Origin of the sequence: Balneola sp., from assembly GCA_003712055.1 — a bacterium.
GTDB lineage: Bacteria > Bacteroidota > Rhodothermia > Balneolales > Balneolaceae > RHLJ01.
This window is the reverse complement of record RHLJ01000007.1, coordinates 1-115,343: the sequence shown is the minus strand read 5'-3', so window position 1 is coordinate 115,343 and position 115,343 is coordinate 1. Positions and strand designations below refer to the sequence as shown.

The window sequence follows — 115,343 nt, the reverse complement described above, 5'->3', positions numbered from 1 at the left end:
CAGGAAACAGGGTTTACCGTGAAGACGATGTAAATCTGATTTTTAGAATTAAAGAACTTTTGGAAGACAAAAAATATACAAGTGAAGGCGTAAAAAAGGTATTAGACGGAACAGATGAAGCAGTTGACGAGCCATCCTCTCTCTCTCCAAATTTGAAAAAAGACCTTATGGAAATGAAGGTTTTCCTTAACCAGTTACTTGAGAAACTTTAATCCGTAACTCGCAAGCGAAGCATTAGCAACATCAAGAATTGAGCACAAACCATAAGTGCTATACCTACAAGGTGAACTACTTGAAATGCAGGGGGCATATCAAAATACTCTAGTATTACTCCCGCAGCTATTTGTGAAAGAATAAAGACAAAATTCAGGTTGGCTAACTTAAAAATAGGTCCTGAAAGTTTAGGTCTATAAACAAAATACATAAGTACTGCTCCCGAAATAAGAACCAGCCAGGAAAAACTGCGATGGATCGAAAAGATATCTCCTACCTTACCTATCCAGGTTGATCTTGGAGGGATTATTCCATCCGCTTCTTTAATTACATCAATTGCTTCTCTAACCTGGGTTCCCAAAACTAATTGAATAAAGGTGATACCCAATAGTACAGAACCCGTAATAAATAATTTTTTTCGTACCGCTTCCGAAAGCTCGATCTTTATAAACTCCGTAGCAGATTTAAAACTGGCATAGACTAATACATTTACAATGATAAGTGCCAAGATCATATGAATAGTAATCATCCATTCGCTTAGTCCCGTTTTAACTACCTGCCCTCCTAGCCAACCTTGTACCAGCACCAGTACAAATGCTGCCCCTGAGCTATAGAAAACACTGGGCACCGACTTTCTATATCTAAATGATCGAACGAAAGTAGCTATTATGAGTAAGCCGATCACAACCCCAACCAACCGGTTTACATACTCTATCCAGGTCTTCCAAACATTGAACTGTGATGCCTCAAATTCGGGAGGTAAATCAACCACATTAGTCGGGGGAATCCATGTACCGAAACATTTCGGCCAATCTGGGCACCCCAAACCAGCCCCTGCGGCTCTTACCAACCCCCCGACCAGAATTAAAAATAAAGTGGCAAAAACAGTTGCAAATGCTGTCTTCTGGTAGGGATTTAATTTCATGAACGAATGGGTACCAAATTTGGATTGAAATAAGTATCTTTTGTGCCTTTGAAATTACGCTTCTAGACAACTAAATACATGCATTCAAACGAAGAAAAAGTCGCCGTACAGCGTTCCTTTTCTGAGATCATTTCTGATTATTACCAGCTTACCAAGCCCGGAATTACTTTCGCTGTTCTTATTAGTATGCTTGTTGGCTTTGTTGTAGGTAGTGCAGGTTCTATAGATTTCATTACAATGCTTCATGCCCTGATTGGAACATACCTGATTGCAGCAGGTACCGGAGCACATAATCAGTTTATGGAGCGTAATCTTGATGGCTTAATGAAACGTACTGAGTCAAGGCCTTTACCTGCGCAGCGGGTTCCTGCTCAAAAAGGAGCCGTCTTTTCATTGACTCTACTGTTTAGTGGACTTACCTATCTTGTGTTAATGGTAAATATGGTTGCCGGATTGGTTTCATTTGCAACGGCGCTAATTTATCTGGCTGCTTATACACCATTGAAGCGTGTTTCTGCTTTTAACATTATGGTTGGTGCAATTCCTGGTGCTTTACCTCCAGTTGGCGGGTGGGCAGCTGCTTCTGGGACAATTACAGAACCCGGAATGTGGCTCTTCTTCGGAATTCTGTTTCTATGGCAAATACCTCATGTAATGGCTATAGCCTGGATGTATAAAGATGATTACTCGGGAGCCGGTTTTAAAATGCTTCCAAAAAATGACACTGCGGGCAAAAAAACTGCCTTTTATGCCATTCTCTGTACGCTTCTTTTATTTCCTTTGAGCTATTTCATTTATGAATTCGGAGTATCAGGAATTACTTTCCTCGTACTTAGTACGCTCCTAGCTATTATGTTTCTGGTTTATAGCATTCGATTCGCAAGAGATAGAACTAGGCTGAACGCCCGAAAGCTTATGTTTGCTTCAATTATCTACTTGCCCATGGTTTGGGTAGCTGTTTTTATCGATACTTTATTTTAGATAGATCCGTGAAGGGCGTTATAGTCTTTTATGATTGTAACTAAATAATCTATCGTGTCCAGCTCTTCCGCTACTGCACCTGTTTTTTTCTCAATGAGCCTTCTTGTTTTCTCAAGCATTTTTATCCAGGTACTTTGTTCGTAATTTTTCCTGGCTGAGAGTACATCCCTGATAATGGTCACATCCTCATCAGTAAGCTCGATTACCTGTTGAAAAATTGGTTCGTAGTGTAAGTCCAATTCGGCCAGGATTGTTTGATTCAAAGAAATCTTACTTCCCACTTTTACAACAGATGTCCCAGCAGCCATATCTCCTAAACGCTGCCCCTTCCCATTTACTAATGTTGAAACGACAGCAACGATGCCTCCGGTAAATGTTATCTCAAAAAATCGGAATAGCCAACGGATTACATAATCTCCCAGCTCAGGTCGGCTACCATCCTTTCTGGTAACTCTAATTCCTACCATCTTTTTGCCAACGCTAAACCCTTTCCAGATTATTTCTATCACCAAATGATAGAGCATAATCGGAATAACCACGATTACAAATTGAATCCAAGAAAACTCTGATTGAAAACTAACTTCACTGGGTGTAATAAAGTCCCATATTTTATCAACAAGCCATGCATAAATGATGATCAAAATACCGTCGATAACGAAAGCAAGGCAACGTTCGAACGTACCAGCGGCCTGATATGTTAGCTGCACATGTTGATTGGTTTCAACTCCTAAAGTATTGAGCATTTAAGTTTTTATTTAGATCCGAATACACTACTATTGATTGGTCAAATTCGGGAGTTATTCATTCTTCCACAAATAAAACATGACTAATGCGTGAGGTCGCCTTTTTAAGAAAAAATGCAGAAAAGTGGCGCAGTTTTGAGGCTTTACTAGCAGGAAGAAAAACTCATGATCCGGATGAGCTAGCCGAGCTATATACAGAGCTTACCAATGACCTTGCTTACGCTCAAAGTCATTATCCAAAATCGAAAACGGTTCTTTATCTAAACCAGCTCACCGTTAAAGTCCACGACTCTATTCACAAAACGAAAAAGGAAGAATATGGACGCCTTATAACCTTCTGGACAACCGAACTTCCTCAACTCTACGCTTCCAAACAAAAAGAGCTTTTATACTCATTCCTGGTATTTGCAATTGCGATTTGTATTGGAGCTTTATCCCAGGCAAATGATGCTACTTTTGTTAGGGTAATAATAGGCGATGCCTATGTAAATATGACAATGAGCAATATAGAGAATGGAGACCCCCTGGCTGTTTATAAAGATTCCCGCCAAATGGATATGTTCTTCATGATCACAATTAACAATATCAGAGTTTCTTTTTTTGCCTTTGTGGCTGGCTTAATGACATCTATCGGATCGGCATATATCCTTTTTCAAAATGGTATAATGGTTGGTGCTTTTTTTCAGTTCTTTAGTGGCTATAATCTTTTGAACAAAGCGCTATTGGTTGTCTTTATTCATGGCACCTTAGAACTATCCGCTATAGTAATTGCTGGTGCAGCAGGTTTTGTACTCGGTAATAGCTTTCTATTTCCAGGAACATTAAGCCGATTCAGGTCTTTTTCAAAAGGTGCAAAAGATGGTGTTAAAATGATTATCGGCCTGGTCCCAGTTTTTATAATGGCAGGGCTTCTTGAATCTTTTGTAACCCGGTACACTGAAATGCCCGTCTGGCTAAGTCTCGCTATTATTGTACTATCAGCAAGTTTCATTATCTACTTCTATATCCTCCTCCCCTGGAAATATAAACTCACTTCTCATGGAAACTAACACTCTATTTAATCTCAAGAAAATCCGCTCTTTTGGAGACATCCTCTCTGATACTTTTACCTACTACCGGGTATATTGGCGCTCTATGGCAAAAGCTTTTTCCGTATTCGTTTTTGCTCCGCTTATTGTCGGTGTGATCCTATTTGGTGGATCTTTCGCACTTTTATTTCAAAACGTTGATGTAATGGTAGATTCGGGAGGTTTTGGTGCGTTTGGATTAAGCTTCTTTTTGGGAATCTCGCTTGTCGTAATCGCAATAATTATGTTAGTAGCAGTTACTTATCAGCATATACGACACGCCAGCCTTGGAGAGATACCTGAAACACTTTCTGAGTTCAGCCGGGGAATGTTTGGCAAGTTATTTCACATCATTATTGCCAGCATTTTAATGACTTTTGTATTCGTAGTACTCATATTAGTATTCATGGGTATCGTTTCAAGTCTCGGAGAACCTGTTGTAGTAGCTATTTTAATTACTGCGTTTTATATCTTCCTCTTCTTCGTTTTCACAAGGTTAGCTCTTTATCCTGTGGTTCTTTTTATTGAAGACGGAAATATTTCTAACGCAATTATGCGATCATGGACACTTACTAGTAATTATTTCTGGTTTACCTTTGGAGTGTATTTCGTTATCGGGATTGTGTTTGCCGTACTTTCGATGTTGGCCTCCATACCCCTGGGTATTTTAAGTGGACTCTTAACATTCATATTTGGAGCTGATTTTCAGGAAAACATTGGCCTAATTATAGGAGCAGCTTACGCTTCCTTCTATTTTGTACAAGCTCTTGCCTCTTCGGCACAATTTATCGCCCTGGGTATTCATTACTTTAACCTTGTTGAACGGAAGGAAGGTGGAGGATTAGCAACCGAAATAGACAGACTGGGCATATCATGAACAATCATATCTCACCCTTTGAATTCCAAAAAAGACGAAATCTTTCTGAACTGTTTTCAGATAGCCTAGCATATTTCAGACTTCATTCTAAATCTTTTTTATTGGGTTTTTCTGTTTTTATTCTCCCAATCATTCTTATCGACTCTACGATTACGGCGGTTTACGAGATTAACAACCCAAACGCAGAGGTAACTTTTCTTGATATAATCCGACCAAGTACACCTCTTGGGTTTATTTCAAATATTCTTGGGCTCATTTCTTCCGTATTTTCCATAATTATAGTTACCGGCCAGGTCAAACAAATCAGAGATGGAGCTGATTCTGTACCACTTTCTTATTACTTCGATGTTATTCATGAATACTTCTGGAGAATTATTGGAATCTCTATCCTGGTAAATATTGCAACCACCGTTAGTGTTATTGCTTTTGTAGTCGGGGCTTTATTTGTTGGTGTGAAGCTTTCACTTTCGTCTATATCCGGCATACTCGAAGATAACCGATCGACTCAGGCATTAGAATGGTCTTGGAATATTACCAAAGACCAATGGTGGAATACATGCGCTGTTCTGATCATTTTTGGAACGGTAATGTTCCTTTCTTCTTTCCTCATACTTGTTCCCCTCTACATCGTTTTGGAAATAGGTTCTGCGCTTGGAATAATTACGGGGTTCGCTTACGTAGTTGTGGAAACCATTATTCTTCAGTTTCCTTTTTTAATGATCTCCTTCCTGCAAATGTTCTATATGCTTGGACTAACTTTTTACTATTTCAATCTAAAAGAGCTTAAAGAAGGAACTGGTATGATTTCTAAAATTGATGAACTAAGTGCTAGGGATGAATAAAGGGCGGAGTATTCAGCGTTTTATTGCCCTGTTTATTTTTTCACTTTGCTATGTTCATGGCTTTGCTCAAGAGGTATATGTTTCAGAACTCAGTCCTGATGACTCTTATGTAGAGGTTAGAGATCCAAACCTCACAGATATTGAGGATTATGCTAATGACCCTGAATTCAATTATGATGTTGCAGTAGCAAATTCGAGTTCATTTTGGCAAAATATTCTACTTTGGATTCTTAATAAGCTCGACTTCTTTTTTTCTAAAACGGTTGGCGGTACACTAGTCAAGCTAATCTTTGTCCTCATTTTTATTGGCGTCATAGTATTACTTGTTAATCAATTCATACAGGGTAACCTGGGAAGTGCATTCTCAGGTAAATCTCCATCAAAAAAAATCCGATTATCTCTCGGTACAGAGCATATTGAAAATGAGGACCTGGATCAATTACTAAAAAATGCACTCGCCAAAAAAAACTTTCACGACGCCCTTCGTTTTACTTATTTAAAAGCATTACAAGCGTTAAATGCACATGAGGTCATAAATTGGGCTCAGGATAAGACCAATCACGATTATTTATTGGAGATTGGGGATCACCCTTCAAAAAGCAGCTTCAAGACATTAACTACATTCTATAACTATGTAGAATATGGTGACTTTGAAATTGATGAGCCGGGATATAAGAAAGTATCTGAGACTTATTCGCATTTCGAGCAAAGTTTAAAAAAGGCATGAAAAAGCAGTATATCTATATCGCTTTCATTGCCAGCATCGTGTTAGCCTATATAGGATTTCAGATTTATGGCCCAAAACCTATCGACTGGAGCCAGTCTTATATTAGTACTCATAAAAAGCCTTTTGGCACCTATATCCTTTTTAATGAATTGGATCACTTATTCCCCGGAGAACAATTAGGGATTAACATGGATCCGATCTTTATTTCGTTGGGAGATTCATACCAACCTCCTGTTCGTAATTGGGTATTTATCGACCGATCTCTGTCAATTGATCCATGGGAAACCGAGTTATTACTAGATGAGGTTTCTGAGGGAAATTATGTGTTCATGGCTGCTTTATCCTTCTCCGGGAAACTTGCTGATACCCTAAATATTTCTACTGATTACTATTACACACCCTTTGATAGTACGCGATTTGATCAGACCATTATCAGCAATTTTTCCAACCCTGCTTTAAAAGATCCGGATGGATGGAAATTCAACGGAGAGCTAAGAAATTATTTCCTAAAAGTAGATTCTTCCTCAACTACCTCGCTTGGAACCAATCAATATGGTGAAGTTAACTTTATAAGGGTTGAACATGGCGAAGGAGCCTTCTTCCTGCATTCTAATCCATTAGCTTTTACCAACTTCTATATGAAGGAAACGGAACTGGCTTCTTATGCTTTTACCGCGTTATCGTATCTACCGGTAAGACCAACTATCTGGGATGAGTATTATAAGCGATACAGGGAAATCGAGCTTTCTCCGATGCGCTATATATTGGCCAACACCCCTTTAAGAAATGGGTGGTTTATTTCAGTAGCTGCTATCCTTTTATTTATGATTTTTAGAAGCAAAAGAGAGCAGCGAATCATACCTGTTTTAGCTAAACCAAAAAACACTACCATTGCTTTTGCCAATACTATTGGTAGCCTCTATTTGGAACAGGGTTCTCACAAAACCATGTTCCAAAAAAAATACCTCTTCTTTCTTGAGTATATCCGTTCGAACCTAAATCTTAATACTCAAATTATAGATGATACTTTCATCAAAGCTGTATCGGATCGATCTGGTATTTTTTTAGAAGAAATAGAAAAGCTTTTCGACCTGATTCTTCTGCTTAATTCAAAAGAAGAAATCACAGAACAAGAACTTACAATCATAACACAAAGAATCGATCGATTCTATAAACAAAGTTTACGATGAGTATTGACGATCAAACTCCGGATGAACAGCAATCAGAAACGCTTCAAACTAGTGAGGATACTAATGAAAGTTCGTTTCAATCACGTATTGATCTAAGTGGAATTAATTCCCTGGTGCAGAAGATCAGAGAAGAAGTGGGCAAGGTAATTGTCGGACAACATCAAATGATTGATTTGCTGATCACCGCTTTGCTTGCAGAAGGACATGTGTTAATTGAGGGAGTGCCCGGAGTAGCAAAAACACTTACAACCAAACTTCTTGCTCAGGTAATAGATTCTGACTTCTCGCGAATACAGTTTACCCCTGATTTAATGCCTGCCGATGTAATAGGTACTTCTGTATTCAACCCTAAAACCACTGAGTTTGATTTCAAAAAAGGCCCCGTTTTTTCGAATCTGGTTTTAATCGATGAAATCAATCGGTCTCCTGCTAAAACTCAGGCTGCCCTTTTTGAAGTAATGGAAGAGAAGCAAATTACCGTTGATGGAACTACTTATCTAATGGACTCTCCGTTTATGGTAATTGCTACCCAGAACCCAATTGAACATGAAGGAACATATCGATTGCCAGAAGCTCAGCTCGATCGTTTCTTGTTCAAAATTGAAGTGCCTTACCCAAGCCTTGAAGAAGAAGTAAATATTATAGCTGGTAGCTATGGGCGTAAAAATAAGCTTGATATAGCTTCACTAAATAAGGTGATTAACTCTAAGGAAATTGAAGAGCAACGAGCCTTAGTTAGCCAGGTACATGTTGAAGAGGCACTCATGAATTACATTGCTCAGATAATTCAGAATACTCGAAATAGTAGTTCTCTTTCTATTGGTGCTTCGCCAAGAGCTTCAGTATATGTAATGAGAGCGTGCCAGGCATGGGCTGCAATTCAAGGCCGGGATTTCATCGCTCCCGAAGACGTAAAGTATGTAATTAGACATGTACTAAGACATCGGGTAACCCTTACTCCCGAAAAAGAAATGGAAGGAATAAGGACCGACCAGGTAATTCAGGTAATTCTCGAAAAAGTGGAGGTACCTCGATAAAGGCTTTTCTACGCTCTTTATATCTAAGCAATCGCTTCTTTCAGCTTGCTGCCTTAAATGCTGTGCTATTTGTAGTAGGGTATTTTTATACCACTTTTGCAGCTATTGCAGAAGTACTGCTCCTGGTGTTTGGAGTCTTATTGTTGATCGACTTTCTGCTTTTGTACCGAATAAATGGAATCCAAGCCAGAAGAACACTTCCCCAACGTTTTTCGAACGGCGATGAGAACCCCGTTTCTATTTCCATCACTAACAACTATGCATTTTCAGCTTTGGTCAAGTTGATAGATGAAATTCCTTCCCAATTCCAGCAAAGGGATTTCAACTTTTCTTTTTTGATGAAATCCGGAGAAGAACTCGTCAAAAAGTATGAGCTTCGACCAACTGAAAGAGGTGAATACCACTTTGGAAGTATTTTAGTTTTTGCGGCTTCGCAAATTGGTTTACTTCGAAGAAAATATGCTTTTGAAGAGCCTGCTATGATTCCGGTGTATCCTTCCTTTATCCAGATGCGCAAATTTGAAATGTATGCCATCTCTAACCGGCTCACAGATATTGGAATCAAAAAAATACGACGTATCGGACATACCATGGAATTCGACCAGATCAAAGAGTATGTGCAAGGCGATGATGTTCGGTCCATAAACTGGAAGGCAACTGCGCGTTCTCAATCCTTGATGGTAAATCAATTTCAGGATGAGCGCTCCCAGCAAGTGATCAATGTAATTGATATGGGCAGGGTAATGAAAATGCCTTTCGACGGGTTACATCTACTGGATTATGCGATTAATACGAGCTTAGTATTGGCCAACATCTCCTTGATTAAAGACGACAAAGCTGGACTTGTCACTTTTTCACATAACAGCTCTACCGTTGTGAAGCCGGAACGGAGAAGGGTACATATACAACGTATCCAGGATGCGTTATACAACCTGGAGACAAATTTCCTGGAATCTGATTTTGAACGCTTAATCATTTCCCTGAGAAGACATATTAACCAGCGAAGCCTGGTGATGCTTTATACTAATTTTGAGACCGTCTCTTCTATGAAGCGACAACTCCCCTATTTGCAGCGTATTGCTAAAGATCATCTGCTCGTTGTGGTTTTCTTTCAAAACACTGAACTGGAAGCATTCATAAAGGATGATCCGGAAAATGTAGGCGAAGTATATACTAAAATCGTAGCAGAAAAATTTAATTACGAAAAAAAGGAAATCGTCAAGGCATTAAACCGAAGTGGGATCCAAACCATCCTTACTCCTCCTAAAGAACTCTCAGTAAATGCTATCAACAAATATCTTGAGTTGAAAGCAAGAGGGCTAATTTAATGTCCACCATCTTCATCATTCTAGCCTTAGGTATGTTAGGCTCTATTGTTAAAATAATTGCTGACCACAAGAAAAAGAGCGAAGAACTAAACGAAATGATCGATGATCTTGGTGAAGATTACGAGACCTATATGGAGTTAAAGAAAAAGAGAAAAGAAAAAAGAGAGCGTTGACCCAGAATCCTGAATCTGTCCAACATCCATTTATTACCCAGTCATCCTGAGGCTACCGCCGAAGTATCTAACCGGATATCTATTCAGATCCTTCGAAAGTATGCTCAGGATGACTTATAAAAAGATTTGAAAAGGAAAGCTTAATAGATTGCTGGAAATTTCTCCGGCTCACATTCCCTCATCATATCATAAACCTCGTCAAAGATATCTTCTGCATTAGGTTTGCTGAAGTAATCCCCATCCGATGCATACGCAGGACGATGTTCTTTAGCTGTTAAACATCGAGGTTCTGAATCTAAATGGAAGTACCCTTTTTGCTCCTGGAGAATATGATGCAGGATAAACGCTGAGGCTCCGCCTGGAACATCTTCATCCACAACCAAAAGACGATTGGTTTTCTTCACTGACTCTACAATAGAATGATTGATATCGAATGGCATAAGCGTTCTTACATCAATAAGCTCTACAGAGATGCCCACTTCTTCAAGTTGTGGTACAACTGATGAAATGATATTAAGTGTTGAACCATAAGAAACAACAGTGATATCAGAACCTTCATTTAACACCTCCGGAATACCAAGCGGAGTAGTAAACTCCCCAATATTGTTTGGTTGAGGTTCTTTCAGTCGATACCCATTTAGTGGTTCAATTACAATGGCAGGGTCGTCTCCTTTTAGCAGAGTATTATAGAATCCTGCAGCTTCGGTAAGATTTCTAGGAACACATAAATGAACTCCGCGAGCTCCACTTAATATGACACCCATTGGAGACCCTGAATGCCAAATCCCTTCCAGTCGATGTCCACGAGTTCTGATAATAACCGGAGCAGTTTGCCCCCCTTTGGTTCGATATCTTAGTGAAGCAAGATCATCACTAAGCACATAAAAACAGTATAGTAGGTAATCGAGGTACTGGATTTCAGCAATCGGACGAAGGCCACGAAGAGCCATTCCAATCCCTTGCCCTAGAATGGTCGCTTCCCGAATACCTGTATCAGAAACGCGGAGCTGTCCATATTTTTCCTGGAGTCCCTCAAGGCCTTTGTTTACATCACCGAGTGCACCAACGTCTTCGCCAAAAGTGAGAAGCTGAGGATATTCTTCAAAAAGCTTGTCAAAATTATCGCGAACGATAATCCTGCCATCAACCATATCTGGCTTGTCATCGAAAGCAGGAGCTACATGGTCTATGTTTAAGGGTGAATGCGGAGTCTCACTTAGTAAATGAGAATTATATCGTTCTTCATTAACCGATTTACTCTCATTCAACCAATCCAGCAGCTCTTTTCTGGAAGAGCTCTCTGATCCTACGGTATATCTTATCGCCTTTTTCGCTACCGGTAAAATATCCTTTCGGATAGCATTTGGGATGATTTTAATTTTCTTAATAAGCGCTTCAAGCCTGGAATCCCCCGTTTCCTCAAAAAGAGTGTTCACTCTTTCCATTACAAAATTCTTCTCTTCCTTCATCGGAGAGATGTAAGCGTCCCATGCTTCTAGTTTTGCCTTGGTTACTTCTTGAAGTGCTTCTGTTTCAATTTGGTCGAGATCTGCTTCAGTGGCAATTTTCTTCGCGAGAATCCACTTTCTAAGTTGTTGTAAACAGCAGTACTCTACTTCCCACTCCAGTCTATCTTTAGACTTATATCGCTCATGAGAACCTGAAGTAGAATGCCCCTGAGGCTGAGTCACCTCCTCAACATGTACGAGTACGGGTACATGCTCTGTACGAGCTATCTCAGCCGCTCTTTCATAAGTTTTGATCAGATCCTGATAATCCCAGGCTTTGACTGTAAGAATCTCGTATCCCGATTCATCTTCCGTTCTTTGGAAACCGGAAAGAACTTTGGAAATACTCCCCTTTGTTGTCTGAAACTCTTTGGGTACGGAAATACCATAACCATCATCCCAAACAGACATTACAAATGGTAGCTGCAAAACACCAACTGCATTAATAGATTCCCAAAAAACCCCTTCTGAAGTACTTGCATCCCCTATTGTTCCAAATGCTACTTCATTTCCTCCATTAGAAAATTTCTTCCAACCACCCTTTTGTAGCTCCGAGCTTTGACGATATACTTTTGAAGCTTGAGCTAAACCAACCAATCTAGCCATTTGCCCGGCAGTTGGAGAAATATCTGAAGAAGTATTCTTCGATTTGGTTTGATCAATCCAGTTACCCTCTTCATCCAGCAAACGCGTTGCAAAGTGAGAGTTCATTTGTCTTCCGGCAGAAAATGGATCTGCCTTCTCATCAGGATGAGCATATAATTGAGCGAAAAATTGATGGGTAGTCAACTCCCCAATAGCCATCATAAACGTTTGATCCCGGTAATAACCTGATCTAAAGTCTCCTTCTCTAAATACCTTCGCCATTGCGATCTGAGGTATCTCTTTTCCATCACCAAAAATCCCAAACTTAGCTTTACCAGAAAGCACTTCTTTACGGCCAACTAAGGACATATACCGACTCACCCAACCTATTCGGAAATCGCTAAGCACTTCCTTTTTTTGTGCTTGTGTAAAGGTTTTTCGAGTCTTGGTTGCCTTAACCTCAGCCATAGTTTGGAGTTTAGATTTTGGATTTATTGCCTCTCAAGAAAGGGCTTCCAATATAAGAGAAACAAGGGTTTTTATAAAGTGATCAAACCGTTAAATCTGGTAATTTTGTCACTTAAAACCTGTTATAAATATTGAGTTTACCGATTACTCTTTATTCGGCAAATCCTCCCTTCGTCATCTTCATAGGATCTAATGCCTGATCCAACTCTTCGTCGGATAACTCTGTCATTTCTTTAGCAACTTCCTTCAATGGCCGACCTTCAGCAAATGCTTTTTTTGCTATTTTTGCCGCAAGATCATACCCAATAATGGGGTTCAATGCTGTTACTAAAATTGGATTTCTCCCTACCATATCAGCAATTACATCTTCCTTAACTGTTAGTTGAGCAACTGATCGGTCTGCTAAATTTCTTGCTGTATTTGCTAATACTCGAATGGATTCCAATAAATTGTGCGCCACAACCGGAAGCATCACATTCAACTCAAAATTACCTGATTGTCCTGCAATAGTAATCGTTGCATCATTGCCTATTACCTGAGCACAAACCATCGTTGTAGCTTCTTCAATTACCGGATTCACTTTGCCAGGCATGATAGATGATCCTGGCTGAAGTGCAGCCAATTGTATCTCCCCAATCCCGCTATTTGGTCCCGAATTCATCCATCTTAAATCGTTAGCAATCTTTAGTAGGCTAACAGCAATTGTTTTCAGCTGAGCGCTTAATTCTACAGGGGCATCTACCGTTGACTGAGCTTCAAAATGATTTATAGCTTCAATGAAATCATACCCTGTTAACTCAGATACTTTGGCGGCAAACTTATTTCCAAATTCAGGATGAGTATTGATTCCAGTACCTACTGCCGTACCACCCTGAGGAAGTTCTTTAAGTCTTTCCAAAGCTGCTTCTACTCTTTCAATACCTAACTCTACTTGCCGGGCATACCCACTAAACTCCTGCTCAATAGTGACTGGCATTGCATCCATGAGGTGAGTCCTGCCTGTTTTCACAACATGCGCAAACTCTTTTCCTTTGTTTAGAAAAGTATCTTTGAGATGGGTAAGCGCCGGAATTAATTGCTTCTTTACTGATAATAACGATGATATTCTAATTGCAGTAGGAATCACATCGTTAGAACTCTGCCCAAAATTAACATGGTCATTTGGGTGGATTTGTACAGGGGTATTTTGCTTTTTCTCATTGGCGAGATGACTAATCACCTCATTAGCATTCATATTACTGGAAGTTCCGGATCCGGTTTGAAAGATATCGATCACAAATTCTTTATCGTGTTTTCCATCGATCACTTCTTGAGCAGCCATATCAATAGCTGCCACTACATGTTCATCAACCAATCCAAGCTCTCCGTTAACAAGAGCTGCTGACTTTTTGATATAGCCAAGAGCCTGGATAAACTCTTTGCTAAACCTTATCCCACTAATTGGAAAATTGTCATGAGCTCGTTGGGTCTGAGCTCCATATAAAGCGTTTGCCGGGACTTTAATTTCTCCCATAGAATCTTTTTCGATTCGAAAATCACTCATAGTAATATCTCTTTTTCTCAGTTCGACTAAAGGTAAGGAAGTGCGCCTTTAATTAGGCTAATTTCTTTGAATACATCCGATAGGTTTTATCTAACCTGGCACCAATTTTTTCTGCCGTTCGAATCATCTCATGGTTATTCCCAAGAACCCAACTTAACTCTGATTCTGTGTACCCCTTACCTAAGCCTTTTTCGATTGCTGCCTGGTGGAGCAATGCATCGATACCACGACCTTGAACTTCCGGTAACACACCCATAAGCGCAGTTCTATACCTTTTAATTTTACGCCTACCTAACAGTAATCTGAATATTCCGAATGGAAAAAGATTTCCATTCATTTTCTTAAATAAAATATTCAAATCAGGGATACCTACTGAAAAGGCAACAGGCTCACCATCTATTTCAGCTATATGAGCAAAGTCAGGGTCCAAGATCATTTTAAAATCCTGAGCAGTAGCAGCCAGTTCTTCCTGGGTAAGTGGAAGAAATCCCCAGTTGTGCTTCCAGGTATCGTTATAAATAGCCCGGATAATTTCTACCTCCTTATCCATTTCCTTTAAAACTACAGGACGGATGACAAGGCCTGGATTTCTCCTGAAAACAATCTGTTTTGCACGTTCAACCCTATCGAGAGCTACATTATCCTTGTCCACAAGAAATGCCAGTAAATCCATTTCTTGTTCATAACCTGCAGCCGTTACCAATTTTTCATAGTAAGGTTTTGAATACGGCATTAGTATATAAGGATCTTTTTCAAATCCGTCTACAAGAAATCCGATCATATCCATCATACCAGGACTGGCCGGGCCTAATACATCCTCCATCCCTTTTTCTTTCAGCCAATCTTCTGCTACCCTGAATAATAAATTAGCTGTTGGCTGATGGTCGATGCATTCAAAAAAACCGAAATGACCTGTTTTTCTACCATGGTATTCGTTAAAGCGATGATCTACTACCGCTGAAATCCTCCCGGCTATTTGTCCGTTGTGTTCAGCAATGAACAGGGCCATTTCTGCATTATTGAAGAAGGGATTCTTCTCTGTACTGAGCAGCTTTTTTTGATCCATCCGAAGAGGGGGTACAAAGTATGTATCCGCTTTGTAATGATCGTACTGAAATTCCAGGAATTTCTTTTTTTCCTCTTCCGTATTAACGAAAGTAACTCCGCTGGTACTCATGCCAGGGCTTAGTTTTTTGAATGGCCGTTATTGTCGATGATGCCATGCATCAAGCCAACTTTCCGGAAGGCCTCTAAAATCTGATCCAGATGATCATTGGTATGGCTAGCCATGTAGCTAGTTCGAAGTAGTGATTGACCAGGAGGAACCGCAGGAGGAATTACCGCATTAGCATATACTCCTTCTTCGAAAAGATCTTTCCAGAATTTGAAACAGTCCCACATATCACCTATAACAACCGGGATAATTGGTGACTGGCTTGTCCACACGTTGAACCCAAGATTCTCGAGCTCAGTTCTCATATAGATGGATATTTCCTCTAATCGCTTTATTCTCCATGGCTCTTCCTGCAAAATTTCAAGAGCTGTGAGCACTGTAGCAACATTAGCTGGAGGCATGGACGCACTAAAGATATGGGCTGGTGAGTGATGTCTGATATACTCAATGATTGGACGATCACCAACTAAAAAACCACCTAATGAAGCAAATGATTTAGAAAAAGTACCACTGATCAAATCAACTTCATCAGTAAGACCAAACACAGATGCTGATCCTCTCCCACCTTCTCCAACAACTCCCACTGCATGGGCATCGTCAAGATATAATCTTGCACCAAATTCTTTAGCTAAGGAAACCAACTCAGGTATTTTGGCAAGTGTACCTGACATTGAGAAAACTCCGTCAGAAATAATAATCTTTCCGGCATCGGGATCAGCTTTCTCTAAAAACTTTCTAAGTTGATCAGTATCGTTATGCTGATAACGAACTGTCTTTGCGTTTGAACAAAGGGTACCAACAACAATACAGGCATGATTATCACGGTCAGAAAATATAATATCGTTTCTTCCTGCTATGGTTTGAATCGAACCTTCATTAGTCTGGTATCCAGTACTGAAGAGTACACATGATTCTTTGCCCATAAACTCGGCAAGCTTTTCTTCGAGCTCCAAGTGAATATCAAGAGTACCATTCAAATATCTAGAGCCGGTACAACCTGTACCGTACTTTGTAAGTGCTGCCTGGGCTGCCTGGATTGTGCGCTGATCATTTGTAAGGCCGAGATAGTTATTGGAACCTGCCATGATAACTTCATGGCCTTCAATTTCTACAATAGTTCCGTCTGTAGCCTCTAAAGGTTTAAAATATGGATACAGTCCTGCATCCTTTACTTCATCCGCTTTTGTGAACCCAAATGCTTTCGCAAAAATGTCTTGTGTAGCTGTTTTATTACTATCACCCATAAGGTTGGTTTACCAAATTATCCTAAATAAACGACGCAATATAGCTAGTAATGAACTCCTTTCAAATTGATAAGAGTAGAAGAAGAACTAGTAACGGCGTGCGTAGTTTTTGATCACGGTTCGAAGATAAGAAATATATCGATCAGCAACGTGATCCCAGGAGAAGTTTTCCTCAACGAAGCTCCGGCTTTTTTGGCCCAGAGTTTCACTTCCTTCGGTAATGATTTCATCTATTCTTGCGGCAAATTGCCCCGCATCCCTTACAGGGACTTTATAGCCATTCTCACCGTTTTCAATTACATCTTTTATACCCTCTAAATCGGCTGCAACGGCTGGGGTTGCTGCAAGATTGGCTTCCAATAATACTATCCCAAAACCTTCCATATCTCCAGATACAGGGATATTTGGCATTACAAAAATATCTGCGGCTGAGTAGGCGTACCTCAAAATTTCATCAGGCTGTTTTCCTACAAGAAGAACATCCTTCTTATAAGGAAGATCGGACCAGATCTTTTTCAAATTCTCATGTTCGGGACCTTCTCCAATAGCAAGGTACAGTACTTCAGAATTGATTTTTGGAAATACCTCTTTGATAAACCATTCATGTCCTTTTCTTTTTACCTGTCTTCCGACTGTAATAAGCAGATGCTTTCCGCTCAAATCTATTGAAAAAGCTTTGCTGATTTCCTGAATTGACCTCTGCCTATCAGGAACTTCTTTAAAATCTGAAAGGTCAAACCCATTTGGTAATGCTATTCCCTTTTCGGGAGCCATTCCCCTTTTTATACATTCTTCACGAGTCGCTCTGGATACAGATATCACACCATCAAGGGCGTCAAATACTTTAGGGACAAACTTCTGGTAAATCCCAATTGGCATTTTAACATCCTGCCCATGATTGATGGTTACCATAGGCACATCTACCCTGGTTCTGGTAATCTTTGCTAGACTTGCTGTAACCATTGAAGAAAATAAAATGACATCTGGTTTAAACTCGTCAACTATACCTGGTAATTTCCTTGCCAGGTTTGCAAGAAAAAAAGATGTTCTTACCTCAATCCCTTTCCATGGGGCATGCTGAATGATAGTTTTTATAGTTATGTCTTCTCTTTTGCTTAGCTCATCAACCAACTGCATGCTAACGCGTTGCATACCTCCAATGCTCTTCAGAGGTGCATCTTTAGGTGGATGAAGATGAGAAATGTAAAGGATTCGCAACGTATTACTCCTGGTTCCAGTTCTCAAGCACTTCACGGTAGTTTTCTACTAACCCAGCATTTATCGATTCCCACTGGTAACCCATTGCCATTTCTCTGGAAGTTTTACCCATTTCAATCCTTTTTTCCGGATCACTTACAATTTTTTCTAGTTGTCGAGTAAAATCTTCTACACTTTCCTTTTTGGCCAGGTAACCGTTTACTCCATGATTAACCAGTGATTTACTCCCAATCGCGTCTGCGACAACGCAGGGTAATCCACTAGCCATTGCTTCTAAAGTAACGTTTCCAAATGTTTCGGTATGGGAAGGAAACATAAAGACATCTCCACTTGCATAGGCTCTCGCCAAATCTTCTCCTTTTGCAAAACCTGTAAAATGCGCATTTGGTAATAGTTGTTCCGCTTCTTCCTGTGCCGGACCATTTCCAACTACCAGAGCTCTAACCTTTGGATATTTCTTCTGAATTTCATTCACACTATCAATGTAAGTACGAAGTTCTTTCTCCCATACTAATCGAGATACGAAGGACACCACAATTTCGTCGTCCTTAAAACCTACACCTCTTCTCCATTCCATGTCCCTTTTGGAAGGATTGAACCGATCCAGGTCAATTCCTCTGGCCCAGATTTTCATTGTGCCAGGGATACCTTCATTATGCAGTTCTTCAATCATAGACTGACTGGGTACATAGGTATGCTCAAACTGACGATAGAACCACTTCATCAGATTTTTGAATGGCTTTTTTACCGGGTTTAAATGAGCAGGATAATAATCAGTATAGCTAAGGAAATGTGTATGGTAAGAGGTTACTCTCGGGAGTTTTTTCCTCCTAGCCCATTTTAATGCTCCAACACCTAAGCCATCAGGTGTGGCGATATGTATGAGAGTTGGATTGAATTCTTCTACTTTTTTCTTAGCCCATCGCGGAAAGTGTGTGGCGATCCGATATTCCTTTCTTCCAGGAACCAACATAGGTATCGATGGTGTTACAATTAGGTCGCCACAATGATCAATTGCGGGCTCTTTATTACTCGGCGCTATTACCAGTACCGGAATATTATTACTCTCAAGGTAACTTACTAACCTGTTCAAAGTTAGGGAGACTCCATCCCTAATATGGTTATAATTACCTGTGAAAAGAGCTACTCTCAGTTCTTTCATAAAAGTTTAAAAGCAAAAACCAGATTAGTATCTTCCAACACCTTATTTTAGTTATGCTGGTTAAGTTCAAAAAATAATCGCCGAATATACACATTTATGATAGCCTTTGTTACTGGTGGTACCGGATTTGTGGGAAGCCATTTAGTAGAACATTTAATTGCCTCCCCAAACATTTCTGAAGTCCGTTGCCTGGTTCGAAGTTCTGACAGATGGTTGACGGGTTTAGATTTTGTGAGAGTGAAAGGGGACCTGTTTGACTTACAGGCCATCACAAAAGCGTTAGACGGTGTAGATATCATTTATCATAATGCTGCGGTTCTTAGAGCACCAAATAAAAAGGAATTTACCAGAGCTAATGTAGAAGCCACCGAAAACCTAATCCGGATTGCTCAAAAAAAGGGAATCCGAAATATCGTCATCACTTCTTCTCTTACAGCTGTAGGACCTAGTTCTGGCACTCCGGTCCCGGAAGATGTTCCGCTTCGACCGTTGACTATGTATGGGACTTCGAAAAAAGAAATGGAACATGTAGTAGAAAGAATAGCCGGTGAAAATGACTCTATCAAAATGATCCGGCCTTCTGCAGTATATGGACCTCGTGAAGCAGATATTTATACCTTTTTTAAGACTTTTAAAATGGGCATATGCCCTATTGTTGGTGATGGGAACAATCCCAAGATTTCTATGGTATATGTCACAGATTTAGTAAAAGGAATGATACAATCTGCCAGCATAGAAACCCCGGGAGTACACATTTATAATATGGGCGGTGAAAAGGACGCCTACTCGTGGAATCAAATTCGATCCATAACTTCAACTGTGATGGGAATGAGACCTATCCCCATCAAGATCAACCCAAACTGGGCAAAAAAAATTGCTGGTGCAATTGAAAGCGGAGCATCATTATTTGGCAAGTACCCCGTTGTAAACCGTGAAAAAGTAAATGAGCTTATTGAAGAATGGGTATGTTCCTCAGATAAAGCTCGTAACGATTTTGGATACAATCCCGAAGTTAGCCTCGAAGAAGGCATCTCCCGGACAATCCGATGGTATAAAAAGCATAACTGGTTATAGTTTATGTCAAAAAAGACAGGTTTTATTTCTCTACTAAACGCTTTCCTTTTCCTCATAAATGGAAACTTATTTTCACAAACCCAGCTTGTTCAAGATTACACTAAAATTCTATCTATCCCCAATGTTAAGGCAGTCGGTGCTTCGAATGCTCATTTCTATGTGTTGTCTGAAACAGAAGGAATGGCTGTTTTTCGTGCCTATCAGGATTCTTTACAATGGTTGTATACTTCTGCAGGTATGCAGCGTCGCGGAGAAATCATTGAGGCTGATATTCGCTTTGCCTACCTATATGGTGATTCAAAAAGGTTAACGGTTCTTGAACCAACTTCTGTACTCGGGGTATATTCATCAACTTTATTGCCGGCACAACCGCTTGGTGTAGCACGACTAGAGAATAACCTTTATGTTGCTTTAGGCAGCAGCGGCCTGGGAAGCTTATCCCTAGAAACACCCGAAACGGTTGATAGCGAAGCTGAAATAGTAGCGAATGATGTAATAGGAAGAGCAAATGTCCTTGATGTAGCTTCTTCCATAATAAGCAATCAACTTTTTGTGCTTACCAACGACTCAAAAGTGCACGTTTTCTCTATCGAAGAAGAAGTACTGACCCATCAATCAAGTGTAGACCTTCGGGTTCAGCTTCATCATCTCTTTCTTGATAACGGTTTAATCTGGGGAGCCACTAGAAGTGGTGATATTTTTGAGGTAAACACTAACGGACTTGGAAACAACTGTGGTAATATTCAAGGAAGAGTTGCAACACTAGTCGCCGTTGATGAGTTTTTAATTGCCAAAAATGAATTCGGCGAGCTATGGAGTTCAAACTGTAGTGAAAAGCTACAACCTTGGAAGACTCAGCGAGATGCAAATCACCATATTTCCAAAAGCGCACAAACAATATGGATAAGTGCTTTTGACAAAATCAGCCCATTAAAGCAAAACGAACAAACTGCGACACCTAATCAGTCGCAGCAAGTGAGTAGCGGTGAATTTAGCTTAAAGACCATCGATAATATAATACTTACCTATCCCAAACCTCTATTGGTAGCTATCGAACTAGAGAGCGGAGTAAGTAACGAAGAAGTTGAATTTACATATCGATCTAATGTGGCGAATGCCGCAATAAGAAATCAGGGATTTTACTGGCAGCCTAATCCTAATCAGATAGGTATGAACTGGTTTACCATTGTTGCCACAAATCCTAATGGAGAAGTTGATAGCACCAGATTTTCGGTTGATGTAAGAACATTTAATTCACCTCCTAGATTCAGCCCTGTACGAAGTACGTCAATTGCTGTTAATGATGAATATATAACTACCTACCGAGCTATAGATCCGGAAAATCCTTCAAGTTCACTTATCCGATATCTGGGAGTTGATTTACCTGAAGGAGCCAACTTAAATGAGCAAACAGGTGAATTCACGTGGATCCCATCCGATCGACAGATTGGCAAACATGAGTTCCGTATTATTGCTACAGATGAGCAAGGAGCTGCTGCATCACAGGATATTTCCTTAACGGTTCTGAACATTTCAAGGCAGGGAAGATAAGCTCAGTGTCTAATCTCGATTTTGCCCAGAATATCCTGGATTGGTATTCCCGGAATAAACGAGAGATGCCATGGAGAGAAACCAAAGACCCGTATAAAATCTGGATCTCAGAAATCATGCTCCAACAAACGCGGGTTGATCAAGCGTGGCCTTATTTCGAGCGTTTTATGGGTGAATTTCCAACCGTTTTTGACTTGGCGAAAGCAGATCAACAACAAGTATTAAAAGCCTGGGAAGGCTTGGGATACTATTCACGTGCCAGAAACTTACATGCCGCTTCAAAGGAAATAGTAGAAAAATATAATGGCAAGCTTCCGTCTGAATATGATGAGATTATCAAACTCAAAGGAATAGGACCTTACTCAGCAGCAGCTATCACCAGTATCGCTTTTGGAGAACCCAATGCAGTAGTGGATGGAAATGTGATTCGCGTGATCACCCGCTACTTTGGAATTGAAGAAGATACCAGGAGTTCAAGAACTACCAAACAGATTCAGGCTCATGTTGATGAGTTAATCAGTAGAGAACATCCTGCAGCCTTCAACCAAGGGTTGATGGAAATTGGCTCAATTGTTTGTAAGCCAACCAATCCCAATTGTCTGGATTGCCCAATCCAGGCTGGATGTGTGGCAACCAAAATGGCAAAAACGGATACGATTCCCTATAAATCTCCGGCAAAGAAAAAGCCTCATAAGTATATCGGTGTTGGCATAATTCAAAGAGAAGATGGCAAAGTACTTATTGCCCTTCGCCCAGAAAATGTAATGCTGGGAGGACTTTGGGAATTCCCAGGAGGCAAACAGGAAGAAGGTGAAAGCATCCAACAAACAGTTGAACGGGAATTAAAAGAAGAGTTAGGAGTCGAGGTACACGCTTACAAAGAATTCATGCAACTAAAGCATATCTACTCTCATTTCTCTATAACGCTCTATGCTTATTTATGCCATTTAATATCAGGTGACCCCAAACCAAAATCCAGCCAGAAAGTGCATTGGGTTGATATTTCGGAACTGGAGGAATATCCTTTCCCGAAAGCGAATAAAAGATTGACCGAGAAACTACTGGAATCCCAATAAGTCATTCTGAGCGAAAGAGAAGAATCAACAAGAGTAGAGTATACTGCCATTAAACCCACCCCTAAATCCCCTCCTAAGAGGGGACTTTTTTATCCTGTAATTCTACTGAAAAAAGAGTTTAAGGATTGAGAAACTACTGAAGAAATTCCTTTGCGGATTAATACTAAATCGAAAAGTGCTTAGGGGACTACATATCCAATTTTTTTAAAACCTTATTTTTCTTTCTATTTGATTTCCCATATACCTGTATCAGAGCTTCATACAAATCATCCGCTCTATGAACCGTACAGGATATATGATTAAGAATAATATGCACTTCTTTTGCACCAGCGTGTTCAGCTGCGTCTCTTAAAGCCCGGGCCTCGATTTCGTTTATTCCACCTTTTAGCTCGTATCCAATACAAATGATAAACATAGCTCTGGTCGTCCACCACTTATCATTCAGTACTTTGGCAATATTTCTAATGACTTCCTCAAAAACGAAAAAATCTGAAAGAACGGTTCTGGAGTGATCTAGAGGATTTATTCGCTTAATTGTTTGTTTATCAAACCAATTATTTAGCATCAAGTTGGTATCTTTTACATTAATGCTAACGACTGCGAAATTTTCGTCTAACCCAACATTGGGATCTAGTTTTATCCAGTTCCCATTCTCAAAACACTTCGCATAGATTTCTTCCTTTTCAAGTCTGATAAAATATGATCGGTATAGGGACTTGAAGTACATATCAAACCCCAAGCTTTTTTAGCAACGCATCAAAATCATCAAACCAAAAAGTAGGAATAGCCACCTCTTCCTCTGTTGGGTTTTCTTTAAACCATGCAATCTTCCAACCCGCCTTTAACGCTCCCTGTACATCTGAGGTAAATGAGTCTCCTACATAAAGGATGTTTTCCCTGGTTACTCCTGCTAATTCAGTCGCATGATCAAATATCCTGGGATGTGGTTTCATCACCCCTACTTCCTCCGAAATGACAATCTGACGGGTTGTCTCTTCAAAACCAAACTGTTTGATCTTCATCCATTGAGTTTCCGCAAAGCCATTCGTAATTATTCCGGTTGGGTATTTTGCAGCAACTTTTTCATACGCTTCTTTTGCTCCCTCTATCCACTCCCAATGATTGCGATAGTAATTCATATATACTTTCCCAGCCTCCTCATACAAAGAGGGTGTAATCCCTAATGCTGTAAAGGTTTCTTCAAATCTTCTACGGTGCAGAATGTGTCTGTCAATTTCTCCTCTCCCGTACTCCTCCCACAATCCTTTATTTATGTGATGATAGGTATCAATAAGTTTGGATAATGGTATTCTGTTGATCTCTTCAAAATGTTTATGAACATCGGCTAAACCGTTTTGTTCTGCCTTTTTGTGATCGAGAAGGGTATCATCTAAGTCAAAATAAATGAATTCGGGGCTAAGCTCTGACAATGGAACAGTTTTTGATTATTGTTTAATGAAGTTGAACTAAAACGAATTTAGTCCGTATTAAGCGGGCGGAAATTAAATAACTAAATACACAATCATGAAGGGAAAATTATTAATCGGAATCGTAGTTGTTGCTATTACCGCAATTTATGGAATTGGCGTTAACAACGGACTCGTAGACCGAGAAGAAGGCGTAGAAGGCGCATGGGCACAGGTAGAGAATCAATACCAACGCAGGGCAGATCTTATTCCTAATCTGGTGAATACGGTAAGAGGAGCAGCTGACTTCGAACAAGAGACTTTAACTGCCGTTACCAATGCACGAAGTAACGCTTCATCTATCAATATTTCAGCAGATGACTTAAACGATCCTGCTAAGCTTCAACAATTCCAACAAGCACAAGCTCAATTAAGCGGAGCATTGTCCAGATTACTTGTTACGGTTGAGCGTTATCCTGAACTAAGGGCCAACTCGAATTTTAGAGATCTTCAAAGGCAATTAGAAGGAACAGAGAACAGAATTTCAACGGAGAGAAAGAGATTTAATGATGCTGCTCAATCCTATAATTCGGCTATTCGAAAATTCCCAACAAGCATTTTTGCTTCAATTGGTGGATTTGAAAGAAAAGCTTATTTCGAAGCCGAGCAGGGAGCTGAACAAGCACCTACCGTAGATTTCTCCAATTAATTTTAACGACGAAGGACGGATGACCAACGACTAACATTGGTCATCCGTCAACTGTCAATTGTCTTTCTTACCCATGGCTAGATTTTTAACTAAAGAAGAAGAGAAAACCATTGTAGCTGCCATTAAGGAAGCTGAAAACAATACCTCAGGTGAAGTTCGGGTTCATATTGAGGATCGTTGCAAAGCAAATGATGCTATTACCAGGGCTAAAGAAGTTTTCGCTGACTTAAACATGCACGAAACTGAACTCAAGAATGGAGTAATTATCTATATCGCCACAAAAGATCATAAAATGGCCATTTGGGGAGATGAAGGTATTCATGAAAAAGTCGGCCAGGATTTCTGGAACAGTGAAATCGAACTTATGAAGAAATACTTTCAGGCCGATGATTACGAAAGTGGATTGAGAGATGCCATCCTTTTGGTAGGACAAAAACTGAAAGAGTTTTTCCCTTATCAGTCGGATGATGTAAATGAACTGGACGATGAAATTAGTTATGGGGAGAATGGGGATGCTTAATCAGGTAAAAAAATCAAACGACATTGCGAAGGGTTCTGTGAAACAAACCCTGAAGCAATCTCAGAATATCAACCTGGATCATGGAGATTGCTTCGTCGAACGAAAAGTTATCCCAAATTCTATGATTAAACTCCTCGCAAAGACAAACCAATCTGTGCTCGCGAAGACAGCCTTTGTTTTATTCATTGCTCTTACTTCCATCTCAACAGCCTTTGCTCAAAATTTTGACTTCCTCCCCGATCGCCCAACAGGTATGGTCAACGACTATGCCAATATGCTTACCAGTTCAGAAGAGCGTGTTCTTGAACAAAAGCTAATAAACTATCGAGATACTACTACGAACGTAATCTCTATCGCTATTATCGAATCCCTTCAAGGAAATTCAATTGAAGAAGTAGCTGGAGAACTAGCTAATAGCTGGAGAATGTGGGAGGGCGAGCGATATAATGGTGTACTTATTTTAGTTTCTGAAGGAGATCGCCAAATACGTATCGAAGTCGGCTATGGATTGGAAGGAGCTATTACAGACCTAATGTCCGGAAGGATTATTGATGAAATTATCACTCCAAGTTTTCGAAACCAGGACGTATATGGAGGACTTGACCGTGCTACTAATGCACTTATCCAGTTAGCATCTGGAGAGTTTGAAGGAACTCCTGAAGGTCTAAGAAATTCTGGAGGAAATGGAGGCATTCCAATTGATGTAATCATCATCATTATTGTAATTATCATCTTTTTGATCTCAAAAGGAGGTCGTGGAGGAAGAGGTCGAAGACGTACATTTGGTCCGGATGATGTGGTAGAAGCTTTATTCTGGAGCACTTTCTTTAACGGCGGTGGGAGAAACCGCGGAGGCGGATCATTTGGTGGAGGAGGCAGCTTCGGAGGCGGTGGCGGTGGCTTCGGCGGATTTAGTGGCGGAGGTGGCTTCGGTTTTGGAGGAGGTGGAGCCAGCGGAGGCTGGTAGATAGTTAAGAGCAAAAAAACCCGGGGAGTATCATCTCACCCGGGTATCGGTTAAGAATTTTATGTTTAAACTACTAATAAATAAGCAATTTACATAGCAGAAATTACTTCTGATGAAGTCAGCCCTTTTCCACTTGTGGCATTAGGAGTTTCGTTCATGTATTCTTCAAGCGTGAACTCATCAACCTGGATAGCATCATTTCTGGCTTCTTCTGCATCAGTTGCCAGTTTAGCCTCCTCCTGAGTAATCACTTCTTTCTTGAGAGCTATACCGATTAATTCGGTAACCGGCGCTTTGGGAAGCTCTTTTTTCTTCATAGCCACATATAACTTCTTATATACCGGCTCTGCCTGAGTAATCAAGTTAAGAGCGTTCTCATATCTTCCCATTGCCTGCTCAGGATCTTTGGGTACATAAATTCCATCAGTAATACGATCTCTTTGATCACCTACTACCTGTATTGCAGATGCGACTTTATGACCCAAATCATCTGATGGGTATGTTCCTATAGGGTTCAACCTCGACCATACACCAGCTAACCTAAACACCCAGCTTAATCCCGGAACTTTGATTTCTTTCAAAATTCCTTCAAAAGCTACCTGGATTCTATAAAAAATATATTCCATCGCCCATTTGAAGAATGCTTCGTCTTCTTTTCTTCTTCCTTCAGCTTCAAATCGCTTTAAGGTTGCAGCAGCTAAATACATATGACTTAGTATATCCGCATATCTACCGGCTATTTTCTCTTTCATTTTAAGTGCTCCACCATACGATCCTAGTGCGATATCAGCAAAGAAAGCAAACGATGCCGAAGCCCATGCCAACCTTCTGAAATACTTAGAAGCTGGTCCACTTACCGGTGAACTTGCCAAAGCTCCTCTAGTGATACTCAATACAAAAGCACGTGCTTTGTTTCGTCCAACATGACCAATGTGTCTCCAGAAATTATCGTCAAAGCCTTTCACATCACCTTCAGTAAGAGCTTTGATTTCGCTGAGTGCATAAGGATGGCATCGTATCGCTCCCTGGCCAAATATCATTAACGTTCGAGTTAGGATGTTTGCCCCCTCTACCGTAATCGCTATTGGCAAGGAGATATATCCATTAGCGAATATATTCCTGGGACCTCTCGAAATCCCAGCTCCACCTACGATATCCATTCCATCGTTTACAATTTCGCGCATTAGCTCTGTAAAATTGTATTTCATAATGGCAGTAACAACAGCAGGTTTTGCTCCCTGATCGAGACCACCTGTAGTGTATCTTCTTGCTGCTTCCATGAAATAAGTATATCCACCAATTCTGGCCATAGGCTCTTCTATACCTTCAAACTTTCCGATGTTAAGACCGAATTGTTTTCTAATCATCGCATAAGCGCCAACAACCCTAGTCGCCATTTTTGCTCCACCAAGGCTTTGCGCCGGAAGTGAAATTCCACGACCAACGGCTAATGATTCCATTAGCATTCGCCATCCATTCCCTGCACCTTCCTTTCCACCAATAATTGCATCAATTGGGACGATTACATCATGTCCATGAGTAGGACAATTATGGAAAGGAACTCCAAGTGGGTCGTGCCGCTTTCCAAGCACTACTCCTTTGGTATCAGATGGAATTAAGGCGCAAGTGATACCTAAATCTTCACCTTTACCAAGTAGGTTTTCAGGGTCCTTAAGTTTGAACGCAAGACCAAGTACCGTCGAGATAGATGCAAGGGTTATATACCGTTTATTCCAGTTGAGCTTTAGGTAAAGCTCTCCATCCTCTCCTTTAAATACTTCTCCTTCTGAAGTCATCCCCCCAGCATCCGAACCAGCATTTGGCTCAGTAAGTGCGAAACAAGGCATTTCAACACCTGCTGCAAGACGAGGTAGATAGTACTCTTTCTGCTCTTCGGTTCCATAGTGCATCAATAGCTCAGCAGGGCCGAGTGAATTCGGTACCATCACCGTTGTTGCTAACGGACCACACCGGGAACCTACTTTGGCTACGATAGCACTATGAGCAGTGGCAGAAAATTCATGCCCTCCAAACTTCTTCGGAACAATGAGACCAAAGAAGCCTTCCTTTCTCAGGAACTCCCAAGCTTCTTCTTCAAAATCCTTTTTAACGAATACATCCCAGTCGTTCACCATCTCGCAAAGCGCTTCCACCTGGTTGTCTAAAAAATCTTGTTCGTCTTTTGTTAACTCAGGATACGCTTCATCCAATATTCTTTTGAAATTTGGCTTGCCAGAAAATAACTCTCCATCTACCCAAACGGTACCAGCATCGATAGCAGTTTGCTCGGTTTCAGAGATAGTAGGGAGAAAATTGAGAGCATCCATTAATTTCATTATTGGGCCACTCAGTAATGTCCTTCTTACGGGCTTTACGTTAAATAATACTACCAAAACAGAATAGGTAATATAAAGCCAGTTTGGAGCGTCCAATCCGGCTATTCCTATATAACCAGCTATAGCCCATAACCAAAGTGGAGCTCCTGAATAAGCAAAAATAACAGCTATCAAGATGGCTGACGTAACAGAAGCCCAAATGGGCACTTCATATAAAAATCCTAGAAAATCAGTTAATGCTTCCATGAAACTTAATTAAATAGTTGTGATTCGAATTAGGAATCCCTGTACTATATGCTCGATGGATTCCTCTAAGAATTTTTTGCGATCAATACGACTGTCCAAACGTTGATTCAGAATAACTGCAATTACACCATGCATTTGCGCCCATATAGAATATGCAGCAATAAGAGGCTCATCCAATTCCATGATATCCTCATCAATTCCCTTAAGAATTACTGACTCAAGAAGTGCATATACCTTTCTTATTTTTCTAAACTTCTCTTTGGGGTACCTAGCAATACTATTTGCTTGCACTGTAAAAATAATCTGATACTTCTCAGGATTAGATAATGCAAAATCGGCATAGCTTCTGATGATGGCTTCAAACTTATCGATGGTTGAGGTGTGTTGATCAGCACTTTCAATGATTGCCATGCTCAATTCATCTGCAGATTCTTCGATAAGTGTATGAATTAGATCGTCTTTATTCTCGAAATGGAGATATATACTGGTAGCAGTTACTCCCACTTCTTTAGCAATTTTGCGCATAGATAAAGAAGCATGCCCTTCTGTATAAACATAGTGCCTGCTTATTTCAAGTATTCGATCTCGTAAGGAAAGTTCTTTGTCGCTCATATCTTAGGTTAACAGTGTTAACTTGATCAAGTTAATCAGTTTCAGGAGAAAATCAATATTCAGTAATAAAGAATTAAAAGAAGAGAAAAGGAAATAAAACACATTGTTTTTTCTTCTTTTCCTTCAATTTCTCTTTTGTCGTTTTTACTTCTTTTTGAAGTATTAGATGTGTGAGCTTTTTTCGACTGTCATCCCTGACTTTGACCCGTATCTGTGGTGGCTAGTCTTTTGCTCACTTTCATTAAATCCCTCAAGGTCATGCTGAACTTGTTTCAGCATCTTAAGCCTTGCCACAAGATCCCGAATCAAGTCCGGGATGACTATTAAATCCTCAGTCCAGACTAAAAGAAAGAAAGCGGATCGTTCTTCCTCTTTTTATGTGCAAGCCTTCATAATAGGTCCTGATACTCAGCTCAGGATCATCAGGACACTCTTTGTAAACATCAGCCACATCCCGATGAAGAATCAGGTTCTGCTCCTCAATCACCTCTTTGGTGAATTCATAAAGCTCAGGACTGTCTGTTTTCAAATTAATAGTCGATCCTTTTTTGAGCAGAGGACGATAGAGTTCCAGAAACTTTGGCGAGGTTAGTTTCTTCCTGTCTTTTTTGAGTTGAGGATCCGGGAAAATAATCCAGATTTCAGAGACTTCTTTTTCAGCAAAGAACTGATCTAAGTGATCAATGAAAGCTCTAAAAAACCGGACATTCTCTAATCCCAAATCAAGAGCTTCTTGAGCACCTACCCACATCCGGTTTCCTTTTATATCAAAACCTACATAGTTCTTTTGGGGATGGAGCTGCCCCAGCCCAATCGAATATTCTCCCTTTCCACAGGCTAATTCTAACACGATGGGGTTGTCGTTCTTAAAGATATCCGAGTTCCAGCTTCCTTTAGGAAAAAGGTTTTTGCTGTTATAGTCATGCCAATCGAACGTATTATCGAACGTCCGGATTTCTTCCATCCTTTGTTCCTTAATCTTTGGCATAACAAAAAGAGTTAAGGCGATAACCGTTTGATTATCCAGTCACCTTTTTCTTTGGTATAGCTAATTCGGTCATGCAACCGACTCTGCCTCCCCTGCCAAAACTCAAAGTAACATGGAGAGATTAGATATCCTCCCCAATAATCAGGCATTGAGATCTCCTTACCCTCGTACGCCTTTTGGAGCTCTTCGAACTTTTGTTCCAGGGCATTTCGATCTGGTAATTCCATACTTTGACGCGAAGCCAGGGCTCCCAACTGGCTCATTCTTGGCCTGGATCTGAAATAAGCCTCGCTCTCTTCTTTAGAGATTTTGGAAACCTCCCCTTCAATACGCACCTGACGTTCCAGCTCTTTCCAAAAGAAACAGCAGGAAGTGTATGGATTGCTCGCCAACTCTCCTCCTTTGCTACTTTCATAGTTGGTGAAAAAGGTAAAACCGTTCTCATCAAATCCTTTTAGAAGCACAATCCGGTTATGCGGTCTGGTTAGGAAATCCAGCGTTGCTAAGGACATTGCATTGGGTTCCAGGATATCAGCCTTCACAGCCTGTTCAAACCATAGCTGAAATTGCTTAACGGGGCTGGAGTCTACTTCCTTCTCATCTAATTCAGATTGAGAATACTCTCTTCGTAAATCCTGGATATTTGCCATTTTTATATTCCGAAATAATCAGGTGCGTTGCCTGCTTTCCATTTAATATTACATCCAATGCTTGGAATTTGAGAAGAAACTGGTTCCTCACCTTCCATTAACGCCACAATTGCTCTTTCCAAATCTTCACCGGTTACTTCCTGTCCGTTTCCGGGTCGACTTGAATCAAATTGCCCGCGATATACCAGCTTTTGATCTCCATCAAACAAATAGAAATCAGGAGTACAAGCAGCTTCATATAGTTTAGCTACTTCCTGGTTTTCATCATAGAGATACGGAAATGGGTATCCTTCCTCCCGAACCACTTCCACCATCTTATCGGGAGCATCTGCCGGGTAGTTTTCTACATCGTTGGAGCTAATGGCCACAAAGCTAATTCCCTGCTGGATATATTTGTTCGCTATTGTCACCAATTGCTTGTTTATATGCTTTACAAAAGGACAGTGATTGCAAATAAAGCAAATTACTGTTCCTTTCGCCTTTTGAGCATAGTTGTTAAAGTTTAACGTCCCACCTGTCACAATGGGAAGAGTGAAATCCGGAGCCACCGTATTAAGCTCCAGCATTGTTGATTCAACTGCTGCCATGCCTTCTTATTTTTTATTCGATGATATCCTCTGATCACACAGGATACATGTCCTTGATGAATTTTTTGTGAAATGAAAATACGGCGAATGTGGAAGAGGGGAAAGGAGGATTATTAAGAACCTTGATGAATTCTTAAGCCTCTTTTTTTACTGAACGATAGGTGAGTTTACGCCATATGAATTCAAGCGGCCCCTGCTTGAATCGACTGAGCCATACACGTCCAAACACCCATTGCAGTCCCAAAATGCTGAATGCAAATAAAGGGATGGATATATATGGGGGACCTGGCGCATCAGTGCAAAGCCATAACCGAAGAATAGCAGAATCGCTATTATATTTTGAAATATGTAATTCGTTAATGCCATACGCCCAAGCAGTGCAAGATTCCTGAATGCGCCGCTTGCTTTACCCCTTGCCCATAAATAAAGGAAGAGCATGGCAATCCCCACAGCCATACTTGTAGAACCTATATTGTACACAAGCACCTGGATAAAGCCTATTCCGTTTAACGCAAAACTCCCTCCCAATCTGAGTTTCACTACCGCATATGCGAAGGAAAAAACCAGCCCAACTATACCTAACCAAATTGCACCTTTAGGAACTGATATGTCCTTATTACGAATTTTTGGCAACCAGTGGCGAGCAAGCAAAATGCCAATCAGGAATAATCCCAATACATGAAAATAACGACCTGTCATCAAATAGCTCATCGCCCGGGGGATAGCATAGAGAACATTCACAACGAACACTTCTAACGCTGAATCAGATGTTCGCATCTCATAAAGAGACAAATGTGAAAATCCCCATTCTCCTTTCAAACCCATGGAATAACCCCTCATGGATCCCCAGAACGAAGAATCCTGAGTAACATACAGCAAACCATAAATGAGTATCGGAATTACCAGCAGTACCCCGACCCATCGAATTAGAGCCCTGTTCGATAGATTCATAAATAATGGCAATAACATACCTAGTAGGCTATAGAGGGTAAGAATGTCTCCGTTCCAAACCAGATACATATGTAATAACCCGAAACAGCACAGCACAATCATACGCCTAAACCAAAAGGCAATAAAGTTATCGCCCGTATTACGGAAACGCTCTAACTGAAGGGCAAAGCCGACCCCAAAAAGAATAGAAAAGATTCCGTAGAATTTACCTTCGACAAACCAGTCGATAAAAAACAGCATGCCCAGATCTAGGTTCGGCAACGCTTTAATTTCTTCCGGAGCCATTGTGTTGTATCCGACGAAGCTGTAGAGGTTTGCGAATAATATCCCAAACAGAGCAAATCCTCGTAATGCGTCAATTACCTCTAGTCGTTCCGACCCAATAGTTGGTTTCATATTATCGGACAATTATTCCTCGTCCTCCTCTGGAAAGAAATGCTCCTCATACCAATCGAGCACCGTTTCCCAGTGGTGATAATAATCTTCAACACGCCCGGCACGACCAGCCCCATGACCACCATAACGATAATGTACCCATTTCACTTTCTTATCCAGGCGACGAAGTGCATAGTACATTTCACGCTGATTGGTTTCAGGCACGTTCCAGTCGCCTTCACCGGTTAGCATTAGTAATGGAGTTTTGATTCGGTCGGCATACATCACTGCTGAATGTGCAATGTATTTGTCTTCCGCTTCCCATAGAGATTGCCCTATGCGATCCTGTCCAACTTCTGCGGCGTTGTAATTTCGTGTCGTGATTTTAGGAGAATCACCAAGGAATGATATAATGTTAACCTTACCAGAAGTATTTATGGCAGCAGCAAATCGATCTGTTTGGGTAATTAAGAGATTGGCTGCATACCCACCATAAGAAATCCCCTGAACGCCTAGCTTATTTGGGTCCACTAATCCCCGGTCTACCAGTTTATTGATGGCTGGCATTACCCCTTTCATCCAGGCTTCGCCCGGATACCCACGCTCTAAATCCACGGATGGACGAAGTACAAAGTAATTTTGGGCCGTAAGGATATTGATAAAGGTATTAAATCCATTATTGAAAAAGGTCTCATACACATAAGCTACCAGTGGATATCGTTTACCTTCCTCATAATCTACTGGATAATAAAGCACCCCATACAGTGTATCTCCATCAATATCGGTGTATTGGATGAGCTCGGAAGTTGCCAGTTGCTTATTGGCCGCCCAATCATGTATCTGAGTAAGCTGACGTACATTTTGCATTTGAGCATCTGCAACAAATAATTCATTAGGATGAGCTCCATCACTCTGCTCGAAAAAAATTACATCTGACTCTTCAGGAAAAACCCAGCCTGAATATACATCTCCGTCGATGCGAAGATCTTCCATGCTTTGAGTTTCGAGGTTGTACCGTGTAATTCCACGCTCCCATTTATCACGAGCTGAATAACCCAAGTACAGGTACGCCCCATCCTGCGACCAATGAGCTATCCATCTTCTTGGTGCTTTATTGGGATTTTTAGGGAAGGTATAAACCATTTCAACCGAGCCGCTATCCAATCCACTTAAGTGATACCCTTTTTCCGACTGCAATAGAATCTTCTGATCCTGTGGATGCCATCTAAGCACAGAAAACTCGAGTTCAGTTGTATCTTCATCTGCAATGAATTCATACGCTCCAGCAGTGATTTCTCTGGGAGAAGAGGTTTCTGCTTGTTGAATAAAAATTTTGCCGTCTTCCTCATAAGCGTAGGCACTTCCGGCATTATTCCAATCCCAGTTAGGATAATCAGTCGTGCGTTCTAGCAAGGTATCAACCGACATATCCTCCAGGTTCAGTTTATAGAATTCATACTCCGAATCATCACCACGGCCGTACACTGTTTTCAATACAAAGGTTCTGCTATAGACCAGGTGCTTTGCGTTTTCTTCCAATACCAAATCATCGATCAGGCCTTCATCGGTAAGAATGGTCACATTTCGATTTGAAAGGTTAATAGATGCCACATGATTTTTTCTTTCCTGACTCCACACTCGTGCCCAGGCAAGAGTTGTGCTGTCTGATGTTTGAACTGTGATGGGGCCTTCTGCTAATTCCTTATACATAGAATCCGCTTTGGCTCTCCAGTTCTCAGCACGCAAGCCAACAATAATGGCTGAATCATCCGGATGCCAATACAGGAAATAGTCGGAGAGTTCGAGATCCGTTTTTGGTTTTATCTGGCGATGTCGGTTACGATTTACCTCATATACGAACAACTGGTAGCGCTGATCAACCAATTTGAGATAAGCCAATTTGGAATCGTCATTGGAAAAGAAAAAACCACTTACCTGAGAACCCGGAGGAAGCAATTCCTCTTGCTCTCCACTTTCGGTATCGATGAGTAAATATTCAGCCGTGTTCTTTTGAACATAGGTTGGATCTGCGAAACGGTCGTGATTAACCCCCAACCGATCGCCTCGGCCAGCTACACGAACAACCACAAATTTCCCGTCTTTAGTAACAGCTGAAACAGAAATATTCTGTGCTTTCAACCCATCGGCTATTTCAAATTTCGTTTTTTCCTGAGCCTGAACAGCAGATAAAGAAATGAATAGAATAGCTGCTGTGATCAGGGTTAGTGTCTTCCCCATTTCATGAATCCCGTTAGTTAGAATGAGTCACTAAAGAACAGGGATTTCCTGTTTGATGCAAGGGTTGTTTTTGTAACCCTAAAGCCGATCGTATTACTCTTTATTCCCAAAAGACCGTTGTACTTCTAGCTTCATTTTTACACCTTAACTTATTATTTGTATTAATATAACGTACCCTTATTAGGAATCAATGAATCCATTAACCGAAAAAGAAATTGATCAACTCGGGAAACGAGCTAAAATATTGAGTACGATCTCTTTTTTAGCCCTTGTCTACTATTTCGCTGGGGGTTCGTTTGAATCGGAATTCAAGTTTTTAGGTGGAGGAATTACCTTTTCTAATCCAGACCGGTTGGAGTTTTTTGCGCTGGCCTTCTATCTCATCATTTACTACAGATACTACATCCTCCTATCAGGAAGGCTAAAAGAGATTTATATACACCAAAGACAAGCGGTTTATGCACATATTTCAATTAAAAAGTATGTGCAGAAAATTGTTTATAATTATTTAGTTACACTCGAAAGTGTCCCTGAACACAGGATAAAGAACTATAGAATAGAGAAAACAACTATTCCTGAACATTGGACAGAAGTGCTCTTTTCTGAAGAAGGTTTTCGTGTCGGGGTAGATGGATATAATGACAACTACATAGGTTTACCAGGTTATGGGTTTCGATCATATGAATTATTTAAGATTCGATTGAAAATGCTATATAGATATCTTGTAGGCATGAATGAATCTCACATTTATTTCTATCCTACATTGATCTTTGCCGTTACGTTTTTCATACTCATTAAAGATTGGATATTTAACCTATTTGCCTGACTATGTGCGGACGTTACACCCTGACTTTTGAAGAAGTAAAAGAGCCTATTAAGGCTGAATAAATTTATGTCATTAAGAATAGATTTTACAGAATATGATTCCGAATATGGAGCTCTTTTTTATGGTTCAGAGCCATTAGCTGAGGTTCATTTTGATAAGAAAACTGAGCTACTACATATTGAGCTTCTTAAAGAATATCCATTAAACCACCCATTTGACCTAATTAAAATTTCCGATATATCAGAAATTTCTCCTGAATTTAACTTTTACACTTTTTTTGCTGACCCTGAATTGGGGTTTTATAATGAAGGTATTGACTTAGAATTTACTAAACATTTAGGTATAGACTTAGAATTTACTGAACGTGTAGGCTTTAATGAGATTTATTCGGTAACAACAGATTGTGTTATTCCAAGTTCTGACCTTGAAAACCCTTCAAATGCAATCTATTTATATTTTTTTCTTCATTTTTTAGATACTGTTAGAAGAATTTCACCGCACGTAGAATTTGAATACCGAACTATATCTTCTATTCAAAAATTATTTAAGTCACTAAGGAAGACACTCCATTATGAAGCTGCCTACCGAATTCCGCTTAAAACGACTTTTCCATCTTATAAAACAATAGAATCGGTTTTTGATATTATACATTCTTCAATTCGCTTGGCACATGCTTTTGCAATTGAACAAGTACAGTCGATGATCAATGATTACTCTTCACCAGAAACCTTTTCAAGAAGTATAGAATTTGAGCCAGAACACTTCGATTTCGGAGCCGAAGTACTTCGCTATTTTGGTACATACTTACGAGAAAAATACCCTGATGAAAAACCTCGGGTCCGTATTGAACAACAAGAACGTATCGTAAAATTATTCGTTAATACAGAAAGCGGGGAAGAAGAAGTCGTTGAAAAAGCTTTCAATGAGTATGGCTTGATGATGTCCGGTGCTGTTAAACCAGACCAATACTTTAATGATCCTATCTTAATTGCCAAATATGAAAATAAAATTGACCTTTTGAATCATGAGCTAGTTTCCATGCAACGAATCATAAAACTTCAGGAAAACAATCTTGAAAAATTTATGAAGCTTTTAGAAAAAAGTGTTTCCTCATCTACAAATGTTAATTTTTCATTAAGTAATTCGGCTTATATCAACCAGATGATTTCAATGGAGCAGGATATTACTGCGATCACCGACTTACTTGAGCAAATAGCCACTTCATTAAAAGAAGAAACTCTTGTTCATACGGAGCTTCAATCACTAATTCGAGACCTTGAGCAATTAAAAAATGAAACGGATCCCGAAGCCATTAAAAAATCATCAGGCATGAAAAAGCTCTGGGGTTTTGTCGATAAGTTTAATGATGGTCACACTTTTGCAGAGAATGTGTTCAAAACAGGGAAGAAAGGCCAGGAATTAGTGGTCAAACTAGCTCCTCAAATACTCGAACTTTTAGAGAAACTGCCCGGTTGATAGGTTTTCATAGAGCCTACTAACCTTTATCTCATCTGTGCTGATAAATAAGCACGTAGTTTCAAATTACTCTTTTATAGAATTTAAGCTTAAAGAGTGAATAATTCATTTTAGTGATTTATACTCCTAAATAATCTATAACAGAGAAGTATGAATATTAAATAAAGGGGACCTCATGAAAAAATTCACGCTTAAGAAGAAGGATAAAAAAGAGTATAGAGGGCCAATTCCTCCAGTAGCAGAAATGAATGAGGAAACCTGGGAGCTTTTGAAACGAAGATTATGGGAAGATTTTGCGAATAAGCTTTTTAGAATTGTCGGTGTAGCGCTTACACTATTTACAGTCATTAGTATCCTTGGATTCAATTTCTATATAGAGAATCTAGTTGAGAATAAAGTTGAACCACAAGTTCAAACAGCAATTGATACTTTTGATACTTTGAATACTTCTTTGAGTCAAAAGTCTTTAGAAACCTATCTTATTTCTAACTTATTGCTTTCTACACAGGAAGATTTTGATGACATAAGTGATCTTCATGTAAAAGCCATTGATGCATACATGTTATCTGAGTTCAATTATTTAGATATAAGGTCACTTAAAGAGGATGCATATATTAATAATGGTATATTTTCTAGTGAAGAAGAACGACAAAAATATATTTCCCTCCTCTATTTAAGTAGTCCTCAAAATTGTCGTTTACCAATTTCGAATAGGACAATACGCATGATTATTAGTATTACTTTTCCTGATAGTGTGAATTATAAATACTCAACTGGAACTCTATCGGAAAATGAATGGCGTTTATTTAATTCAAACAATAGTGATGCAACCCATTTGAGATATAGTTTTTACCGATGTGCCTATTTGTCGTCTCTTGACTATGTACAGAGCAGCCTTTATTTAAACTTATTCCGAGAACTAGACGATCCTTCACTGGAAAAACAGATTCATAGTTTCTATGAAAAGAATGTGGCAAATATTTTTGAGGAACAAATTCGGGAAACTTTGTATGACTCAACAGCTCTCCAAAAATATCAATACCAAATCGTTCCTTTTGGAAGACGACGTAACTTAGAAGGTTTAGAATACCTTGAAGCATTTCGAAAAAAAGACTAACTACTTCTTGCAAGCAACAGCTCTTCATCCACTTCATTTAAAAACCTCCAGCCTGAAGAGTCCAGGATATAGACCAGGTTGAAAAATCGACGTTCTTAAGTACCATACTTTTTTGATATTCATTTAAACCTTTCCTTCGAGCACAAAAAAAGGGTCTTCAACAACTGTCAAAGACCCTTCATTCTGAGCGAGAAACGAGACTCGAACTCGCGACCCCAACCTTGGCAAGGTTGTGCTCTACCAACTGAGCTATTCTCGCATTTCAATAAAAATGCCCTGTTTCCAGAGCGGCATCAAATATAAGACCTTATGGCGATTTATATCAATAGTTATTTTTGGAATTAAGAATATTTGAATTACGAAATAAGGAGTAATTTTTTGGTCAAAATTATTCCTTATTCATGTATTCTCCGGGGGTTTCTGAAAAGGAGATCAACCTTAACTTAATAAAACTACTTTATATGAAAGCGATAAAGTTTATGAATGGCTTAGGGCATGAACAGATATTAAATCTTAGTATTATTACCTCTATCGAAAAGCCTTCTGCTCAATCTAACTTAGTTCTCCATATTGGCAAAGAACATCTCCATGTTATACTGAAGGACAATACAGCCAGAAACGAACTTTTTGATAGAATTTGTAAGCTTCTCGAAGTTGATTAGTCAAAAATATCCAGATGACCAGCTAGTTCTTCATAACACTTTTCTGCATGACTAAAAGGAAAAGCGTGACCAACAATATCAAAAGAGTGGTAATAATTTAGCCTCCCAAAAAGACTCTTCATTTGCTCTACCTGGCTAAAAATGCTTATGTCGTCATATTGAGTTTCGTATAAAATCACTTTCGCATTCGCCTTAATGGGCACATTGCTTACCAGGTTATGATAATAGGCTTCAAGGTCGTTTTTAAGTAGTTCCTTGTCGCGTATGTCATAATCATCCATAGTTATCATTTTCTCGCCAGACTTAAACATCGCCTTCCAGAACAAATCAAGTGTATGATAAGGTTTATGATCAATGTCTTCCTGTAACTGCTGAACCACGTGATCTACCGTTCTACTCTTGCTCATTATTTCTTTCAGGTTATTGAAGGTGGAAAACAAAACAATGAGATGCGCATTCTTCCAATCAGCTTTCGAAACCCAATGCATTCCAAAACCCTGAACAAACAAGACGCGAACTGCCTCTTTATGTTTAAAATGTTGCTTGACGGGCTCGTTGAAATATCCCCGGTCATTTTTTTTGAATTCCACATGATCTTTAAAGAGTCCATCCCATTTATCCCAAAACTGAGCATTCATCCCCCACCCGTGATAGGTAATTACTTCAATAGTTCGTTTCATATTTTTTAACTATGTTCATTCGATTATTAACATAATAGAATCATTAGGGTTATGGGACAACAACAAATTATTATTTTGCTTTTGGTATTCATCATCGCTGTACTTGGCGTATTTCTTGGGATTCAATTAGTTGGAGAAACTAATCTTGAATTTACAGAGGGTGAATACACACAAATAATGTTGGAAAGCGGCGAGCTTTTTCAGGCCACTTACGAAAAACCGGAGTTATTTGGAGGGGCAAGCCATAATTGGAAAAAAGCAAACTTCAGTAATGTTCCCTGTACATATGGAGATATATCAGATCCACAAAACCGAAGTTGTCGCCAAGAAGACGGTAATTTTGTGATCTTCTTAACCTATCATGGAGATCATATGGCATTGAATGGTGTCGCTCATATTGGAGGGAAAGACAAAAATCACCTTTATACCCGACAATTATTGGTATATGCCGACAGTATCGTCTTTTCTACTGATTGGATTGGCCCTAGCTAGAGGATTAGCTACAGCGAAATCTCTTTGACAGAGTTAAGTAGCTTACCCAAAAACTTCTTGCCATAAACCCTGTCCACATGGTTCATATCGGCAATAACTACTAATAGTTCTTTGCTTCTGGAAAACGCTACATTAAGCAAACGAGGCACACTTAAGCCATTTTTAGTTTCATCAAAAGGGCGAACTGAATAGTGTCTTAGCTGACCATATTGAGCTTCTCCGCTCATTACGGTATCAAAGAGAATGACTTTCTTTTCCCTTCCCTGGAAGGTGTGAATAGTTCCCACTTCAATTCCCCGGAATCCTTTTTCCCTGAGATAACTTCGCACCTGGTAGGTGCTGCTTCGGAAAGGAACAATGATTCCTATTTCTTCCGGCTTATACTTTGAATTCAGTTTTTTGAGACTCTCTTCAATCAGGCGTTCATGCACCTGGTTTATAGGTTTAAATCCTCGTTCGGATTTCTCCTGTTCGATAGAAGGGCCATATTTGGAAGAGTCAACAAGAGCCACAGATGATGTTCCATTTAACACTTTTTGCTGTTCCGTCCCTGTTTCGAGCCTACCCTCATAAAAGACGGTACTGATCACCTGGGCTAAATCGGACTTTAATCGATACTGAGTATCAAAAAAGCAGGTGAAGTCCGGATATTCATCATGCCATTGGAATAACTGTTCGGTGGTTTCTGCTCCGGAAACGAAGGAGAATACATCCTGCTCCAAAAACTCCCTGGCCTCTGCATCCGAAGTAATCGCTATAGGAGGAAGCTGCATGGGGTCTCCGGCAACTACTAAATGGTGTTTGCTCTTTGCTGCCATAAGCAAGAGATATGGTATCCCTGCCATCGACGCTTCATCTACCACCACCGCATCATAACTGATGTTATAAAACAGTTCTGAAGTACACACTTTGGCCATCGTGGTGGCAACAAGTTTTCTTTTCTTGAGTTCATAACGCTCATTTAAGTTTATGAGCCGATCGATTTCATCTTCCACATGATCTATTCCTCCCAAGCGATCGATCTTTTCTCCCTGCAGCTGGCATTGCATATCCAGGGCCTGAGGAACATCCTCTCCATTAACCATCAACTCGTCCACTTGTTCTTGAAGCGCTTTGTATTGATCTAATAGCTGGGATAATTGAACAGCTTCTTCCTTTCTGGAATCTAGTTTTGCTTTCACCTGGTTTTCGAACAGCACTTCCTCCAGCCGTTCGTCATCGAGCCAGGCTTCTCCAAATCGGCACGACTCACTTTCATTAAACTCCGGGTAAATCTCATTCAGAGCATCCAGAATGCTTAACAGCCCTACGTCTACCGCTCGATTGGTATTAGATACAAATAATACCCGCTTTCCCTGTTTCAACAAGTTGGCAACCGAGAATCCAAGCGTAGCAGTTTTGCCTGTTCCGGGAGGACCCCAAACAAAAACGATATTGTTCTTAAGTGACTTTGCAATGGCATCACGCTGGGAGGCATTCCTGAGATCATCATAGTTGATCTCTCCTTCAAAAGTTGCTGATTCGTAATGCTCGTTGGGTTCCAGCAGTGCTTTTAACTGCGGAATTTGATCTACTTTTTCATCGAGAGTATGTAAATGTCCCTCCATCTTCCTGAGCACAAAATCGTTTTCCCACTCCAGGTACACTTCATCGATGAAGGCTCCTTCATCCTTTTCGAATTCCAGCCATACTTTGCCATCCTTGAAATCGATGACTTCTACATTCTTCCTGGGATCTAAACCAATTTGTGCGGTTACTTCTTCGGCAAATTTTAATCCCTGAGTGTTTGTTTCGAAGACGTATACATGATGCCCAGACTTTTTCTCTTTTTCACCTTTCGTCAGTACTTCGGATGAGGGGGTTTCCCGCACTGCTTCAATCTCTTTTCCTATCGCATATAAAGCCTTTTGGATGATTTTGTTTATAGACAAATGAACCGTAGTATTTTTTTGAATTATTTCGAGAAAGGTACTTAGATTTTCTATTCGTTATTTTGGCTGATTGTAAACTTTGAACATTTGGCAGTTATTTAATTCTTATATCTAATGTCTCTCTTACTCATTTCAAAAGGTCGTGATATGAATCCGTGGAAAGAAGCCCTCCTGGAAGTGGATTCTAACCTGGATATTGATGTGTGGCCTAGGGTTGAAAACAAACAACGAGTCACTTTTGCTTTAAGTTGGAGACATCCTGAAAAAGTATTAGATGGATATCCAAATCTTACGGTGGTTTCTTCATTAGGCGCGGGAGTAGATCATATTCTCAAGGATGAGAGTATCCCCAAGGCTGTTAAAATAGCCCGGGTTGTTATCCCTTCTTTAAAAGAACAAATGGCTGAATATGTATTGAATGCCGTTCAAAATTACAGGCTTCATACCTCAAGATATGTAGATCAAAAAAGAGAAGGCTTTTGGAGTACTCATGAACCCGTTCCCAAAGATCAATGTACAGTAGGCATCCTGGGATTAGGAGAAATGGGCATTGAAGTTGCGAAATCGTTAATGGCTAATGGTTTTTCAGTTAATGGATGGTCATCAACAAAAAAAGAGGTTGATGGAGTACACTGCTTTTCTGGTGATGAGTTGAATGAGTTTTTAGCTGCCACTAATGTTTTGGTTTGCCTACTTCCTCTTACTGAGCAAACAAAAGGCATTCTGGATTTGGATGTGTTCAAAAAACTCAAGTCTCCGTCTTTCATCATTAATGTTGCGAGGGGTGCGCATCTTATTGAGGAGGATTTAATCTATGCGCTGGATATAGGCGTACTTGAAGCCGCTTGTTTGGATGTGTTTGAAGAAGAACCACTTCCTGAAAACCATATTTTCTGGAATCGACCAAAGATTATGATCACCCCCCATGTGGCATCATTGACTAATCCTAAAGAAGCCGCTGAACTTATAGTAGAAAATTATAAGCGATCACTTTCGGGAATGCCTCTTTTGTATGAGGTGGATAGAACAAAGGGGTATTAAAACTAATTTCAGATAAGACACACTCTATATTTCTATGAAGCGTCATTCCGCAGCGAAAGCCGGAATCTAGATTCCCGCCTACGCGGGAATGACTTTAAAACCATGAGATTTCTTCTAAAGTCTCAGACTTATACGGTTTTAGCTATCTAGGAAAAAAGCTTCACCAGTAAGTAACCCAGCCAAACAAAAAGTAACCCTATCAAAACCTGCCCGGCTACATTAAGAAGCGCGAATGAAAAAGCCCCTTCTTTACCAAGTAGAAAGGAATCATTTATAAAGGTTGAAAAGGTGGTAAAGCCGCCCAGTAATCCAGTGAATACAAATAATCTAAGCTCTGTGTTTATCCATGCCTTTGCTTCAAAAATTCCAGCTAACAAGCCAATGAGCAAACACCCTAGAATATTGGTGAGGAAGATTCCGAACGGAAAGGAAGAATTCTCAAAGTACTCATCCACAGAAATAGAAAGCAGAAATCGGGAAACAGCCCCGATAAAACCTCCTGCCCCTATCGCCAAAAAAGTCCAGAGAGAAAACTGCAAAGAACTATACTTTTACTGAATGAACCCAACCGTATCGGTCTGCAATATCTCCATATTGGATTCCAGTGATTTCATCAAAGAGTCGTTTTGCAACATCCCCAATCTGTCCATTTCCAATATTGATGGTTGTTCCATCATGGTGAATCAAGCCTACAGGTGAGATAACGGCAGCTGTTCCCGAACCAAATACTTCTTTCAAGCTTCCATTTTGAGATGCTTCGAATACTTCATCGATAGAAATCCTTCGTTCTTCAACTCTGTAACCCCACTCTTTGGCAAGCTCAGTAACAGAATGACGAGTTACACCTGCTAATACAGAACCAGTAAGTTCAGGAGTAACCAGGGTATCGTTGATTAGGAAATGAATGTTCATCGTACCTACTTCTTCGATGTACTTATTTTCGATAGCATCTAACCAAAGTACCTGGGTATATCCTTCTTCCTGTGCTTTTTTAGCAGGAAGAAAGCTCGCTGCATAATTACCTGCCGTTTTTGCCTCTCCTGTGCCTCCCTTAACCGCTCTTACATAGCCATCAGGAGTAGTTAATGATACAGGGTTAAATCCTTCTGGGTAGTACGCTCCCACTGGAGAAGTAACGATGTAGTAATTATAAATATCAGAAACTCTTGCAGCCAGGTAATTGTCACTAGCGAAAATAACCGGGCGGAGATATAGAGCCGTACCGTGATCCTTAGGAACCCATGCTTTGTCCAGTCTCAGCAATTCTTCAAGAGCAGCAATAAAGGTCTCATAGTCCGTCTCAGGAATGCACATTCTTCGGCAGGAATTATTGAAGCGGGCAAAATGAACATCTGGTCGGAAAATATTGATAGTCTCTTCATCTACATAAAAAGCCTTCATTCCTTCAAATACAGCCTGACCATAATGCAGTGCATTTAATGCAGGGGTAGTCTCGATAGTCTGAAAGGGTTTAATAGAAGCCTCTCCCCATGTTCCGTTTTCAAAGACCATTTCAAACATATGGTCGCTGAATAGTCTTCCAAACTGAAGGTTATTAAAATCTACTTCTCCTATTCTGCTAGAGATAGCTCGTTCTACTTTCAATGCCGTTGATGTCATTAAATCTTCCATGGTTCTCTTTCTGTAATGTTTACTAGATGGGCGACGAAAGGTACTAAATTTTATGCTGCCTTTCACTACCCGGTACTCTGCATAGCAGCCGCTATGCCGTTTATGTTGAGGAATATCAACTCTGTTAATTCCTCTTTTTCCTCTTCTGTTGAAACCTTATCCCATCTCTTCAGCAGTTCACTCTGAATGATGTTTAATGGGTATGTAAAGGGGTTTCTGAATAAAATGGACCGTTGTATTACCGGATTATGCTCTAATACCTCTTTTGTTCCGGCAATAGTGGTTATTCCTTTTATCGTCTTATCTAAATCAGTAGTGATTTTCTCGTGAAAATTCAAATTTCCCGGTTCATTATAGATCGTAGATGTGGCTATATGCGTCCGTGCTATTTCACGTTGAGAGTTGTTCAATATTGTGAAAAAGAATCGCCATTCTTTCTGCCAGCGTGAAATAATCTCCTGTGCATCATCATACTTCTCGAAAATGGTAGTAAGTGCTTTTCCAATTCCATACCAGCCAGGGACATTATATCGAACCTGTGTCCATGCGAATACCCAGGGAATGGCTCTTAATCCATCAAAAGTAAGTTTACCTCCTTTTCCTCTCGAAACGGGGCGCGAAGCAATCGGAAGCTTACCAATATGTTCGATAGGAGTTATTCCATAATACCAATCCCAAAAATCCTCATCATCAATCAACCCTCGATAGGCCTCCATCGAAGTTTGAGCCAGTTCCTGCATCATATCCCACTCATAATCGGAATCACTAAGATACCCCGGTTTGTCTTTTTGAGTCATAGTCACTCTTACCATCGCATTCACAAGCTGCTCCAGGTGACGGTGAGCTATAGTGTGAAGTGAGTATCTAAACGAGATTACTTCTCCTTGTTCTGTAAATCGAATGCGTCCATTATTGCTAACCGGAGGCATGGCTACAATCGCTTTATTGGATTGCCCTCCACCCCTTCCAACAGTACCACCTGTTCCATGGAATAACCTAAAATCAATACCATATTTACGGCAGGTCATCCCCAAATCATATTGAGCTTTGTTCAGTGCCCAGTTAGCAGTTAAATATCCACCATCTTTGTTACTATCGGAGTATCCAAGCATAATTTCCTGGAAATTGCCACGAGCTTCAATTTGCTTGCTGAATAATGGATGCTCAAACATTTGTGCCATTTGCCCGGAACACGCTCCTAAATCCTCAACTGTCTCAAAAAGAGGTACTACATCCAAATGAGTTTCTACCTGCCCGTCGATATAACTCCATAATCCAAGCTCTTTGGCAATCAACAATACTTCAAGCATATCGCTGACTCCATGAGTCATACTGATGATATAACTACCAAAACTATTCTTATCCAGAGCAAGCATATCCCGGATTTCTTCAAATACCGTCATTACCCTGTTCGCCACTTCTGAGCGCTGTGTTTTGAATGGACTAAGTGGTCGGGGGTTTTGCAGCTCTTTTTCTAATACTTCAATTTTCTGTTCTTCACTAAGTGATGAATATGCATCTACAACCTGCCCCTTTTTCAGTAACTCCTCTACTGTTTCTTCATGCAGTCGGCTATGCTGACGGATATCCAGCGAGGTTAGATGAAAACCAAAGGTTTTGGCGCAGATCACCAGGTCCTGAAGCCTACCCTGCTCACTGAGGGCAGCCAAATCGTTTTCGATCAAACTGTCTCGGATCAAATCCAGGTCATTGATGAAATCTTCCGAAGTATACTTTGCAGCTACTTTTAGTACTTCTTCCTTTTCGAGGTTGATAGCATCCAGTTGTTCCTGGATATATTGCATCATATGAGTGATCTTCCGACGATATGGCTCCCTTTGATACCTTCGCTCATACAATTCACTCAACGGATTTGCGGTTTCTTCATCCCTAAGTGAAGCTCTCAAAGCATCCGAAATATCTGTCTCTTTATAGGAAATACTTAAATACCTACGTAGGTGATCCAGTTTCTTCAGGTACACACCCAAAACTGTTTTCCGCTGTTCCATCACCGTTTTCCAGGTCACTGATGAAGTTACATTTGGATTCCCATCCCTATCACTACCTATCCAGGATCGATATTTAAGAACGATCGGAATCTCTCCGGCCTCACCATAATAGGTTTCCAGTGCATTTCGAATATCCCGGTATAAGCTTGGCACCACGTCCCAAATGGTATGAGTAAAGAAAAAAAGTCCATTTTCCACCTCATCCTCTACCGACATACGTTCTGCCCGTACTTCATCTGTCATAAGTAGAAGCTTCATCTGGTTTAGGATTTCTTTTTTCAGATACTTCTTCTCGTCTTCTGTGTGGGATTTGCTACCAACTTCAGCTATCATTTTACTGATCTCATGCTGCTTGGAGAGCACACTTCGCCTTCGAGCTTCTGTTGGATGAGCGGTAATTGTAGGCTGGATGTCCATAGTTTCAAACACCTGGATAGCTTCTTCTAGCGAGTATCCAGCCTCCTTCATATTGTAGACCGCTTCAAGAATACTTTCATTTCTGGGCTTTTCGGGTGTCTCTTCACGCTCTCTTTTCCTGTTAATCCGGCTGATTTCATGCTGTTCAAGAGAATTTACCAGGTGGAAAAAAGTAGTATAGATGCGCAGAAATTCTTTAATGGTGTCAGCTGGCATACCAGCAATCTGATCCTGAAGCTGAGCTAATACTTCCTCCTTATTCTCATCTAATGCTTCTCTGCTTTTGAGGGGAAATTCGGCAAGCAATTCAACAAATGACTCTCCGGAACGCTCTTTGCAGAGTACTTCGAGGATTTCCGTTAACGTACAGATTTGATCTGCTAAGTGTTCGCTGATCTTGCTTTCTTGAGCGAGCTGATGTATGGTAGATTTCCAGGGCATGGGCTACTTCGAGGTCTTAATAAGTCTTTTTTATTGAGTGAGTGTAGGGAATGTAATTAATAATTCCCCCTTTTTTATTAACTGAATAAGAAGTTTCTTTTATCGTCATTCCCAGCTTAAATAATTCTGTAATGCAAGAAAAAATCCGTTGTGATTGGGCGAAAAGTCAATCTGAAGAGTACATTAAATACCACGATGAAGAGTGGGGAGTACCGGTTCATGATGACAGGGTCCATTTTGAGTTTCTTATTTTGGAGGGTGCTCAGGCTGGATTAAACTGGGCTACAATTCTCAAAAAAAGAGAAGGGTATCGAACTGCTTTTTCAGATTTTGATCCCGCGGTGGTAGCAAGCTATGATGAGAATAAAATCCAGGAACTACTCCAGTTTGAAGGAATTGTCAGGAATAAATTAAAAGTTAGAGGGGCCGTTACCAATGCCCAGAATTTCCTGAAGGTCCAAAAAGAATTCGGGAGCTTTGATGCTTATATCTGGCGGTTTGTGGATGGGAAACCAATAGTAGGTGGCTGGAAAACCATGAGTGAGGTACCGGTAACCACTCCAGAATCAGACGCATTAAGCAAGGATCTGAAGAAACGAGGATTTAAGTTCGTAGGAAGCACCATTATGTATGCCTATATGCAGGCTTGTGGGCTGGTGAATGATCATACGATCGACTGTTTTAGGTTTGATGAGGTTTGACCTTAACAAACAACGAGTTAATCTGAGGTTTCGCTACATCACTAAAACATCTCTACATATTAAACTTCCCAAACATTAGATCTTAATTTGCAATTAAAAATATTTTTATATGTATTTATGAGCAGGTAAATTTTTAATATTTACTTAATTGTAAGATTAGTATGACTATTTCATGGGTTGAGATTTTTTTTGGGGCATTACTTACAGCAATTGTACTAGCCTTTATCTTTAGTGGGAGATTTCGTCAGGATGTAATTGGAGGAAATGGAACAGCTAAGATTTTTGGAATACTAACAATAGAAGGTGTAACAATTGTAATCCTTTGTTTAATTTTCGTAGGTGCAATTATTTGGCTTAGGTCTCATACAGATGAAAGCTACAAAGCAGAAATAGACGGGTTCATTGAAGAGTTACATGCTGAATTAAAAGGAGAGAATCTTCGAATAGTTAAAAATAATATTGATGTTCTAATAACGGAGAATCAGAAAATTAAACAGCACCTAAGTCAAATCAATGCGATAGAAAAAATTTCTATTGAAGAATATATCGAGGTCTATTTTAATCTTAACGTTACATTTATCGATAGTACTGTAACCCCTCCAGAAAATAGGACTGTAAGAACTCTTAATCATAATAATGACTGGGCCTTCTCGCGTCATGCAGATAGATTTAGAGAGTTGTATTCAAAACTCCCATTTGAAATAAAGCCTCATGCTGACATTGGACAACCAAGCACAAAAATATACTCCAACGATATGGATTCCTCTGCTACATTTGGTCTGGTTTCTGGCTGGATTGAACCCCTGCCGTTCAATGAAAAAAAAACTGATTTTATCTATTTCATTCGCCTTAGATCAGCAAGATTCAACTATACCAACAGAGAGGGTAAAAATCACGCAAATTACCAAATCATAAAGATAAGAAATGAGTTACCTGAATTAAGGCCTTAATTCCAGTTTAATATAACTATACCAATTGATCTTGGACTTCATATATTTATTCGAACTTAGCCTAGATTGCAGAAACATTATTCCTTTTTCAGAAAATTGATAATAAACTGCTAAAACCGATGAGTATAGCTTAGTTTCACAATCCCGGCTTGGGTAGCTGTTTCTAACTGACCTAGCACGTTCTCTTCCCAGTTGTGATTGTAGACCAGAAACAGGTTCGATCCGGGAGTAATAATCCAGCGTAGCCTGTTGTTTAAACCCACTCCTCCGCTCACATTATCATATTGCAGATTGGTTGTGAAAAATAGCTCGGTTGTTAAATCCCAAACTCCTTCAAGCAATAGGATATCGGCATTAAAATCACCCTCCGGTAATCGAATCATTCTTCGGGTATAACTTGGGGATAGTTCTATTCCGGGAATGGGTCGAAAGTTTAGCTCGGCTTCTACTTCCGTCTCGGTACCTGTCCAGAATCCATTGTATTCAACTTCCAAGCCTGCGGATATTTTTCTGAACTGTGCGGTATTTATCCCAAATTCTGTATTCCAGTTTGTGTACTCATCAATCGGGATGATAATGCTTCCATCACGGCGAATATCAAACTCGAAATCCAGTAACTCGTAATTTCTGCCTACTCTCCAAAAAACTCGATCGCCTGACGAAAATCTTACATCACCGAGTGTGAAAATTAGGTTTTGTGTTAGAAGCGTAAAATCCAGGTCCGTGAGATGCTCAAACCTGATTCCCCATCTAACCTGATCTATGGTATTGCTGTTTGAGAACTGTGGGGTAAAATCGATAGAGGGTTGTAATCGTCGAAATGCAACTCTTCGTGCAAAGCCAACAGCCGGATTAAAGGCCTCGCCAAATTCACGGTATGAAACATGCCCGGACCAAGGGCGGTTTGGGAAATTCAAACGAAACCCACGAGATGAACGATCTAAAAACTCCGAAGTATTGTCATCCACTTCAGCAGGATTATGAAATACAAAGAACGCCTGAAACTGAAGGTTTTTATCTCCCAAAAATGATGAGGTTGCTAATTCTAAATCAGCACCAAGAGTGTGTCGATCCTGTAAAGAATCGACATCAGCGGTTGAACGACGTGTGTAAATAAGCCCGATCGTACTTTCGCTTCCAATATTGCGTTTTAGCCTGGCTACGGAAAAATTCTCGGCATCCAGATCACCACTTTCGCCGGTTCGCACATGTAGTATTGCGAGGTTGTTTTCTCCAACATTTCCTAATAACCGGGCTCCATAGGTGATGGGAATCGGGTTACCCGAATTTAGCCCAATTCTTCGGCTGAAATAAGGATTGATTCCACTACTTGGAGCAAATGAATAAATATTAGCTCCTTCCAAAAAGAAGTCCCTTTGTTCCGGAAAAGCGATTGGAAAACGAGTAAGGTTCACCTGCCGTTGATCCACTTCCGCTTCGGCGAAATCAGTGTTAAAGGTAACAGAGGCTTTCAAGCTGGGGGTAATATTATAATTGATATCAACACCGGCATCAGGACTTAACTCATTTTCCGTTTCACTCCCGGTTTGATCACTGGAAACGGTGCTGATTCCAAATGGAACGACTTCGAGTCCCAATCCCTGTGAAATATTCCTTAAACCTGTTATTAGGCCTGCATCTTGTGGTCGGGCAATCCCTTGATTTCTTCTATGACCTGTCCAAAGAGCAGTCTCATTTTTTCGTCGGATCACCCGCATAAAATTTACCCCCCAGTGATCGCTATTTTCATCAAAGTTGAGGGTACCGAATGGGATTTTTATCTCCGCAGACCAACCGAATTCACCGATATAAGTCCGGGCATCCCAAATGCCGTCCCAATTTAGATTGATGCCCCCACCCTGACCAGAACTCACCAAACCATCGGTTCTCATTCCATTTGGGTTGATCTCCATGAAATAGGCATTCCGTTGATCGTTGAACGTGTCAAAGATCCAGACAAAACGTTCATCGGATACAATACGCTGGTCTCTTCGTTTCTGAAATGCTTTGATTTGGGACGGATCGCTATCATATAGAATAACTCCTATGTACATATACTTATCGTCGTAAGCTATTTTTACTTCGGTTCTCTCGGTAGCCGGATCACCTTCAACCGGTGATTGTTGGGTAAATCCAGAAGCAGAGGGAATAGATTGCCAAAAAGATTCTTTTAAATTTCCATCGAATCGAAATGCAGCTTTCTCTTCTGCGGTCAATCGAGTTGATTGGATGGTTTTCTGTACCTCATCAACAGCCTGAAATGCAGCTAGGTTTTGACTAAAAAGTAATGCCCCACAGAGTATTAGTATTGATCGAGTTCTTTTCAAAATCAGTAGTTAGTATGTATAAACAAAGCGCTAACAAAAATAGGAGACCTAATAAATCCATGAGGTAAAATTATGTATGGTTGATTGGAAGCCACTATAACTACCAGTTGATGGGTGTTGTACTTTTGCCTTGATGCAAAAGTACCAAAAAATCAAGGCTATGAATTCTAGGCGGGTTCACCATTTCCTCGCTGAATAATTCCAATGGTCTTCATTCTATTCGTACATATTTTCTAATCGAGCCTGTGTGGAATTATTCGACCTTTGGTCACGCTCAAAAATGAGCTCACTTGTTCCGCCTATAATTCAAAGGCCGTTAATAATCCGGCCTTAGATTGATGGAGGGGTAGCATATAATCCATATCGTGAGTTCAAACCATAAAACCTGCTCGCTTGCGAGCGTTTGGTTTTATGTAGAACGAGCAGGATTATATGTCCGGAAGCAATCATAGCCGGGAGTTTTTGCTACTTTTGTCGGTACAAAAGTAGAAAGAACCGTTTTGATGGCCATGTACTTTTAGCGGTCCAAAAGAACGATAAATCATTTCTAGTTTTATGAGTGTAATCGATTAACTTCTGGCCATGAATACATCCACCAAAGAAAAACTACCCCGAAAACTTGGAACCTGGGGAATTTGGCTTCTTGTTGTAAATGGGTTAATCGGGGCGGGTATTTTTGGACTTCCTAGTGGAGCAAATGCCCTGGCAGGATCTTACAGCGTATGGATTTATGCCTTCTGTGCTATTCTTATCTTGCCTGTAATTCTCAGCTTTGCTGAATTGGGTAGCTACTTCAGAGGTACAGGTGGCCCTGTTAGATATGGTACAGAAGCTTTCGGCCCTTTCATCGGATTCCAAAGTGGATGGCTGTACTACATGGCTCGGATGATTTCCTTTGCTGCTAATTCCGTTCTCCTGGTCGAAAGTATAGGATATTTTTATGCTCCTGCTGGTGAAGGTATTGGACGTATTATCTCTCTGGCTATTATTTGTGGAGCACTTACCTTTGTCAATGTGCTTGGCTCCGTTGAATCAATTCGTTCACTTGCTGCCTTTACTGTCTTAAAATTTTCTGTACTCATCATGCTGGTATTTGGTGGGTTGGTGATGCTTGGTGGTGAAATTCTGCCTTCTTTCGAATCACAGCAACCAATTACTGAAAACCTTGGGGCTGCTACCCTTCTGCTTATATATGCTTTCGTAGGTTTTGAAGGAGGTGTTGTCCCTGCCGGTGAAACCAAGAATCCTGAACGAGATATGCCCAGAGCACTGATTCTTGGTTTAGGTTCTATTGTAATTCTCTATATGCTTATCCAGCTTGTAGCAGAGGCAGCAGTCCCTGATTTAGCTTCTTCAACTTCTCCACTACTGGATGCATCTTCGGCCTTATTTGGAGAAATAGGTGCTGTGATACTTATGATTGGAGTAGCAACTTCTGTGACCGGAAACCTGGTTAGTAATATGTTCTCTACTCCCCGGCTTACCTATGCCCTTTCTCTTGATAAATCACTCCCTAACTGGTTTGGAAAAGTTCATTCCAAATTCCTAACACCCTCAAATTCAGTGATTTTCTTTGGGGTTTTTTCTTTTATCGGTGCTGCTTTGGGTTCTTTTACTGCATTGGCGGCCATGACCGTTCTTTCTCGGGTGTTCTTCTATATCATCACTTGTGCAGCTGTACCAAAACTCCGCCCGAAGTTTAAAGGTGAGAATACCTTTACTCTAAAAGGAGGTTATACTATACCCGTTCTTGGGATTTTAGCCTGCCTTTGGCTGATGTTCCAGGTGAGCCTGAAGAACATTTGGATGACTGCTCTTTTTATCGCGGTAGGTTCAATTTTGTATTGGATTGGTAGGAAGCAGGTTAGGGACTAGGGAGCCCGATTGTAATTTCTCCTTCTCTTTAGTCAAAGAATCCGGCTTCACAGATCCCGGATCAAGTCCGGGATGACCTAAAAAAACTAAACCATAAAGGTCTTAGACAGATTACTCCAGAGGATAAAAGCACCCATGCCAATCAAGAATACTCCAAATCCCTTCTTTAGTGATTTCTGAGGTACCTTTTTACTTAGTCTTCCACCAACCATACTACCGATAATTCCTATGGCGGTGAAAATTGCCAGTAGTTCCCAATCAATATTCAGCTTCTCAACTCGGAGCACATCCAGATATTTATAGAAACCGATAAAACTCTTTGCTGCGATAATAGTAAGGCTTGTTCCAACAGCGATCCTCATTTTTAATCCACCGAATAAAACCAGCGCCGGTATGATCAAGAATCCTCCACCTACTCCTACTAATCCGGTAACTATCCCGACGATAGCACCTTCCAGGATGAGTATATATCGAGGAGCAGAATACCCTTTCTCCTTTTTCAGGCGCGGATTATCCTTCACCATTAAAAAAGCAGCTAAAAGCATTACTATCGCAAAAATGATTAATTGGGAATTCCCTGAAAGAAACTGAGAGAGTGTCGCCCCATAATAAGTTCCTACCATTCCCGGAACACCAAACCATAGCACGCTTTTCCAATCTATTTCCTTGCGCCATGCATAAGGGATAGCCCCAAATAAACTAATGGAAGCAACGATCCCAAGTGATTCAGCTATAGCCACTTTTTCAGGCTGGTCAACCAGATAAATAAGTACTGGTACTGTAAGAATCGAGCCCCCTGATCCTAATAGTCCAAGAGATAACCCAATTACTAATGCTCCCAACCAGGCCCAAAACATGTTACGCCTCGATCATCAGGTTATTCTTTTCCAGCCAGGGCTCTACGTTGTCATCTACATACTTCACTTCATACCCTTTTGACTCTAGCAAAGCAGATGCGAATGAAGCTCTGTTTCCGGATTTACAATGAATGAGGACTGGCTTTTCTGTTGGAATCTCTTCAAATCGATCAAGCAATCTGGTATGAGAAATATTAATTGCATCAGGATGATGACCTAGATCAAATTCAGATTTTTTTCGAGCATCTAATAATGTTGCCTCTCCCTGGGCCATTAGACTGTCCACATCTTCAAAGTCAATCGTTTCCGTAGAAACCAGCTCAACACCTGATTTAATTATATCCTCGGGAGTTGCATATCCTTTGATGTTATCTAACCCTACACGTATTAGATCGGTTACGGCCTCTTCAATTTGTGACTCATCAGCAATTAAGTATATATCCTGATGTTCCGTTATGTAAGAACCCGCGATGGTATTAAAGTCTTTTTTTAGTGTAGCCAACAAGGAATTTTTAAGATGACCAGCCATAAACTCAGTACGATTTCTGGTATCTAGTACAACTGCTGAATCTGTAGCGGTACTCTTTACAATTTCTTCGATAGATAATCTCTTTGGATTAGGAAGTTGCCCAAGAACCTTTGGACCTTTCTTGTTATCCCTCTTCATTCTCGCAAAATAGAGCGGGGGTTCTGGTTGCCCATCCAGGATGTAATCCACAAAATCCTTTTCTGTAATCGCCGATTTTATCGAAGTGTTGAACCGTTGCTCATAGCCAATTGTCGATTTAGGAACTGCTCCCAAAGCCTTCCCACATGCACTTCCAGCACCATGACCTGGCCATAATTGAAGATAGTCTGGCATGGTTTTAAACTTTTCAATGGATTTATATAAAGTCTTCGCAGAAGTTTCCATAGATCCTTCAAGACCTGCAGCGGTTTCTAATAAGTCCGGACGACCTACATCTCCTACAAAAACAAAATCACCAGACAGAATGCCCATTGGCTCATCTGTAGCAGCACCATCCGTAACTAAAAAACTGATGTGTTCAGGAGTATGGCCCGGGGTGTAAAGTACATCAAAGCGGATATTCCCAATACTGAACTGATCACCATCTTTAAGTAATTGGTAATCATATTGGCTTCCAATCAACCATTCATATTTCCAATCCTGGTCTCCTTCATCCGAAGCATAAACTTTCACTCCTCTTTCAGTATACTCTCTCAATCCGGAAAGGTAATCGGCATGAATATGAGTCTCACCAGCTGCAACAATGCTAAGACCATGCTTTGATGCAAGTTTCTCATATCGATCAATATCCCGCATAGGATCTATAACAATAGCTTCGCCGGTTTTTTGGCATCCAATTACATATGCATATTGTGCCAGTTTCTCTTCAAATACTTGTTCAAAAAACATATTACTTCGTTTTACAAATCTGTAGGTTTAATGCCCCTAAATGGATAGCGTATAAAGATACGAAAACCTGTGCATTTTACTTTTTATGAACTCTAGTCTTGAATCAAATATTGGTTCTTCAATTAAGCTTATATACATTGAAAAGAATCTCAATTTAAACCAAGTACACCATGGAAATTTGGGAAGATGAGTATCCTGATTCTTCAGAATACGCGCACTTTTATTCTACTTATGTGAGTCATGTAAAAAAAGGGAATGTTATTCATACTCTCAATAAACAAATGCACAACTTATTTACTTTAGCTAATTCTATACCTGGAGATAAGGCGTATTTCAAATATGCTCCTGATAAGTGGACTATCAAAGAAGTATTTGGACATATGATTGAAGCAGAGCGTTTGTTTAGCTATAGAGCCTTTGCCATAAGCAGAGGAGATGAACAAGCCTTACCTGGAATGGATCAGGACATATACATGGCTGAGAACAATTATAACAGTAGAGAATTAAGTAATCTTGCCAATGAATTCCTGGCAGTAAGGGTTTCCACTATCCACTTATTTGACAGCATGACTAAGGAAATGATCTCGCGTCAAGGAAATGCGAGCGGTATGGATGTTACTGTAAGAGCATTGGCTTTCATTATTGTAGGTCATGTTGCCCACCACGTTTCAATTATGAACGAGAGATACCTTTAGGAAGAAGGAATTGAACTTTGAACAAATGAACTTCGAAGTTCTATGTTCAATGTTTAGTTCAAGAAAGCTCCACCTCTTCCCCTATTCCTGCAGTAAGGATCTTATTGACGAGCACATCTTCGTCAGATATTTCAGGGAGCTCCAATGCTTCCCCATTTAGAATCCAGTCGCTTACTTTAGTTTTGAAAGAGCCATCAATGTTATAAATAACACTCCCGCCTAACTTCTCAAGTGCGGCTGCATTACATAATTGTTCATATTGGTTTCTGATAGGAATGGTCAGTAGTCTTTTGCCCAAAAACATTGATTCCGAAGTGGTTTCAAATCCAGTAGATGAAACTACACCTAAACAGCTTTCGAAGCTCTTTAGGAAACTATCCTTTCCAATTGGGCGAATATATACATTCCCTTTTTCGTAAGGCTCATCACAAGTGGGAGAAAAAATATGCCATTGCACCTGCTTTACCTGATTAAACACAGAACTGAGAGTTTCATGATCGAATGCAGGAAGGTAAACCGTGATGTGATCTCCCTGAAAAGGATTCAGTTCCTTGATTTGCTTTCTGATAATTGGAGGTTCAATAAAATCATCGTAGCGTAAATAATGAGAACCCACGGGAACCGAAAAAGGAGCAAAATGTTTCATCACTCCTTCTGCCATTAGCGACTTTTTTTGAGGCCTAGGTACATTTGGAGACATAAAGGCCGCTTGATGACTGATACCTACACAATTAACTCCAGCTGTTTGAGCAGCCCAGGCTGTGACTGGCTCGAAATCATTTACGACAAAATCGTATTCCTCCAGGGGAACAGATTGAATATCCTGTATGAATTTTACCGGTTTTAAATTGAGTGCCGTCTCTAAAAAATCCACACTACCCTTGCTGTCGTAGGTAAGGCTAATTCCCCGGGCTTTATAAGCTATCTCTCCATCGAGGTCCATGTGGAAGTTATATCCGCTTATAAGTACATCTACCTCTGCATACTCCCGCAGCTTTGGAAGCACAACTCTGGCCCGACTTATATGACCATGTCCGGTTCCTTGTACTCCGTATAGTATTCTCATCCTATCATAACTTTAGCATCATTCGTATGGCGCTGGATAAGTTGTGTTACCCTTGGGCTTTCCTGTAGTACCGTGTCTTCCTCATATCGGTAAAGGCTCCATTCATGGCCATCATATTCAAGACAGGTTAGATTTTCGATCCAGTCTCCTGAATTCAAATAAATCACAGAACCTTTCTCATTCTCATAACCGCGTATTTTTGGTTGATGTATATGACCACAAACCACATAATCATATCCTTCATCTATCGCGAGCTCCATAGCAGTTACTTCAAAATCATCAATAAAGTTAACTGCTGTTTTAACGCTGTCTTTAATTTTTTTAGAGAGAGATAACTTACCATACCCCAATTTCTGGGAGATTTTATTCACCCATCGGTTTAGGAGAATCAATAGCTCGTACCCTTTGCCCCCTAATTTAGCTAGCCATTTTGAGTACTTCATAGTCACGTCGAAAATGTCACCATGGAAGAACCATACCTTTTCCCCATTTAGCTCAAGAACAAGTTTATCGAGAATGAACAAAGGACCTAACTGAAGGCTGGATACTTTGCGAAGGGTTTCATCATGATTTCCGGTGAGATAATAGATATCTACTCCGTTAGTCATCATGGTTATTAAAGTACGGATTACGTGCATGTGGGCTTCCGGCCAGTAATACTTTTTGAACTGCCACATATCAATAAAATCCCCATTGAGGATTATCCGTTTTGGTTCAATTGAATTGAGATATTGGACAAGTTCAACAGCATGACAGCCAACAGTACCCAGATGAACGTCCGAGATTACTACCGTATCTAGGGATCTTTTCATAGCCTGTAAAGATGATTTATCGATTAAAATCTTGTTTTCTTGTTACCATAGAATAGCTTGCGTATTACCTTTAGGTAATGAAAAGGTTACGGGATTGTAACCTGGGTACTGTAATCACTCCTTTCTCTTTACAGATTTTGAAGTACTTTGTCTTAGTAACCAACCTTATCAATTATGACAGATCAGGATTCAAAAAAAATTGTCCACGTTTATTTGCCTAAAGACGAACCCTTTAAAACAACGTTAACAGCTGGAAAGCATGAGCTTATCTCTGATGAACCTGTAGAAGTAGATGGCGGGCAAAATCTTGGTCCGGACCCCTATGATCTTTTACTTATGTCGTTAGGAACGTGCACAGTAATGACCGTTAAAATGTATGCTCAAAGAAAAGGCTGGGAACTGGGAGATATGTATGTAGAACTTAGACACAATAAGAGTCATGTTGATGATTGCAAGAGCTGTGAAGACCCTTCTTCAAAAATAGACGTGATTGAAAAAGAACTGATTATTAAAGGCGAGCTTGATGATAAACAACTAGACAAATTGTTGGAAATCTCAAAAAAATGTCCGGTACATCGTACGCTTTTAAATGATGTAAGAATAGAAAGTACTATTGACAGCAAATAATGTGTTAGCCACATCGTTAGGTGCAACGAATACATAGAGTACAATAAATTACAGCCCATTGGTTATTCACTAACATGATAGTTATTTGTTAATGGTTATTGGTAAGTCACTTTCCCAATTATTATATAATAACTTAGTGCCATTTATTTAAATCGCTCATGAGATATTTCTTTTTCATGCTATTATTCCTCTCAAGTTGTTCTGGTTTTTTAAATGAACAGGAGCTGGAGGAAAGTATCTGGATCGGAATAGCTAGTGCTGAAAGGCAGTGTATCTTTCCCGATTTTGCATCCCTAAAGGAAGCTGTTGTTCAGCTAGAAGAGAATCAAATCCCAGTTCTCGATTCCAGGGAAGTTGTACATGGGGTTTGTTTAGCTTGCTCATGTCCTACCGGAATCGTATACCAGGCGCTAATCAACAAGCAGTTCCTGGATGAAGCTGAAGAATTAGGATGGAGCATGGTTGATGAAGGGGACGATACCACTGAATAGCCTTCTCACTTGATAAGTGTCATACTTTTGGTTTGTATTTCATTCCCTGCATACAGGCGGTACAAGTAGGTTCCGCTGGAAAGATTTGAAGCATCAAAGCGCACCCTGTGTTCTCCCGCAGAAATTGTTCCTTCAACAAGAGTTTGCACCACACGCCCCTGAATATCATATACCTCTAGCTTTACTGGCTGAGTACTTTGAAGTGTAAACGAAATGGTGGTTTTCGGATTAAAAGGGTTGGGGTAATTTTGCTGAAGCTGAAATTTGAATGGAGATAAACCACTTTCGTTATTAACTGAATTACCTGTTTTTAGAAAAGGAACCCTTTCAAAACTATCTCCCATGGTTTCTTCTGTTTGGGATTCCTCTAATTGAAACCAATCATTAAGTAATGTGGCATATACCTGACGGAAATCGTACTCATGAACCATATTTCCGAATTCATCTAAGTCAGAGTTGTTAAGTTTAGGATCAGATCCAATGATTCCTCCTTCAATATTATCCCCGAACACTAATAGTGGAGCAGCTGTACCATGATCCGTTCCCGCAGCTCCGTTCTTGTGAACTCTTCTTCCAAACTCAGAAAATGTAGCAATTAAGACCTCTTCCGAACGTCCATCGGCATTTAGATCATCATAAAAATCCTTAATGGCATTACTTAATTCTGATAAAAGATTTGAATGATCTTCTAATTGATTGGCATGGGTATCAAAACCTCCAAGGCTTACAAGAAAAATTTTACTCCCTAAATTGCCCTTAATTAATCGAGAAACAATAGAGAGACTTCTTCCTAACTCCTGATCATTAAACTCAACCTGATTAGAAGTTGAGTCATAGGCAGTTTTAATAGTATCAGCATACCTAAATGAGTTATTCGCCATTATGCGCATATACCTCATTTCATCACCATAAATAGTGTCAGGCATTCCTTCGGTTGGATAGATTTCTCCATTTTCTAACAAATATTCCAAAACTTCTACATCATTCAGAGTCATACCCATATCCAATGAAGAGCCTTTAAATAATAAAGAAGAAGCACCGCCTATCTGTACCGCCAGAGGATACTCCGTTGGATTTTCCTGGAAATCCGGGAATTGCTGATCCAGATGCCTTCCCATCCAGCCTGTTTCTAAATATTCATCATGGCTACTTCCTGTAAGCCAGATATCAGTTGATCTGAAATGAGATAAGTCGCCACTAGGATAACCTACGTTCTGTATGACCCCCATTTTTCCTTCATTCCATAGACTCTCAAGAGGAGACATCGAAGGGTGCATACCTGCCGTATCAGTAAGGGTTACCGTGCTATTTTTTGAAATAGCCAGATCTTCACGTGCATTGTAGTAAATATCGTTTTCGATGGGCACAATGGTATTTAATCCATCATTACCACCATCCAACTGGATTAAAACAAGTACCCTATTGGTTTCCAGACCTGCCAGTTTTCTAAATAAAGAGGAGCTTTGAAGAGCCTGAACGGGAGTACTACCTAATACAAATGAACTACCCGCTGTGAACAATCCTAATTTTCTAATAAAATCTCGACGACTACATAAGTCATGGTGCTCATGATGATGAATTCCGTCTGATAATGCACTTCCTTTTATTCGTTTCATTTGTTCTCTCCTACTTTAGCTGGTACGCTGGAAGTTGACGGATATGGGACATCAAACTCAGGATTCGCCATTTGGCTCCACCTGCATCTACACTCCATTCATAATCGGGGATACCACCAAGTAATACTCCAGGCAGTGCATCTTTATCAGCTTGCGGCAAATCTACAGCCAGCATATACTCGGCTAAGTCTTCCACCAATTGATATGGATCATTTGGGTTACTCATCGCCTTTGCAATTGAAACCGGATCAATACTTGCGGCATAGGCGTGTATAGCTGAATACTGCCATCTAAAAGGAAGCGTTGTAGTCGAGATCCAGGCTCTATGACCGGGCCAGCCAGCCACATTTACCGGACTGAACAGGAATTGCCCCAAGTTCAACAATTGCCATGGCTGCCAGCTTAATAAATCCTCGTTAAGACCTTCCCCAACCTCAATCTGTAAACCTAACATTAATTCGATTGGGCTTTTAATCATTGCACCCATAATCTCATCATCAAAAAAATGCTCGCTTTTCAGAAGCGTCCGAACAACTGGTTCAATTTCAAAATTCTCGTTGATAAGTAATTGTGCAAGCTCTGAAACGATAGCCTCATTTGGTGTTTCGTACACAAAAAACTTATAGATCTTTGTGCAGATGTATTCCGCTATTTCCTGTTCTCTTTCTTCAAAAATGATATCGATTACGTCGTTATAATCGTAGTTCCCTGTCCTCCCGAAAAAAGTCTTTTCCCCTGCATCATGAATTTCAGCCGCAAAATTAACAGAAAAATCAAAGTAGTTTACCCAGTAACCTGTTAATGCCCTTGCTATCTCCTCAATATCGGTTTGGGTGTAGTTACCAATCCCCATAGTGAAAAGCTCCAACAGCTCTCTCGCATAATTTTCATTTGGGCTCTCTGCTCTGTTTTCAACCCCATCGAGGTAAATGAGCATTGCTTGATCCAGGCCTATTTCCCTCACAAAGTCCTTAACGTTTCCCAGTGCATTATTTCTAAGTATCGAAAAATGTCGATAGGCATAGGGAGCTAACTCATATTTTCCAATCTCTGTAACAAAATGATTATGCCAAAAAAGAACCATCTTTTCTCGAAAAGGATGCGCTTTCATGAGGGCTGTCCATTCCGTTTGATATTCAATGTACAGATCAAAATTTTCCGAAAAGTATTGAATTACTTCTTCATCAGAGGCGCCCCACCCGGGAGGGTATTTGTTTTCCCATTCCGGGGCAGCAGGCATTTCTGCATTTAGAGCTGCATCAATCATAGAATCGATGAATTGGGAAGGCGTCATTAAAAGAGCAGTATCCAAATCATTATAATGAAGCCCGAAAGACAATCTTCGAATTACGTGGGCTGCCCTTTTTTTATCCCAAGGTTTTTCAGCAGTTGGAATAAACTCATTAAGAGTAGTAGAAAGACCTTTTGCCTTGGGATTATCAAGTTTTTCCCTGGTCTTTTCTCTTGGTTGATGAATAGCTTTGACCTTTTCATGGTCAAGTTTTTCTTTAAACATACTTCTACTCCATTAGAGTAATTCAGAAATATTCACTAAATAACAGCAGAACAGCTTAGAAATGCTACTATTTCTCAATAATTTAATATTTCATCATTCTACCCAGGCAAATAGCTATGACCAAACAGCAAATTGAACAGTTATTAGAAAATAGTAGTCATCAAAGTGTAAAATTTGCTGTAACAGATATTGATGGAGTGTTAAGAGGTAAGCTAATCAGCAAAGAGAAATTCCTTAATGCCCTGGATAAAGGAGTGGGCTTTTGCAATGTAATATTTGGTTGGGATATGAATGATGAGGTTTATGACAATTCTGAGGTAAGCGGATGGCATACCGGATATCCCGACTCATTTGCACTTATTGACCCTTCTACTATAAGGAATATACCCTGGGAAGAAGGAAAACTTTTTTTCCTCGCTGACTTCTCTGAATCGAATGACCTAAGTGGCGTTTGCCCACGGTCAGTTCTCAAGAAAGTTGAGCAACAACTTTCTGAGCTTGGATATACCTCAAAATTTTCAGCTGAATTTGAATGGTTTAATTTCCTTGAGACTCCACATTCCCTACAAGAAAAAGATTACACCAATCCGACTCCACTTACACCTGGTATGTTTGGCTATTCTATTCTTCGGGCTTCGCAAAATTCAGAGTATGTGAACGATTTATTCGAATCGTTATCAAATTTTGGAGTACCGATTGAAGGCTTACATACCGAAACCGGAGATGGGGTTTATGAAGCAGCAATTGCTTACACCAGTGTTGTTGAAGCTGCAGATAGAGCTACGCTGTTCAAAACTGCAGTTAAAGAAATTGCTTCTCAATATGGATTAACGGCTTCATTCATGTCGAAATGGACTGACCGACTTCCCGGATGCAGTGCGCATATCCATCAAAGTTTGTGGGATGCTGAGGGTAATAATCTCTTTTATGATGATAAGCGAGAGAAAAACCTCACTGAACTAGCCCAACAATATATAGCAGGGGTACTTCATTGCCTCCCATATATTATGCCGATGTATGCTCCAACAATAAACAGCTATAAGCGCTATGTGGAAGGATCATGGGCCCCTACCTCTGCTAGTTGGGGAGTTGAAAACCGAACCACTACTCTTCGGGTTATTCCGCATGGAAAAAAATCAATGAGAATAGAAAACCGAGTTCCTGGCGCAGATATAAATCCTTATTTAGCGATGGCTGGGAGCCTGGCCTCAGGTCTGTACGGGATCAACAATAACCTGGAACTCAATATCCCTGCTACTTCCGGAAACCAATACGAATTGACGGAGCAAAAAAGACTACCGCAGGATTTGAAAACAGCTATAGAGGCTATGAAGGATTCTGAAATACCTGTAGAACTTTTTGGAAAGGAGTTTGTGGATCACTTTATAAAAACAAGAGAATGGGAGTGTCACCAATACGATCCAAATAAATCGAATTGGGAGTTAAAGAGATACTTTGAAATTATTTAATATCCGGCATGTCCTTTATAGACTTTAATGATATAGTGCGAGAAGCCTGGAACGCGTATGATAGCTCCAGAGAAATTTTTAGAATTGAAGATATAAGTGCCAAGGTATCAACCAACCATGTGTACTCGATCACCCTTAGAGATCATAATCTTATTGTAGCTAAGCTCTCCTATTTCGGTGAATTTGATCATTTTGTTGAAGATCATAGCATCATCAATTCCCTCTCTAACAACCTGCCTCACCCTTTTGAGAACTTCCTTGCCAGATCTCTAATGAAAGGTAATGAGTTGTTTGTGTATCGATATCACGCGGAGATCATTGATGTCTGGGTTGTTTTCTACCGCCCGATAAGAATTCAACAAAAGCTGCCCAGGAGATTAAATGAAGATCAAATCCGTGGCTTAGCACACGAAACCGCAAAATTTCATAAGGCTTGTGATAGCGTAAAGGGTACTTTACCCTTTTCTTCCAAAACAATGAAAGTAGACATTGATGGGCTTTTGGATGTGTTAAAATCCGATGAAGGGCATCTTCAACATCATATGTATCTGGATTTGATTGAATCCCAGTGTCTCGAGTTTAAGAAAGAGTATAAAAAACTAGGAGCTAATGAGTTGGATATCATTCCTGTTTTTGTGGATTGGAATATCGGCAACTTTTCAGTGAACAAAGATTTTGAGTTTTTCTCGAGATGGGATTACGATTGGTTTAGGATGAGTACCAGAATGATGGACTTTTACTTTTTTAGCCGGGTAGTTTCTGACATAGGGGACAGAACCGTGTTCACCTACAACATAGATGTGTTGATGGAAGAACGATTCCTGCTGTTCCTAACTGAATACCATAAAATTTTCCCTCTATCAGAGCAGGAAATTCTTTTTTTAAAAGAGTGTTATCGATTCTTTCTCCTTACTTATGTAGTTAAATATGGCAGGTACTTTTATCATGAAGTATTTGCTACTAAACTTCAAAAAGAAGCATTCGATACTCACCTTCCTTCCATTGAACAAAAATTTGATCCCTATCCACTACTAAAAGCATTAAATCTATAACTATGAGTTATCCTTCTTTTTTTGACATTGCTAAAGACTTCAAAGTGATCATGCTCGACTCCTACGGAGTAATCAAAAATCACCAGGGACAAATTGAAGGAGCAAATAACACCATTCAGTGGATTAAAGATCAGGGAAAAACGTTTCGGATTTTAACGAATGATGCATCGCGGAGCAGAAAACAACAAAAGGAAAGTTTAGCAAAAATTGGTTTGGATAACATCGAGTTACATGAAATTGTGACTTCTGGTATGATGGCAAAAAACTTCCTCAAACAAAAGATAAAAGACGGAAAGATTGCCTACCTCGGAACGGAGAATTCAGCTGAATACATTCTTCAATCGGGGCTTGAGCATATAGCTGTTTCTGATATTAACCTAAACAACCTGGATGATATCTCTGCTTTTGTCTTCCTTGATGATGAGGGATTTGATTGGAATACAGACATCAATAAAACAGTGAATATACTTCGCAAAAAAACCATGCCTGTAATTCTTGCTAATTCCGACAAATTCTACCCCGTTGCCAAACATGATGTTGCCGTAGCTACGGGGGGAATCGCAAAATTGGTAGAATCTATGTTGCACCGGAAATTCATCCATTTTGGAAAACCAGATTCCCAAATGTTCATGTATGCTTACGAGCGACTAACCGATGAATTAGGAGAAATTGATAAAAGCGATATCCTGATGGTGGGCGACACCCTTGAAACCGATATTCTTGGGGGAAATAAATTCGGAGTAAAAACTATGCTCGTTCTTTCAGGAAATACACGCGAAGAAAAAGCCCCATTGAATATTCAGTCAACAGGTATTATCCCGGATTTTATTTGCCATTCTATAATGAAATAAAAAAAGCCTTCCAAAGAAGGCTTTTAAGCTTTTAGTCAACCTCTGGGGTAACCCTTTCCAATTCTCTTGGTTGTGCATCCCGAACGTATGTATTCATCCACTCCGTTTGCTCATATAACATATGGAGCAGTGATTCCCGGGCAACATAACCATGACTTTCATGTGGGAGCATCACCAATTTAACCGTACCGCCCAAACCACTCACTGCACCGTACATTCGCTGGCTTTGAATTGGAAATGTTCCTGAATTATTGTCTACCTCGCCATGAATTAGAAGAAGTGGTTCATTAATCTTCTCCGCGTTCATAAACGGAGACATCTCAAAATAGATCTCAGGTGCCTCCCAGAATGTGCGAGGCTCAGCTTGGAATCCAAATGGTGTAAGAGAACGATTATAGGCACCACTTCGTGCAATCCCAGCTCTGAAAATATCAGAATGAGCAAGAAGGTTAGCAGTCATGAAAGCACCATAACTGTGCCCGCCAACTCCTACTCGTTGAGGATCGCCAACTCCCATTCGGTCAAGTTCATCTACAATGGCCTGGCCGTTTGCCACTAACTGTTCTACAAATGTATCATTAGGTTGGTCGTCACCTTCTCCGATAATAGGCATGGCAGCACCCTGAACTACGGCATAGCCTTCAGTAAGCATGAAGTGAGGCCCCCAATAACTGATACTTGTAAACCGATATGGAGACGTTGTTACCTGACTTGCCGCGTTCGCACTTTTGAACTCTCGAGGATATGCCCATACCAAAGAAGGTAGTTTGCCATCACGCTCTTTATCATATCCCGGTGGAAGAAATACCGTGGCCGATAGATTTACACCGTCTTCTCGCTCATAAGTAATAAACTCTTTTGTTACTCCTTTTAGATCAGGTGTTGGATGTTCGAAAAAAGTAATTTGTTTCATCTCATCTTTCTCAACATCCCTCATGTAGTAATTAGGCTGCTCGGTAACAGATTCCCTGCGCGTAATGATCTCAGAACCATCTTTATCCAGTACAGCTACCAAATATTCATAATAAGGAGCTTCGGAACGCCATAGTTCCTCCGTTTCACCGGACTTGAGATCGAAAGAATTAAGGAATGGTTGGTTTCCTTCAGGTGAGTACCCTTGTCCACTCATTAAGACTTTTGCACCTCGATCGGTTGTATGAAGTACATAGGTTCCGTACTTAGATCTTTTGAACTCCGGAGATCCCGGATCTGTATATCTATCTTCGGTATTTCTGTCAAATACCAGTTCTACTTCACCTTTGTCAGGATTAACCATCCAGGTTCTTCCCTGGCGAGATGATCTCCAATATTCATTAGCTAATGCAAAACCTTCTTCACTCCATGAAATACCTGAATATCTAAACTCAAGATCTACCAATTTGGTGGCCTCGCCCCGAAATGGAACTTCCTGCATTAATACTCTATCTCTTTTTTCTACTTCCCTTCGTTGATCTCCACCATCTAATGCTTCAACCCAAACCAGAGTAGCTGGCTGATCAGCTCTCCAGTTAATAGAACGTGGTCCTTCATAAGTGGATGAGAAACCAATAGGAATTTGATCTCTAAGCGGAAGGTCAGCGACCATAGTTACCAGTTCACCATCACGATCTAATACTTTAGACTCATTTGGAAAACGGAATGCCGGAACCCTGTATGAATACGGCCTTTTAATCTCCGTCATAAGTATGTAATCGTTATCAGGGCTTATTCGAATTGTGGTGTATATACCAGGCTCAGTTAGCTCTGTAACTTTACCGTCTAAAGTTACTTCAGCAATAACAGAAGTAAAGTAATGATCGAACAAATCTTCATCATACTTGTTTTGAAGTAAATCCTGGTATGTTCTTGCAGGAGTAGCATTGCCGGTGCTTTGTTCTATAGTCGGACCTGTTGGCACGAGACTTTCTTCAGGTACTGAACCACGATCTTTCGATATCATTTGAACTAATACAGACTTAGAATCACGACTCCACGTCATCGGAGTGCCATAGGTATCGTTAACTTCGATATCAGAAATTCGAGAAGCTTTTCCGTTTTTTACCTCCGCTTTCCATAACTCAATTCTGTTGCTTTGAATAACTAAAAAAGCAATATGCTTGCTATCAGGAGACCATGAGACATCGGTTATTTTTGGAGATTCAGGAAGGCCGGTAACTTCAACATCTTTACCATTTTCCATATTCCGGATTGTAATTCCATTCATTGTATTGGTACGAGAAGGACCGGATATTCTTGGATTTATTCTTATACCCGCTAATCGGAGCTCTGGCTGGGATACTTCTTCAATAGACGGCCTTCCGGGTCTGTGAAGTAATGCCATGGTTTCTCCATTTGGAGCTATTGAAAAGAAGGGTGTGGCATCATTTTCCACCAAATCAATCATAGCCTGAGAAGGCTCCATATACCCATATTGCCCAAATCCTTGTAAGGAGAATAGAAGAGCAATAGAGAAAGTTAGTAGCAAAGCTTTATTCTTCATCATAGTGAATTGTAGTTAGGATTGGATGCCTAATAAATTCACTAAAAACCGAATGAGCAAGAAGTATTTAGTAAAAGCTTGTTTCTACGAAGTTATAACCGTTACAAAAAGTGAGAATAACCTCTTAACCCTCTACTTCCTCCATCTCATACGCATCGATTGGAATGCAAGAGCATATTAAATTACGATCGCCATACGCGTCGTCTACTCTGGAAACACTTGGCCAGAATTTATTGAACCGAAGCTCCTCTATGGGAAAGGCTCCTTTTTCACGAGAATAACTTCTTTCCCAAGATTCTGCCATAACCACTCTCATTGTGTGAGGAGCATGTTTAAGTACATTACTTTCCTGGTCAGCTATTCCATCTTCAATTTCACGGATCTCATGCCTTATGTTAATCATCGCTTCACAAAACCGATCAAGCTCTTCCTTGCTTTCGCTTTCAGTCGGTTCAATCATTAAGGTACCTGCAACCGGGAAACTCATAGTAGGTGCATGAAAACCATAATCCATAAGGCGCTTCGCTACATCCACAGCTTCTATTCCTGCAGTTTGTTTGAATGGTCTTAAATCAACGATAAACTCATGTGCTGAACGACCAGACTTTCCTGTATATAAAATTGGGAAATGGTCTTTCAACCGATCTTTAATGTAATTGGCATTTAAAATCGCATATCTGGTAGCATCCGTTAACCCATTTGCACCCATCATTCTGATGTACGCATATGAAATGGTTAAAATACTGGCACTTCCAAAGGGAGCTGCAGATATAGCTGTGATTCCCTGATTTCCACCTGTTTCAATGACCGAATGACCAGAAAGAAACGGAGTTAAATGTTTTGCTACACCAATTGGTCCCATTCCGGGTCCACCACCTCCATGGGGAATACAGAAAGTCTTATGAAGGTTCAGATGACAAACATCTGCCCCAATTTCGCCGGGACTAGTCAATCCGACCTGGGCATTCATATTGGCTCCATCCATATATACTTGCCCGCCATGCTGATGTATGATTTCGCAAAATTCTTTCACTTTGTGCTCAAATACACCATGTGTTGATGGATAAGTAATCATTAAAGCAGCTAAACGATCACTATACTTTTCCGCCTTTTCTGCAAGATCTTCAGTGGAGATGTTTCCATATTTATCAGTTGCCACCACTACTACATCCATTCCAGCCATTACGGCACTTGCAGGATTAGTACCATGTGCTGAAGAAGGTATCAAAGCGATGTTCCTGTGTCCTTCTCCTCTACTCTTATGATAGGCCCGGATAGTCATAAGTCCAGCGTACTCTCCCTGAGCGCCGGAATTTGGTTGTAAAGAAACGGAATCAAAACCAGTGATTTCGCTCAACCACTCAACCAGCTCGTCGAATAGCTGGTAGTAGCCACCCGCCTGATTTTTTGGAGCGAATGGATGCAGTTGTCCAAATTCAGGCCAGGTTACCGGAATCATCTCTGCCGTTGCATTCAGTTTCATTGTGCATGAGCCAAGGGAAATCATAGAGTGAACCAAACTCAGATCTTTATTCTCGAGGCGTTTCATATAGCGAAGCATTTCATGCTCCGTTTGGTACAAACTAAATACCGGGTGCGTCATAAACTCTGAAGTACGAGTCAATGTAGCTGGTAAAGAGATTGAAACACTTTCGGAGTGAGCTCTGACATCAAAGTTTTGAACTCTTCCTTCTGCCTCAGCAAAAATTGAAAGAACCAGCTCAACATCCTCTATCTCTTTTGCTTCATCAAAAGAAATTCCAACTCTGCCGTCTCCGAAATATCTAAAGTTTACTTCATTAGCTTCCGCGACTTTCCGGATTCTCTTTTCGTTGGCTTTTACAGTTATCGTATCAAAAAACGCTGCTGTTTCTACTTCTACATCAAGGGCTTGTAAGCCTGCTTTAGTTAATTTGGTTAATCCATAGACTTTTGAAGCTATTCTTGTTAATCCTTCAGCTCCATGATATACCCCGTACATCCCTGCCATTACTCCTAGTAAAACCTGAGCGGTACAAATATTTGAGGTAGCCTTTTCTCTTCTTATATGCTGTTCTCTTGTTTGAAGAGCCATTCTATAAGCAGGCTTTCCTTCCGCATCCTGCGTTACTCCTATAATACGGCCCGGTATCTGGCGCTTGAACTCTTCTTTAGTTGCGTAATACGCTGCATGAGGACCTCCAAATCCCATTGGTACCCCAAATCGTTGTGTAGTTCCCACCACAATATCCGCTCCCATTTCTCCTGGAGGGGTTAATAAGGTAAGGCTCAATAAATCAGCCGCAACTACTACGCGAACCTGATTTTCATGAGCAGCAGTTATCAGGTTCGAATAATCTTCTACACTTCCGTTACTTGCAGGATATTGAAGCAATATTCCATATAAAGCCGGATTGGTAACATCCAGTTCATTATGATCCCCTACAATTATATTTACTCCAATAGGCTCTGCACGAGTCTGGAGTACTTCGATAGTTTGAGGGTGGCAATGCTCGCTTACGAAGAAGTCATGTGCTTCCTTTCTCTTCGCTCCTTTCCGAACTCCCAGCAACATACTCATTGCTTCAGCAGCCGCTGTACCTTCATCAAGAAGTGACGCATTGGCAAGTTCCATTCCTGTTAAATCACTTACCATAGTTTGAAAGTTGATCAAAGCTTCGAGCCTTCCCTGAGCTATTTCGGCCTGATATGGAGTATAAGCTGTATACCATGCGGGATTTTCAAGAATATTTCGCTTAATCACATTTGGAACATGAGTATCATAGTAACCCATCCCAATAAATGATTTGAAGACCCGGTTTTTTGAAGCCAATTTTTTGAATTCTTCAAGAAATTCTACTTCACTAAGTGCTTCGGGAAGATCTAAGCCCTGACTTAAGCGAATCTCTTTTGGTATGGTTTCATCAATTAACTGATCAAGATTATCGGCTTTAACAGTTTCAAGCATTTCGCTGGTCGCAGAGATATTTGATCCATTATGGCGGGAAGCAAACTGCTCTTTCTCGAAGTGTATACTCATTAAAATATTTCCTGAAATTAGATTTACTAATATGAGTGGATTGGAATATGTGTATTCAACAAATTATGCTTATTCACGTTCCAAAAAAGCATTAGAAATTACGTAAAATCAGATTTAAATAAGCGTAAAAAAGTATCCGCCCAGATGTAATTCTCGCAATTTTTTGATTTATTTAACATCGCTTTTTCAAACCTGTACAAAAACTTTATCCAATTTAACTTTTCAATCATTTCACCCAAGGCAGAATGCATTGCGAAGTAATTTTTAATCAATAAAAGAAACATGAAAAATTTGAATCCTATCATTCCCATTATTGCTCTTTCATTGGGAATTGTAGTAGCTAATGTCTCAGTACTAGCTGCGCAAGAAGAACAAAAAAATATTGTAGTTAGCGTTGAGTCACTTGAGCTTAGCCTAAATGAGGAAACCTCAATTTCTGCTCATGTTGAGGATGCTGAAGGCAACGTTCTCCCAGATACAGTCATATTCTTTTCCCGAAGTAGAAGATCTCTTCAGGTAACTCGGGAGGGTGAAATAAAAGCGTTAAAGCCAGGTTCTTTTTCAATTTTGGCTTTAGTCTTAGGACAGACTACGGTTCGGAAAAGTATTCCGGTAACTGTAGCATACCCTCCTGTTACTTCTATCGAGTTTATGGGTTTACCTGATAATGTGTACGAAGGTACTTCCCTCCTTCTTAACTATACAATAGTTGATGCATCCGGAGCCGAAAGAGACAATGTTGATGTTGAGTTCACAAGCTCCAATGAAGACATCGCAATGGTTGACTCTTTTGATTATCTGAAAGTAATGAAGAATGGTAGAGTCACCATTACAGCAAAAGCTGAAAATGAAACGGCCAGTTGGGAAATTAGAGTAAAAGAGAATCCAACAACATCTGTGAGCATGACTCATAATTATGAGGATAAAGAGATCAGAACTGGTGATGTAATTCGATTCGTTGCCTCTCCTGTTGATCGTCGAGGAAATGAAGTTGCTGACGCACCGGTATCCTATTCTTTTATTGCGTCGCCTGATGACAACCTTGGACAAGGCTCTTCAGCTTTGATTGAGCAAGATGGCAGGTTTGTTGCAAACCATCCTGGTAAATACACTGTAATGGCTCGTTCTGGGAATCATTTTTCGGAAGCAACATTCCGTGTAGTTCAAAGAAATGTTCAACGCTCTATCGAAGTAGTTGGAAAAGGAATTGTGCCAGATGTTAAAACTTCTGATCTATGGGTTTGGGAAGGAGTTGACGGACGTGATTATGCGGTTACGGGAACCTGGGGAGCTCGTGGAGAAGCGTTCTTCTGGGATGTGACCGATCCCACAAATATCCACACTATCGATACGGTTCAGGTTGATGCTCGTATTGTGAATGATGTGAAAGTATCAGAAGATGGAACCATTGCTGTAATAACACGAGAAGGAGCCTCAAATAGACGCAATGGAATTATTATCCTCGATGTAACAAACCCAAGAGATGTTAAAATCTTATCTGAGTATACAGAAGATTTAACTGGTGGCGTCCATAATTCCTTCATTTATGAGGATCATGTTTATGCAGTAAATAATGGTCGTAAATATGATATCATCAATATTGAGGATCCAAGAAATCCATACACAGTTACTCAGTTCGAGCTTGATACGCCCGGACATGCGATCCACGATGTGTGGATTCAGGATGGGATTGCTTATTCGTCAAACTGGTCTGATGGCGTTGTTGCCGTTGATATTGGTAGTAACCAAAGCGCCGACTTACCTGGAGCGGGCGGTTCGCCATCTAATCCTGTAAAACTGGGAAGCTACACATACCCAAGTGGTTGGAATCATGCCGCATTTCCTTTCAAAAGTCAATCGACCGGAGATTTCTATATCGTAGCCGGTGATGAAGCTTTCCCATATGGTCTTGATGTTCAGGGACCAAACAGAGCAGCTGGATGGGTACACTTTATAAAACTTGATGGCTGGGAAAATTCTGAAGAAGTTGCCCGATATCAAGTTCCTGAAGCAGGATCTCATAACTACTGGATTGAAGGGGATATTCTTTATGCTGCATTTTATAATGGCGGACTTAGAATAGTAGATATCTCCGGAGAGTTGATGGGCGATTTATACCAGCAAGGTCGTGAAATCGGCATGTTCTTACCTAGAGATAAAGACGCGGCGATTCCTAATGCGCCTTTTACCTGGGGACCACAGCCATACAAGGGACTTGTTTTCCTTTCGGATTGGAATTCAGGGCTTTGGGCAATAAGAGTAGGAGAAGATCCAACCGCTGGAACTAACTAATTATGATTCGATGACAGTATTACTAAGGTCGTTTTCTTTACCACTCCTGATAGTTATAATGCTATCAGGAACTACTTTTTCCCAGGATTACTACCTATATGTAGCAGCCGAATCAGAGGATGAAGTACATCTCGTTCATTTTGATGGTGGAACAGAAGAAGCCTCTATTGCAAAAACCATTAATGTGGGGCGTTACCCAACCGAGATTGATGGCCCCCATGGCATTTCTGTCTCTCCTGATGGTGAATATTGGTTTGTTTCTATAGCACACGGGAATCCCTACGGAATGCTTGCGAAATACAAAACCGGTACCGATGAATTGATCGGTACTACCGAGCTTGGGATGTTCCCGGCAACAATGGAAATCTCGCCAGAAACAGGACTACTATACGTGGTAAACTTCAACCTGCATGGCGAAATGAAGCCAAGTACGGTATCGGTAGTTGAACCTGATATGATGATCCGTTTAACCGATATTGATACAGGCATTATGCCTCACGGTTCAAGGATAAGTCCATCTGGCAAACATATGTACCATGTGTCGATGATGACCGATGAGCTAATCGAGGTTAGTACTGCTTCAATGGAAGTAACACGACGACTTAAGCTTTCCGAAAAGATGGGAATGGGTAACATGGATCACTCAGCTATGGATCATTCCTCTATGAATCATGGAGATATGAAACATAAACCTGTCGAAAAGCCAACGTGGGCAGATCCACATCCTACCAAACCTTTGATATATGTTGCCGGAAATGGTTCTGATGAGGTTCTCGAAATTGATGCTGAGAACTGGGAAGTAACCCGAAGATTTAAATCCGGCAGAGGGCCTTATAACCTGGAAGTTAGCCCTGATGGAAGGCTCTTGGTTGTAAGTTATAAAAGTGAGGGTTCTACCGGAGTGTGGGATTTAGAATCAGGTGAAGAACTTGCAAAAATTGTAAATACCCGAAAGGTAAGCCATGGGGTCTCCATTTCCCCGGATAATAAATATGCCTTTGTTTCGGTAGAAGGAATTGGAGGTGAACCAGGCTCAGTGGATATTATTAATCTGGAAACCAATGTTTTGGTCGATTATGTAGAAACCGGGAAACAAGCCGGTGGTATCTACTTTTGGAAACAGGAAGGTTAGTTAATTATATAAGTGCTATTAGATTTTAAGCTTGGTTCACATTCTGCTCACTTATGGCACCGGAGCGTTATTCATACTTGCTCAAACTTTTCCTTTGATATAAATCGAGTGGCTTACTTTTTCGCCGCTCGATTCCATATCTAAAATCACATTTCTTTCCAGAGGCTCGACTTCATATCCCAGCTTCTCAGCAATTCCGATAATTAGTGGTTCAAGCTTTCCTTTATCGGTGTTGAATTTTACGTAGGCACCACCTGTACGAAGGTCAATTTTCCGTATTGAACGATTGATCATATCAGCGCATCTCAATACTTCGGTAGCAGAAAATGATTCCTTCCCGGAAAATTTCGGAACCTTATACTTCTTTTTAGTGATGCTCATTGTTTTGATCTCACCAGTTTTGATATCTGGCTGAAGCCATTCAAACTGGTGGTCAAGTTCCTTGATGTAATAAGCTAGATATCTGGGATTTTGGCTTTCAAGAGAAAAGTATAAATCAGCTACCCAAACGTCTTTAACCTCTTCAATGTTAATATCAAACCAGATGTACTCTTGTTCTAAATTATAAATAGCTTCGTTTTCACCCGGCTTAAATTTCGCCAAATTAAGCTTAAAACTTGAAGTTAAGGTTGCACTTGATACCTTAGCATCATCAGGAAAATCAACCTTTAAATAAACGCTATCTTTATCTACGCTGATAAAATCCGGGGCATTATTTTCAACTTCGCATTTAATATGCTGCAACCGCACCAGTATACGGGCTCTTCCTTCCCCAATTGGTTGCCCGAATGCATCACCTTTATCTACCATAACTACCTAAAACTTTTATACGAAAATATAGATTTCTCACTTTTATGCCCGTGAGAAATCATTAATGAAAATCCTCTTAAATTTAGCCTGGACTAAATTTCATTTTTGCTAAGCCAAATCTTATCTTCGTCAAAAAATTTATTATGATTATTCCTGATTGGTTTCTATCACTCAATCCTATTATTCAGGCTCTTTTGGGAGGTCTTTTTACCTGGGGTTTAACCGCCCTGGGAGCGAGTCTTGTCTTCTTTACAAAAAAAGTGAACTACGCTCTTCTGGATAGCATGTTGGGCTTTGCTGCAGGTGTTATGATTGCTGCGAGTGTATGGTCACTTATTATACCGGCTATCGATATGGCAGAAGCACAGGGTAAAATTTCATGGCTTCCCGCTGTAATCGGCTTTTTAAGTGGTGGTGTCTTTTTAAGGATCTGTGATCAATACCTCCCACATCTCCATTTAGGACTTCCTAAATCGGAAGCTGAAGGTGTTCCTACTAGCTGGAGACGTTCTACCCTTTTGGTACTCGCCATTACCCTTCATAATATCCCTGAAGGCCTTGCAGTAGGAGTGTTATTCGGAGCAGCTGCATCTGGTGTTGACCCTACCGGTACTGCTACTATAGCAGCAGCAATTGCACTCGCTTTAGGTATCGGAATCCAAAACTTCCCTGAAGGTATGGCGGTGTCTATGCCTTTAAGAAGAGATGGTGTAGGAGTTGGAAAGAGTTTCTGGTATGGACAACTATCCGGAGTAGTAGAACCAGTCTCAGCTGTAATAGGCGCGGCAGCCGTTATACTTATTCAGCCTATTCTACCTTATGCACTAGCTTTTGCAGCAGGTGCAATGATCTATGTAGTAGTTGAAGAATTAATTCCTGAAAGCCAACAACATGGAAACACCGATATAGCCACCTTGGGTACCATGATCGGTTTTGCAGTTATGATGGTCCTGGATGTAGCTTTAGGTTAAGAACTAAATTCGCTAACCAGATTTTCCGCGTAATCCCGAATTTGATCTCTTACCGATCTGAAATCTGAAAGAATCTCTTCTTCCGTTCCCGTCGCTTTCGCAGGATCTGGAAAATTGTGATGTCTTTTTTCTGATTTAGAAGGGAAAACGGGGCAACGTTCTTTTGCACTATCGCATACTGTAATAATCAAGTCAAACTCTTCTCCCATATATTCATCTACATGGTTAGAGGTATGACCTGATATATCTACATTAGATTCTCCCATTACTTTTATAGCTCTGGGATTTACTCCATGAGTTTCAACTCCTGCACTTTTTACTTCTATGCTATCGCCAGCGAAATGTCGAATCCATCCTTCCATCATTTGGCTACGGCAACTATTTCCGGTACACAAAACCAGTATTTTATCCATCTCGTTATCCTAAATTTTAGATACAAAATACAAGGCTAGTATTACCCAAATGTGAAGTCTCAAAATTAACAGCAAGCAAGCTCTTTATTCAATCTAGGCTTACATGCTGTCGCTTCCACAAACATATCAAATATGATTCGATCCGGATTTACTGCTATTGTAAATGAATATTTAGAAACCGGGGTGATTGAATCTCCAAATTCGAAGTAAACCTCGGAGTTACTGCCTTTATAATCTGTTCTTATTGTTTTCTTTAAGATCCTCAGTGCTTTTCCGGCGCTCCACTTTGCTACAATGTCTGAATCTTCATTTATCCAGAGTTGGATAATTGTTTCTTTAAACTGATGTGCATTTGATCCACAATCTACGGATTCGATGATCGCATTTTTCACTTCAGTGATATGTAAATCTCCTCCCAATTCTCTTCCGTCATTCAGACGAAATATTATTTCTTGGTTCGGATTTTCTTCTAGTGTTTTAATTAAATCTGGCAATTTCATTATCGTAATTTTGCGATTAATTGATTAAAAAAAATTAGCAGCAGCTTTTACTGTTCGGTATTTGCATGAACTTACTGAGTTGTTGAGTGAACTCATTCCAACCATTCTCATCTATGCAGTAGCATATACTTGCTCCATCCACATCTCCTTTAATAAGTCCTGCTGCTTTTAACTCTTTAAGGTGCTGGGAAACCGTGGATTGGGAAAGTGGTAATTCATCAACTATATCTCCACAGATACAGCTTTTTTGTTGAGCCAGATACTCAAGAATTGCTATTCGAGCGGGATGACCTAAAGCCTTAGCCGTAGTAGCTAATCTATTTTGAGCAATTGTGAAGTTTGATGACTTTGTTTTTCCCATATCGCAATATTACGATTAATATTACTTCAATGAAAGAGCTAAATTTTTTTTCTCATGAGGGCTGCACTGTCAGGACAAAGCTTGGAGAATTCAACACTTGTCTGTATTTCTACTGGAGCTTCCTCTCTTGTGACAACTACAAATCCTTTTCTTTTAAAATACTCAAGCGCTGTAGTTGTTAGTAAATAAACGGTTTTAGCACCCATTCTTTCGGCTTCATCCATAAGCATTTGTGTAAGCTTCGATCCTAGTCCCTCATTTTTATAGCCTTCTCTTACTGAAACGGATCTAAGCAATGCTATTTCTTCGAAAAACTCCAACCCACCGCATGCAATAATTTCCTGATCCCTTTTAATGGTTAGAAATCGAATCTCCGAAACGCCAACATCTTCAAAAGGAAGGTTATTCTGTTTCAAGAGCTGCTTAATGCTTTTTAAGTCTTTTATTGAGCTCGTATTAATCATTAATCAATCCTCAAAAAGTATACTTGAATATCTTTTGTAGGGGGCTACTAGGAATCTACATAAAATTCTTGCTCGTAGTTTTTCCTTACCATTATTCCAGCTTAAGGTTAAATACGTGGCGCTAAAAAAAATAGCAGTTTATACAACTCTTTTACTTTCTCTATTTCTGTTCTTCTCATGTGAAAATAATTCGTCAAGCATAGAAGGAACCTGGATTCTAACTGACTATACCCATTTGGGTTATAGCTTTGATGATTCTTTTGTCGAAACTGGTACGAGCTCCAATTATGGAGTAGTAATTATTTTTGATGGTAATTTGATGACAAGTACGGGGAGCTTTGATTTATATATGGAAACAACTGTTTCTGGTGAAACTGAATCAATGGTTTACCAAGGTCAGACATTTCATATGGGGCAATCGGCCTGGAATATAGAGAGAGATTATTTATTCATTGGCCCTAACGAGAGAGGTTTTTTTATAGATTACCAAGGGTCTAGTCTGATTTTAAGAGATGAGTATACAACTGAAACCAAAAGGGTTATCAAGGAAATAGTATTGGAAAAAAAATCGGATTAAAATGATTGTTTTAGAGAATGATTAGATCATCAAGCCTTATCTAAAATAAACCTCTCAGATTCTTGCTGGTCCAAATCGGAGATATTAAATGCCCTTCCACCTGCTCCGGAAGCTACTGTAACAACGAGTGTAGAGAGCTTTTTTCTTCTTTGTAAAGGGTTAATGGAATATTCGCTTACCTGAACTCTCTTTTTCTTTATGTATGCTGTACGCTTGGCCAATACCCTGTATTGTAATTTGAGTTCTTCATCATTATAAAACAGTTTTGCGTCTTTATACCGTAACCATCCCAGAAAAACTGCGGGTACTAAAAACCAAAAGAAAATCCATCCAAAATCCCAAAAAAACCAGATAACAGGAGTAGACAGAGCTATCAGATATGATGGACGTCTCAAATAACGGAAAAAAGCACGCTCAGGAGGAGAGATATTCTTTTTATGATCCTGAACTGGCTCAATAAATTCAGCCAGAAATGTCTCTAAATTTTCCTTTTTAAAGAATGGCAGTAATACGATGGATTTCTCCGAACCTTTTTGCTCAAACCCAGCGCTTTCTACGAATAGCATTCCATAACCAAAGGGTTCTCTGAAAATGCCTTCCATAAACCTAAGCGCCTGTATCCGGTTAAATGGTACCGTTGTTTGCTTTCGCTCTAGTAATCCACTGGTTATAACCAGCTCCGTTTCCTTTTTCTCTACTTCAAAACCGTAGTATTGAAGAATTACCCCTAAGAATGAAAAAATGTAAGACACAACAAGTATCAGGATTGCAATACCCAGGAAAAAGGAAATATTCCCCAGACCCGGAATTAGCCCAAAAACATATTCCAGGTTTTCCTCATTTATAAATTGATCAAGTTGCCCGGAAGTTGCCCCCAGAATAGATGCAATCAATCCAAAATTTCCTGAAGTAAGCGCAGCAAGAAACAGATCTCTATTAGATAATTTCCAGCTGAGGTTTTCTACTTCGATTCTAACTTCTTGTGCATCTTGATCTTCTAACTGAACAACGCCATTGCTCCTTAATAACCTTCTTAACTCTTCTGCTTCTTCTCTTGTAATTGCACTAATTGTGGCGCTTTCCGTTCCGCTCCCCGCTGATTTAACTTCTACTTTTACCAATCCAAATAAACGCTGTAACAAGCCTTCCGTAATATCTATTACCTGGATTCGGTCATTAGTTAGAAACAACTCTTTCCTTACAAATACCCCTTTCCTTATTTGTAATTCATTTCCATCAACACGAAAAGAGAAACGAAACCAGCCCACAATTCCCAAGATTAGCGTAGAAATAATAGCGAGTGCAAAAAAATAAAAGAAGTATTGATCAGTATTCCTGGAACCAACAACAACGAAAATAACTATCGGAACCAGGTTCTGCCTAAGCACTGCTAAAAACTGAGTAATAGCAGCAACAGGATGTTGCCTCCTGAACTCAGACATCTTCTTTTACCTTTCGAACTAACTCCGAAATCAAGGTTCTCATTTCGGATGCTGTATTATCATCTAGTGCAGGTATTTCGTGAGTGGTAGCAGCAGTAGAAATACTGATTGATGACAATCCGAACCTTCGATATATCGGGCCTTTTTTTGTATCCACATGCTGGATTCTATTTATTGGAACGACCGTTCTGGTTTGAATTATGATACCTCTGTGTAAGTCTACTGCCTGCTCAGATACATCATAACTCCACCTGTTCCACCTTACCTTAGGAAATACAACGGTAAGGAGAATATGTATACTCAAAGCAAGTACGATTGCAACCAGAGTAATCCAAAGTGGTGAATCTTCCTTAAAATAAAAGATCGAAGTAAACCCAGGAATGAGATAAAGAAGTAATCCGGTAAAGAAACCTGTAATCCTCCAAGCTTTTATAGCATTTCTATCTATCCGAGTTAGAGGTAGTTCCAGCTGTTCCAACTTATTCCTTTTGTGATTTGATTGCTTCTTCCTCATTTACGGTAAGCATAATCAAGAATCCGATTAAGAGCAGTACTAATACCACAACCATTCCCGCTTTTTGAGTACCAAATAAAAGAGTAAACGCTCCAAATAAAATAGTACCTGCCCAGGCAGTTGCTTTACCTGATAGTGCCAATAGCCCAAACATTTGCGTTGATAACTCCGGAGGTGCAATTCTGGCCATAAAAGATCGAGAAGAAGACTGATTCGGCCCAAAGAATAGCCCTAGGAATAGTCCCCAAATAATAAACCACATAGAACTCTTGGTAAACAATACCGCAATTATTGGAACAGCAACTCCAACTAGCGAAACAAGGATTGTAAACTTGCTACCAGATTTATCATCCAACCAGGCAAAAAGAGCGGCTCCCAGTCCAGCCGTTATATTTAAACCTACGCCAAAAATTAATATCTCTGATTGCTCCATACCAAATGAGCCCACAGCATAAATACCACCCATCGCGTAGATAGTCACTATTGCGTCATTATAAAACATCCGGGCAATTAAAAACCGGACAATATGCTTGTACTTTTTGACTTCCTTTAAGGAAGATTTTAGCTGCTTAACTCCATCTTTTACAGCTACGTTAATTGGTTTGTTTTTTGATGGAGCATCGGGTGTTCTCAAAAAGAGAGGCAAACTAAACAAAGCATACCAGGCTGCGGTCAGTATAAATGTCGCCCTTACAGGCTCAGCTTCTTCTACATTTAATCCCAGCCATAAACCATCAGTTTCAATAAACACATATAGAGCAACCAATAAACATGCTAAGCCCCCTGCATACCCCATTCCCCAACCCCAGCCACTCCAGCGACCGATTTTTGAGGGGTGAACAAGATCGGGCAGCATAGCATTGTAGAAAATGTATACCAACTCCGCAGCTATGGTTGAAATAAAACCAAGAGAAAGTGCTAACCAAAGTGAACTCGGATCAGGCTCAGCGAACCAAAGTAGCCCACTCCCAATTACACAAACGATAGTAAAGAAAGCGATCCATGGTTTTCTTTTACCTGCCTGATCTGCGATTGCTCCAAAAAAGGGAGCTGTTAAGGCAATAAAAATACCCGCAAAACCAATCATGTTTCCCCATTGAGCAGTACCTATTTCCACATTTTCGGCTATGGTTTCACTGAAATAAGCCGCAAAAACAAATGTCTGAATAATTACAAAGTAGGAGCTATTGGCCCAATCGTATAATGCCCAGGAAAATAGACCTTTAGAAGGTTTTTGGGGGTTTGTCATCAAAAAGGTTAATTCAAAAAAAGACTCATGAATATCGGGGAGTGAAAGGAGAGATCAAAGAACTTAAAGAAGTTCTAAAGACCTCCTTACCAACTAATTCTCTATTCCATTAGTTGAATTTTTTGTTTATCAGCGTATCTTCGCGTCAAAATTTTCATCATTAGTTTTTATGAATTATAAGGGGCTTTCTGTTTCACTAATCCTGATTCTTGGAATCACATCATCTGTTTTTGCTCAAAAATCACCCGTTCAATTACTACTTGGAGGAGCACTAGAAGTTGGTGGGGAAGAAATTGCAGAAATTCTTTTTGAAGATGGGGGTTCTCAAACAGTAAGATCAGGCCAGGGGATCTCTGGATATGTAGGTGGTGAATTCACTATTCCGAGTTTGCAACAACTTGCTTTTAGAGCTTCGCTGGGATTCAAATATGTTACAACAGCAGCTGATAATGCTCATATCCGATTAACAAGGATACCTTTTCAATTTACCGCAAACTATTACATCATTGATGACCTCAGAATTGGAGCTGGCTTAGTAACTCATCAAAATATTAGGTTCAAAGCTGATGGAGTTGGTCCGGATCTGGACTTTGACCCTGCTTCAGGTACTATCTTCGAAGTAGCTTATCGAGGTTTCGGACTCAGTGTAGTAATCATGGATTACACTGATGAGTTTGGGAATACGTTTTCGGCAACCGCTGCTGGATTAACTTTCTCAGGTACCGTTTCGCTTTAAACTAGCCAACAAATTTATATCCAAAGCCATGTATAGTTAGGATATGCTTAGGATATCGGCTGTCTTCCTCCAATTTTTGCCGTAACCAGGCGATATGAACATCAACAGTACGTGTTGAAGGAACTGAATCATACCCCCACACCTCGTTTAAAAGTTGATCTCTCGACAAGATGGCATCTTCATTCTCTACTAAAAATCGCAGTAATTGAAATTCTTTCGCTGATAAAGTGACTTCTTGTCCAGCTTTTTCAATATTCATTTTCCTGAAATCAATGTCGACATCCGCAAATGAATAGATTTCTTTGGCTTCCTTGCTCTCTGTTCTATTTCGTTTTCTAAGCTGCACTTCAACCCTGGCAAGTAATTCCATCATATCAAAGGGTTTTTGCATGTAATCATCTGCTCCAAGTTTTAAGCCTAAAACTTTATCGATTACCTGCCCTTTTGCAGTAAGCATAAGAATGGGGGTTTCAATTCCCTTTTGTCTCAAATCACGGCAAACGTCCAGGCCTCCTTTTTTAGGAAGCATCAAGTCAAGTATGATCAAAGACTGCGTGTTAGATAGAGCTTTTTTATAACCCTCCTCTCCATCATTCGCTACATCAACAACATATCCCTCTTCCTCCAGGCGGTCACGAATAGTAAGGACCAGGCCTTTCTCATCTTCCACTAATAAAATCCTGGCTCTATCCGACATTATCTCTCTCCACAGGAATCGTTGCGAAGAATGTTGTCCCTTCGTTTTCCTTTGTCTTCAGACTTATTTCTCCTTTATGCGCCCTGATAACTTTTTCAACAAGGCTCAATCCTATCCCATTTCCTTTAATTTGATTATCAACCGGCTTAGTACCTCTAAAAAATGGCTGGAATATTTTTTCTTGCTCGTCAGCAGGAATGCCTATTCCAAAATCTTGTACTGAAATTTGTAACGCTGGCTTCCCTCGAAGTTGAACATCGTCTACTCTTAAAATAATTTTCTTGCTTGAGTCGCTAAACTTGATGGCATTACTTATCAAATTCATCACTACCAGAAAAAGCGCATCTTTATCAGCGGTGATATGCTGGTGGCTGGTATTAACGGAATGTTGCATCTGCACCCCTTTCTCTTCGAGCAGGTGCCGACTTTCTTCCTGGATAACAGAAATAAGAGGCTCAATTTCTACATTCATATAATGATAGATTCTTTTCCCCCCCTGAATCCCTGAGAATTCCATAATCTGATCTACCATATCACTTAAGCGCCGACTTTCTGCAATCATCAGCTTAGCATATTCTTTCTTTCTCTCTTCTGTATTCACTACTCCTTCATTTAGATTTTCAGCAGCAGATCTTATTACAGATATCGGGGTTCGTAGCTCATGAGAAACTCCTGCGACGAAAAGCATTTGCTGGTCAGCTAAATCTCGTGATCGTTGAGAAAAAACTACAATCATCGCAACGCTTATTCCCAGGATACCAAGAATTCCGAAACTAATACCCAGGTTTCTAAACCGTGTTTTATTTACAAAAGCATCTAACGAACCTTCCTTAAAACTTAACCAAAGCTCCCAACCGGATGCTCCAAGAGCCCCTGCAAAGGAAGAGGAAATAACAGTATCTCTTCGAACCGTTCTAAGCGAATCTGATGAAGAGTTTACCGTAACAGACGAAAAACTTTCCGAAAAGAAGCGCCCTCTAACTGCTATTTCTTCTGATATACTATCTACTGGTGAATCACTTCGGTCAATCCTCAAACCATGTCTCTCCAGGTCGGAGAATTCCTCAATCTTATTTAATTGGCTATGTGGAAATTGAGTACCAGCAGCTTGAAAAATCAACACATTCGAGATATCAAACTCGTGCAATGAGGTTTTGAAATCCGGTGCTTCAACTGAAAGATCTTCATCAGAAGTGTAATAGAGTTCGGATTCAGGATCTTCCTTCACAATCTCCAACAGGTACTGGTCATCAAAGGAATTCGAAAAATATCTTCGTGCTATATTGGGAATTAATTCTTCCTTTATAAGATCATTGTCTAACTGTAAAAGTAACACATCATCTAATTGATCGACGCTGAGGCTAAGTGCTATATCTTGGTTCAAACTTTCGTTTCGGATTTGGATCATATCCAAAAACTGAATGGGAACCGGCATATAAGTTTTAACCCCAAACTCCGGGTGACCACCAATCGAAACTCTTTTTACTGATCCGGATTTATTATAGCTCTCATCCAGCCATTCGGAAAGATGTACGTCAGGCTCAATGAGGTCTAAGGATGCCGGGTCTGAGGTAAAAAAGAATACTCCTTCATCTCCTGATTCCATTGGTCTTACAACAAATATTGAATCAACTATATCTGCATAGTTTGAATTTGTGATCCAATCGAGATACAACGTATTAATTAAAGATTCCAACTCAGGAGCTGGGTTGGTAACCTGAATTCTAAAGCTCTGAGCGGTCTGGGAAAAGACCTGATTAAAATCAGCTACAAAATTTTCAGATGCGGCCGACAAGTTTTCTTCCAGGCGTTCCTTTTCTGCATCACTCACACTTCCCAACCAGTGATACTGCAATACTGCAAGAGTAACTAATGCAACCAGCATTAATCCTAAAAAACCATATGTGATCCAAACCTTTTTCACAGTGCAAAATTAGTCGGTTTTTGGGCTATTAAAAAAGTTTTAGCCTCGATTTAACATCCTTAACAAAGTTTTTGCGAGCTATTAACAACCCTTACAAACTGCTTTTAAATATTTGGCGCAAATCAATTAATCACAATATAACCAAGATGAAACTTCAAAAACTTTCCATTCTGCTTGCCTCAGTTTTAATACTTGTGCCTCACATACTTGAAGCACGCCAGGCCCAAACAATGACTTTTGATGCAAGCACCAGTTTAATCCTCCAAGAGTTTACTGCTCTTCTTGCTATAGAAGAAGATGAGATACGAGTAAGACTACAAATGTCCCGTTCTGATAATGAATCGGGAGAGGATCGTCTCGAAACCGGAGATGTAATCCTGATGATGAATGGCAAACGAGCCACCGATATTGAAACTCTTAGAAGTATTTATGAGGGTATTGAAGATAGTGAGGAGATAAAAATTGGAGTTCGAAGAGGAGAAGAGCGATTTATAATGAGCGCAAAAAAAGGTGATGTTCCGGAGGGGCATGGGAATAGACAGGTAATGAGCTTTGAGACTGATGTAGAAGGTGTTGCTCCTGTTATGGCTCCTGAATTAGGAAGTGTATTGCTTGACAGAGAAGAAAAGATAGCCATTGAAAGAATTCTTGAACCTCTTTTGCCAGATGCCTTAAAGTCGGAAAACATCCAGGGCTACTTCATTACATCCTTGAATGGAAACACCTATGAATCAGCTCAAGACCTGGTAAATGCCCTTTCTGAAATTGAAGTGGGAGATGAAATCAGTTTGGAGCTTGAAAAAGACGGAGATGAAAAATCGATCACTTTCAGCAAAGCTGAACCAAGAGGAAATTTCTCTATCTCAACAGGAAACTAATATGACGACTTTTATTCGAGCATTAATTACATCCTTCCTAATCGCTGTATTGATTGGAAGTTCAGCGCAGGCCCAAAGCCCTTTTCCAAATGCGCGAGATGACAGTTACCCGCTTTTGGGACTTAAACGAGCCAAGAGTTCTTATGACAGAGCTAAAAGTGAACTTGATCGCCAAAAAGAGCTTTACAATAAGGAACTCATTTCTTCTGAGCAGTATGAAAGTGCACTGAATACTTATGAAGATGCAGAGGTTAATTACCAACAGTCTCTCCTTGTACTCCTTTTTGAGCAACAATTTGTAAGTATAAAGCGAGCGGTTAAATCTCAGGATGAAAATTCAAAAAAGAGAGTACAGGTCACTCTAGAAAATACTTCCAGTGCCACTGCAGAGTTTTCTCAAATTGTGAATATGGAAGACGAACTCTTTCGCTCCCTTCAGCCAGACATCATTAACAATATTTATGTCTCATTAAGTAATGATGATGGTGCAATCATAAGCTCCCCTTATGAGATTAAGCTTGAAGAACTCAGAAGTGGGAATCCAAAAACAGTAGAGTTCGACTTGCTTCAGGATCTGGATGAAGTAACCGTTAACATAATTTATGGTAACGGTGCGTCCAGAAGTCCAAAAGTATTTCTCGAAAAGGATGCTTCAGCAAATCGGGTTCTTATTCAGTCTGAGCGTTTTTCACAGGAAATCGAGCTGGGTGATAATGCTACTTATGGATTAGGCTTAGAATTATTTAGTGGTACGGATGATACTTATAAATTAGAGGTGCTCAACCTCCCATCGTCAGTTACTAAATCTTTCTCGGAACAAGGAGCAACAGGCAGAATTAGTCAAATCAAATTCACTGAAAGCAAAAATAACATTTCAGCGAACCTGAATATCTCTCTTCCCGATCGCCCAACCAACGATCTTCCTATGGATGAGCCCGTAACGTTTTATGCGGTAGCTGTTCCAATCGATAGGTTGAATGAAGTTAATTCGAGGCTGAATAACGAATGGACAGAGGAAGAGATAGAAGCACTTAATGTTGGCTATGTGCGATTAGAGATGATTCCAAAAGGCGTTGGGCAGTTGGTAATCAAAGCTCCTCAATTATACAATGAAGGAGATGGTGAGAACCCTGTTGAGTTTACTTTCCAGGTAGTGAATGAGGGATCTCGAAGACTTGATAATGTCGAGTTTGAGTTGGACGCTCCCTTTGAATGGGAAAAACGAATTGAACCTGCCATTATCCCTACGCTGGATATCAGAGAAGAACAAACGGTTAAGATGTACCTCACTCCTCCTTCCGACATAAGTGTGGGCAGGTACGAAACGCGAATGAGATCTACCGGACTAAGTGATAGCCAACCTGTAAATGCCGAAGACAAAACATTTACGGTTCAAATAGCTGCAAAGGCGAATGTATTTGGCACAGCAATCATCCTTTTACTAATCATTGGACTGGTAGGTGGACTAGTCTTCTTCGGAATAAAGCTTTCAAAAAAATGATCGATTACCCTTAATCAAATTACCCCTCAAGTCATTCTGAACGAAAGCGAAGAATCTGAACGGATACCCGATGAGATCCTTCGGAAGTGTCCTCAGGATGACTTTCTAAAAAAATTTAAAAACTAAACAACAAGAACATGCAAAATGAAATCATAGCTCAAGCCCCTTTATTGGAGGCTCAAAACCTAACAAAAGTGTATGAAGACGGAGTAAAAGCTCTGGACAATCTTCAGTTAAAAGTAATGCCTTGTGAGATTTACGCTATGCTGGGAGGGAACGGAGCAGGCAAAACTACTACAATCAATATCTTTCTCGACTTTATTCAACCTTCAAGTGGGAATGCGTTCATCAATAGCATTGATGCAAATGAAGATCCTATTGAAGCAAAAAAGAATGTGGCTTTCGTTTCTGAGAATGTTCAGTTGTATCCGAATTTCACTGCCATCCAGAATGTAGATTTCTTCGTTCGACTGGGGGGGAAAAGTCATTATAAACGCAAAGACTATGAGGCAGCACTTATCCGTGTGGGGCTTCAGAAGAATGCGTTTGATAAGAAGTTAAAAGACTTTTCAAAGGGAATGCGACAGAAGTGCGGCATTGCCATCGCCATTCTTAAAGATGCTCCAGCGATCCTTCTTGATGAGCCTACCTCTGGACTGGACCCTAAAGCCGGAAAGGAATTCACCCGATTACTTGGAGAATTACGTGACGAAGGAAAAGCAATTCTAATGAGTACGCATGACATCTTTAGAGCAAAAGAAATCTCTGATCATGTTGGCATTCTCAATAATGGTGTACTGGTTACTCAGAGAACCAACGCAGAGCTTCGAGGGGTAAACCTTGAAGAAATGTACGTGGAATATATGGCTGGCTATATGGATGAAATGGAATCAGCCGGGACTTTAGTAAACGATCTCAACTGAAACTGAAAATCATCAATACCATGTTCAAGCTAATATTTACAAAAGAACTTAAGGAGATCATCCAAAGCAGCCGTTTCACGGTTAGCTTTGCTGTATGTTCGGTGCTCATCATTCTCGCCTTTTTTATGGGAGCACAAAATTACCTGGCCAGCCAGGAGCAATACGAAGCAGCGGTTCAGGAAAACAGAAATCAAATTGCGTCCAATACCGAATGGATAATGGTTGAACATTCGATCATGCTTCCCCCACAACCATTAATGGCATTGGTAAACGGTATTTCCAATGATATAGGCCGCAATATTTCTATGAGAGGCCGCGGTGAATTAAGAGCTGAAAACACTCGCTTTGGCGATGAACCCATTTTCGCCATCTTCCGATTTATGGACCTGGAGTTTATCTTTGGAATCGTCCTTTCCTTGTTTGCCATCATCTTTGCCTATGATGCTATAAATGGAGAAAAAGTAAGTGGGACCCTCAAACTGTGTTTCGCTAACCCCATTTCAAGAGCTTCATTTATAGGCGGTAAGCTCGCCGGATCATTTGTAGGGTTAAGTCTGGCCTTGATGATCCCTTTACTTATTGGGTGTGCGTTACTTCCACTTCTTGGCATTCAACTCTCAAGTGATGAATGGACCCGCCTGGGATTAATCCTACTATCCGGATTAGCATATTTCGGATTATTTCTTGCATTGGCTATGGGCATTTCAGCGATTACCTCTAAGCCTTCCAACTCTTTTCTAATAGGATTGGTAGTCTGGATTTTTGCTGTACTGATTGTTCCGCGAGCCTCTGTTCTTATTTCCGGGCGTATGGTTGAAGTCCCTAATGTGGATGACATCACTTCTCAGAAAAACAACTACCGGGTTCAATTATTCGAAGAAGACCGACCTAAAATGGCTGAATTTACTGCACCTGAAGGAACAGAACCTCAGGATATGATGACTCAATTCAGCGCATATATGGGAGAACTTGCTGCCGAGCGACAAAAAAAGATCGATGCTTTTAACGAACGACTGAATGAAGAATTTGTGAACAAAAGGAAAGAACAAGAAGCTCTTGCATTGAACCTTTCCAGGGTCTCTCCTACTTCAGTGTTTACCCTTACATCTACAGAACTGGCTGGAACCTCCCTCGGATTACAAAACCGATTCATGGAATCAGCCAATGAGTATCAAAATGTATACGGGAACTTTATGAGGGAAAAGACGGGACAAAATCAGGGCGGATTTCGAATGATAATGGTGACTACCGATGACGATCAGGAAGAACCGGAACGCCTTGACCCAAACGAGATGCCTCAATTTGAATTTAACAAGGCTACCGTAGCTGAAGCCGCTGGTAACAGCATACTGGACTTTGGGTTATTGCTACTGTTTAACATTCTCTTTTTCGGAGGTGCCTTTGCCGCCTTTTTGAGATATGACCTCAGATAAAATTCTACCAGTCATTCTGAGCTGAAGCGAAGAATCTAAATGGATATCCGGAAAGATTCTTCGGAAGTATCCTCAGAATGACTTTAAAACAATCACATTTTAACTAAAGAACAATGCTATCACTATTAATACAAAAAGAGCTTAAGCACATTTTGTTGAGCCCGAAGTTCTTTTCCACTTTTCTGGTTTGCTCAATCCTGATACTAATCAGCATTTTTATCGGCATAAATGAGTATAAAAACTCAGTTAAGCAATATGAAACCAATCAGCAGATTGCTCAGCAGGATATTACCCAGGCTAGCAATTGGATGTCGGTAAGAAACATTGCCCATCGAGCCCCTACTCCGATGCAGATATTTGTTTCAGGATTACATTTCGATGTTGGCAGGTTATCAGGTATCTCAAACTTTAACGATGTTAAACTTACACGAAGTCCGTATTCGGATGAAACTCTGTTTGCGATATTCAGATTTATCGACTTTGCTTTTATCGTTCAGGTAATACTCTCTTTATTTGCCATACTTTTCACCTATGATGCGATAAATGGTGAAAGAGAAAACGGAACTTTAAAACTAGCTTTTGCCAACTCTGTTTCTCGTGTTCAATATCTTATAGCGAAATTCACGGGTACATGGCTAGGACTTATTGTTCCGCTACTCGTACCCATTCTTTTAGGACTACTGCTTGTTATTACCATGGGTGTCCCGGTTACTGGATCAGAGTGGCAAAGCATTATCAGCCTGATAGCCTTATCCATATTGTACATTACTTTTTTCATCGGTATTGGCTTATTGATCTCTTCGATCACAAGAAAATCCTCTCTCTCATTCCTACTTCTATTAGTGATCTGGATTAGTGGAGTGCTCATCCTACCTAGAATTGGAGTTATGACAGCCGGACAAATCACGCCCGTAGAATCGGTAGCCCAGTTAGAAGCTAAACAAGAAGCTTTTCAAAGGGCGAGATGGGAACAGTACTCTTCGGAATTATCTGAAGTTTGGCAAAACCGATCCCAGGAAATGGAAGGCATGGACGAAAATGAACGACAAGCTTACCGTGATGAAAAGGAATGGGAATGGCTGGAAGAAGATGACGCTTCGAGAAAATTGGTACAGTCAGATATAGTTGATAATAACAGAAAACTGATGGAAGAAGCTCAAAACAAGAAGGAAGGACAGCAGTTGCTAGCTTTCAATCTTTCAAGAGTATCTCCAGTTTCCTCATTTAGACTAGCAGCCATGAATCTGGCTACCACTGATATAGGTCTTAAAACCAGGTACGAAGAAAGTATGCGTCTCTATAAAGATGACTTCACTGAATTTGTGGAGAAAAAGCAGGCCGAAGGCGGGGAGCATGGGGGAATGAGAATTGAATTTGATTCTAATTCCGGGCTTAAAATTGATTTCGGAAGAAACGACCAGGGCCTTGACATGAGTGAAATGCCACAGTATACCCCTCCAACTGTTACTGCAGGAGTGGGATTTCAGAATAGTATCCTGGACTTCGGGCTTCTCATCTTATTTATCATGATGACTTTTGGAGGAAGCTTCTTCGCCTTTTTGAGATATGACATGAGATAAAAATTAATTCTCAATCCCGGCAGCAGCCGGGATAGTGGATAGAGTTGAACAAAAAGCACATCCTGAAACGATGTGCTTTTTTTATAAGTGCACAGAAAAAACCATACGTCATCCTGAGCATACCTGCGAAGGATCTAGTCGGATACCCAATAAGATCCTTCGGCAGTAGCCTCAGGATGACTGCTATAAAAAACAAAGAAGCGTACCCGAAATAATCGGATACGCTTCTTAACCAATACTTTAAAAGTATTCTATTTATCCACTCCTGGTAATGCTGAAGCATTAGGAACACTTTGTTTCCAAATCTTAGTTCCGAATGGTTTTTGCAGGGGATAGATTTCATTTAACGTATCTGCTTCATATAAACGCCCATTCATCATCACATGACTTACTGTGTTTGTATTTCTCAGGTTCTCCAGTGGGTTGCGTTCCAGAATAACCAAATCAGCAAGTTTTCCTACTTCAATAGAGCCGAGATCCTCATCGAGTCCGATAGCTTCGGCGCCTAAAAGAGTAGCCACTTTAAGCGATTGGTGAGGAGTAAGTCCTTCATCTCCTCCTGCTCCAACTGCCCAAAGTTCCCAATGATATCCAAGCCCTTGGAGCTGACCATGACTGCCTACTCCGATTATACCACCGGCATCTACAATTTGCTTGCCCTTAATTGCATGACGGTCGAAACTGTACTCTTCATCCATCCCCCAGAATCCTCTTCGTCGGGTGCTTCCGGAAAGTACGTCATTAGGGACAAAGCTGGCTAGTTTTTCATCATTATAGGCATCTTCTGTAGCATAAAAATAGTTTTCAGCCCATGGACTACCATAGTTCACTAATTGAGTTTGAGTTACTGCCATCTTAGCATCTGCTACTGATTTTACAAGATCTTTGTAAATCGGGAAGATCGGGATATTGTGCTCATGCCCCGGATACCCATCAATCAATTGAGTATAATTTAGACGGATATTCAAACTTCCCTCAGTAGTAGGCATCAGTTTTTGTTCTTTCGAAGCCATGATAATCCATTGACGGTGCGTACGGTTACCTACTCTGTACATCTTGATGGTTTTGGTATCAAAATACTCACTGTATTGGCGTAGCACTTCTTTGGTATGCTCAAGACTCTTCAGCTTATAGCCCCAGAAACCAACACCTGGACCCGTTGAGTAAATACGAGGCCCAACCATTAGACCTGCATCTACCATATCACCATAGCTCAACACATCGGTGGTACCAGTTTGAGGGTCGCGGGTAGTAGTTACACCATAAGCTAAATTCGCAGCATAACTCCATTCTTGTGTTTTGTGAACACCTCTTGTTGAACGGAGGTGAGCATGGGTATCAACAAATCCAGGAACTACCGTTTTACCAGAAAGGTCTAAGGTTTCAGCGCCGGATGGAGCGGTAATACTTCCAGCCCTTCCAACAGCTTTGATTCGATTATTTTCAACCAGGATATCCCCTCGTTCAATAATCTCATCTCCATTCATGGTAATGATTCGAGCGTTTTGAAGAAGAATGCTTCCTTCCGGAATATCGCGCTCATATGTAACCTCTATTCGGTATTCTTCGGCCTGATATTCTTTGGGACCTTTGTCCTCTTCTTTCTCATCTTCTTGGTCTTCATCTTCATCATGATCCTCTCCTTCTTCCTCTTCATGGCCTTCTTCATCAGATTCTGCTTCTTCTTTCTCGGCCTCCTCTTTAGCTTTCTTTGCCGCTTCTAAACTATCAGCAAAAGCCTCTGCATCACTGAGACTATATACGAAGTGCCCTTTACCAAGTGACCAGTGTATTTTATCTGAGTCACCAGACCATCTTGGAAACTCACCACCTATAACAGTGAGTTTTTTAGCCGGAAATAAAGCTCCACTTGGGTTCGCTAACGAGATCGTAATTGTTTTCCCGGTTTGAGGTACGGTTGCAGTATATATTTCATTGTTTATTTGAGCGAGCGCCTGATCCCCTTCCGGAGCCATATATAATACACTTGCTTCACTTGGAGAAACCGGATCGGTAGTACCGTAGGTAGAAATACCTGTAATCCGAATGTGCTCTTTTTGGTCAGTTCCATCCCAACGTATGGAAACAAGCTGCCCATCATTATCAGTTAAATAGATTCGGTCATTACTTTTAACAAAATGAGGATTGCCCCTCCCACTCCGGTTATCAATAAAATTAATATCACCACCATCAGTAGAAACCCAAACGAGTTCATCTGGTATGGAGAAAATCCCAAATGAGCTGCTGGTTGTAGCATAATCGTACTTGCTGCCTTTGACAAATACAATACGATCGCTATTGTAAGACCAGGCTGGGTTTATATAGAAATCGGATTGGTTAGTGAGTTTTTGTGGTCTTGGCCGACGGGCATTAGGCTCCACTTTCCAAACATCTCCACCATTTTCCTGATCCCAGGTAACGTATACCAGGTACTTTCCATCAGGTGACCAACTTGGATGTGCTTCTGTCATTTCAGAATTGGTTACTCTCTGAGGGGTACCATCCGGCATATCCATCACATATAATTTTTGAAGTGCCGTAAACGCAAGCTGAGAACCATCCGGTGATGGAACAGCGTCTCTGATCTGAGTAGCTAGGGCTTCTTTATCATCCGAAATTGGATATTTGAATGCCAATAGTGGCCCAAGTTCTAATTTAACATCAACCTCAAATGGAATTTCTGTTGTACTACCATCAACAATATTGAGGTTATGTAGCTTTCCACCATAAAAAAGTATGAGGCTTTCACTATCAGCGGTAAAACTCATAGCCGGAAGGACACCCAGACTTGCTTGTGATTCCTGATCATCTCGCTGAACAGGATAAGCCAGCCATCGCTCTTCCCCGGTTTCCATATCCCGAAGAATTAACCCGGTTTCTGTTTCAAAGCGAGTTCCATATACCATGTATTTTCCATCGGGAGACATGGTAGGAGTGAATGCTGAACCTTGTCGCGATAGGTATACTCCGGTTTCTCCCGTTTCGCGATCATACATCCCAACGGTATACTGTGGGAATTGAGCATTATAGTTCCAGGAATTAAACCTTCGAGAGAAATAGATATAACGGCCATCTGCACTGAAAGATGGGTCGATTGCTTTTATGTTGTTTGGGGAATCAATAATCTTGACTCCACGACCACCATCTTTATGATGTAGATGTAATTTAAAATTCCTTCTACCTCTGGAAACTACGATGTAATCTCCGTCAGGTGACCATTCACCGTTCACCATTTCTTCGTTGCTAGCTTTGGTAACCTGGGTTTCTTCCATAGTTTCCAGGTTTAGGTACCAGGCATTTTGTGATCCGCTGCGATCAGAAATAAACAGCAGATGTTCACCATCCGGGCTGTATTTCGGATGAGAATCGAAGGCCATACCTTCAGTAATTTTTGTAGCCTTACCACCGGTGATTGGAATAGTGTAGATATCTCCCATCATATCAAAAGCTATGGTTTGACCATCAGGGCTTACATCCACCGACATCCACGTTCCTTCCGTAGTATTAAACTCCAGCAACCGCTCAGGATCCATAGGCAGATCCTTATTCTTTTTTTCAATTTTGGTGCTGTCTGACTTTTCCTCTTCCTGTGCTACTACTTCTGGCATCAAGAACAGTAGCCCGCATACCACAAGCATTGTACATAGCGACTTTTTAACCATGTGTTCCCTTATTAATTAATATTGTACCGATAATCATTTATCAGTGGGGAATCTGGCTAAAAAAAAGAAGGTATGTTGTAAAACTTTTGAGTACAAAGACCTTCGCTCTTGACTTTTTAATGTGATTATCTTGTAGTTTTTTCTTTCACATCTTCTTTTATTCAAGTAAATGTTGTCTTTATTCAGGAAATGCTTTCAGAGCTTAATATAGAGAATACCTTAGGTTTACCTTTAATACGTAGTAAAAAACTCGCAGTAGCTTTAATAGATACAAAGCTTAAGTTCGCTTACGTAAATGACACGTTCTATAACATTACGGGTTATACTGAACAAGATATTCTCAACAAATCAGTTACAAAGTTTCTCGCTCCAAGTCTCATTAAAGAGGCGTGGCAAGAGTTTTTCTTCTTCCTTGGAAATGGGTACAACAACAGGAGTAACTGGATTTTTTCTCATAAAGATGGCTCGCACATTCATGCTTCTGTAGAGAATTCAAAGATCAAGATTGGAAAAAAGACATATATACTCACCATTGCTCTTAATGTAACCCCGCTTACTGAGCTAAGAGAAAGATTGCTTGAGACTCAACAATTATTAAATAGAACAGAGGGAATTTCTAAGAGTGGTAGTTTTAAGTATAATCCGGATATTGAGCAATTAATATGGTCGGAGGGGATGTTTTCCTTATTCGAACTAGATCCTCAAAATGGAATACCTTCCATATCTCAACAAGTGACCCTCCTTTCTGAAGAAGACGCTAAGCAATATAAAAATGTACTTAATTCTAATTCTGGAAAAGACGCAGACTTTGAACTATGTCTGAACTTTGAGGGAAATCGCCAGAAATACCTACATATTATTTGTCATAGAGAGAAGGGCAAAGGGAATTGGATTTTCGGTTACTCAAGAGATATTACCCAGCAAAAACTCACTGAGCTTGAAACCTATGACAAGGAGCGTAAATATCGAACCTTGACTGAATCTCTTCCCAGCATAATTTGGACGGCTAACCACGAAGGCTATTTGAATTATATGAACAGGTATGGGTTAGATTACTTCGGAAAAGAAGGAACTACTCTTGAAGAATGGCGTTGGAAAAATTTTATTCACCCTAATGAAATAAGAGAAGCCGACCAACAATGGTTTAAAGCACTGGAAGAACAACAATTCCTTTCAGGGATTAATAGACTTAAGGCAAGGGATGGAGAGTATAAATGGTTTCAAGTACTGATAGTCCCACAAAAAAATGAGCTTAATGAAATAGAAGCCTGGACTGGAATAGCAACGGATATCGACAAAAGAGTAAAAGCTGAAGAGTCTTTATCTATTTCTAATACCAGGCTCAAAGCTTTAATAAATGCATCTCCCGTTGCTATTTACTCAATCACTGTTGATGGAGTAGTACGCGATTTCTGGAATCCTGCAGCTGAAGAATTATTTGGCTGGACACGGGAAGAAGTTATTGGAAAGTTTTTGCCCCATGTATATATGGATCAGCAACAGGAATTCATGGAAATGCTTGAAAATGCTGTTAAAAATGGAGCTTTTAATAAAAGAATTCATAGGAAAGATCGTAGTGGAACCTCAGTAATAACTGACATAACTGGTGGATGCATCTATGATGAGAACAGTAAGATTTCTGAGATCATAGTAACCGTATCAGATGTAACCGAACTAGAGAGAAACAGGAAGCGCCTTCAAAAATCACTCGACGAAAAGGAAACATTACTTCAAGAAATCCATCATAGGGTAAAAAATAACCTCGCTATCGTGGTAAGCTTACTTCAACTTCAGGTATTTCGTTCAGAAAATGCAAAGGAAAAAAACAGTTTATTAGAGGCACAGAATAGAATTATTTCTATCTCTATGGTTCATGAATTGCTTTATAAATCAGAAGATTTCAATTCTGTAAAGCTGGATGAGTATTACAACGAATTGTTTAGGCAGATTAGCAATAATATGCAGCTCAATCATACAAACATTAAACAGGATCTGGCTATTAGCATTCATTCACTGAACATGAACCAAGCTATTCCTCTTGGACTTCTTATTAATGAATTAGCTACCAATTCCTATAAATATGCTTTTGGTGACAGTACCAAGCCGGGTGTTATTTTTCTGGAGATTAAAAGAGTGGATAACAATGTGCATGTTACCTACAGGGATAACGGCCCCGGTTTCAATATGGGACTTGATGGAATTAAATCTGGTCTTGGGATGAAGATCATCGAATCACTTCTTCAACAATTGGATGCTGAATACTCTATGAACTCAGATGGTCTTTTTGAAATTACCTTTAACTTTGCTGAGCGACTGAATAATTCTCTGGAGAATTAATTCTTTATATAATTCCTCCGATTGACATTTCCTTCTTAGCGCATCAACTTCTTATAGGCAATTCTTCGCGGTTGGTCGTCCGTAATCCCTAAACGTTCTTTTCGGTTCTCTTCATATTCCTGGTAATTACCTTCGAACCAATACACCTGACTATCTCCTTCAAAAGCCAGGATATGAGTAGCTACTCTATCCAGGAACCAACGATCGTGCGAGATAACCACTGCGCAACCAGCAAATGTTAGTAAAGCCTCTTCCAGGGCACGGAGAGTGTTCACATCCAGATCATTGGTAGGCTCATCAAGTAGAAGCACATTTGCTCCTTCTTTAAGCATCTTGGCTAAATGAACTCTGTTTCGCTCTCCTCCCGAAAGTTGATCCGTTTTCTTTTGTTGGTCACTCCCTGCAAAATTGAATTTACCAACGTAAGCTCTTGAGTTTATCTCACGATTTCCAAGCTGAATAATATCATATCCGCCCGATATTTCTTCCCAGATAGTCTTGGATGGATCCAGAGGCCTTTTCTGATCGATATAACCAAGCTTCACTGTTTCTCCTAGTTCTAATTGTCCTTTATCAGGAGTTTCTTCTCCAATGATCATCCTAAACAGTGTGGTTTTACCCGCACCATTCGCTCCAATAACCCCAACAATACCTCCTGGCGGAAGTTGAAATTCCATATTCTCGTAAAGTAATTTGTCATCATAGCCTTTTGAAACTCCATGAGCTTCTATCACTTTATTACCCAATCTGGGACCTGCTGGGATTGATATCTGCATATCATCGTTTCGCTTTTCAGTCTCCTGGGCAAGAAGTTCTTCATAAGCACTAATCCTGGCTTTACTCTTCGCTCTACGCCCTTTAGGGTTCTGCCGAATCCATTCCAGTTCCTGTTGTAAGGTTTTTTGGCGATTGGATTCTTGCTTTTCTTCCTGCTTAAGTCTATCTGATTTCTGTTCCAGCCAGGAAGTATAATTTCCTTTGAAAGGAATCCCTTCTCCTCGATCCAGTTCCAAAATCCAACCCGCTACATTATCAAGGAAATACCGGTCGTGAGTTACTGCAATTACCGTCCCTTCATATCGGTCAAGATGTTGTTCTAACCAACTTACCGATTCAGCATCTAAATGGTTGGTGGGTTCATCAAGTAGGAGTACATCTGGCTTTTTTAGAAGTAATCGGCAGAGTGCAACGCGCCGGGCTTCTCCACCTGAGAGCACAGTAACGGGGGTTTCTCCGGGAGGACAGCGAAGTGCGTCCATTGCCTGGTTAAGTTTTGAATCTAAATCCCAAGCATCCAAATGATCAATTTTCTCCTGAAGCTTGGCCTGTTTTTCTATTAGTGCATCAAAGTCTGCATCGGGATCAGCAAAGGCGGCATTTATATCTTCATACTCTTTGAGTAAATCAACCGTCTCCTGAACTCCTTCTTCTACGATCTCTTTTACCGTTTTTTCCGGATCAAGATGTGGTTCCTGAGGCAAGTAACCAAAAGTAATGCCTTTCTGCACACTTATGTCTCCTAGATAATCTTTGTCTTCTCCGGCTATAATTCGAAGCAGGGTGGATTTACCTGCTCCATTGAGCCCTAGGACTCCTATTTTGGCTCCATAAAAGAAGGACAGATAAATATTTTTTAGTACGGTTTTGTTGGGTTTGTGCACCTTGCTTACCCCAACCATGGAAAAAATTATTTTTTGATCGCTCAAGAGACTATAGTTTGTTTAGTTTTTGGTCATTCTGAGACTTGCCGAAGGATCAGCAATTCCTGTTGATCCTTCGCTGCACTCAGGATGACTTCGAAGGAATAAACTTAAAAGTACGGAGAGTTTTATGCATTTCAAGGGACTAAGTGATTTATACAACTTTTACCGAATGTAATTTCACGGGCAACTCTTTGCCTTTCAACATCACTTCCCCAATGAATGAAGGAGTATGATTCGTGAGTGCTAAATCCGATACTAACTCTTCTGAGATAAGGAGTTGTTCTCCATAAGTATTACACTCGGCCTGAATCCTTGCTGTAGTATTAATCACGTCTCCGTGATAGGCTATCTCTTTTTTTACCACACCAACTTCGGTTACTACCAATTCTCCGCCATGTAACCCTGCTTTAAATTCGGGAAGTAATCCGAACTCTGATTGATAGAAATCTTTTCTTTTAAACAATTTCCTCTGGAAAGAGAAATAACAGTCGATACACTTATTCTCATTAATTCCTTTTTCATAATCCCAGGCTATTACCGCTTCATCTCCAACATATTGATAGATTTGACCATCAAATTGCTGAACGACTTCATTTAAGTCATAAAAGCATTGCTGAATCAAGGTACTATATTTCAGGTACCCCATCTTTTCGGCGAGAGCAGTGGAGGATTTCAAATCCAGGAACATGAAAATCTTCTTCTCTACCCTTGGATTGAGGTATTTCCCTCGCATCATATCCCAAAGTACCCCCGGACCAAACTTCTCATTTACCATTCGAAGAAAACTGTACAATACACTACAAACGAAGAAGTAAATGGTTATGGACCATACAGCTCCACTAGTAAGAAGTTGTTTGTAAGTGAAACTAAGGGGGGTATCTAAAAATCGATTTAAATTAAAAAGGCCCACTGCCAAAATCATATGCATGAGCAGCAAATACACCCCACTTTTAATAAGCAGTCTCATTCCCAATGATCTGCGTTTCAATACCGGCCTTTCAAAAGAGAATTCGATAAGACTAAAGAATAGCCCGGTTAAAAAACCCAACTTACCATTTAATTCGAGATTCTCGAGGCGTGTTAAAGGCTCCTCCAGTAATTCTATTCCTGGTTGATCAGAAAGCCCCATTCTACGAAATACATCATAGAACATAAAAGCCAGGAACCAGAACGCAATGGTGTTCAGAATAAAGAAAATTCTATCTTTCAACTTGCTGTTCATAATCTGAAGATAACCGGAATAATGTACTTACTCCAAAATATCAGCAAGAGCCTCTTCTAAATCTTCAAAACGAAACTCAAAACCTTGCACTTGTAAAGCTTTAGGTTGCATTCTTATGCTGTCCATAATGGGCTTGGCTCCTTCACCATAAACTAGTTCCAGAGCAAATTTTGGTACTCTGAATATATTGGGACGGTTAAGTACCGATGCAAGCACAGATGCAAACTCATTCATAGTTGCTGGTTCTGGTGCACACACATTATATGGCCCTTGGAGCTCTTTATTAGTTAGTGGGAACAGTAGAGCATTGCAAAGATCCATTCTATGTATCCAGCTCATATACTGTTTTCCATCACCCACCGGACCGCCCACTCCTATTTTGAAAGGAGTAAGCATCTTTTCTAGAGCGCCACCATTTTTTTCAAGCACTATTCCGATACGAGGGTTTACCACCCGAACTCCTAAACCTGAAACTTTTTGGGATTCTTCCTCCCAATCTTTGCATACCTGGGCTAAAAAGTCGCTTGATACCCCGTAGCTCTCATCTAAAAAAGTATCGCCTTGGTTTCCATAAAAACCGGATGCTGAAGCCGAAATGAAGATTTCCGGTTTTGACTCTGCTTTTTCAATGGCTTCAATTAATGCACGAGTAGAATCGATACGGCTATCATAGATTCTTTTTTTTACTTCTTCATTCCAGCGCTGGTTAAAAATTCCTTCTCCGGCTAAATGAATAATAGCATCAGAGGTGTTGACCGCTTCCGTAAGATCATCCTCCCAACTTATGAATTGCTGGTTCTTTGCCGCTTCATCAGCATACTTCTTGGGATTCCTGGTTATTACAGTAACATAATACCCCTCCATAAGAAGAAGGGTTCTCAACTCCTGTCCAATAAATCCGGTTCCCCCGGTAAGTAGAATATGCTTCATTGGTTCTCCTTTTCGTTCTAGAGAATAGCTTTTTAGAAGGAAACGTTTCCTATCTCAACTAACACCTTTAGATAAATCAAAGCTACAGGTGCAGCGAGAATTAATGCATCAAATCGATCGAAAAAACCTCCATGACCTGGCAGTAATGTTGATGAGTCTTTTACTCCTGCTTTTCGCTTTAACTTACTTTCCAATAAGTCACCAATTGGTCCGAAGGTGGCTACTAATAATGCCATCGGGATTAGATTCACCAGCGTGAGCCCAGACTGATATGGAAATAAAAACCATACTGCCAGAGCACCAATCGCACTACCCAGATATCCAAAGAAAAATCCTTCCCAGGTTTTATTTGGACTTATTGAAGGTGCTAAAGCATGTTTTCCAAAAGCTTTCCCTCCAAAATAGGCAAGTACATCACTCCCCCATACCATGAATGCCAATAGCATCACCAAAGTGAAACCAACTTCTGATGAACCAATTGAAGAGATCATAATAAGTGATAGAATACCTATGGGTGCATACAAACCCGCAAATACTGTGGTTGTAAGTTCTGACAGATCAAATTCGCTTTTGTTAAAAGTTTGTACGGCTACAAAAAGAACAAAAATCCCAACCCCTATCTCAAAACTAAATGGTATTTCCTGAGATAGCATAACCCATAATCCAATGGTATAGGGAAACAAGGTGTCTACCGGGTTTTTCGCTCCATCAAGAATCTTGATCATTTCACTCTGGATGAAAAAACCAATACCGATCATCATCGCTTTGAAGTACCACCCTCCAAGCCAGGTAATCCAGATGAATAGGGCTGCAGCGGGAATAGCAAAGACTATCCGTTTTGCCAGTTCACTCACTATTCTTCCTCACCCTCGGGGTTGATATCAAAATCAGATAATCCCTCCTCGAGTTCCTTTAGTACTTTCCTTGCTTTCTTCTCAAACTCAACAGGAACATATAAGTAGATGAGAGCCATTTCTCCAACTACTAAACTATGTGCAGAGTCTCTCTTGGATAGGATATTGGATGGGATTTTCAGGTTTGAGAGATAATTCCTTGCCAAATCAACTTCATAATTAGTACTCCCCTCAAGTACACATACCCAGTTATCTATCTCATTGGGTTTTGGATGATCAAATAAACTCATAGCTGGCGTTTAGGATTCAACTTATGCATTAATAAAAACAATGCCGGACAAATAATCATACTAAGAATTACAATTCCCCAGGGCATTCCTATATCAGAAGAAGCTGTTTGTTCTAAAAACTCTGGATTTAGTGATCCATACACTACCTGGCTTCCATTATTAATAAAATGAAGAACCATTGCGGGAATGAGACTGTCTGATATATAGGTCACGTAAGCTAAAACGAACCCGATAAAAGCCAACGGTAAAACAGCTCCGGCTTGAAGGTGGTATGCCCCAAACATGAGGCTGGATACAATCATTGCTGCCCATACTCCCCAGCTTTTTTCAAGAGCTCTTTGAATGTATCCCCTAAACATGATCTCCTCAAAAATAGCGGGCACAAGAGCTATATAGATCAGTCCATAGAACAATGAATTCTCTGTTTTAATGAAACTGGTAATAAGCTCAGCCATCTGCTGCTGAAGCTCTTTAATGAGCTCCAAAGCTGGGAAAACGCTTATTAACCAGTCTATGAAACCCATGTTCAGCCATCCAAGAAAGTTCACTACTCCCCATGAGGAAACTAATAGTAGGATGGATAAACCCGTATTTAGACCAAGTTTTGGAGCTCCTTTAAGTCTTAGGAATTCATGATGTTTTCCCTTTGGAGCATGTACTTTAGAAATTAGATATGATGCCAATCCTATCACAAGAAACTGACCTATAGAATTAGCTACAAAGGTTGAATTCAGGTTCTCCTGTATGGCTACCATTAATGCATCGGCATTGGTAGGATCTGAAACATGAGGGAGTATAAATATAAGCGCAAGTACATTTGCTACGACTTGAAATGCGATGAGTCCGAATAGCATCCAAGCAAAGGCAAGAGCCCAATGCGAAAACCCATTTTTCTCAACACAGGAAAGAAGAGGAGGAGTCTCCACTCGTTCGTAAGAAATATCGTTGTTTTTTTGAGTAGAGTACTTTTCCTCTTCCATAAATTGCTTAGAAATTAATCCTCGTCTTCGCTAGCAAAGACTTTTGCACCAATTAACCCGGAAACTGAGTTGAGGATTCCAAGCACAGCTAACCAAATACCTGTTTGTGTTATCATTGCTGAGGTAGAGTTTGGCTCGGGAATAAATCTCATTTGAGCTTCTAATTGATCATCCGTTAATCCCATTGCTTCAAGGTTAGCAATACTCCAGTCATACACTGCCTGACCTAAATCCGGATCAATCAGATATGTCCAAATTATAGAGATAACTGTACTGATCAAGGTTCCTACTAAACCTACAAATAGTCCTATAAGTGCTCCTTTTCCAATCGGAAAAGTAATCTCATTTTCTTTAGCATAGTGCCGTACACCAAAGAATCCCCCAATTGCACCAACTAAACACACTAGGATCCCGATCAATTGGGGCAATCCAAATGGAGCACCTGTGGGTTCACTGTTAATGGTCATGTATTGACTTAGCAATCCTAATACTGACATTATGAGACCAACAATGATTGCTCCAATAAACACCGATGACCAATAACTTGGATATTCTTCATTTTCCATAATCTTCCTCCGTTTTGTGAGTTTGTTTAAAAAATTCAGTAGTTAAAAATAATGCTGTAGCAACTCCAAACCATGCACCAAGCAAAAATCGTGAATGTAAAGTATTCGTCCAAATCCCAATATGATTTCCCAGTACATCCAGCAAATTAACCACGATAGATGCTACTATTAGTTTCAAAAAAAAGGAGTTTATTACAGTGAAATGACGACTAACTACAGGCAGTAATAAAACAGCTAATGCAAAACCGCCATAAATACCTGTGCACCTCGAACAAACTGCTAATGAAGCTCCATGTAATGAATATGATCGGTCGTGCATTTGATGGCATACTATATCAAAAAACCTATGCTGCCAACTATAACCGAACATATCAGGCTGGTGGAATAGCCCAGGACCAAGAGCAATCGTAAATAAGCCGATACTTACCACAGCAAGCAAAAAATAAAGCGGTTGTTGATGTGGCTGGACATTCATCTCATTTCGAGAAATTAGGTATCGAATCGAGAAAAAACTTTGGAGCACGGATGGGCCTGCGAGTTTCCTCGTCCATAAAACAAAGTACAACCTTCCCTTCTACACAAAGCTTCTGCCTTTCATTAGCTACTACTTTGTAATAGGTTACTAATCTGGCAACAGGAACTTCGTAGAGTAATACTTTAATGTTAATTTCCTCGTCATAAAATACAGGCGATTTATATTCTAGCTCTGCATTTATAACCGGAAGCATTATTCCCTCATCTTCCATATTCCGGTAGGATAAACCGTATGAACGGATCATTTCTGTTCTGGCTGCCTCGAAATACTCCAGGTATCTCCCATTATAAACATAGCCCATTTTATCGGTTTCACTATAGCGAGACCGTAACGAGTAATCAAACTCGATAAGAGGGTCTTGTTTGGGAAATTTCAATGATTAACCCTTTTGATAAGCTCCCATAGCAGCATATTTGTCAATGCGCTGCTCTATAAGTTTAGCGGGCTTCATTTTCTTGAGTCGGGCCAAGCTTTCAGTAATTTGTTTTTTTACTGCTTCAGCAGCTGCTTTATGATCACGGTGAGCCCCGCCCATTGGTTCAGGAATTACCCCGTCAATTACTTTCAGTTCCTGAAGATCAGACGCAGTTAATTTCAATACTTCGGCGGCTTGTTCCTTATAATCCCAGGTCTTCCAAAGAATAGATGAACATGATTCAGGCGAGATCACCGAATACCATGTATTTTCCATCATATAGACTTCATTTCCCATTCCAATTCCAATAGCCCCTCCACTGGCTCCTTCGCCAATCACAATAGTTACAAAAGGAACCTTTAAAGTCGCCATCATCTTAAGGTTCTTTGCGATCGCTTCCGCCTGTCCACGTTCCTCAGCTTCCAAGCCAGGGAAGGCTCCCGGTGTATCTAGTAGAGTTATAATTGGCACTCCAAATTTTTCTGCCAGCTTCATCAATCGATAAGCTTTTCTATAGCCTTCTGGATTTGCCATTCCAAAATTCCGATATGTTCTTTTAGCTGTATCGCGCCCTTTTTGGTGACCTATTACCATTACAGTATCTCCATCAAGCTTAGCAAAACCGCCTACAATTGCTTTATCATCGGAGTGATAACGATCTCCATGGAGCTCAATGAAATCGTTGGTAATTAGTTCAATATAATCGAGGGTGTATGGGCGATCAGGGTGTCTGGCAAGCTGAACTCTTTGCCATCTGGTAAGATTCTTAAAGATGCTTTCTCTTAAACTATCTACTTTTTTTCTAAGACTGGTTATTTCTTTGTTTAGAACTCCGTCTCCAACTGATGATAACCCTTCCAACTCTTCAATCTTTTTTTCTAAGTCGGCAATGGGCTGTTCAAAATCCAGATATTGCATAGATGCCTTATGTTAATTTAAGCGAAAGAATATAAGGAACTAATTGGCTAAAGTGCTCCAAATATGCTGCGTACTTTTAATGCCCAAACTCTCCACATGGCCTCTCTTACAATTCTTTTGGACATTTTTGAGACTCCTTCTTCTCTCTCCTTGAAAATGATGGAAACCTCTTTTAGTGTAAAACCTGCTTTCCAAGCCCTGAAATGAAGTTCAATTTGAAATGCGTACCCGTTCGACTTAATCCTATCAAGTGTAATATTCTCAATAACCCGACGATGAATACATTTAAACCCAGCGGTAGTATCAAAAACCGGGAGGCCGGTAATGGTTCGAGCATAAATATTTGCCCCATAAGAAAGTATTAATCGGCTTAATGGCCAGTTTACAATACTAATGCCGTTAACATATCTTGATCCGATTGCCAAATCTGCATTTCCATGCCTTACTTCCCTAATCAGTTTTGGCACATCCTCAGGGGGATGAGAAAAGTCTGCATCCATCTCACAAACGTATTCATATCCGTTCTCCAAGGCATATTTAAACCCAGCAACGTATGCTGTTCCCAGCCCTAATTTTCCTTCTCTTTCAATCAGGAATACTCTATCGGCATATTGTTGCTGAGCCTCCCGAACCAGGTCAGCGGTATTATCTGGTGAACCATCATCAACAATCAGTACATCCACTTCTTCATCCAGACCCATAAGTCTGTCTATCATCCGCTTTATATTACCGGATTCATTGTACGTTGGGATTACAACAAGGGCTTTATTCTCCATTTAGAACCCCTTGCCTTTAATCATTGTGAGAACAGTGATAATGAGAATTTTCATATCCATTTTTAACGAAATGTTCTCTACATAAAAGAGATCGTATTTAGTTTTCTCTTTTACATCATCGAGAGAGGAATCGTACTTCCATTTTACTTGTGCCCAGCCGGTAATACCCGGTCTTACTCTCAATCTTCGGGTATAGAGTGGTATCTGATGTTTGAATTGTTCTACAAAGTGTGGCCTTTCGGGACGAGGCCCAACGAGACTCATTGTACCTCTTAATACATTCCAAAGCTGAGGAATTTCATCAAGTCTCAATTTCCTTAACCAATAACCAACTCTTGTTACCCTAGGATCATTTTCCTTTGCCCATGTTGGACCGGTTTTAGATTCGGCATCCTGGTACATGGTTCTAAACTTAAAAATCGTAAATGGCCGCCCCCTTCTCCCCACTCTTTTTTGATGATAGATTACCGGCCCTGAAGAATCCATTTTTATCAAAAGTGCAATAATACCCCAAAAAGGAATCGCGAGAGTAAGTACCACCACAGAAACTGTGACATCCAACAATCTCTTAATTGCCTTCTCCCAAAGTGGCATTGGTTCGGGAGAAATTTCAATCAAGGGCATTCCAAAAATCTGGTTGGTCTTGTTTAAACCACTTACGAGTTGATAGAAATCTGGTAGGAGTTTGAGTGTTACATCGGGATGATCCACCTGTGAGATTACCTGTACTAAATCTCTTTTCCTTTCCGGCTCAACAGCAACAAGGATATCCTGTATCTGTCGGGATTCAATGATCTTAGAAATATTCTCAAGATGCCCGATCACTTCTTCTTTTTGAATTCCAGATTCGGGATCTACTGACTTTCCATTAACCTGGATGTATCCTAACACCTCCATACCCAGTGTTTTATTACGCATTAGATCATCATATGCAACTTTAGCATGTCTCCCGGTACCTACAATAATGGTTCTGTGAAGACCTCTTCCTCTTTGCGCATATACTCTTTGCACTGTACGGATTATAAATCGATTTATAGCCGTAAAACCAAAAACGAATACCCAATAAAAAAAGATGAGATTCCGATCTACTGAAAAGGAGGCTGAATCACCAAAATCCCAGATAAAATAGAGTATCAGAGCACCTACAGAAGTGGATTTAAATACTTTAAAAAACTCATCCAATCTGGAAACCAGGTACAATTTCTTATAAAGCCCGGATACCACAAAAACCAAAATCCAATATGAACATACAGATACGCCTGCAGTTACGAGATCTATATTGAAATGTCTCAGGTACATATCAATACTTTCTGTAAAGAAAATGTGGAAAATGAACCAACTTGCCAAGACTATCAGAAAATCCATCAAGCTGGTAAATATTACCTCACGATATCTTTTTAGCTTACTCAAATGAAATTAATTCCATGGTTTGCTTACTTTATTAGTCGCCGAAAATAAGCATTTTTATACACGCGGCATAACTTTGTAATCACTTATAATCTTCTATTGTATACGCATTTAGCTTCTTGTTCTACTACCAAAGCTCGTCTTGGAAAGCTGCAAACTGATCATGGTGAAATTGAAACACCCATATTCATGCCTGTTGGAACACTGGGCACTGTAAAGGCCGTATCTCAACATCAACTTCTCCATCAAATTAAAGCACAGATCATACTTGGTAATACCTACCACCTTTACTTGAGGCCAGGTGTAAATATCATGAGTAAAGCAGGAGGATTACACAAGTTCATTAATTGGGATCGACCTATCCTAACCGATTCTGGTGGCTATCAGATTTTTTCTTTGTCTCAGAATCGAAAACTAGAAGAGGAAGGTGCTTTCTTTAAAAGTCATATTGATGGCTCAAAGCACCTCTTTACTCCCGAAAATGTAGTTGACATACAGCGAATATTGGGTTCTGATATCATGATGTTGCTAGATGAGTGCCCGCCTTATCCCAGTAGTTATGAATATGCCAAGAATTCCATGGAATTAACTCACCGTTGGGCAAAAAGAGGACGAAAACAATTTCTTGATACCACAGAGCTATATGGTCATAAACAATTTCAGTTCGGAATTATTCAAGGTGGCACCTATAAAGATCTTCGTATTGAATCTTCCAAGTTTATGGTCGATCAGGATTTTGAGGGGATAGCTATTGGAGGGTTAAGCGTAGGAGAACCTATTCCGCTTATGTACGAAATGACCGACTTAAATACCGATTACCTACCCGAAAATAAACCGAGGTATTTAATGGGGGTAGGAACTCCAGCTAACTTAATCGAATCTGTTGCCCGAGGCATTGATATGTTTGATTGTGTTATGCCTACCCGGAATGCCCGCAATGGAATGATTTTCACTCGATTTGGCAAAGTTAATCTTCGAAATTCCAAGTGGAAAGATCATCATGAATTATTGGACCCCGACTTTCCATCAGATTTATGCAATACATATTCGATGGCATATATTCACCATCTTTTAAAAGCCAATGAAATATTTGGGTTAGCTTTGGCCTCTGTTCACAATCTTACCTTCTATTTGTGGCTAATGAATGAGATCAGAGTCCATATTGCTAATGACACCTTCGGGGAATGGTATCCTAAAATGGCTCAACAGGTGGATGAACGGATTTAAGCACCTTCTTTTGCTGCCGCCTCTAAATCGTCAGCAAATTGATGGGTGGAAAAAATCATCTTCATAAGTATATCTATATCCATCCAAATAGAATAATTCTGCAAATAATAGAGCTCATAGTTCTCTTCGTCCGAAGTAGTTTGGATACGTGGTTTGTTCATCTGGACATTTCCCGTAAAACCAGGCTTTAGCCTCGTGCTTCTTGTTGAATAAACCGCATTTCCTACAAAGCTCATTCTACCTGTAAAAACGAACCAAAGTAACCGAACTCTATTCTTCCACTTATTTTTCTGAGGGTTTTCATAGAAAGTAAGCGAACCAGCTTTGATCTTTTTGGAACTTGTGAATAACAAGGAAGGAAGGGTTAATAGCAGAAGTACAACTAATAGTGGTGCTGAGAACACGATATCAAACAACCTCTTTAAAAGCTGATTGATTGTTTTTGAATAATCGAATTGAACCTGAACCAGTGGTATTGACTCCAGATACTCAACATTTGATTTACCAAGGATAAAGTCCATAGAGTCGGGTACCAGCTTGAACACTACTTTCTCATTTTGCAAATCTGATATTTGGAGAAGCATTTCTTTATAGCTTATCGATTTAAGTGCAAAAAAGACCTGGTCTACCTGGTAAGCTCTTATCAAATCCTTTAATTGAGATACTGTACCCAGCGCACCGGACTGTGTCTCGGTTGGTGATATTCTCCCAATTACCTCATAATTCCAATCAGGTCTGGAATGAATTTTAGTTCTGATTTCAGAAGTCTCTTCTTCGTTTCCTACAATTAGTACTTTTAATCGTTTGAGCTTACCTGTTACTTTTGTATCTGATTTAGACTTATTGATCTGAATTACTTTTACAACTAGCATCAGAATTAAAGCACTAGCGAGACCATAAATAAGTGCCAACCTCGAAAAAGCATATTCTCTTACAAAAAAAGTAACCAGCGCAACCCCCGCGTATGAAGCCCCAATTGCTTTAATCTGGTTGGAAATAGATTCTTTGTTAGAACGGAATAGATCTAAAAATGCCCCTAGAATCACATAAATAAATGAAGCCAGAACATTAATCCATAGAAATTGGAGATTCTGAAGATTCGAAACTACCTCATAACTAAACTCAAATCGAATCAAGAAACCAAGAACTATAGATATATTAAAAAGGAGCAGATCGGAGGCAATGTATCCAATGCCTTTCAGATTCGAAGTAATAAGTGATAAAATCCCTCTCACCCAGATTGAAGAATAAATAAATACCTTAAAGAGAAAACTATAGTTTGAACTGTGATGCTTGTCAAAAAACTGGTAAAGAGCCTTGTTGAAGATCCAGGTATATTTTAAATCTCCTTTTTTGGTGCTCTCTCCTTTATAGTGGATGATGGAGGTTGTTGGCAGATAATCGATATGATACTCTGTATCCTGAACCCGATAGCACAAATCTATGTCTTCTCCATACATAAAAAAGCGTTCGTCAAAACCTCCTAGCTCTTTAAGTAATTCAGTCCTCCAAAACATAAAAGACCCGGAAAGAACCGGAACTTTTGACTTTTCATTTTCATCAAGCCAGTCAAGGTAGTACTCGCTAAAAAATTTACTTTTCGGAAACAGGGTACTTAATCCTGTTACTTTAGTAAATGATGACCAAATGGTAGGAACCGATCTTTTTGACTCCGGAGCAAAGCTGCCATCGGGGTTGAGAATTTTACAGCCCGCTGCTCCACAATCCGGATTCGCTTCCATATGCTTTATTAATTCTGAAAGCGTGTCTTCACTTACTAGTGTATCCGGGTTAATGATGAGCGCATATTTTCCCTCTGCTACTTCTATGGCCTGGTTATTGGCTTTTCCAAAACCCAGATTTTCGGTATTTGATATGTAGGTAACATCAGGAAAGCGGGATTGCAAAAACTCAATTGAATCGTCCTGAGAGTTGTTATCAACGACAATTATTTGAAGTACTAATTTTCCCTGAGCTTTGTTTATTGAGCTCAGAAGGTTAAGTATATATTCCTTCACCTTATAGTTGACTACAACTATGGTAATATCAGGAGATTGGGTTTCCCGCATCACATCCCTAGTTTGTTAAGCAGGTAATCTAATTTCCCTCTCCATCCTAATCCATATCCAAATCGATCAGCAGTCCCTCTCCACTTGTGATCTATATATTCAGAAACAGGAAATTCTACTAGTTTATATCCCTTACTTTCAGCATCTGTAAAATTAGCTAACGTAGGTTGACCGTGATGGTGAAATGGAGATAGTTGCTTGTAAATATCTTTCCTGAGTAGCATATAAGGAGTCCATAGAATTAAAACTCCATCTTTAGCAGAGAATCCTCTTTTGTTTACCCGATTGAATTCTCCTACTCCATAATTTTGGTCATCATTGCCAGCTAGGGATACCATTTCCTCCAAAAAGCCTTCCTTTAGGGTCTCGGTATCACTGTCCAGAAAAAAACCAAACTCGGTATCGATATGCGTACTAAGAGCCAAATCCATTGCAGGTCCATGGTATATATTTTTTTCTAAAAAAAGGACTTTTGTCTCGTTATAGCTTTCAGCTAATAGCCGAATAACATCTGGAGACTCATCTTTTGACCCATTTTCAATGATTAGTAGTGGTACATCAGGATAGAATTTCTTGAAGGAATCGATTGCTGTCTTAACCAGGTCCGGTGTTTGAAAGTTGACTATGACAACGGTTAGATCCATATCATTTTATAATGACTACTTTTCCAATCCCTTTCTCACTACCACTATTGTCGGTTGAAACAACGAAATAAACTCCTGTACCCAACTGGTTCCCACTATTATCAAGACCATTCCAACTTACTCTTCCTCCGGATGTATTAAACGAAGCTACAACAGTACCATCTACTCCCAAAACTCTAACTAATGTATCATCTACTAATCCCTCAATTATAATTTGATCATGACGACTATATGTAAAAGGATTAGGAAATACTTTTAACTCTTTCATACTGCTAAAAGCCCCTTGCGAAACGTCTTGGTAGCTTACAAGGCCTAGATCAGTAGCTATAAATACTTCTCCCGTAATATCATTGACAGCAATCGAGATAATATTATTCGAAATCAAAGGGCTATTTTCTGCTGTAAATCTTTTTTCGATTCTGCTACCTTCTGCATTGAGTACCCATATTCCCTGGTTTGTACTTCCTATCCATTTTTCATTCGCTCCATTAACGGCCATAGCAGACACGTTTACATCTCTCAATAAAAATCTTGATACTGCCGAAGTATCTTCATTAATCAACCACTGAGCATTTCTTTCAGATGGATTTGAGGTTTGTGTTATAAATTGTGGGAATATAAATCGCGCTATCCCTCTTCCTGTGCCAATCCAGACTTCTTCGTTTTTATCCTGAATGATTGCATTAACCTGCTCATCAGGAAGATTACCTGAACTCTCTCCCGAAATAAGTTTGACCCCAATATCATCGCTTGCATCTGAAGGGTTACCTGTATCTATTACCAATAACCCTGTTCCGTCTACAGTACTATTTTGCAGAGTGATCCATTTCTGATTGAATGAATCAATAAATAAACCAACGTATTCATCCTGACTATTTAGTCCTGAAACTTTAGGGAAGGCAACCCAATCATCATCGCCCGGACTTTGATAGTATAGTGGGTTTGTCCCATAACGGCTTACTAACCAAACATCATCATTGGTATCTGTGGCTAGTCCTGAAATCACTGGAAATAGTGGATCATCATCTTCCCAGCCTCTTATCGTAGAATTGGTCTCATCAAATACTCTTACTTCTCCTGAGTTTTTAGCGTGACGAGCAACTCCACGACCCCATGCTCCGAAATAATAGTATTCATCTGTGATGGTTGACGTAAATGCTTGTTTATAGCCTAAAGCACCTAATGAAGTATTATTCTGTGAATTCACATTTACCCATTCATTATTTTCAAAAATATAATACCCCTTGCCATTATCGATAGCTGAGTTTCTTGCGCTTTCATTTGTAGAAGCAGCTATCAAAATTTCTCCATCAAAATTTAACGCAGAGAAAAAGTTCTGATAAGGCCCATCGGGGGTAAGGAACTGAGTTTGTTCGTCAGAAATATTAAATATCCCAGATCCTCTATCGAAGGTTCCGAAATAAATATTATCACTCGTGGGTTCGAAGAATACCGAATTAACATTTGTTTCGACGGTTTCCTGGTTAAGTGAATTTAAATCTATTCCGTAGAAAATAGTCTGCTCCGAAGAGGCTATAAAAAAGCTATCCAGAAATAGATAATCAGATATAATTCGGCTTCCAAATTGTACATTTGTGTTCCAACTACCTGATTCGAATAAATAATTCTCAGATCCTGTGGAGGCATAAATTCTTGAACCTTGAACTCCGATTGCAGTTACAATATCTGTAACAAAGCCATTACTTTCGTCATAGCTGATCCAATTGGTAGATACTGTTAATTCATCATCCAGAGCTCCAATTGCTACACCTTCCGCAGTTGCACAATAAATGGAATCATTTTTTACCTCTATATCTGCCACTGAAATTCCTCTTGATAAGCTCCCCAATGAGTTAAAGCTATTAGTAACAAACTCTCCAACAATGTCGAAAACTACGATTCCGAAATCTGTTGCTACATATAGTTCATTCTCATACAATGCGAAGTCATTAATCCCTTTTTCTGTAAAATTTGGAAACCGTTCGATATCTCCAATATTGGTTATTTCGTACGAATCTGTATCAATTACATCAATACTACCATCCACATAGCCAACAAAAAATTTTGATGTATTTGTATCGTAAATCGCAGTTTGCCCATCCAACCTAGACAATCCGTCTAATGTTGTTAGTGTTCTTTGCTTGTCTCCTGAGTTGTAGTGTTCGACTCCCCCTGTTGATGAAATCCAGATATTTGCATTTTCATCAGCAGAAACCGAGGTAACCGTTCTTGTTGAGGTATAAATATTCCAGCTTCCTATATCTTGGGCATATATTGTGACTGGAAAGAAAAGGGATAATAAAATCAGCTTTTTGATAGAATACATAAGTGTTTAACTACACTCTTTTATTGAACGATTGTAGCACTTATACCATATAACTTTTTCTAGTTTGTAGCTGTTGCTGATTTTTAAAACGATTTATAATAAAAAGATTGTGAGAATAATGGCAATAAAAAAACCCCTTCTTTGTGGGGAAGGGGTTTTTTAAAGGGGGAGAGGCGGCGACCTACTCTACCGCGTAGCAGTACCATCGGCGCTGCAGGGCTTAACGGCCGTGTTCGGGATGGGAACGGGT

General features: G+C 40.1%; 98 protein-coding genes, 1 tRNA gene, 1 rRNA gene and 1 pseudogene (1 of these 101 running past the window's edge). 41 read left to right on the top strand and 60 right to left on the bottom strand.

Going from position 1 to position 115,343, the window contains the following annotated elements; translation table 11 throughout:
* Positions 1-212 carry the 3' portion of a MerR family transcriptional regulator gene (locus tag ED557_15105; protein ID RNC79407.1) on the top strand. The gene continues 115 nt to the left of window position 1, outside the view, so the window shows 212 of its 327 coding nt (coding positions 116-327); the start codon falls outside the window, past its left edge; it ends in the stop codon at positions 210-212.
* Here the strand turns inward: ED557_15105 and ED557_15100 are convergent.
* Positions 209-1,138 carry a heme A synthase gene (locus tag ED557_15100; protein RNC79406.1) on the bottom strand — a complete coding sequence of 310 codons (930 nt, stop codon included), beginning with the start codon at positions 1,136-1,138 and terminating at the stop codon, positions 209-211. The two genes, ED557_15105 and ED557_15100, sit on opposite strands and share 4 nt — an antisense overlap.
* 78 nt (positions 1,139-1,216) lie before the next feature.
* Here ED557_15100 and cyoE point away from each other — a divergent pair, with 78 nt between their 5' ends.
* Positions 1,217-2,119, top strand: a complete 903-nt coding sequence (gene cyoE, locus ED557_15095) for a protoheme IX farnesyltransferase (GenBank protein ID RNC79405.1) — start codon at positions 1,217-1,219, stop codon at positions 2,117-2,119.
* On the opposite strand, the gene ED557_15090 is transcribed toward cyoE, so the two are convergent.
* Positions 2,116-2,862: an RDD family protein gene (locus tag ED557_15090; GenBank protein RNC79404.1), complete on the bottom strand. Its 747-nt coding sequence runs from the start codon at positions 2,860-2,862 to the stop codon at positions 2,116-2,118. The genes cyoE and ED557_15090 overlap by 4 nt on opposite strands.
* Before the next feature lie 86 nt (positions 2,863-2,948).
* Here ED557_15090 and ED557_15085 point away from each other — a divergent pair, with 86 nt between their 5' ends.
* Genes ED557_15085 through ED557_15055 form a run of 7 tightly spaced genes read left to right on the top strand, consistent with a single transcriptional unit; the run spans position 2,949 to position 9,930 of the window.
* Positions 2,949-3,911, top strand: coding sequence for a stage II sporulation protein M (locus ED557_15085; GenBank protein RNC79403.1), 963 nt, complete (start codon positions 2,949-2,951; stop codon positions 3,909-3,911).
* A complete protein-coding gene (locus tag ED557_15080; protein ID RNC79402.1) occupies positions 3,901-4,806 on the top strand; it encodes a hypothetical protein in 906 nt (301 codons plus the stop codon). The genes ED557_15085 and ED557_15080 overlap by 11 nt, the downstream gene beginning before the upstream one ends.
* Entirely contained in the window at positions 4,803-5,648 is an 846-nt protein-coding gene (locus tag ED557_15075; GenBank protein RNC79401.1) for a hypothetical protein, read from the top strand. Before ED557_15080 ends, ED557_15075 begins: the two co-directional genes overlap by 4 nt.
* Entirely contained in the window at positions 5,641-6,375 is a 735-nt protein-coding gene (locus ED557_15070) for a DUF4129 domain-containing protein (protein RNC79400.1), read from the top strand. The genes ED557_15075 and ED557_15070 overlap by 8 nt, the downstream gene beginning before the upstream one ends.
* A complete protein-coding gene (locus ED557_15065) occupies positions 6,372-7,565 on the top strand; it encodes a hypothetical protein (protein RNC79399.1) in 1,194 nt (397 codons plus the stop codon). The genes ED557_15070 and ED557_15065 overlap by 4 nt, the downstream gene beginning before the upstream one ends.
* Positions 7,562-8,602 (top strand): MoxR family ATPase, encoded by a 1,041-nt coding sequence (locus ED557_15060; GenBank protein RNC79398.1) that lies wholly within the window; start codon positions 7,562-7,564, stop codon positions 8,600-8,602. The genes ED557_15065 and ED557_15060 overlap by 4 nt, the downstream gene beginning before the upstream one ends.
* Positions 8,599-9,930: a DUF58 domain-containing protein gene (locus tag ED557_15055; protein ID RNC79397.1), complete on the top strand. Its 1,332-nt coding sequence runs from the start codon at positions 8,599-8,601 to the stop codon at positions 9,928-9,930. The genes ED557_15060 and ED557_15055 overlap by 4 nt, the downstream gene beginning before the upstream one ends.
* Positions 9,931-10,243: 313 nt before the next feature.
* Here ED557_15055 and ED557_15050 read toward each other — a convergent pair whose 3' ends face one another.
* From ED557_15050 to ED557_15025, 6 genes are all read right to left on the bottom strand, one after another.
* Positions 10,244-12,664, bottom strand: coding sequence for a transketolase (locus ED557_15050; protein RNC79396.1), 2,421 nt, complete (start codon positions 12,662-12,664; stop codon positions 10,244-10,246).
* 151 nt (positions 12,665-12,815) lie between these two features.
* Positions 12,816-14,207, bottom strand: a complete 1,392-nt coding sequence (locus tag ED557_15045) for a class II fumarate hydratase (GenBank protein ID RNC79395.1) — start codon at positions 14,205-14,207, stop codon at positions 12,816-12,818.
* Between the two features lie 52 nt (positions 14,208-14,259).
* On the bottom strand, positions 14,260-15,384 hold the full coding sequence (locus ED557_15040) for a GNAT family N-acetyltransferase (protein ID RNC79394.1): 1,125 nt from the start codon (positions 15,382-15,384) through the stop codon (positions 14,260-14,262).
* Between the two features lie 8 nt (positions 15,385-15,392).
* Positions 15,393-16,625 (bottom strand): aminotransferase class I/II-fold pyridoxal phosphate-dependent enzyme, encoded by a 1,233-nt coding sequence (locus ED557_15035; GenBank protein RNC79393.1) that lies wholly within the window; start codon positions 16,623-16,625, stop codon positions 15,393-15,395.
* An 87-nt stretch (positions 16,626-16,712) separates the two neighbouring features.
* Entirely contained in the window at positions 16,713-17,777 is a 1,065-nt protein-coding gene (locus ED557_15030; GenBank protein ID RNC79519.1) for a glycosyltransferase family 4 protein, read from the bottom strand.
* Between the two features lie 70 nt (positions 17,778-17,847).
* A complete protein-coding gene (locus ED557_15025; GenBank protein RNC79392.1) occupies positions 17,848-19,005 on the bottom strand; it encodes a glycosyltransferase family 1 protein in 1,158 nt (385 codons plus the stop codon).
* 96 nt (positions 19,006-19,101) lie between these two features.
* On the opposite strand from ED557_15025, the gene ED557_15020 reads away from it, so the two are divergent.
* Genes ED557_15020 through mutY form a run of 3 tightly spaced genes read left to right on the top strand, consistent with a single transcriptional unit; the run spans position 19,102 to position 22,706 of the window.
* Positions 19,102-20,079: an NAD-dependent epimerase/dehydratase family protein gene (locus ED557_15020; protein RNC79391.1), complete on the top strand. Its 978-nt coding sequence runs from the start codon at positions 19,102-19,104 to the stop codon at positions 20,077-20,079.
* 3 nt (positions 20,080-20,082) lie between these two features.
* Complete coding sequence (locus ED557_15015) at positions 20,083-21,630, top strand: cadherin repeat domain-containing protein (protein RNC79390.1); 1,548 nt, start codon at positions 20,083-20,085, stop codon at positions 21,628-21,630.
* Positions 21,631-21,635: 5 nt separating this feature from the next.
* Positions 21,636-22,706, top strand: a complete 1,071-nt coding sequence (gene mutY, locus ED557_15010) for an A/G-specific adenine glycosylase (protein ID RNC79389.1) — start codon at positions 21,636-21,638, stop codon at positions 22,704-22,706.
* A gap of 187 nt (positions 22,707-22,893) precedes the next feature.
* On the opposite strand, the gene ED557_15005 is transcribed toward mutY, so the two are convergent.
* Both ED557_15005 and ED557_15000 read right to left on the bottom strand, forming a co-directional pair.
* Entirely contained in the window at positions 22,894-23,433 is a 540-nt protein-coding gene (locus tag ED557_15005; GenBank protein ID RNC79388.1) for a hypothetical protein, read from the bottom strand.
* Position 23,434: 1 nt separating this feature from the next.
* Entirely contained in the window at positions 23,435-24,136 is a 702-nt protein-coding gene (locus tag ED557_15000; protein ID RNC79387.1) for an HAD family hydrolase, read from the bottom strand.
* 94 nt (positions 24,137-24,230) lie between these two features.
* Between ED557_15000 and ED557_14995 the strand changes: the two genes are divergently transcribed.
* The 3 genes from ED557_14995 to ED557_14985 all read left to right on the top strand — a co-directional run bounded on the left by ED557_14995 (position 24,231) and on the right by ED557_14985 (position 26,308).
* A complete protein-coding gene (locus ED557_14995; GenBank protein RNC79386.1) occupies positions 24,231-24,821 on the top strand; it encodes a LemA family protein in 591 nt (196 codons plus the stop codon).
* Positions 24,822-24,894: 73 nt separating this feature from the next.
* The gene (locus ED557_14990) at positions 24,895-25,341 is read left to right on the top strand and encodes a TPM domain-containing protein (protein ID RNC79385.1); all 447 of its coding nucleotides are present in this window, start codon (positions 24,895-24,897) and stop codon (positions 25,339-25,341) included.
* Positions 25,342-25,462: 121 nt separating this feature from the next.
* A complete protein-coding gene (locus tag ED557_14985; protein ID RNC79518.1) occupies positions 25,463-26,308 on the top strand; it encodes a TPM domain-containing protein in 846 nt (281 codons plus the stop codon).
* A gap of 89 nt (positions 26,309-26,397) precedes the next feature.
* Here ED557_14985 and ED557_14980 read toward each other — a convergent pair whose 3' ends face one another.
* From ED557_14980 to ED557_14950, 7 genes are all read right to left on the bottom strand, one after another.
* On the bottom strand, positions 26,398-28,890 hold the full coding sequence (locus tag ED557_14980) for an acyl-CoA dehydrogenase (GenBank protein RNC79384.1): 2,493 nt from the start codon (positions 28,888-28,890) through the stop codon (positions 26,398-26,400).
* A gap of 9 nt (positions 28,891-28,899) precedes the next feature.
* Complete coding sequence (locus ED557_14975; protein ID RNC79383.1) at positions 28,900-29,502, bottom strand: TetR/AcrR family transcriptional regulator; 603 nt, start codon at positions 29,500-29,502, stop codon at positions 28,900-28,902.
* A 331-nt stretch (positions 29,503-29,833) separates the two neighbouring features.
* Entirely contained in the window at positions 29,834-30,490 is a 657-nt protein-coding gene (gene trmB / locus ED557_14970) for a tRNA (guanosine(46)-N7)-methyltransferase TrmB (GenBank protein ID RNC79382.1), read from the bottom strand.
* Between the two features lie 11 nt (positions 30,491-30,501).
* The gene (gene pdxH / locus ED557_14965) at positions 30,502-31,140 is read right to left on the bottom strand and encodes a pyridoxamine 5'-phosphate oxidase (protein RNC79381.1); all 639 of its coding nucleotides are present in this window, start codon (positions 31,138-31,140) and stop codon (positions 30,502-30,504) included.
* 2 nt (positions 31,141-31,142) lie between these two features.
* Positions 31,143-31,727: a thioredoxin family protein gene (locus tag ED557_14960; protein RNC79380.1), complete on the bottom strand. Its 585-nt coding sequence runs from the start codon at positions 31,725-31,727 to the stop codon at positions 31,143-31,145.
* Between the two features lie 147 nt (positions 31,728-31,874).
* Positions 31,875-33,074 carry a DUF418 domain-containing protein gene (locus ED557_14955; GenBank protein ID RNC79379.1) on the bottom strand — a complete coding sequence of 400 codons (1,200 nt, stop codon included), beginning with the start codon at positions 33,072-33,074 and terminating at the stop codon, positions 31,875-31,877.
* A gap of 12 nt (positions 33,075-33,086) precedes the next feature.
* Entirely contained in the window at positions 33,087-35,291 is a 2,205-nt protein-coding gene (locus ED557_14950; protein RNC79378.1) for a S9 family peptidase, read from the bottom strand.
* Between the two features lie 190 nt (positions 35,292-35,481).
* Here ED557_14950 and ED557_14945 point away from each other — a divergent pair, with 190 nt between their 5' ends.
* The 3 genes from ED557_14945 to ED557_14935 all read left to right on the top strand — a co-directional run bounded on the left by ED557_14945 (position 35,482) and on the right by ED557_14935 (position 38,710).
* Positions 35,482-36,117 carry a hypothetical protein gene (locus ED557_14945; protein RNC79377.1) on the top strand — a complete coding sequence of 212 codons (636 nt, stop codon included), beginning with the start codon at positions 35,482-35,484 and terminating at the stop codon, positions 36,115-36,117.
* A 66-nt stretch (positions 36,118-36,183) separates the two neighbouring features.
* Positions 36,184-37,593, top strand: coding sequence for a hypothetical protein (locus tag ED557_14940; GenBank protein RNC79376.1), 1,410 nt, complete (start codon positions 36,184-36,186; stop codon positions 37,591-37,593).
* 175 nt (positions 37,594-37,768) lie between these two features.
* Positions 37,769-38,710: a hypothetical protein gene (locus tag ED557_14935; protein ID RNC79375.1), complete on the top strand. Its 942-nt coding sequence runs from the start codon at positions 37,769-37,771 to the stop codon at positions 38,708-38,710.
* Between the two features lie 186 nt (positions 38,711-38,896).
* On the opposite strand, the gene ED557_14930 is transcribed toward ED557_14935, so the two are convergent.
* Positions 38,897-38,969, bottom strand: a tRNA-Gly gene (locus ED557_14930).
* Positions 38,970-39,111: 142 nt separating this feature from the next.
* Here ED557_14930 and ED557_14925 point away from each other — a divergent pair.
* Positions 39,112-39,372, top strand: coding sequence for a hypothetical protein (locus tag ED557_14925; GenBank protein RNC79374.1), 261 nt, complete (start codon positions 39,112-39,114; stop codon positions 39,370-39,372).
* Here ED557_14925 and ED557_14920 read toward each other — a convergent pair.
* Positions 39,369-40,052, bottom strand: a complete 684-nt coding sequence (locus ED557_14920; protein RNC79373.1) for a hypothetical protein — start codon at positions 40,050-40,052, stop codon at positions 39,369-39,371. The genes ED557_14925 and ED557_14920 overlap by 4 nt on opposite strands.
* 51 nt (positions 40,053-40,103) lie before the next feature.
* On the opposite strand from ED557_14920, the gene ED557_14915 reads away from it, so the two are divergent.
* Entirely contained in the window at positions 40,104-40,544 is a 441-nt protein-coding gene (locus ED557_14915; protein ID RNC79372.1) for a hypothetical protein, read from the top strand.
* A gap of 8 nt (positions 40,545-40,552) precedes the next feature.
* Here ED557_14915 and ED557_14910 read toward each other — a convergent pair whose 3' ends face one another.
* Positions 40,553-42,475 carry a hypothetical protein gene (locus tag ED557_14910; protein ID RNC79371.1) on the bottom strand — a complete coding sequence of 641 codons (1,923 nt, stop codon included), beginning with the start codon at positions 42,473-42,475 and terminating at the stop codon, positions 40,553-40,555.
* Positions 42,476-42,589: 114 nt separating this feature from the next.
* Here ED557_14910 and ED557_14905 point away from each other — a divergent pair, with 114 nt between their 5' ends.
* Positions 42,590-43,516 (top strand): glyoxylate/hydroxypyruvate reductase A, encoded by a 927-nt coding sequence (locus ED557_14905; GenBank protein RNC79370.1) that lies wholly within the window; start codon positions 42,590-42,592, stop codon positions 43,514-43,516.
* A 146-nt stretch (positions 43,517-43,662) separates the two neighbouring features.
* On the opposite strand, the gene crcB is transcribed toward ED557_14905, so the two are convergent.
* The 3 genes from crcB to ED557_14890 all read right to left on the bottom strand — a co-directional run bounded on the left by crcB (position 43,663) and on the right by ED557_14890 (position 48,015).
* Positions 43,663-44,055: a fluoride efflux transporter CrcB gene (gene crcB, locus ED557_14900; GenBank protein ID RNC79369.1), complete on the bottom strand. Its 393-nt coding sequence runs from the start codon at positions 44,053-44,055 to the stop codon at positions 43,663-43,665.
* Between the two features lie 4 nt (positions 44,056-44,059).
* Complete coding sequence (locus ED557_14895) at positions 44,060-45,148, bottom strand: branched-chain amino acid aminotransferase (GenBank protein ID RNC79368.1); 1,089 nt, start codon at positions 45,146-45,148, stop codon at positions 44,060-44,062.
* Between the two features lie 65 nt (positions 45,149-45,213).
* Positions 45,214-48,015, bottom strand: coding sequence for a phosphoenolpyruvate carboxylase (locus ED557_14890; GenBank protein RNC79367.1), 2,802 nt, complete (start codon positions 48,013-48,015; stop codon positions 45,214-45,216).
* A 131-nt stretch (positions 48,016-48,146) separates the two neighbouring features.
* Here ED557_14890 and ED557_14885 point away from each other — a divergent pair, with 131 nt between their 5' ends.
* Both ED557_14885 and ED557_14880 read left to right on the top strand, forming a co-directional pair.
* The gene (locus ED557_14885; GenBank protein ID RNC79366.1) at positions 48,147-48,716 is read left to right on the top strand and encodes a DNA-3-methyladenine glycosylase I; all 570 of its coding nucleotides are present in this window, start codon (positions 48,147-48,149) and stop codon (positions 48,714-48,716) included.
* A 161-nt stretch (positions 48,717-48,877) separates the two neighbouring features.
* Complete coding sequence (locus tag ED557_14880; protein RNC79365.1) at positions 48,878-49,666, top strand: hypothetical protein; 789 nt, start codon at positions 48,878-48,880, stop codon at positions 49,664-49,666.
* 110 nt (positions 49,667-49,776) lie between these two features.
* On the opposite strand, the gene ED557_14875 is transcribed toward ED557_14880, so the two are convergent.
* Positions 49,777-51,993, bottom strand: a complete 2,217-nt coding sequence (locus ED557_14875; GenBank protein ID RNC79364.1) for a hydrolase — start codon at positions 51,991-51,993, stop codon at positions 49,777-49,779.
* 582 nt (positions 51,994-52,575) lie between these two features.
* On the opposite strand from ED557_14875, the gene ED557_14870 reads away from it, so the two are divergent.
* Complete coding sequence (locus ED557_14870) at positions 52,576-53,868, top strand: amino acid permease (protein RNC79363.1); 1,293 nt, start codon at positions 52,576-52,578, stop codon at positions 53,866-53,868.
* Between the two features lie 86 nt (positions 53,869-53,954).
* On the opposite strand, the gene ED557_14865 is transcribed toward ED557_14870, so the two are convergent.
* Complete coding sequence (locus tag ED557_14865) at positions 53,955-54,725, bottom strand: sulfite exporter TauE/SafE family protein (GenBank protein RNC79362.1); 771 nt, start codon at positions 54,723-54,725, stop codon at positions 53,955-53,957.
* Position 54,726: 1 nt separating this feature from the next.
* Complete coding sequence (locus ED557_14860) at positions 54,727-56,142, bottom strand: MBL fold metallo-hydrolase (protein ID RNC79361.1); 1,416 nt, start codon at positions 56,140-56,142, stop codon at positions 54,727-54,729.
* 170 nt (positions 56,143-56,312) lie between these two features.
* Between ED557_14860 and ED557_14855 the strand changes: the two genes are divergently transcribed.
* Entirely contained in the window at positions 56,313-56,837 is a 525-nt protein-coding gene (locus ED557_14855) for a DinB family protein (GenBank protein ID RNC79360.1), read from the top strand.
* 58 nt (positions 56,838-56,895) lie between these two features.
* Here ED557_14855 and ED557_14850 read toward each other — a convergent pair whose 3' ends face one another.
* Together ED557_14850 and ED557_14845 are read right to left on the bottom strand one after the other, a co-directional pair.
* Entirely contained in the window at positions 56,896-57,903 is a 1,008-nt protein-coding gene (locus ED557_14850; GenBank protein RNC79359.1) for a hypothetical protein, read from the bottom strand.
* Complete coding sequence (locus ED557_14845) at positions 57,900-58,715, bottom strand: UDP-2,3-diacylglucosamine diphosphatase (protein RNC79358.1); 816 nt, start codon at positions 58,713-58,715, stop codon at positions 57,900-57,902. The genes ED557_14850 and ED557_14845 overlap by 4 nt, the downstream gene beginning before the upstream one ends.
* 174 nt (positions 58,716-58,889) lie before the next feature.
* Between ED557_14845 and ED557_14840 the strand changes: the two genes are divergently transcribed.
* Positions 58,890-59,342, top strand: a complete 453-nt coding sequence (locus ED557_14840) for an OsmC family peroxiredoxin (protein RNC79357.1) — start codon at positions 58,890-58,892, stop codon at positions 59,340-59,342.
* Positions 59,343-59,500: 158 nt separating this feature from the next.
* Positions 59,501-59,833, top strand: a complete 333-nt coding sequence (locus ED557_14835) for a hypothetical protein (protein RNC79356.1) — start codon at positions 59,501-59,503, stop codon at positions 59,831-59,833.
* 5 nt (positions 59,834-59,838) lie between these two features.
* Here the strand turns inward: ED557_14835 and ED557_14830 are convergent, their stop codons facing one another.
* Together ED557_14830 and ED557_14825 are read right to left on the bottom strand one after the other, a co-directional pair.
* On the bottom strand, positions 59,839-61,449 hold the full coding sequence (locus tag ED557_14830; GenBank protein RNC79355.1) for a DUF1501 domain-containing protein: 1,611 nt from the start codon (positions 61,447-61,449) through the stop codon (positions 59,839-59,841).
* Between the two features lie 10 nt (positions 61,450-61,459).
* Positions 61,460-62,965, bottom strand: coding sequence for a DUF1800 domain-containing protein (locus ED557_14825; protein ID RNC79354.1), 1,506 nt, complete (start codon positions 62,963-62,965; stop codon positions 61,460-61,462).
* Between the two features lie 116 nt (positions 62,966-63,081).
* On the opposite strand from ED557_14825, the gene ED557_14820 reads away from it, so the two are divergent.
* Genes ED557_14820 through ED557_14810 form a run of 3 tightly spaced genes read left to right on the top strand, consistent with a single transcriptional unit; the run spans position 63,082 to position 66,337 of the window.
* Entirely contained in the window at positions 63,082-64,434 is a 1,353-nt protein-coding gene (locus ED557_14820) for a glutamine synthetase (GenBank protein RNC79353.1), read from the top strand.
* Positions 64,435-64,442: 8 nt separating this feature from the next.
* Positions 64,443-65,486 carry a hypothetical protein gene (locus tag ED557_14815; protein RNC79352.1) on the top strand — a complete coding sequence of 348 codons (1,044 nt, stop codon included), beginning with the start codon at positions 64,443-64,445 and terminating at the stop codon, positions 65,484-65,486.
* 2 nt (positions 65,487-65,488) lie between these two features.
* Positions 65,489-66,337 (top strand): HAD-IIA family hydrolase, encoded by an 849-nt coding sequence (locus tag ED557_14810; protein ID RNC79351.1) that lies wholly within the window; start codon positions 65,489-65,491, stop codon positions 66,335-66,337.
* A gap of 31 nt (positions 66,338-66,368) precedes the next feature.
* Here the strand turns inward: ED557_14810 and ED557_14805 are convergent, their stop codons facing one another.
* The 3 genes from ED557_14805 to ED557_14795 form a co-directional block, all read right to left on the bottom strand.
* Positions 66,369-68,816, bottom strand: a complete 2,448-nt coding sequence (locus ED557_14805; protein ID RNC79350.1) for a S9 family peptidase — start codon at positions 68,814-68,816, stop codon at positions 66,369-66,371.
* 124 nt (positions 68,817-68,940) lie between these two features.
* The gene (gcvP, locus tag ED557_14800; protein RNC79349.1) at positions 68,941-71,835 is read right to left on the bottom strand and encodes a glycine dehydrogenase (aminomethyl-transferring); all 2,895 of its coding nucleotides are present in this window, start codon (positions 71,833-71,835) and stop codon (positions 68,941-68,943) included.
* 98 nt (positions 71,836-71,933) lie between these two features.
* Complete coding sequence (locus ED557_14795; GenBank protein RNC79348.1) at positions 71,934-72,140, bottom strand: hypothetical protein; 207 nt, start codon at positions 72,138-72,140, stop codon at positions 71,934-71,936.
* On the opposite strand from ED557_14795, the gene ED557_14790 reads away from it, so the two are divergent.
* Both ED557_14790 and ED557_14785 read left to right on the top strand, forming a co-directional pair.
* On the top strand, positions 72,118-74,127 hold the full coding sequence (locus tag ED557_14790; protein ID RNC79347.1) for a hypothetical protein: 2,010 nt from the start codon (positions 72,118-72,120) through the stop codon (positions 74,125-74,127). The genes ED557_14795 and ED557_14790 overlap by 23 nt on opposite strands.
* A 61-nt stretch (positions 74,128-74,188) precedes the next feature.
* A pseudogene (locus ED557_14785) lies at positions 74,189-75,259 on the top strand (YncE family protein).
* Between the two features lie 81 nt (positions 75,260-75,340).
* Here the strand turns inward: ED557_14785 and ED557_14780 are convergent.
* Complete coding sequence (locus ED557_14780) at positions 75,341-76,069, bottom strand: hypothetical protein (GenBank protein RNC79346.1); 729 nt, start codon at positions 76,067-76,069, stop codon at positions 75,341-75,343.
* 143 nt (positions 76,070-76,212) lie between these two features.
* Between ED557_14780 and ED557_14775 the strand changes: the two genes are divergently transcribed.
* Positions 76,213-77,040: a ZIP family metal transporter gene (locus tag ED557_14775; GenBank protein ID RNC79345.1), complete on the top strand. Its 828-nt coding sequence runs from the start codon at positions 76,213-76,215 to the stop codon at positions 77,038-77,040.
* Here the strand turns inward: ED557_14775 and ED557_14770 are convergent.
* The 4 genes from ED557_14770 to ED557_14755 form a co-directional block, all read right to left on the bottom strand.
* Positions 77,037-77,453: an arsenate reductase ArsC gene (locus ED557_14770; GenBank protein RNC79344.1), complete on the bottom strand. Its 417-nt coding sequence runs from the start codon at positions 77,451-77,453 to the stop codon at positions 77,037-77,039. The genes ED557_14775 and ED557_14770 overlap by 4 nt on opposite strands.
* Before the next feature lie 65 nt (positions 77,454-77,518).
* Positions 77,519-77,953 (bottom strand): hypothetical protein, encoded by a 435-nt coding sequence (locus ED557_14765; protein RNC79343.1) that lies wholly within the window; start codon positions 77,951-77,953, stop codon positions 77,519-77,521.
* Between the two features lie 34 nt (positions 77,954-77,987).
* Positions 77,988-78,314 carry an ArsR family transcriptional regulator gene (locus ED557_14760; protein RNC79342.1) on the bottom strand — a complete coding sequence of 109 codons (327 nt, stop codon included), beginning with the start codon at positions 78,312-78,314 and terminating at the stop codon, positions 77,988-77,990.
* A gap of 38 nt (positions 78,315-78,352) precedes the next feature.
* The gene (locus ED557_14755) at positions 78,353-78,778 is read right to left on the bottom strand and encodes a GNAT family N-acetyltransferase (GenBank protein ID RNC79341.1); all 426 of its coding nucleotides are present in this window, start codon (positions 78,776-78,778) and stop codon (positions 78,353-78,355) included.
* A gap of 115 nt (positions 78,779-78,893) precedes the next feature.
* On the opposite strand from ED557_14755, the gene ED557_14750 reads away from it, so the two are divergent.
* A complete protein-coding gene (locus ED557_14750) occupies positions 78,894-79,355 on the top strand; it encodes a hypothetical protein (protein RNC79340.1) in 462 nt (153 codons plus the stop codon).
* Between the two features lie 29 nt (positions 79,356-79,384).
* Here the strand turns inward: ED557_14750 and ED557_14745 are convergent, their stop codons facing one another.
* Genes ED557_14745 through ED557_14735 form a run of 3 tightly spaced genes read right to left on the bottom strand, consistent with a single transcriptional unit; the run spans position 79,385 to position 82,560 of the window.
* A complete protein-coding gene (locus tag ED557_14745) occupies positions 79,385-80,797 on the bottom strand; it encodes a hypothetical protein (GenBank protein ID RNC79339.1) in 1,413 nt (470 codons plus the stop codon).
* Positions 80,790-81,311 carry a hypothetical protein gene (locus ED557_14740; GenBank protein RNC79338.1) on the bottom strand — a complete coding sequence of 174 codons (522 nt, stop codon included), beginning with the start codon at positions 81,309-81,311 and terminating at the stop codon, positions 80,790-80,792. The genes ED557_14745 and ED557_14740 overlap by 8 nt, the downstream gene beginning before the upstream one ends.
* Positions 81,277-82,560: an MFS transporter gene (locus ED557_14735; protein RNC79337.1), complete on the bottom strand. Its 1,284-nt coding sequence runs from the start codon at positions 82,558-82,560 to the stop codon at positions 81,277-81,279. The genes ED557_14740 and ED557_14735 overlap by 35 nt, the downstream gene beginning before the upstream one ends.
* A 169-nt stretch (positions 82,561-82,729) precedes the next feature.
* Between ED557_14735 and ED557_14730 the strand changes: the two genes are divergently transcribed.
* Positions 82,730-83,296: a hypothetical protein gene (locus tag ED557_14730; GenBank protein RNC79336.1), complete on the top strand. Its 567-nt coding sequence runs from the start codon at positions 82,730-82,732 to the stop codon at positions 83,294-83,296.
* Position 83,297: 1 nt separating this feature from the next.
* Here ED557_14730 and ED557_14725 read toward each other — a convergent pair whose 3' ends face one another.
* Both ED557_14725 and ED557_14720 read right to left on the bottom strand, forming a co-directional pair.
* Entirely contained in the window at positions 83,298-83,993 is a 696-nt protein-coding gene (locus ED557_14725; protein RNC79335.1) for a DNA-binding response regulator, read from the bottom strand.
* Positions 83,983-85,917: a sensor histidine kinase gene (locus tag ED557_14720; GenBank protein RNC79334.1), complete on the bottom strand. Its 1,935-nt coding sequence runs from the start codon at positions 85,915-85,917 to the stop codon at positions 83,983-83,985. The genes ED557_14725 and ED557_14720 overlap by 11 nt, the downstream gene beginning before the upstream one ends.
* 750 nt (positions 85,918-86,667) lie before the next feature.
* Between ED557_14720 and ED557_14715 the strand changes: the two genes are divergently transcribed.
* The 4 genes from ED557_14715 (at position 86,668) to ED557_14700 (ending at position 92,232) form a co-directional block, all read left to right on the top strand.
* A complete protein-coding gene (locus ED557_14715; protein ID RNC79333.1) occupies positions 86,668-88,296 on the top strand; it encodes a hypothetical protein in 1,629 nt (542 codons plus the stop codon).
* A gap of 137 nt (positions 88,297-88,433) precedes the next feature.
* The gene (locus ED557_14710) at positions 88,434-89,219 is read left to right on the top strand and encodes an ABC transporter ATP-binding protein (GenBank protein ID RNC79332.1); all 786 of its coding nucleotides are present in this window, start codon (positions 88,434-88,436) and stop codon (positions 89,217-89,219) included.
* A 20-nt stretch (positions 89,220-89,239) separates the two neighbouring features.
* On the top strand, positions 89,240-90,652 hold the full coding sequence (locus ED557_14705) for a DUF3526 domain-containing protein (GenBank protein ID RNC79331.1): 1,413 nt from the start codon (positions 89,240-89,242) through the stop codon (positions 90,650-90,652).
* Between the two features lie 113 nt (positions 90,653-90,765).
* Positions 90,766-92,232, top strand: coding sequence for a DUF3526 domain-containing protein (locus ED557_14700; GenBank protein ID RNC79330.1), 1,467 nt, complete (start codon positions 90,766-90,768; stop codon positions 92,230-92,232).
* Positions 92,233-92,483: 251 nt separating this feature from the next.
* On the opposite strand, the gene ED557_14695 is transcribed toward ED557_14700, so the two are convergent.
* Entirely contained in the window at positions 92,484-95,840 is a 3,357-nt protein-coding gene (locus tag ED557_14695; GenBank protein ID RNC79517.1) for an amidohydrolase, read from the bottom strand.
* A 243-nt stretch (positions 95,841-96,083) separates the two neighbouring features.
* Here ED557_14695 and ED557_14690 point away from each other — a divergent pair, with 243 nt between their 5' ends.
* Positions 96,084-98,231 carry a PAS domain S-box protein gene (locus tag ED557_14690; protein RNC79329.1) on the top strand — a complete coding sequence of 716 codons (2,148 nt, stop codon included), beginning with the start codon at positions 96,084-96,086 and terminating at the stop codon, positions 98,229-98,231.
* A 35-nt stretch (positions 98,232-98,266) separates the two neighbouring features.
* On the opposite strand, the gene ettA is transcribed toward ED557_14690, so the two are convergent.
* The 12 genes from ettA to ED557_14630 form a co-directional block, all read right to left on the bottom strand.
* Positions 98,267-99,937 (bottom strand): energy-dependent translational throttle protein EttA, encoded by a 1,671-nt coding sequence (gene ettA, locus ED557_14685; protein RNC79328.1) that lies wholly within the window; start codon positions 99,935-99,937, stop codon positions 98,267-98,269.
* A gap of 148 nt (positions 99,938-100,085) precedes the next feature.
* Positions 100,086-101,156 (bottom strand): adenylate/guanylate cyclase domain-containing protein, encoded by a 1,071-nt coding sequence (locus ED557_14680; GenBank protein RNC79327.1) that lies wholly within the window; start codon positions 101,154-101,156, stop codon positions 100,086-100,088.
* A 27-nt stretch (positions 101,157-101,183) separates the two neighbouring features.
* On the bottom strand, positions 101,184-102,086 hold the full coding sequence (locus ED557_14675) for a TIGR01777 family protein (protein ID RNC79326.1): 903 nt from the start codon (positions 102,084-102,086) through the stop codon (positions 101,184-101,186).
* 32 nt (positions 102,087-102,118) lie between these two features.
* Positions 102,119-102,940 carry a phosphatidate cytidylyltransferase gene (locus tag ED557_14670; GenBank protein RNC79325.1) on the bottom strand — a complete coding sequence of 274 codons (822 nt, stop codon included), beginning with the start codon at positions 102,938-102,940 and terminating at the stop codon, positions 102,119-102,121.
* Entirely contained in the window at positions 102,940-103,230 is a 291-nt protein-coding gene (locus tag ED557_14665; GenBank protein RNC79324.1) for a hypothetical protein, read from the bottom strand. Before ED557_14665 ends, ED557_14670 begins: the two co-directional genes overlap by 1 nt.
* Positions 103,227-104,210, bottom strand: a complete 984-nt coding sequence (locus ED557_14660; GenBank protein ID RNC79323.1) for a CPBP family intramembrane metalloprotease — start codon at positions 104,208-104,210, stop codon at positions 103,227-103,229. Before ED557_14660 ends, ED557_14665 begins: the two co-directional genes overlap by 4 nt.
* Before the next feature lie 14 nt (positions 104,211-104,224).
* On the bottom strand, positions 104,225-104,776 hold the full coding sequence (locus ED557_14655) for a DUF4199 domain-containing protein (GenBank protein RNC79322.1): 552 nt from the start codon (positions 104,774-104,776) through the stop codon (positions 104,225-104,227).
* Complete coding sequence (locus tag ED557_14650) at positions 104,766-105,251, bottom strand: DUF2085 domain-containing protein (protein RNC79321.1); 486 nt, start codon at positions 105,249-105,251, stop codon at positions 104,766-104,768. Before ED557_14650 ends, ED557_14655 begins: the two co-directional genes overlap by 11 nt.
* A 1-nt stretch (position 105,252) precedes the next feature.
* Complete coding sequence (locus ED557_14645) at positions 105,253-105,612, bottom strand: acyl-CoA thioesterase (GenBank protein ID RNC79516.1); 360 nt, start codon at positions 105,610-105,612, stop codon at positions 105,253-105,255.
* A 78-nt stretch (positions 105,613-105,690) separates the two neighbouring features.
* Complete coding sequence (locus ED557_14640; protein ID RNC79320.1) at positions 105,691-106,644, bottom strand: acetyl-CoA carboxylase carboxyltransferase subunit alpha; 954 nt, start codon at positions 106,642-106,644, stop codon at positions 105,691-105,693.
* A 47-nt stretch (positions 106,645-106,691) separates the two neighbouring features.
* Complete coding sequence (locus ED557_14635; GenBank protein ID RNC79319.1) at positions 106,692-107,420, bottom strand: polyprenol monophosphomannose synthase; 729 nt, start codon at positions 107,418-107,420, stop codon at positions 106,692-106,694.
* Positions 107,421-108,785: a sugar transferase gene (locus tag ED557_14630; GenBank protein RNC79318.1), complete on the bottom strand. Its 1,365-nt coding sequence runs from the start codon at positions 108,783-108,785 to the stop codon at positions 107,421-107,423.
* 141 nt (positions 108,786-108,926) lie between these two features.
* Between ED557_14630 and ED557_14625 the strand changes: the two genes are divergently transcribed.
* The gene (locus ED557_14625) at positions 108,927-110,054 is read left to right on the top strand and encodes a tRNA guanosine(34) transglycosylase Tgt (GenBank protein RNC79317.1); all 1,128 of its coding nucleotides are present in this window, start codon (positions 108,927-108,929) and stop codon (positions 110,052-110,054) included.
* On the opposite strand, the gene ED557_14620 is transcribed toward ED557_14625, so the two are convergent.
* From ED557_14620 to rrf, 4 genes are all read right to left on the bottom strand, one after another.
* Complete coding sequence (locus ED557_14620; protein RNC79316.1) at positions 110,051-112,123, bottom strand: glycosyltransferase; 2,073 nt, start codon at positions 112,121-112,123, stop codon at positions 110,051-110,053. The two genes, ED557_14625 and ED557_14620, sit on opposite strands and share 4 nt — an antisense overlap.
* Positions 112,123-112,767 carry a glycosyltransferase gene (locus ED557_14615; GenBank protein RNC79315.1) on the bottom strand — a complete coding sequence of 215 codons (645 nt, stop codon included), beginning with the start codon at positions 112,765-112,767 and terminating at the stop codon, positions 112,123-112,125. The genes ED557_14620 and ED557_14615 overlap by 1 nt, the downstream gene beginning before the upstream one ends.
* Position 112,768: 1 nt before the next feature.
* A complete protein-coding gene (locus tag ED557_14610; GenBank protein RNC79314.1) occupies positions 112,769-115,093 on the bottom strand; it encodes a hypothetical protein in 2,325 nt (774 codons plus the stop codon).
* Between the two features lie 168 nt (positions 115,094-115,261).
* Positions 115,262-115,343: ribosomal RNA gene (gene rrf, locus ED557_14605) — 5S ribosomal RNA — on the bottom strand; the annotation flags it as partial.

Excerpts from the sequence above, each read along its gene's own strand:
- ED557_14880 (RNC79365.1), top strand. The coding sequence starts at position 48,878 with ATGACTATTTCATGGGTTGAGATTTTTTTTGGGGCATTACTTACAGCA.
- ED557_15045 (RNC79395.1), bottom strand. The coding sequence starts at position 14,207 with ATGAGTGATTTTCGAATCGAAAAAGATTCTATGGGAGAAATTAAAGTC.
- ED557_14905 (RNC79370.1), top strand. The coding sequence starts at position 42,590 with ATGTCTCTCTTACTCATTTCAAAAGGTCGTGATATGAATCCGTGGAAA.
- ED557_14755 (RNC79341.1), bottom strand. The coding sequence starts at position 78,778 with ATGATTAATACGAGCTCAATAAAAGACTTAAAAAGCATTAAGCAGCTC.
- ED557_14745 (RNC79339.1), bottom strand. The coding sequence starts at position 80,797 with ATGTCTGAGTTCAGGAGGCAACATCCTGTTGCTGCTATTACTCAGTTT.
- ED557_14735 (RNC79337.1), bottom strand. The coding sequence starts at position 82,560 with ATGACAAACCCCCAAAAACCTTCTAAAGGTCTATTTTCCTGGGCATTA.
- ED557_14610 (RNC79314.1), bottom strand. The coding sequence starts at position 115,093 with ATGTATTCTATCAAAAAGCTGATTTTATTATCCCTTTTCTTTCCAGTC.
- ED557_14630 (RNC79318.1), bottom strand. The coding sequence starts at position 108,785 with ATGGATTTTCTGATAGTCTTGGCAAGTTGGTTCATTTTCCACATTTTC.
- ED557_14770 (RNC79344.1), bottom strand. The coding sequence starts at position 77,453 with ATGGATAAAATACTGGTTTTGTGTACCGGAAATAGTTGCCGTAGCCAA.
- ED557_14640 (RNC79320.1), bottom strand. The coding sequence starts at position 106,644 with ATGCAATATCTGGATTTTGAACAGCCCATTGCCGACTTAGAAAAAAAG.
- pdxH (RNC79381.1), bottom strand. The coding sequence starts at position 31,140 with ATGGCAAATATCCAGGATTTACGAAGAGAGTATTCTCAATCTGAATTA.
- ED557_14740 (RNC79338.1), bottom strand. The coding sequence starts at position 81,311 with ATGAGGAAGAAGCAATCAAATCACAAAAGGAATAAGTTGGAACAGCTG.
- ED557_15090 (RNC79404.1), bottom strand. The coding sequence starts at position 2,862 with ATGCTCAATACTTTAGGAGTTGAAACCAATCAACATGTGCAGCTAACA.
- ED557_14835 (RNC79356.1), top strand. The coding sequence starts at position 59,501 with ATGAGATATTTCTTTTTCATGCTATTATTCCTCTCAAGTTGTTCTGGT.
- ED557_14700 (RNC79330.1), top strand. The coding sequence starts at position 90,766 with ATGCTATCACTATTAATACAAAAAGAGCTTAAGCACATTTTGTTGAGC.
- ED557_14715 (RNC79333.1), top strand. The coding sequence starts at position 86,668 with ATGCCCTTTCTGAAATTGAAGTGGGAGATGAAATCAGTTTGGAGCTTG.
- ED557_14710 (RNC79332.1), top strand. The coding sequence starts at position 88,434 with ATGCAAAATGAAATCATAGCTCAAGCCCCTTTATTGGAGGCTCAAAAC.
- ED557_14995 (RNC79386.1), top strand. The coding sequence starts at position 24,231 with ATGAAGGGAAAATTATTAATCGGAATCGTAGTTGTTGCTATTACCGCA.
- ED557_14790 (RNC79347.1), top strand. The coding sequence starts at position 72,118 with ATGAAAAATTTGAATCCTATCATTCCCATTATTGCTCTTTCATTGGGA.
- ED557_14650 (RNC79321.1), bottom strand. The coding sequence starts at position 105,251 with ATGAATGTCCAGCCACATCAACAACCGCTTTATTTTTTGCTTGCTGTG.
- ED557_14945 (RNC79377.1), top strand. The coding sequence starts at position 35,482 with ATGAATCCATTAACCGAAAAAGAAATTGATCAACTCGGGAAACGAGCT.
- ED557_15020 (RNC79391.1), top strand. The coding sequence starts at position 19,102 with ATGATAGCCTTTGTTACTGGTGGTACCGGATTTGTGGGAAGCCATTTA.
- ED557_14660 (RNC79323.1), bottom strand. The coding sequence starts at position 104,210 with ATGGAAGAGGAAAAGTACTCTACTCAAAAAAACAACGATATTTCTTAC.
- ED557_14645 (RNC79516.1), bottom strand. The coding sequence starts at position 105,612 with ATGGGCTATGTTTATAATGGGAGATACCTGGAGTATTTCGAGGCAGCC.
- ED557_14690 (RNC79329.1), top strand. The coding sequence starts at position 96,084 with ATGCTTTCAGAGCTTAATATAGAGAATACCTTAGGTTTACCTTTAATA.
- ED557_14780 (RNC79346.1), bottom strand. The coding sequence starts at position 76,069 with ATGGTAGATAAAGGTGATGCATTCGGGCAACCAATTGGGGAAGGAAGA.
- ED557_14775 (RNC79345.1), top strand. The coding sequence starts at position 76,213 with ATGATTATTCCTGATTGGTTTCTATCACTCAATCCTATTATTCAGGCT.
- ED557_14830 (RNC79355.1), bottom strand. The coding sequence starts at position 61,449 with ATGAAACGAATAAAAGGAAGTGCATTATCAGACGGAATTCATCATCAT.
- ED557_14920 (RNC79373.1), bottom strand. The coding sequence starts at position 40,052 with ATGAAACGAACTATTGAAGTAATTACCTATCACGGGTGGGGGATGAAT.
- ED557_14860 (RNC79361.1), bottom strand. The coding sequence starts at position 56,142 with ATGTTTTTTGAACAAGTATTTGAAGAGAAACTGGCACAATATGCATAT.
- ED557_14655 (RNC79322.1), bottom strand. The coding sequence starts at position 104,776 with ATGGAAAATGAAGAATATCCAAGTTATTGGTCATCGGTGTTTATTGGA.
- ED557_15100 (RNC79406.1), bottom strand. The coding sequence starts at position 1,138 with ATGAAATTAAATCCCTACCAGAAGACAGCATTTGCAACTGTTTTTGCC.
- ED557_15040 (RNC79394.1), bottom strand. The coding sequence starts at position 15,384 with ATGAGTACCAGCGGAGTTACTTTCGTTAATACGGAAGAGGAAAAAAAG.
- ED557_14975 (RNC79383.1), bottom strand. The coding sequence starts at position 29,502 with ATGAGCGACAAAGAACTTTCCTTACGAGATCGAATACTTGAAATAAGC.
- ED557_14760 (RNC79342.1), bottom strand. The coding sequence starts at position 78,314 with ATGGGAAAAACAAAGTCATCAAACTTCACAATTGCTCAAAATAGATTA.
- ED557_15050 (RNC79396.1), bottom strand. The coding sequence starts at position 12,664 with ATGGCTGAGGTTAAGGCAACCAAGACTCGAAAAACCTTTACACAAGCA.
- ED557_15035 (RNC79393.1), bottom strand. The coding sequence starts at position 16,625 with ATGGGTGATAGTAATAAAACAGCTACACAAGACATTTTTGCGAAAGCA.
- ED557_14820 (RNC79353.1), top strand. The coding sequence starts at position 63,082 with ATGACCAAACAGCAAATTGAACAGTTATTAGAAAATAGTAGTCATCAA.
- ED557_14725 (RNC79335.1), bottom strand. The coding sequence starts at position 83,993 with ATGTCGGATAGAGCCAGGATTTTATTAGTGGAAGATGAGAAAGGCCTG.
- ED557_14990 (RNC79385.1), top strand. The coding sequence starts at position 24,895 with ATGGCTAGATTTTTAACTAAAGAAGAAGAGAAAACCATTGTAGCTGCC.
- ED557_15070 (RNC79400.1), top strand. The coding sequence starts at position 5,641 with ATGAATAAAGGGCGGAGTATTCAGCGTTTTATTGCCCTGTTTATTTTT.
- cyoE (RNC79405.1), top strand. The coding sequence starts at position 1,217 with ATGCATTCAAACGAAGAAAAAGTCGCCGTACAGCGTTCCTTTTCTGAG.
- ED557_14825 (RNC79354.1), bottom strand. The coding sequence starts at position 62,965 with ATGTTTAAAGAAAAACTTGACCATGAAAAGGTCAAAGCTATTCATCAA.
- ED557_14870 (RNC79363.1), top strand. The coding sequence starts at position 52,576 with ATGAATACATCCACCAAAGAAAAACTACCCCGAAAACTTGGAACCTGG.
- ED557_14635 (RNC79319.1), bottom strand. The coding sequence starts at position 107,420 with ATGGAGAATAAAGCCCTTGTTGTAATCCCAACGTACAATGAATCCGGT.
- ED557_14980 (RNC79384.1), bottom strand. The coding sequence starts at position 28,890 with ATGGAAGCATTAACTGATTTTCTAGGATTTTTATATGAAGTGCCCATT.
- ED557_14795 (RNC79348.1), bottom strand. The coding sequence starts at position 72,140 with ATGATAGGATTCAAATTTTTCATGTTTCTTTTATTGATTAAAAATTAC.
- ED557_14950 (RNC79378.1), bottom strand. The coding sequence starts at position 35,291 with ATGGGGAAGACACTAACCCTGATCACAGCAGCTATTCTATTCATTTCT.
- ED557_15015 (RNC79390.1), top strand. The coding sequence starts at position 20,083 with ATGTCAAAAAAGACAGGTTTTATTTCTCTACTAAACGCTTTCCTTTTC.
- ED557_14840 (RNC79357.1), top strand. The coding sequence starts at position 58,890 with ATGACAGATCAGGATTCAAAAAAAATTGTCCACGTTTATTTGCCTAAA.
- ED557_14960 (RNC79380.1), bottom strand. The coding sequence starts at position 31,727 with ATGGCAGCAGTTGAATCAACAATGCTGGAGCTTAATACGGTGGCTCCG.
- trmB (RNC79382.1), bottom strand. The coding sequence starts at position 30,490 with ATGCCAAAGATTAAGGAACAAAGGATGGAAGAAATCCGGACGTTCGAT.
- ED557_15030 (RNC79519.1), bottom strand. The coding sequence starts at position 17,777 with ATGCAACGCGTTAGCATGCAGTTGGTTGATGAGCTAAGCAAAAGAGAA.
- ED557_14985 (RNC79518.1), top strand. The coding sequence starts at position 25,463 with ATGATTAAACTCCTCGCAAAGACAAACCAATCTGTGCTCGCGAAGACA.
- ED557_15085 (RNC79403.1), top strand. The coding sequence starts at position 2,949 with ATGCGTGAGGTCGCCTTTTTAAGAAAAAATGCAGAAAAGTGGCGCAGT.
- ED557_14675 (RNC79326.1), bottom strand. The coding sequence starts at position 102,086 with ATGAAGCATATTCTACTTACCGGGGGAACCGGATTTATTGGACAGGAG.
- ED557_14865 (RNC79362.1), bottom strand. The coding sequence starts at position 54,725 with ATGTTTTGGGCCTGGTTGGGAGCATTAGTAATTGGGTTATCTCTTGGA.
- ED557_14845 (RNC79358.1), bottom strand. The coding sequence starts at position 58,715 with ATGAAAAGATCCCTAGATACGGTAGTAATCTCGGACGTTCATCTGGGT.
- ED557_14810 (RNC79351.1), top strand. The coding sequence starts at position 65,489 with ATGAGTTATCCTTCTTTTTTTGACATTGCTAAAGACTTCAAAGTGATC.
- ED557_14915 (RNC79372.1), top strand. The coding sequence starts at position 40,104 with ATGGGACAACAACAAATTATTATTTTGCTTTTGGTATTCATCATCGCT.
- ED557_14935 (RNC79375.1), top strand. The coding sequence starts at position 37,769 with ATGAAAAAATTCACGCTTAAGAAGAAGGATAAAAAAGAGTATAGAGGG.
- ED557_15060 (RNC79398.1), top strand. The coding sequence starts at position 7,562 with ATGAGTATTGACGATCAAACTCCGGATGAACAGCAATCAGAAACGCTT.
- ED557_14815 (RNC79352.1), top strand. The coding sequence starts at position 64,443 with ATGTCCTTTATAGACTTTAATGATATAGTGCGAGAAGCCTGGAACGCG.
- ED557_14940 (RNC79376.1), top strand. The coding sequence starts at position 36,184 with ATGTCATTAAGAATAGATTTTACAGAATATGATTCCGAATATGGAGCT.
- ED557_14620 (RNC79316.1), bottom strand. The coding sequence starts at position 112,123 with ATGCGGGAAACCCAATCTCCTGATATTACCATAGTTGTAGTCAACTAT.
- ED557_14705 (RNC79331.1), top strand. The coding sequence starts at position 89,240 with ATGTTCAAGCTAATATTTACAAAAGAACTTAAGGAGATCATCCAAAGC.
- ED557_14955 (RNC79379.1), bottom strand. The coding sequence starts at position 33,074 with ATGAAACCAACTATTGGGTCGGAACGACTAGAGGTAATTGACGCATTA.
- ED557_14680 (RNC79327.1), bottom strand. The coding sequence starts at position 101,156 with ATGAACAGCAAGTTGAAAGATAGAATTTTCTTTATTCTGAACACCATT.
- ED557_14890 (RNC79367.1), bottom strand. The coding sequence starts at position 48,015 with ATGCCCTGGAAATCTACCATACATCAGCTCGCTCAAGAAAGCAAGATC.
- ED557_14895 (RNC79368.1), bottom strand. The coding sequence starts at position 45,148 with ATGGAAGATTTAATGACATCAACGGCATTGAAAGTAGAACGAGCTATC.
- ED557_14695 (RNC79517.1), bottom strand. The coding sequence starts at position 95,840 with ATGCCAGAAGTAGTAGCACAGGAAGAGGAAAAGTCAGACAGCACCAAA.
- ED557_15025 (RNC79392.1), bottom strand. The coding sequence starts at position 19,005 with ATGAAAGAACTGAGAGTAGCTCTTTTCACAGGTAATTATAACCATATT.
- ED557_14925 (RNC79374.1), top strand. The coding sequence starts at position 39,112 with ATGTATTCTCCGGGGGTTTCTGAAAAGGAGATCAACCTTAACTTAATA.
- ED557_14615 (RNC79315.1), bottom strand. The coding sequence starts at position 112,767 with ATGGATCTAACCGTTGTCATAGTCAACTTTCAAACACCGGACCTGGTT.
- ED557_14665 (RNC79324.1), bottom strand. The coding sequence starts at position 103,230 with ATGAGTTTATTTGATCATCCAAAACCCAATGAGATAGATAACTGGGTA.
- ED557_14855 (RNC79360.1), top strand. The coding sequence starts at position 56,313 with ATGGAAATTTGGGAAGATGAGTATCCTGATTCTTCAGAATACGCGCAC.
- ED557_15080 (RNC79402.1), top strand. The coding sequence starts at position 3,901 with ATGGAAACTAACACTCTATTTAATCTCAAGAAAATCCGCTCTTTTGGA.
- ED557_14730 (RNC79336.1), top strand. The coding sequence starts at position 82,730 with ATGAATTATAAGGGGCTTTCTGTTTCACTAATCCTGATTCTTGGAATC.
- ED557_15005 (RNC79388.1), bottom strand. The coding sequence starts at position 23,433 with ATGTACTTCAAGTCCCTATACCGATCATATTTTATCAGACTTGAAAAG.
- ED557_15065 (RNC79399.1), top strand. The coding sequence starts at position 6,372 with ATGAAAAAGCAGTATATCTATATCGCTTTCATTGCCAGCATCGTGTTA.
- ED557_14805 (RNC79350.1), bottom strand. The coding sequence starts at position 68,816 with ATGAAGAATAAAGCTTTGCTACTAACTTTCTCTATTGCTCTTCTATTC.
- ED557_14885 (RNC79366.1), top strand. The coding sequence starts at position 48,147 with ATGCAAGAAAAAATCCGTTGTGATTGGGCGAAAAGTCAATCTGAAGAG.
- ED557_15075 (RNC79401.1), top strand. The coding sequence starts at position 4,803 with ATGAACAATCATATCTCACCCTTTGAATTCCAAAAAAGACGAAATCTT.
- gcvP (RNC79349.1), bottom strand. The coding sequence starts at position 71,835 with ATGAGTATACACTTCGAGAAAGAGCAGTTTGCTTCCCGCCATAATGGA.
- ED557_14850 (RNC79359.1), bottom strand. The coding sequence starts at position 57,903 with ATGAGAATACTATACGGAGTACAAGGAACCGGACATGGTCATATAAGT.
- ED557_14765 (RNC79343.1), bottom strand. The coding sequence starts at position 77,953 with ATGAAATTGCCAGATTTAATTAAAACACTAGAAGAAAATCCGAACCAA.